Origin of the sequence: Variovorax sp. MHTC-1, from assembly GCF_003984645.1 — a bacterium.
In the GTDB taxonomy this organism is placed as follows: domain Bacteria; phylum Pseudomonadota; class Gammaproteobacteria; order Burkholderiales; family Burkholderiaceae_C; genus Variovorax.
Genome location: NZ_RWKI01000006.1, coordinates 1 through 110,435, shown reverse-complemented (window position 1 = coordinate 110,435; position 110,435 = coordinate 1). Strand labels below are relative to the sequence as shown.

The window sequence follows — 110,435 nt, the reverse complement described above, 5'->3', positions numbered from 1 at the left end:
CGTCGTCGATCACCTGGAAGGCGGTGCCCAGCGCCTGCCCGTAGGCCGCACATGCTTCTTCCACCTCCGGCTTCGCGCCCGCCAATACTGCGGCGAGCCGGGTGCTGGCTTCGAACAGCTTGGCGGTCTTCGAGCGGATCACCCGAAGGTAGGCCTCCTCGTCGAGCGAGGCGTCGTGCATGTTCATGAGCTGCAGCACCTCCCCCTCGGCGATCACGTTGGTCGCCTCGGCCAGGATTTCCATGACCCGGACGTTGTTGGCATCCAACATCATCTGGAACGCGCGAGAGTAGAGGAAGTCGCCGACCAGCACGCTGGCGGGATTGCCGAAGGACTCGTTGGCTGTCGGGCGGCCCCGCCGAAGCGTCGATTCGTCGACGACGTCGTCGTGCAGCAAGGTCGCGGTGTGGATGAATTCCACCACGGCGGCCAGGTTGAAGCGCTGTTCTCCGCGATAGCCCAAAGCGCCGGCCATGAGCAGCAGCAGCGCCGGGCGCAGCCTCTTGCCGCCGGCCGAGATGATGTACTTGGAGACTTGACGCACCAGCGGGACGCCGGTATCGAGGCGGCGGGCGATCACGAGATCGACCCCAGCCATGTCCTCTGCAATCAGGCTGAGTACGGCGGCAGCGGGGGAGGAGTCGGCAGGGGGAACTGGCAAGGCAGGGGCGCTTTGTGCGCTGCGTGAGGGACGACGATGGCGCAGGGCCGGAAGGCGCAGATTATAGGGAGCCGGGTACCCGGACGACGCGGCGGGGCGTCGCGCTATGCCGGCAGGCGCCCTGCGTGCTAGAATCTTGGGCTCTGCGGAATTCGCCGTAGAACCATCTTATTCCAAGAGGTCCACATGTACGCGGTCATAAAAACCGGTGGCAAGCAATATCGCGTTGCTTCCGGCGAGAAAATTAAAGTAGAACAGATTGCTGCGGACGTAGGCCAGGAAATCGTGATCGACCAAGTGCTCGCAGTCGGCGACGGCAGCGCAATCAAGGTCGGTACACCCCTGGTGTCCGGCGCATCTGTGACAGCCACTGTGCTGTCGCACGGCAAGCACGACAAGGTTCGCATCTTCAAGATGCGCCGTCGCAAGCACTATCAGAAACGTCAAGGCCATCGCCAGCAGTTCACCGAGCTGCAAATCGGTGCGATCGCCGGCTAAGGAGCGAACACCATGGCACAGAAAAAAGGCGGCGGCTCAACGCGAAACGGGCGCGATTCCAAGCCCAAGATGCTCGGCGTGAAGGCCTTTGGCGGCGAGCTGATCAGCGCCGGTTCGATCATCGTGCGCCAGCGCGGCACCCAGTTCCATCCCGGCGTCAACGTCGGCGTGGGCAAGGACCACACGCTGTTCGCCCTGGTCGACGGCCATGTGTCCTTCGGCACCAAGGGCGCGCTCAACAAGCACACGGTCAACGTGACCCCGGCGTAAGCCAGTCACTTCGATCTGCTCGAAGCCCCGCTTGCCGGGGCTTCTTCATTTGTAAACTGGACATCTCATGAAGTTCGTGGACGAAGCCTTCATCGACATCGCTGCCGGCGATGGCGGCAACGGCTGCGTGTCGTTCCGGCATGAGAAGTACAAGGAGTTCGGCGGCCCGAACGGCGGCGACGGCGGGCGCGGCGGCCATGTGTTCGCGGTGGCCGATCCGAGCCTCAACACGCTGGTGGATTTCCGCTTCGCGCGCCGCCACGAAGCCAAGCGCGGGCAGCACGGCATGGGGTCCGACATGTTCGGCGCTGCCGGCGACGACATCACGCTCAAGATGCCGGTCGGCACCATCATCACCGACGCCGAAACCGGCGAGGTGCTGTACGAACTGCTGGCGCCGGGCGAGGTGATCACGATCGCCAAGGGCGGCGACGGTGGTTTCGGCAACATGCGCTTCAAGAGCGCTATCAACCGCGCTCCGCGCCAGAAGACGCCCGGCTGGCCCGGCGAGAAGAAGAGTCTCAAGCTCGAACTGAAGGTACTGGCCGATGTCGGCCTGCTGGGCATGCCGAACGCCGGCAAGTCCACGCTCATCAGCGCGATCTCCAATGCGCGTCCGCGCATCGCCGACTACCCCTTCACCACGCTGCATCCGAACCTCGGCGTGGTGCGCGTCGGTCCGGAGCAGAGTTTTGTCGTCGCCGATCTCCCGGGCCTGATCGAGGGCGCCTCCGAGGGTGCCGGCCTCGGCCATCTGTTCCTGCGCCATCTGCAGCGCACCCGGCTGCTGCTGCACGTGGTCGACATCGCGCCCTTCGACGACGCCGATCCGGTCGCGCAGGCCAAGGCGATCGTCGGCGAGCTCAAGAAGTACGATGCGGCGTTGTACGAAAAGCCGCGCTGGCTGGTGCTGAACAAGCTCGACATGGTGCCGGACGACGAGCGTGTCGCGCGTGTGAAAGACTTCGTCAAGCGGCTGCGTTTCAAGGGTCCGGTCTTTGAGATCTCTGCGCTCACGCGCGAAGGCTGCGAGCCCTTGGTCCAGGCCATCTACCAGCACGTCAAGGCGCAGCAGGTGGCCGAGCAGCCGCCGACGGAGATCGACCCGCGTTTTGCCTGACATGACTTCAAGCTCGACCCCCGGTTCCACCGCCCTGCGCGACGCGCGCCGCATCGTCGTCAAGGTGGGCTCCAGCCTCGTCACCAACGAGGGCCGGGGCCTGGATGAAAACGCCATCGGCGAATGGTGCCGGCAGCTCGCGACGCTGGTGCGCGACGGCCGCGAGGTCGTGATGGTGTCGAGCGGTGCCATCGCCGAAGGCATGAAGCGGCTCGGCTGGCGCACGCGCCCGCACGAGATTCACGAATTGCAAGCTGCCGCGGCGGTCGGGCAGATGGGCTTGGCGCAGATGTACGAGACCAAGCTGCGCGAGAACGGCATGGGCAGTGCCCAGGTGCTGCTGACGCACGCCGACCTGGCCGACCGCGAACGCTACCTGAATGCGCGCTCGACGCTGGTGACCCTGCTCGCGCTCGGCGTGGTGCCGGTCATCAACGAGAACGACACGGTAGTCAACGACGAGATCAAGTTCGGCGACAACGACACGCTGGGGGCGCTGGTCGCCAACCTGGTGGAAGCCGACGCGCTTGTGATCCTGACCGATCAGAAGGGCCTCTACACTGCCGATCCGCGCAAGGATCCCGACGCCCGCTTCGTGCACGAGGCGGCGGCCGGCGATCCCGCGCTCGAAGCCATGGCCGGCGGCGCAGGCAGCAGCATCGGCCGCGGCGGCATGATCACGAAGATCCTGGCAGCCAAGCGCGCCGCCGGCTCCGGCGCCTCGACGGTGATCGCTTGGGGCCGCGAGCCGGATGCATTGCTGCGCCTTGCGCGCGGCGAACCGATCGGCACGCTGCTGCTGGCGCAGACCGCCAAGCACCAGGCGCGCAAGCGCTGGATGGCCGATCACCTGCAGTTGCGCGGCGCGGTCACGGTGGATGCCGGTGCCGCCGCCAAGGTGCGGGGCGAAGGCAAGAGCCTGCTGCCGATCGGCATGACCAACGTCGAGGGCGAGTTCTCACGCGGCGACGTGATCGCCGTGCGGGACGCGCAAGGCGTCGAACTCGCTCGCGGGCTGGCGAACTACTCGAGTGCCGAGGCCAGGCTGCTGTGCCGCAAGCCTTCCGCCGAATTCGAGCGACTGCTGGGCTATGTCGCGGAGCCGGAAATGGTGCACCGGGACAACATGGTCCTGATGCCCGGCGGCCGCTGAGGCTTCACTGGAGCTCGCGCAGCGGATTCTTCATCTGCTGCACCATCTCGCCCACGGATGCGCGCGGCGCGTGGCCGCGGCACAGGCCCTGCGCAGACAGTTCCTTGGCATAGCGCGAGTTGCGTTCGTCGATGCGCTTCCACTCCGGATTGGTCACGTGATGCCAGGCGCCCTGGTTGAAGCGGGCGTATTGCTTCACTTCCTCGGTCGCGCAGCGCACCCCTTCGTAGAAGGCATTGGTGGCGCCGCCGGCTTTGTTGCTGGCCACGATCACATAACGCACCGTGCCGTCGCTCCCCAGCGTGATGGTGCCGGGATCGACGCCGTACTTGAGGCTCAGGTACGGCGGCATTTCGATCGGGAGCAGCCGCCTCTCGTCGAAAGCCGGAGGCGGCGGCACTTCGCCTTCCTTCCATTCGTCCGCTTGAGCCGTCACTTTCGGCGGCGGCGGCATGCCGGCTTGCGCCCAGTCCGGATTGTCCGTATCCCTTGGACCGGAGCCGCATGCGGCGAGCATGCATGCGACGGCGAAGGCAAGAACGTGCCTAGCGCGGCACGTGAAGAGGATCGGTTGGGTCGGGCGCTGGATGAGGGGCATTGGGATTCGGGTCGAAACTCGCCCCGGGAGGCAGTTCGAAGTTGGGTTCATGGCCTGCAGCGGGCGGGTGGCGCTCGAATTCACGAGCGCGCACATTGCTGCGCAGGAAGCGGTTGCGGAAATCCTGACGAGGCAGGTAACGTGCGAGTTCGGTCAGCGCCATTTCATAGACGCCGCGCTTGAATTCGACCACCACGTCCAGCGGGACCCAGTAGTCATGCCAGCGCCAGGCGTCGAACTCCGGATGGTCGGTGGCGCGAAGATTGAGATCCCAGTCGTGACCGATCAGCTGCAGCAAATACCAGATCTGCTTCTGGCCCTTGTAGTGGCCCCGTGCGTCACGGCGGATGAACCGATCCGGCACCTCGTAGCGCAACCAGTCGCGGGTACGGGCCACGATGCGCACATGCTCCGGCTGGAGACCCACCTCCTCGTGCAGTTCCCGGAACATGGCCTGTTCGGGGCTCTCGCCGCGATCGATGCCGCCTTGCGGGAACTGCCAGGAATGGGTGCGGATGCGTTTGCCCCAGAAAACCTGGTTTCTCTGGTTGAGCAAGATGATGCCGACGTTGGGCCTGAAGCCGTCCCGGTCGAGCATAATCAAACCCCAATTTTTTGAACTGAGTCGATTATGCCTGCCGGGTTGCACTCGGCAAGCGACCGGTTCCGGGCCCTCTCGTGGCTCGCCTTTACCCTGTACCTGGAACTCTCTCTCGCGACCGATGAAAGCTTCCCGATTCTTTATCTCCACCCTCAAGGAAGCGCCGGCCGATGCCGAGGTCGCGAGCCATCGGCTCATGATGCGCGCCGGCATGATCAAGAAGCTCGGTACGGGCATCTACACCTACATGCCGATGGGCCTGCGCGTGATCCGCAAGGTCGAGGCGATCGTGCGCGAGGAGATGAACCGCGCCGGTGCCGTCGAGCTCACGATGCCGGTGGTGCAGCCGGCCGAACTGTGGGAGGAAAGCGGCCGCTTCCAGGGCTACGGCCCCGAGCTGCTGCGCATCAAGGATCGCCATGAGCGCGGCTTCGTCGTGCAGCCGACCAGCGAAGAGGTCGTGACCGACATCGCGCGGCAGGAAATCCGCAGCTACAAGCAGCTGCCGAAGAACCTCTACCAGATCCAGACCAAGTTCCGCGACGAGCGCCGTCCCCGCTTCGGCCTGATGCGCGGGCGCGAGTTCGTCATGAAGGATGCCTACAGCTTCGACCGCGACCTCGAAGGCGCGAAGCTCAGCTATCACGCAATGGCCGACGCCTACCGCAAGATATTCGACCGCTTCGGCCTGCGCTACCGAGCCGTCGCTGCCGACAGCGGGGCGATCGGCGGCGACGTGAGCCAGGAGTTCCAGGTCATCGCCGCGACCGGCGAGGACGCGATCGTCTATTGCCCCGACAGCGACTACGCGGCCAACATGGAGAAGGCCGAGGCGCTCGCGCCCACCGTGCCGCGCGGTCCGGCGACCGAGCCGCTCGCCAAGACGCCCACGCCGGGCAAGAGCACCTGCGAGGACGTGGCCCTGCTGCTGGGTGTGCCGCTTGCGACCACCGTCAAGTCGCTGGTGCTCGCCACCGACACCGTCGATGCCGACGGCAATCCGAAGGGCTCCCAGGTCTGGCTGCTGCTGGTGCGCGGCGACCACGACATGAACGAGATCAAGGCGAGCAAGGTGCCGGGCCTGGACAAGGGCTTCCGCTTCGCGACGAACGCCGAGATCGAAGACCACTTCGGCTGCAAGCCGGGCTACCTCGGCCCGCTCGCGCTGAAGCAGCAGGTGAAGATCGTCGCCGACCGCGACGTTGCGGTCATGGCCGACTGGATCACCGGCGCCAACGAGGTCGACTTCCACATGACAGGCGTCAACTGGGGCCGCGACCTGCCCGAGCCCGACGTGGTGGCCGACATCCGCAATGTGGTCGCCGGCGACGCCTCGCCCGACGGCAAGGGCGTGCTCGCGATCGAGCGCGGCATCGAGGTCGGCCATGTGTTCGTGCTCGGCACCAAGTACAGCAAGCCCATGAACGCGACCTTCCTCGACGAGGCCGGCAAGCCGCAGTTCCTCGAGATGGGCTGCTACGGCATCGGCATCACGCGCCTGCCTGCGGCGGCCATCGAGCAGAACAACGACGAGCGCGGAATCATTTGGCCCGATGCCATCGCCCCCTTCACCGTGGTGGTCTGCCCGATCGGCATGGATCGCAGCCCGGAGGTCAAGACGGCGGCCGAAGCGCTCTACGAGCAGCTGCTCGCGGCCGGCGTCGACGTGCTGCTCGACGATCGCGGCGAGCGCCCCGGCGCGATGTTCGCCGACTGGGAGCTGATCGGCGTGCCGCACCGCATCGTCATCTCCGACCGCGGCCTGAAAGAAGGCCAGCTCGAGTACCAGCACCGCCGCGATACCGCCGCGACCAAGGTGCCGGTGGCCGGCGTTGCCGAATTCATCAAAGGCAAGCTCGCAGCATGAGCTTGTCGCGCCGCGCGTACATGGGCGGCGCTGCCGCCGGAACCCTTTCGCTGGTGCTGCCGCGCCCGGCGCTGGCCGGCGCGCAGATCGAGGAACCCCTGATCGATTCGGTGCGCACCGCCCTGAGCTCGGCCATCCACAACAAGGCGCCGCCGATCCCCGAGTTCAGCAACACCGAGGCGCGGCTCGCCTACCTGCGCTGGCTCGGCGCCATGAGCGAGCGCCTCAAGAAGAAGCTGGTCGACTGGCCGACGCGCAAGGAATTTCTGCAGACCGTCTGGTACGAATCGCGCCGCGCCGGCCTCGACGTCAGCCTGGTGCTGGGCCTGATCCAGGTCGAGAGCAATTTCCGCAAGTACGCGGTTTCCAGCGCCGGCGCGCGCGGCTACATGCAGGTGATGCCCTTCTGGACCCGCGTGATCGGCGACAGCGACCCGGCCAAGCTGTTCCACATGCAGACCAACCTGCGCTTCGGCTGCGTGATCCTGCGCCACTACCTCGACCGCGAAGCCGGCGACCTGTTCATGACGCTCGGCCGCTACAACGGCAGCCGGGGCAGGGCGCCGTACCCGAATGCGGTGTTCGCCAACCAGCGGCTCTGGGCCTTCGACGACCGGCGTTCGGACTCGGCCTCAGCCTGAACTCGCCGCGCCGGCGCCGGCACCGGCGCGGGTGACCATCACCTGGTCGATGCGGTGGCTGTCGACGTCCATCACTTCGAAGGTGTAGCCGCTCCAGCTCACGCTGTCGGTGCGCTTGGGCACGCGGCGCAGCATCACCATCAGAAAACCTGCCAGCGTCTCGTACTCGTCGGCGTGCGGCAGCGCGTCGATGTCGAGCGCGCGCTGCACGTCCTGGATCGGCGTCACGCCGTCGATCAGCCACGAGTTCTCGTCGCGCTTGACGATCTGCTGCTCTTCATCCTGCGGCCCGACCAGGTCGCCCATCACCGTGCTCATCACATCGTTGAGCGTGATCACGCCGACCACCAGGCTGTATTCGTTGACGATGATCGCGAAGTCCTCGTGGGCCTGCTGGAACTGCTCGAGCACCTCGGTCAGCGACAGCCGGTCCGGGACGACCAGCGCCTTGTGCAGCGGCAGACCTTGGTCGAAGGAGAGCGGCTGGCCGCTCAGCACGCGCTGGAACATGTCCTTCGCGTCCACGTAGCCCAGCACGTGGTCGATGTCGCGTTCGCACACCGGATAGGCCGAGAAGGGCTCGGCAACGATGCGCGCGCGCAGCACCGCCTCGGAATCGTCTTTCTGGAACCAGGCGATGCGGTCGCGCGAAGTCATCACGCTGCTGACCAGCCGCGTATCGAGCTCGAACACGTTGGCGATCACTTGCTGCTCGCGCACCGCGAGCACGCCGGCACGCGCGCCGGCTTCGGTCATGGCGAGGATGTCGGCCGAAGTGATCTTGTCGTCGCGCTGCATCGGCATGCGCAGAAGCTTGAAGAGCAGGTCGGTGCAGTTCGTGAACAGCCAGACCAGCGGCTTGAAGGTGGTGATGAGCACCTGCATCGGCCCGACCATGCGCACCGCGAGCCGTTCCGGATCGCTCATGCCCAGCCGCTTGGGAAACAGGTCGGCGAACACCAGGAACACCGCGATGATCGTGACGAAGGAGGCCAGGAAGGCCGCGGTCTGCGCAGCCTCGGCGCCGAGCCACAGCTCGAACAGCTGTGCGAAGTACGGGCTCAGCGAGCCTTCGCCGACCACGCCGCCGAGGATCGCGACCGCGTTGAGCCCGATCTGGACCACGGTGAAGTAGTGGCCGGGCTGCTCCTGGATGCGCATTACCCGCTCGGCGCGCACGTCGCCATCGTCGGCCATCTGGCGCAGCCGCAGGCGGCGCGAGGCGGCCAGCGAGATCTCGGCCAGGGAAAAGAAAGCGCTTATCGCAATCAGTGCGGCGATGACGAGCAGGCTTTGGGTCAGTGTCACAGGATCATGGTTCGATCGACAAGGACCGCCATGGTGCCATGACCTGAGGCCCTACTGGACGAAGCCGATCCGGCTGCGGCCCGTGCTGGCGCGCGGCAAGTCGTCGATATGCACCTCGTCGCGGCCGGCCAGGCGGGCATTGCCGAAGCCGGTCATGAGCGCGCGGCGCATCTCGCGCGGTGCGAGCGCGGCCAGGTGGTCGAGCACGTCGCCCGAAGGCTCGTCGGCCACGAGCCGGCCCCAGTCGTGCTCCTTGCGGATCGAGGCATAGAGCTGGCGCGCGATCTGCCGCGCCGCCTCGGGGGAGGGCGCATCGACCTCGAACACGTTCATGCGGTTGAGGATGGGCTCGGGGATGCCGCGCACGTCGTTCGCCGTCGTGATCCAGATTACCTGGCTGGCGTCGATCGGCACTTCTGCGAACTCATCGACGAAGGCGTGGGCCGTGTCGTGCTCGAGCAGGTTGTAGAGCGCGCCCAGCGGGTCGTACTGGGCGTCGGCGCCGGCCTTGTCGATCTCGTCGATCACCATCACCGGGTTGGCGTACTGCCCGTCGACCAGCGCCTCGAACACCTTGCCGGGCTTGGAGCCCTTCCACTGGGAGGATGCGCCGGAGAGCAGCCAGCCGGCGGTCATGGAGCTCATCGGCACCAGCGACATGCCGGTGCCCAGCAGTTCGGCCAGCTTCTTCGCGAAGTGGGTCTTGCCGATGCCGGGCGGCCCGAGCAGCAGCATCGGCGTGACTTCGAGCCCGTCGCGGCTGTCCTGGGCGAGCGCGACATGGCGGCGCACGTCGTCGAGCACCTCGGTGAAATTGGGCAACTGGGCGTAGAGCGCGGCCATCTCGGGGATGCCGCTGGGCTTGACCTGGAAGCGTTCGGGGCCGCGTTCGAGCATGCGCTCGTAAGTGGTTCGAAGATGCTCGTGGTCGCGTTCAGGAAGCTTGGCGAGCTTGCGCTCGACGTCGTGCGTGCGGAACACGCTGCGTAGCTGGGCCACCGGCAGCTGGAAGGACGAGCACGCGGGAACCAGATCGCGGGACATGCGGGAATCCATGGGACACCTCCGACTTCGAACACTCGGATACAGCATAAGCCGTGCCCGATGTCCGTGCGTGTCTATGTTTTCTCGCTTTGCGGCTTTTGTCGTGCGGCCGTCGCCGGGCTTCGATCAGACGCCGCCGTGCGGGTGCGTCGGGTCGACCCACAGCACCGACTCGGGCTTCTCGACCGGTTCGATGTCGAGATTGACCGCCACCGCCTCGCCATCGCTGCGGCAGAGCACGCATTCGAGCGCCTCGGTCGTGCTGGCATTGATCTCCTGGTGCGGCACGTACGGCGGCACGTAGATGAAATCGCCCGGCCCCGCCTCGGCGGTGAACTCGAGGTGCTCGCCCCAGCGCATGCGTGCGCGCCCGCGCACGACGTAGATCACCGATTCGAGATGCCCGTGGTGGTGGGCGCCGGTCTTCGCATTGGCATGGATGGTCACCGTGCCGGCCCAGAGCTTCTGGGCGCCGACGCGCGCGAAGTTGATCGCTGCGGCCCGGTTCATGCCGGGCGTCTGTGCGGTGTTGGTATCGAGCTGGTTGCCCGGAATCACGCGCACGCCATCGTGCTTCCAGGCTGGGCCGCCAAGCTCCTGGTCATGATCGGAGTGTTCGTGGCTCATGGTGAGCGCCTTGCGGCCGACGAAGTCAGGCCTGTTGGTGAGACACCGCGGAACCGGCCTTGCCGGGCCGCTGGTGTCGCCCCCGGCAGGGGGGGTGGCGAAGCGACACGAAGTGCGCGAAGCCTGGGGGCGAGCAACATTTCAGGCGGGACTGCCGTTGAGCATCTGCTGCAGTTCGCCGGACTCGTACATCTCCATCAGGATGTCAGAGCCGCCGACGAATTCGCCCTTCACGTAGAGCTGCGGGATCGTCGGCCAGTTGCTGTATTCCTTGATGCCCTGGCGGATGGCGTCGTCCTCGAGCACATTGACGGTCTTGAGCGTGCGCGTGTCGACGCCCACTGCCTTGAGGATCTGGATCGCGCGGCCCGAGAAGCCGCACATCGGAAAGCTGGCATTGCCCTTCATGAAGAGCACAAGATCGTTGGTCTTGACGAGATCGTCGATACGTTGCTGGGCGTCGGTCATGGGGGACTCCAAAAAGTAAGCTGGGCGGATTATTTCACCGTGCGCCAGATCCCGCCGGAGCAGCGTGCGATGCCGGCAAGGTCGTCGCGGCTTTGGACTTCGGCGAAGCCGCGGGCTGCCAGCAGTTGCCGCACCGAGGCTGCCTGGTCGTAGCCGTGCTCGAGCAGCAGCCAGCCGCCGTCGCGCAGGTGCTGCGGCGCGGCCTGGACGATGCGCCGGATGTCGTCGAGACCGTCCGGCCCCGAAACCAGGGCGCGTGCCGGTTCGTGGCGCAGGGCGGCCAGATGGGTATCGCCGGCCGCAACGTAGGGCGGGTTCGAAACCACCAGGTCGTAGCCGATGCCGGCGCCATCCAGCCAGTCGGCTTCGACGAAGCGGACGGCCAAGCCGAGCCGCTGCGCGTTGGCACGGGCAACGGCCAAAGCATCCGCGCTGGCGTCCACCGCCGTGACCTGCGCATCGGGGCGGGCGTGCCGGATGGCCAGCGCGATCGCGCCGCTGCCCGTGCCGAGGTCGATCACCGACGGCGCTGCGCGGCCTTCCAGGCATTGCAGCACCCAGTCGACCAGGGTTTCGGTGTCGGGCCGCGGCACCAGGACCCGGGCGTCGACCTGCAGGCCGAGCCCATGGAACTCCTTCTCGCCGACCAGATAGGCGACCGGTTCGCCGGCCACGCGGCGGGCACAGAGTTCGGCGAAGCGCAGCCAGGCGCATTCCGCTAGCGCATCCGTGTCATGTGCCAGCAGCCACGCGCGGTCCTTCGATGGGCGGCCCAGCACCCGCAGCAGCAGCAATTGGGCATCGAGCCGTTCCACGCCCAGCGCCGCGGCCGCGGCGAGCATCTCTGCCGCGGTGGAGGGCGAATTCGGAACCGCCGGCATCACGCGGGCAGGCTCGCTTCCAGCTCCGCCAGCTGTTCGGCCTCGCGCGCTGACTGCAGCGCCGCCAGCACGTCGCCCAGGTCGCCTTCCATGATCGCCTGCAGCTTGTAGAGCGTGAGATTGATGCGATGGTCGGTGAGCCGGCCCTGCGGGAAGTTGTAGGTGCGGATGCGGTCGGAGCGGTCACCGCTGCCGATCAGGCCCTTGCGCAGCGCGGCGTCCTTGGCCGCGCGCTCGCTGCGGTCTTTTTCCTGGATGCGCGCCGACAGCACCTGCAGCGCCTTGGCCTTGTTGCGGTGCTGGCTGCGGTCGTCCTGGCACTCGGCGACGATGCCGGTGGGGATGTGCGTGATGCGCACCGCCGAATCGGTCTTGTTGATGTGCTGGCCGCCGGCGCCGCTCGCGCGGTAGGTGTCGATGCGCAGGTCGGCCGGGTTGATCTGCACAGCCTGCGTCTCGTCCGGCTCGGCCAGCACGGCCACGGTGCAGGCGCTGGTGTGGATGCGGCCCTGGGTCTCGGTCGCGGGCACGCGCTGCACGCGATGGCCGCCGGACTCGAAGCGCAGTTTGCCGAAGACCTCGTCGCCCGCGATGCGCACCACTACTTCCTTGTAGCCGCCGAGCTCGCTCTCGCTTTCGCTCACGATTTCGCAGCGCCAGCCGGTGCGCTCGGCATAGCGCGTGTACATGCGCAGCAGGTCGCCGGCGAACAGCGCCGACTCGTCGCCGCCGGTGCCGGCGCGGATCTCGAGGAAGGCGTTGCGTGCGTCGTCCGGGTCCTTGGGCAGCAGCAGGCGCTGCAGCTCGTCCTCGAGTTGCAGCAACTCGGCTTCAGCGCTCGCGATCTCTTCCTGCGCCATCTCGGCCATGTCCGGGTCGCCGAGCATCTCGCGCGCACCGGCAAGGTCCGATTCGCGCTGCAGGTAGCGCGCGTAGCGGCCCGCGATCTGCGTCACCTCGGCATGCTCGCGCGAGATGGTCCGGTACTGCGCCATGTCGGACATGATGTCCTCGCGCGAAAGAAGGAAGTCGAGTTCGCCGAGGCGTTGCGCGTAGCGCTCGAGTTGATGGCGGAGAAAGGGTTTCACGGGGGCGAACAGAAGCGGGAAAAACAGGCCGCGCGATGCGCGCGGCGGCGGGCATGGGCTGCGGCGCGCGCAACCGGGCGCGGCCGGCGTCGCTAACGCTCTTTGCGCAGGAACAGCCGCGAGATGGCCTGGGCCGTGTGCTCGCGCGCGTTGGCGTCGCCGGCATGCAGCTCGGCCATCGCGCCGTGCAGCATCTTCTGGGTGAGGCCGCGCGACAGCGCCTCCAGCACGGCCTCGACCGGCTCGCCCTTGGCCAGCAGCTTGCGCGCGCGGGCCAGTTCCATGGCGCGCCATTCGTCGGTCTGGGCATTGAGCTGCTGGATCAGCGGGACGGTGCCGCGCTGGTCGAGCCAGTGCATGAAGCTGCGCACGCCGGCGTCGATGATGACTTCGGCCTCCGCCACTGCGGCCAGCCGGCTGGCATGGCCCTGCTGCACCACCTGTGCCAGGTCGTCGACCGTGTAGAGGTAGATGTCTTCGAGTGCCTTGACCTCGGGCTCGATGTCGCGCGGCACGGCCAGGTCGACCATGAACATCGGCCGGTGCTTGCGCAGCTTCAGCGCGCGTTCGACGGCGCCGAGCCCGATCAGCGGCAGGGTGCTCGCCGTGCAGCTCACGACGATGTCGAATTCGGCCAGGCGCTGAGGCAGGTCGGCCAGCCGCATGGCTTCGCCGCCGAAGCGCGAGGCCAGTTTCTCGCCGCGCTCGAGCGTGCGGTTGGCGATGACGATGGAAGTCGGCTCCTTGGCCGCGAAATGCGTCACTGCCAGGTCGATCATTTCGCCGGCGCCCACGAACAGCACGCGGGTCTGCTTCAAGTCCTCGAACAGCTGCGCGGCCAGCCGGACGGCCGCTGCGGCCATGCTGATCGAATGGGCGCCGATCTCGGTGGCGGTGCGCACTTCCTTGGCAACCGCGAAGGAGCGCTGGAACAACTGGTTCAGCGTGCTGCCCAGCGCGCCGGCGGTTTCGGCGGCGCGCACGGCGTCCTTCATCTGGCCGAGGATCTGGGCTTCGCCCAGCACCATCGAATCGAGGCCGGCAGCGACGCGGAAGGCGTGGCGCGCAGCCTGGTCGTCGTGCAGCGCGTAGGCATGCGAGCGCAGCAGGGCCGGGGCGACGCCGCCGCTCTCGGCCAGCCACTCGACCGTGTGGTCGAGCGCCAGGTGCTCGGCGGCGCAGTAGATCTCGGTGCGGTTGCAGGTCGAGATGATGGCGGCCTCCACGTCGGGATGCCGGTGGGAGCCGAAGGAACGGCGCAGGCTCTGCAGCGTGGGGGCTATCTGGTCGATCGCGAACGCGAACCGACCGCGCAGGTCGAGCGGCGCGGTCGTGTGGTTCAAGCCGAGAGCCCAGACTGACATAACCGGTGATTATAAAATCCGCCGCCGCCATAGGCCGCCGCATCCGCGGATGACCCGAAACCTGCGGTCCCTTTTGCCTTCCATGTCCGCGCTCGACCTGCTGTTCCATTTGCTCAACTTCGCGGCGCCGGCCTTCTTCGTCGCGCTCCTGCTCGCGCTGCTGTTTCGGCTTGCCATGCACAAGCGCAGCGCCGCGACCGGGTTGTGGACGCAGCTCGCCGTCAACTTCGCTGCCGGCCTGGCGGTGTCGATCGCCGGCCTGGTCTTCTTCGGCCGCGATGGGCAGATCGCCACCTATGCCGCGCTGGTGGCGGTCTGCGGCACCGTCCAGTGGTGGCTCCTGCGCGGCTGGCGCGGCTGAACCGGCCCTCGGCTCAAACCGGCAACGGTGGCGTCGGCGCCGGCGGCGCCGGCGGCTCCGTCGGTGACATCACCATGGTGGGCACCGCCAGCGGCAGCCCGGCCGCCTTGAGCAGGTCGAGGATGGCGAAGAGCAGGTCGCTGCGCACCCCGCCGGCCACGCGCGGGCTCTGCACGTAGGCGATCGCCTGGAAGATCAGCATGCCGTTCTCGATGCCTTCGAGCGTGACCGTGGGCGCTGGCGAGGGCAGCACGCCGGCATGATCGGCACAGGCCGCCAGCATCAGCTCGCGCGTGCGCTGGGCGTCGGTGTTGAGCGGCATCGGCAGCCGAATAAGCACGCGTCCCTCGGCGTTCGCCAGCGTCATGTTGCGCACGGTCTTAGTGATGAACTCCGAGTTCGGCACGATCAGCGTGGAGCGGTCGCCCAGCTGGATTTCGGTGGCGCGCACGTTGATGCGCCGTACATCTCCTTCGGCATTGCCGAGCACCACCCAGTCGCCGACCTTGACCGGGCGTTCCGCCAGCAGGATCAGCCCGGAGATGAAGTTCTGGACGATCGCCTGCAGCCCGAAGCCTATGCCGACCGACAGCGCGCTCGCCACCCAGGCGATGCGCTCGATGCCAATGCCCAGCGCCGACAGCGCGACCGCGACCACGAGAATGCCGCCCACGTAGCCCAGCAGCGTCGTGATCGAGCTTTGCATGCCGGGCTCGAGCGCGGTCTCCGGCAGGTAGTGCGCCTCCAGCCACTTCTTGATTACGCGCAGCGCGACGAAGCCGACGGCCAGCACCGCGACGGCAGTGAAGATCGCGCCCGGCACCAGCTCGAACTCGCCGATCTTCACGCCGGTGCCGAACTGGCCGCTGCGCTGGAAAACCTCTCCCGGGCTGGTGCCCAGCGGCGTGGCCAGCGCAATGACCATGTAGAAGAACAATGCGACGCGGCTGAGGCCCGAGAGCACCACGGCCGCCTGGTCCAGCGTGCGCGGCGCGAAGCCGAAAGTCTTCTGCAGCTTCTGGCCGAAGTCGCTGCGCGAGGACACCAGCGCCATGAACAGGTCGTCGGCGAACTTGAACAGCACGTAGAAGGCCGATGCGACGATGCCGGTCCAGGTGAGCTGGTTGGCGAGGAAACTCGCCATCGCGACGTAGCCGACCGCCACCAGGATCCAGATCACGATCACGGCGAGTGCCACCGCACTCAACAGGAAGCTGATCCACAAGGGGCGGTCCGGCTCCGCGGGCGGCTCGGCCGCCCCGGCCGCGGCATCTGCGGGTCCACCGTACGGCTCGTGCAGGCGCAAGAGCATCGTGCCGATCAGCGCGGTCAGCGCCAGCGCAGTGACCACGTGCGTCGCGACCACCGCCGCGAAGCTGGCTTCCACCACCGCATTGATCTGGGTCGGCGCCCAGACCAGCACGGCGATCAGCGCGGTGAGCCAGGGGAAAGGCGCCAGGCGCCGTGCCATCGCGTCGGGGATCGGCGGCAGCCGCCACGAGGGCCGGCTGTTGGACAGCAGCGCCCGGCCCAGCCCGACCACGAAGGCGATGAAGATGATCGACTGCACCACCGCCTGCGCCAGCTTGCGAACCTGCGGCCCCCAGACGCCGTGGCGCTCGAGCGTGGCGAACACGCCCTGCGCTGCCAGCGCTACCAGCAGCACGTTGACGGCCACGATCGCGAGCACCAGCAGCGAGCGGCGCAGCCGTCCGGCCGGCAGCATGCGCGCCGCCAACTGCGCCAGCCCGCGCTCGGCGGCCCAGTTGCCCAGCAGCACGAGCAGCAGCGCCACGGTCAGGCTCGCCAGCGCGGCCGATCGGTGCGCCGGCTCCAGCGCGGTGTCGAAGCTGGCCCGGAGCTCGTCGCCGAGCGTGGCCAAGCGTTCCACGTCGGCAGGCCAGGCGTCGTTGATGTCGAACCAGAATTGGCGGCCGAGCGGCGAGGGCGCGCGCTCGGTCAGCTGAGCCTCGAACAGCGCGCGCCGCTTGGCCAGCAGCTCGCTGCCGCGCTGCTGCGCATCGACCGTGATCAGCCGCGCCAGTCGGATGTCGGCGTCGAGTGCGTTGCGCTCCTTCAGCAGCGCCGCGCGCTGGCGCGTGATGTCGGGATCTTCGGCGGCGGCGCCTTCGGCCGGCGGGTTGCCCAACTCGCCGAGGCGCGCGTTGAGGTCGCTGAGCTGCCCGGTGCGCGAGGAGACGAACTTGTCGGCCTGGGCGCCGATGGCGTTGATGCGGGCGATGAGCTCGCGCACCTCGGCGCTGCTTTCGACGGCGTCGGGAATGCGGTCGAGCTGGGCCCGCAGATCGGCGACAGTGGCTTCCGGCGGGGCGGCGGTGCTCTGCGCAAAGGCGCCGCCGCAGAGGACGGCGGCCAGCAGCAGGGCCGCGAGGCGTTGCATCCAACTCATGGCTTCATCATAGAAGGGCTTCGCACCTGCCCTGCGCGCGGGCTCAGGCCGCAGGACTGAAGCGGTCGACGCGGTCGGTGATGATGCCGTCGGTGCCGAGGGCGATCAGCTGCTTCGCCAACCACTCGTCGTTGACGGTGTAGCTCAGCGCGCGCAGGCCGGCGGCATGCACCTGTGCCACGGTTGCGGCATCCCACAGCGCATAGTTGCAGACGATCGCCGCGCAATCGAGCCGGCGCGCGGTGTCGAGCCAGCCGTCCCACAGCTTGTCGAGCAGCAGGCCGCGCGGCAATTCGGGCTGGGCCGACCGTGCACCTTCCAGGGATTCGGGCGCGAAGGAGGTCAGGAGGGGCGGCGCGACGGCCGAGCCTGCCCACAGCCGCGCGGCGAGCTGCGCGACACGCCCGCCGGTGTTCAGCTCGACGCCCGCCGTCGGCTTGATCTCGATGTTGAGTGCGTAGCCGTTGGCGAGGCAGAAACGGATCAGGGCTTCGAGGCTGGGCAGCGGCTCGCCGGCATAGCGGCGCGAATGCCAGGCGCCGGCGTCGAGCTGCGCCAGCTCCGACCACGGCTGGTCGCCGGCGAGGCCATGGCCGTTGCTGGTGCGCTCCAGCGTGCTGTCGTGCAGCAGGAAGGGCACGCCGTCGGCGCTGAGCTTGGCGTCGCACTCGAACATGCGGTAGCCGTGCTCGGCACCGAGGCGAAAGGCGGCCAGGGTGTTCTCGGGGGCCAGCTTGCCGGCACCGCGGTGGGCGATCCAGCGGGGATAGGGCCAGTCGGAGGATATGCGGCCGCCGCCGGGCCGCCCCAAGGCGGGCCGCGCCTCCCCCTCGGGGGGTGGCGAAGCACACGAAGTGGCAAGCCGGGGGGCCTTCATTCCGTGCGCTTGCCGGACCCGGCGTCGAACCAATGCAGCTTGTCCTGGCGCGCGGCAATCCGGACCGTATCGCCGGTGACCGGCGGCGTCTGGCCCTCGTCGGCGCGCATGACCAACTGCTCGTCGCCGATGCGGCCGTAGATCAGCCGCTCGGCGCCCAGCAGTTCGACATACTCGACATGCACCGGCCAGCCGTCTGCATCGAGGGTCAGGTGCTCGGGCCGAATGCCGAGGATGGTGCCCGGCCGCACGCCGGGCGCGTGCTTCAGCAGGTTCATCGGCGGCGAACCGATGAAGCTGGCGACGAAGGTGGTGGCGGGGCGCGCATACACCTCCTCGGGCGTGCCGAACTGGTCCATCACGCCGGCGTTCATCACGATGATGCGCTGCGCGAGCGTCATGGCCTCGACCTGGTCGTGCGTGACGAAGAGCGAGGTGATGCCGAGTTCGCGATGCAGTTTCTGGATCTCGAGGCGGGTCTGCGCGCGCAGCTTGGCGTCGAGGTTGGAGAGCGGCTCGTCGAACAGGAACACCTGCGGCTGCCGCACGATGGCGCGGCCCATCGCCACGCGCTGGCGCTGGCCGCCGGAGAGCTCGCGCGGCTTGCGCTCGAGCAGGTGGCCGAGCTCGAGGATCTTCGCGGCCTTGTCCACGCGCGCCTTGATCTCCTCCTTGGGCACCTTCGCGATCTTGAGCCCGTAGGCCATGTTGTCGAAGTTCGACATATGCGGGTAGAGCGCATAGTTCTGGAACACCATCGCGATGTCGCGCTTGGCCGGCTCGATGTTGTTCACCACGCGATTGCCGATCGCGATTTCGCCCGCGCTGATCTCCTCCAGGCCCGCGACCATGCGCAGGAGCGTGGATTTGCCGCAGCCCGAGGGGCCGACGATGACGACGAACTCGCCGTCCTTGACGTCGGCCGAGACGCCGTGGATGACCTGGTTGGCCTTGGCCCCGTGGCCGTAGCGCTTGATGACGTTGCGAAGAGAGATGGCAGCCATTGCGTCGTTTGCTTCTTTGTCGGTTATTTCTCGGTATCCACGAGGCCCTTGACGAACCAGCGCTGCATCAGCACCACCACGATCGCCGGAGGCACCAGCGCCAGGATGGCAGTGGCCATCACCAGGTTCCAGTCCACCGCGGCGTCGCCCGAGGCGATCATTCGCTTGATGCCGATCACCACCGGATACATGTCCTCGCTGGTCGTTGCCAGCAGCGGCCACAGGTATTGATTCCAGCCGTAGATGAACTGGATCACGAACAGTGCGGCGATCGATGTCTGCGACAGCGGCACCAGGATGTCCTTGAAGAAGCGCATCGGCCCGGCGCCGTCCATGCGGGCTGCCTCCACCAGCTCGTCGGGCACGCTCAGGAAGAACTGCCGAAACAGGAAGGTGGCAGTGGCCGAGGCGATCAGCGGTATGGTCAGCCCCGCATAGGTGTTGAGCATGTTGAGGTCTGCCAGCACCTTGTAGGTCGGCAGGATGCGCACCTCCACCGGCAGCATCAAGGTCACGAAGATCATCCAGAAGACGATCTTCTTGAACGGAAAGCGGAAGTACACGATGGCGAAGGCCGACAGCAGCGAGATCGCGATCTTGCCGATGCTGATGACCAGCGCCGTGACCAGGCTGATCCACATCATGCGGCCCACCACCACGCGCGCGCCCTGGGTGTCGGCGCCCAGCAGGGCGGAGCTGTAGTTCTCGAACATGTGGCCGCCCGGCAGGAGCGGCATGGGCACCCGCAGGATCTCGTCGCGCGTGTGGGTGGACGCGACGAAGGCCAGGTAGATGGGGAAGGCCACGATGGCGATGCCCAGGATCAGCACCACATGCGACAGGACGGTGAGGCCCGGGCGGCGTTCAACCATGGTGTTGCCTCCGGGAAAGGGCGATGGATCGGGCGAGCATCAGTACTGGACCTTCTTTTCGACGTAGCGGAACTGGATCACCGTCAGCGCGACGACGATCACCATCAGCACCACCGACTGCGCGGCCGAGCCGCCCAGGTCCAGCGCCTTGAAGCCGTCGTGCCAGACCTTGTAGACCAGGATTGCGGTATCGCGCCCCGGCCCGCCTTCGGTCGTCGCATGCACGATCGCGAAGGTGTCGAAGAAGGCGTAGACGATGTTGATCACCAGCAGGAAGAAGGTGGTGGGCGACAGCAGCGGAAACTGGATCGTGATGAAGCGCCGCAGCGGCCCGGCGCCGTCGATGGCGGCGGCCTCGATCAACGCCTTGGGAATGGACTGCAGGCCGGCCAGGAAGAACAGGAAGTTGTAGGAGATCTGCTTCCAAACTGCGGCCACCACGATCAGCGCGAGGGCGTGGTTGGAGTTGAGCAGGTGGTTCCAGTCCATGCCCATGTAGCGCAGAAAGTACGACACCACGCCGATGCTGGGCGAGAACATGAACACCCACAGCACGCCCGCAATGGCCGGCGCCACGGCGTAGGGAATGATCAGGAAGGTCTTGTAGACCAGGCCGCCTCGCAGGATGCGGTCGGCGAAGATGGCGAGCATCAACGACAGTGCGATGCCGCTGCCGGCCACCAGAACCGAAAAGAGCGCCGTGACCTTGAAGGACTCGATGTAGGCCGGATCGTCGAATAGGGTCTGGAAGTTTTCCAGGCCGACGAAGGCGGTGGAGATGCCGAAGGCGTCCTCCGACTGCATCGATTGCCAGATGGCCTGGCTTGCCGGCCAGAAGAAGAACACCAGGATCACCGTCATCTGCGGCGCGACCAGCAGCCAGGGCAGCCAGGCCGACCGGAAAAGAACGCGTTTCTCCATACCCCTCCAAACCCTCAAAAACGAAAAGCCCGCCCTCGGTATTTCCAATGAGGGCGGGCGTGCGAGTCTACAGCGGCAGCCGCTCCACCGGCAGGCACCCTCCCCGCTTGGCGGGGAGGGCAGGGTGGGTGCCGTGGACGCCCAAAGGGCTGCGCAGGCGTGCGCCTGCGTCAGCCCTTGTTTGCTTTCTGGAAGCGCTCGAGTTGCTCGTTGCCGCGCTTGACGGCGGCGTCGAGTGCCTCCTTGGCGGTCCTCTTGCCGCTCCAGATCTGCTCGGTTTCCTCGTCGATGATGGTGCGGATCTGCACGAAACTGCCCAGGCGGACGCCGCGCGACTTGTCGGTGGTCTTGCGGATCATCTGCGTCACCGCCACGTCGGTGCCCGGCTTCTCCTTGTAGAAACCCGAGGCGTCGGTCAGCTTGTAGGCGGCCGTGGTGATGGGCAGGTAGCCGGTGCGCTTGTGGCTCTCGGCCTGCACCTTGGTGTCGGACAGGAAGTTGAAGAAGCTGGCCACGCCCTTGTAGTGGTCGGCCGGCTTGCCGGACATCACCCACAGGCTGGCGCCGCCGATCACCGTGTTCTGCGGTGCGCCCTTCACGTCGGGGTAGTAGGGCAGGGTCGAGATGCCGTACTTGAACTTGGCGTCCTTGGCCACGCGGGCGTACAGACCAGAGGAGCCGGTCATCATGGCGCATTCGCCGGAGGGGAAGGCGGCGTCGGCCGTGTTGTTGCGTCCCTTGTAGACGAAGGTGCCGTCCTTGGCCATCTTGGCCAGATTCTCGAAATGGCGCACGTGCAGCGGCGAGTCGAAGGCCAGACGCGCACTGGTGCCGCCGAAGCCGTTGTTCTGCGTCGCGTACAGGGTGTTGTGCCAGGCCGAGAAGCTTTCCAGCTGGGTCCAACTCATCCAACTCGTCGTGAAGGGGCACTTGTGGCCGCTGGCCTTGAGCTTGTCGGCGGCCGCGATGACTTCGGGCCAGGTGGTGGGCGCTTTTTCCGGATCCAGGCCGGCGGCCTTGAAGGCATCCTTGTTGTAGTAGAAGATCGTGGTCGAGCTGTTGAACGGGAGGCTCAGCATCTGGCCGTTCGGCGCCGTGTAGTAGCCGGCCACCGCGGGCACGTACACGCTGGGGTCGAACTTGGCCCCGCCCGCGCTCATCACTTCGCCCACCGGCTTGATGGCGCCCTTGGAAGCCATCATGGTCGCGGTACCCACCTCGAACACCTGCAGGATGTCAGGCGCATTGCCGGAGCGGTAGGCGGCGATGGCGGCCGTCATCGATTCATCGTACTGGCCCTTGTAAGTGGCAACTACCTTGTAGTCCTTCTGGCTCTCGTTGTATTGCTTGGTCAAGTCGTTGACCCATTCGCCGAGCGGACCGCTCATCGAATGCCACCACTGGATCTCGGTCTGCGCCATTGCCGGTGCGCAGAGGGTTGCCGCAAGCGCCGATGCCACGGCGAGCGTTTTGAATCGCATGAAGACTCCTGAGAAAAAGAAAGCGCGGATGCTAGGCGGCGCGTATGACACGGCTGCGTCACATTTGTCGCACGGCGAGGGGGCTCGTCCAACCGGGGAAACCCTTTTGGAGCATGTCCGCACACCCCGCTTGCTGCGCCGCACCATGCTAGCATCGCCCTCCAATTTTTTGGCTCTGCCTTGGCTCGGCCGGGACTTCCGTATGAGCAAGACCTCCCTCGACAAAAGCAAGATCAAGTTCCTTCTGCTCGAAGGTATCCACTCCTCGGCCGTCGAGGTGCTGCGGGGCGCGGGCTATAAGAGTATCGAGACGCTCGCGGGCGCGCTGCCGGAAGCCGAACTCAAGGCCAGCATCGCCGACGTGCACTTCCTGGGCATCCGCTCGCGCACGCAGCTGACGGCCGAAGTGTTTGCCGCCGCGCAGAAGCTGGTCGCGGTCGGCGCCTTCTGCATCGGCACCAACCAGATCGATCTGGACGCGGCGCGCGAGCACGGCGTGGCGGTGTTCAACGCCCCCTATTCCAATACCCGGTCGGTCGCTGAGCTGGTGCTGGCCGAGGCCATCCTGCTCTTGCGCGGCGTGCCCGAGAAGAGTGCGGTGGCACACCGCGGCGGCTGGCTCAAGTCGGCCGAGAACGCCTTCGAGATCCGCGGCAAGACGCTGGGCATCGTAGGCTATGGCTCGATCGGCGCGCAGCTGTCGGTGCTGGCCGAGGCGCTCGGCATGCAAGTCGCCTTCTATGACGTGGTCACCAAGCTGCCGCTGGGCAACGCGCGCCAGGTGCGCGAACTGCACGACCTGCTGGCGCAAAGCGACATCGTGTCGCTGCACGTCCCCGAGACCCAGGCCACGCAATGGATGATCGGCGCAGCCGAACTCGCGGCCATGAAGCCCGGCGCGATCCTGATCAATGCCTCGCGCGGCACCGTGGTCGAGATCGAGGCGCTGGCCGATGCACTGAAGCAAAGGAAGCTGCTGGGCGCCGCGATCGACGTGTTCCCGGTCGAGCCGCGCAGCAACAAGGACGAGTTCCAGTCACCGCTGCGCGGGCTGGACAACGTGATCCTCACGCCGCACATCGGCGGCTCGACGATGGAGGCGCAGGCCAACATCGGCCTCGAGGTGGCCGAGAAGCTGGTGAAGTACAGCGACAACGGCACCTCGACCTCCTCGGTCAACTTCCCCGAAGTGGCGCTGCCGGCGCACCCGGGCAAGCATCGGCTGCTGCACATCCACCGCAACGTGCCGGGCGTGCTGTCCGATATCAACCGCGTGTTCGCCGAGAACAAGATCAACATCGCCTCGCAGTTCCTGCAGACCAACGAGAAGGTGGGCTACGTCGTGACCGACATCGATGCCGCGTATTCCGACCTGGCGCTCGAAAAGCTTGCGAAGGTGTCCGGCACCATACGCAGCCGGGTCCTGTTCTAAGCTGCCGGCAGGGCGCTCAGGGCTGACTTAAAATTCACGCCCCTGGTTCATGGGCGCGCAGCGCCCGACCGAGGCCAATCCCCGATGAATGCTCCGACCGCGTTGACGGCGTTGTTGTCGCAGGCCGAAGAGCCCGCGCGATTGCGTGAGATCCCATACAACTACACGAGTTTTTCCGATCGCGAGATCGTGATCCGCCTCCTGGGCGAGCGCGGCTGGGAACTGCTGCAGACGCTGCGGGCCGAGCGCCGCACTGGCCGTTCGGCGCGCATGCTCTACGAGGTGCTGGGCGACATCTGGGTGGTGCAGCGCAATCCCTACCTGGTCGACGACCTGCTGGACAACCCGCGCCGGCGCGGCCAGCTGGTCGATGCGCTCAACCACCGCCTGTCCGAGGTGCAGAAGCGCCGCACGCCCGATGCGGCCGCGCAGCGCGACGCGCTGGTCGGCGAGCTCACCGCGCTGGTGGCGCAGGCGGTGCAGGCCTTCGACACGATGTTTCGCGACGTCGCGGCGCTTCGGCGCAAGGCCACGCGCACGCTGGGCCGGCTCACGGCCAAGGACAACATCAAGTTCGACGGCCTCTCGCGCGTGTCGCACGTGACCGATGCAACCGACTGGCGGGTCGAATATCCCTTCGTCGTGCTCACGCCAGACACCGAGGCCGAGATGGCCGGGCTGGTCAAGGGCTGCACCGAGCTGGGGCTCACGATCATTCCGCGCGGCGGCGGCACCGGCTACACCGGCGGCGCGATCCCGCTGACCTGGAACAGCGCCGTCATCAACACCGAAAAACTCGAGGCCATGACCGAGGTCGAGATGGTCTCGCTGCCCGGGCTCGAGGCCCCGGTGCCCACCGTCTGGACCGAAGCCGGCGTGGTCACTCAGCGCGTGGCCGATGCGGCCGAGCGCGCGGGCTTCGTGTTCGCGGTCGACCCGACCTCGGCCGAGGCCTCCTGCGTCGGCGGCAACGTCGCGATGAACGCGGGCGGCAAGAAAGCGGTGCTCTGGGGCACCGCGCTTGACAACCTGGCCTCCTGGCGCATGGTGACCCCCGAGGCCGAGTGGCTCGAAGTCACGCGCATCGGCCACAACCTCGGCAAGATCCACGACGCCGACAGTGCCGTCTTCGACCTGCAGTATTTCGCGGCCGACGGCAAGACCCGGCTGCGCAGCGAGCGGCTCGAGATCCCCGGCAAGACCTTCCGCAAGGAAGGCCTCGGCAAGGACGTGACCGACAAGTTCCTCTCGGGCCTGCCCGGCATCCAGAAGGAAGGCTGCGACGGCCTCATCACCAGCGCGCGCTGGGTGGTGCACCGCATGCCGGCGCACACGCGCACCGTGTGCCTGGAGTTCTTCGGCAACGCCAAGGACGCCGTCCCGAGCATCGTCGAGATCAAGGATTTCATGTTCGCCGAGCAGAAGCGTTCAGGGGTCCTGTTGGCGGGCCTGGAGCACCTGGACGACCGCTACCTCAAGGCGGTCGGCTACGCGACCAAGTCCAAGAAGCACGGCGGCCTGCCGAAGATGGTGCTGTTCGGCGACATCGCCGGCGACGATGCCGATGCGGTCGCGCGTGTGACCTCCGAAGTGGTGCGCATCGCCAACTCGCGCAGCGGCGAAGGCTTCATCGCGATCAGCCCCGAGGCGCGCAAGAAGTTCTGGCTCGACCGCAAGCGCACTGCCGCCATCAGCAAGCACACCAACGCCTTCAAGATCAACGAGGACGTGGTGATCCCGCTGCCGCGCATGGCCGAGTACACCGATGGCATCGAGCGCATCAACATCGAGCTCTCGCTTCAGAACAAGCTCGCGCTCGCCGACGAGCTCGAAGCCTTCTTCACGCAGGGCAACCTGCCGCTGGGCAAGAGCGACGATGCCAGCGAGATCGCGTCGGCCGAGCTACTCGAAGACCGCGCCTCCCAAGCCGCGGCGCTGGTGCGCGAGGTGCGGGCGCTCTGGCGGGGCTGGCTGGACAAGGTGGACACGCTGTTCCCGCAGCTGCAGGACCATTCGCTGCGCGCGAGCTGGAAGACGCAGATCCGCGCGCCGCTTGCGGCCATCTTCAGCGGCGCCGAGTTCGCGCCGATCCTGGCCGAGTGCAATGCCATTCACCAGCGCGTGCTGAAGGGCCGGGTCTGGGTCGCGCTGCACATGCATGCGGGCGACGGCAACGTGCACACCAACATCCCGGTCAACAGCGACAACTACGAGATGCTGCAGACCGCGCACGCCGCGGTGGCGCGCATCATGGTGTTGGCGCGCAGCCTCGACGGCGTGATCTCGGGCGAGCACGGCATCGGCATCACCAAGCTCGAATTCCTTTCCGACGAAGAGCTGCAGCCCTTCACCGACTACAAGAAGCGGGTCGACCCGGAAGGGCGCTTCAACAAGGGCAAGCTGCTGCGTCCCGTGCTCGGCGATGGCGGCCCGCTGCATGCCGACCTGACCAATGCCTACACGCCGAGCTTCGGCCTCATGGGCCACGAGTCGCTGATCATGCAGCAGAGCGACATCGGCGCCATCGCCGACAGCGTGAAGGACTGCCTGCGCTGCGGCAAGTGCAAGCCGGTGTGCGCGACGCACGTGCCGCGCGCCAACCTGCTCTACTCGCCGCGCAACAAGATCCTCGCGACCTCGCTGCTGGTCGAGGCTTTCCTGTACGAGGAACAGACCCGGCGCGGCGTCAGCATCAAGCACTGGGAGGAGTTCGAGGACGTGGCCGACCACTGCACCGTGTGCCACAAGTGCGCGACGCCGTGCCCGGTCGACATCGATTTCGGCGACGTGTCGATGAACATGCGCAACCTGCTGCGCAAGATGGGCCAGAAGTCCTTCCGGCCCGGCAATGCGGCGGCGATGCTCTTCCTCAACGCCACCAGTCCGCAGACCATCAAGCTGATGCGCACCGGCATGGTCGACATCGGCTTCAAGGCACAGCGTCTGGCCAACGACCTGCTGCGCGGCCTGGCGAAGAAACAGACCGCGGCCCCGCCGGCCACGCTGGGTCCGGCGCCGGTCAAGGAGCAGGTGATTCACTTCATCAACAAGAAGATGCCGGGCGGGCTTCCCAAACAGACCGCGCGCGCGCTGCTCGACATCGAGGACGCGGACTACGTGCCGATCATCCGCAACCCGAAGGCGACCACCTCCGAGACCGAGGCCGTGTTCTATTTCCCGGGGTGCGGCTCGGAGCGGCTCTTTTCGCAGGTGGGCCTGGCCACGCAGGCGATGCTCTGGCATGCCGGCGTGCAGACTGTGCTGCCGCCCGGCTATCTGTGCTGCGGCTACCCGCAGCGCGGCAGCGGCCAGTACGACAAGGCGGAGAAGATGATTACCGACAACCGCGTGCTCTTCCACCGCGTGGCCAACACGCTGAACTACCTCGACATCAAGACCGTGGTGGTGAGCTGCGGCACCTGCTACGACCAGCTGCAGGGCTATCAGTTCGACAAGATCTTCCCGGGCTGCCGGATCATCGACATCCACGAGTACCTGCTCGAGAAGGGCATCACGCTCGGCGATGCGGCCGGCGGCGGCTATCTCTACCACGACCCCTGCCACAGCCCGATGAAGCTCCAGGACCCGATGAAGACCGTCAGGGCGCTGGTGGGCGACAAGGTCCTCAAGAACGACCGCTGCTGCGGCGAATCCGGCACGCTGGGCGTGACGCGCCCGGACATCTCGACGCAGGTCCGATTCCGCAAGGAAGAAGAGCTGAAGAAGGGCGAGGCTGCGCTGCGCGAAGGCGGCCTGGTCGCGCCCAAGTCCAACGTCAAGATCCTCACCAGCTGCCCGAGCTGCCTGCAGGGCCTGAGCCGCTACGGCAACGACCTGAACAACGGCCTGCTCGAAGCCGACTACATCGTGGTCGAGATGGCCAACCGGATCCTCGGCGACGACTGGATGCCCGAGTACGTGGCCGCTGCCAATCAGGGCGGCATCGAACGCGTGCTGGTATGAGCTCCGCCGCGGGTTGTCCTTTGTGCGATGACGCCGGCGGCCGCATGGTCTTCGAGGCGGCGAAGTTTCGCGTCATCCATGCGGCGGAAGCGGGCTTTCCCGCGTTCTATCGCGTCGTCTGGAAAGACCACGTGGCCGAGTGGTCCGACTTGAGTCCCGAGGACCGCGCGCTGTGCATGGAAGCCGTGACAGTGGTCGAGCAAAGCCTGCGCAATGCGCTGGCGCCGGCCAAGATCAATCTCGCGGCCCTGGGCAACATGGTGCCGCATCTGCACTGGCACGTTGTCGCGCGCTTCGACTGGGACCCGCGATTCCCGGGCTCGGTCTGGGCCGAAGTGCAGCGCAAGAGCAATCCGGAACGCGAGGCCGGAATAGAGGTCAAACTACCGGCACTGGAACGCGAGATGGTCCAGCGCCTGGCGACAAGGAGTTTCTGATGGCAGGTTTGCAAGCCGGCGCACCGACGCCGCAATCGATCACCGTGCACAACCAGTCGCGCGTGCTGGAGGTCGGCTTTTCGGACGGCGCCACTTTCCGCATCCCCTTCGAGCTGATGCGCATCTATTCGCCTTCGGCGGAAGTGCAGGGGCACGGGCCGGGCCAGGAAGTGCTGCAGACCGGCAAGCGCACCGTCGGCCTGCTGGACCTGCAGCCGGTCGGCAACTATGCGGTGCAGCCGAGCTTCTCGGATGGCCACGACACCGGCATTTTCTCTTGGGACCTGCTGTACGAGCTGGGCGCCAAGCAGGACGAGCTCTGGGCCGAGTACGAGCGACGCCTGGCTGCGGCGGGCGTCGACCGCGACGCGCCGATGGCCGACAAGGCCGGCCACGCCTGCGGCAGCCACTGAGCGATCGAGCGCGCCGTTCTTCGGCCTAAAGCAACGAATGACCGCCGTCTTCGCGGGGTCGTCGGGTTGATATGAACGCTTCCGGCCTAACATCGGGTGCATGAGCAGTACCCACTTCGGTTTCGAGACGGTCGAGGAAAGCGACAAGGCACAGCGCGTGCGCGGCGTGTTCGACTCGGTCGCGACTCGCTACGACCTCATGAACGACCTGATGTCGGCGGGCCTGCATCGCGCGTGGAAGTCCTACACGGTCATGGTCGCGAACGTGGGCGAGGGCTCGAAGGTGCTCGACATCGCGGGCGGCACCGGCGACCTCGCGCTGGCCTTCGCGAAGAAGGTGGGCGCCAGCGGCGAGGTGGTGCACACCGACATCAACGAAGCCATGCTGCGCACGGGCCGCGACCGGCTCCTCGATGCCGGCGTCGCGCTGCCCACGCTGGTATGCGATGCCGAGAAGTTGCCCTTTCCGGACGATCACTTCGATGTCGTGAGTGTCGCCTTCGGTCTGCGCAACATGACGCACAAGGATCTTGCGCTGAAGGAAATGAACCGCGTGCTCAAGCCGCGCGGCAAGCTGCTGGTGCTCGAATTCTCCAAGGTCGCCAAGCCGCTTTCCAAGGTTTACGACTGGTATTCGTTCAAGGTGCTGCCGCTCCTCGGCAAGGTGGTGGCGGGCGACGATGCAAGCTACCGCTACCTGGCCGAGTCGATCCGGATGCATCCCTCGCAGGAGGAGCTCAAGACCCTCATGAAAGAGGGCGGTTTCGGACATGTGGACTATCACAACATGACCGGTGGCGTCGTTGCCCTGCATGTTGGAATCAAGTGCTGATGAAGAAATTTTTTGCCGAAAGAGGAGACGTCATGAAAAGTTTTTGGTCCGTTCTGCTGGTGTGTGCGCTGGCGGCCGTAAGCATCGATGCCGACGCACGCCGCCTTGGCGGCGGAAAGTCGATCGGCAAGCAGTCGGGCAACGTGACGCAGCGTGAAGCCGCGCCCACCGCGCCTGCCACGCCCGGCGCCCCTGCACAGAACGTGAACAGCGCCGCTGCCAAGCCGGCGGCGGCCGCGCCCGCTGCGGCGGCACCCAAGCGTCCGTGGGCCGGCATGCTCGGCGGTCTGGCTGCGGGCCTCGGCCTGGCGTGGCTTGCGCACTCGCTCGGCCTGGGCGCAGCCTTCGGCAACATCCTGCTGATCCTCCTGCTCGTGGTCGCTGCGGTGGTCGTGTGGCGCATCTTCGCGGCGCGTTCGCGTGCCAACGGCGCATCGCGCAGCGGCGGCTTCGCCTTCCAGGGCGCGGGCCATCCCGCCAATGCGAGCGCGCCTTCGCAGTACAGCCCGAACAACGTCGGCAACGACGCTTCCGCCCGTCCTTGGGAGCACAACGCGACGGCCTTCGATGCCAGCCCGGCGCAGCAGCCCGATCACCCGGCCGAGCGCAGCACCGGCGGTTCGTCGATGGCAGGCGCAGCGGCGGCCGGCGGCAGCCTGATCGGTTCCGCCTTGGGCGGCTCTCAGTCCTGGGGCATTCCGGCCGGCTTCGATGTCGACGGCTTCCTCGCTGCCGCCAAGCGCAACTTCGTGACCCTGCAGGACGCCTGGGACCGGACGGACATCGGCACCCTGCGTTCGATGATGACCGACGGCATGGTCGGCGAAATCCGCCAGCAGCTGGCCGAGCGCGAGAACCACACCGGCGGCCAGCCGAACAAGACCGAGGTCGTGATGCTGGATGCCAAGCTGCTGGGCATCGAGGAACTGCCGGATGCCTACCTGGCCAGCGTGGAGTTCTCCGGCATGATCCGGGAGGACGTGTCCTCCGGACCGAGCCCCTTCCGCGAAGTCTGGAACATGACCAAGCCGACCAGCGGCACGAGCGGCTGGCTGGTAGCGGGCGTGCAAGCCCTTCAGTAAGAGAGACCTACCCGGCGGCCGCCGCCGGGCGGCCCCAAGGCGAGCCGCGCCTCCCCCTCGGGGGTGGAGTTACACGAAGCGAGCGCAGTGAAAAGCCGGGGGGCAAATAGTTCATCGGGAATAATGGGGACATGGTCACACCATCGTCCCCATTTTCTTTTCTCGACGACTTCGTCAACCGCGCAAGCAGCCGCCTGCAGCCGCCGGATTGGGTCGTCCATGAGGTTCAGCACCGCGCCGTGCTCTTTCTCAACCATGTGCTGCAGCAGGAACCCGAGGCCCAGCAGCGGCTGATGCGCCAGCAGGGGCGGGTGGTCCAGTTCGAATGGCGCTTCGTCACGATGAAGTTCGTGGCCACGCCGGCCGGCCTGCTCGACCTGGCGCCGCCGGATGCCGTCTCCGAGCTCACGCTCGCTGTAACCGAGCAGTCCCCTTTCGGCCTCGCGCGGGCCGCGTTCCGCGGCGACAAGCCTCCCGTACGCATCGAGGGCGACGTGCAACTGGCGGCCGAGGTCAACTGGCTGGTCGACCACGTGCGCTGGGACGTGGAGGACGACCTAGCGCGCCTGATCGGCGACGTTCCCGCGCACACCATCGCCACCGGCGCCCGGCGCGTGGTGGCGGCGCTGCGGCAGTTCGTCGGTGAGCGCGGCGGCAAGGCCGCCGGGCCCGCAGGCCCCGAATGAGGCGTTTCTACCGCGGCATCGTCATCGTCCTGGTCGCGCTGCGCTACGGCCTCGACGAGCTCGTGCTCACGAGCTTCCAGAAACCCTGGCTGCGCGTTGTGGCGCGTATCGTCTCGACCGGCCGCAACCTCGAGGCGCCGCGCGGCCAGCGCCTGCGCGAGGCGCTGGAGAGCCTGGGGCCGATCTTCGTGAAGTTCGGGCAGGTGCTGTCGACGCGGCGCGACCTGCTGCCGTCCGACATCGCGGACGAGCTGGCCTGGCTGCAGGACCGCGTGCCGCCCTTCGATTCGAAGGTCGCGATCGCGACCATCGAGCGCGCCTTTCGCCGGCCGGTCGGCGAAATCTTCGTGCAGTTCGACGAGACGCCGGTGGCCAGCGCCTCGATCGCGCAGGTGCATTTCGCAACCATCCGCGATTCCGGCGGTGTAGTGCGCGAGGTCGCGGTGAAGGTGCTGCGGCCCGGCATGCGCGGCGTGATCGAGAAGGACCTGGAGCTCATGGCCATGATGGCCGCCTGGGTGGAGGGATTGTCGACCGATGCCAAGCGGCTCAAGCCGCGGGAGGTGGTCGCAGAGTTCGACAAGTACCTGCACGACGAGCTCGACCTGGTGCGGGAGGCGGCCAACGCCGCCCAGTTGCGGCGCAACATGAGCAAGCTCGAACTGGTGATGATTCCCGAGATGCTCTGGGACTTCTGCCATCCCGAAGTGATCGTGATGGAGCGCATGAAGGGCGTGCCCATTGCTCAGCTCGACCGCCTGCGGGCGGCCGGGGTCGACATCCCGAAGCTGGCGCGCGACGGCGTCACCATCTTCTTCACGCAGGTGTTCCGCGACGGCTTCTTCCATGCCGACATGCATCCGGGCAACATCCAGGTCAGCCTGGATCCGGCCACTTTCGGGCGCTACATCTCGCTGGACTTCGGCATCATCGGCACGCTGACCGAGTCCGACAAGGAGTACCTGGCGCAGAACTTCGCCGCTTTTTTCAGGCGCGACTACAAGCGCGTGGCCGAGCTGCACCTCGAGAGCGGCTGGGTGCCGGAGGGCACGCGCATCGATGAGCTCGAAGCGGCGATCCGCACCGTGTGCGAGCCTTACTTCGATCGGCCGCTGAAGGAAATCTCGCTCGGCATGGTCCTGATGCGCTTGTTTCAGACCTCGCGCCGCTTCCATGTCGAGATCCAGCCGCAGCTGGTGCTGCTGCAGAAGACCCTGCTCAACATCGAGGGCCTGGGCCGCCAGCTCGATCCCGATCTCGACCTCTGGCACACGGCCAGGCCCTTCCTCGAGAGGTGGATGAGCGACCAGATCGGTCCGCGCAAGCTGCTGGAACAGTTGCGCGCCGAGGCGCCCCGCTATGCCAAGCTGCTGCCCCAGCTCCCTCGGCTTCTGCACGATTTCCTGGAAAATCGGCCGGCCGACCACCGGCGCGAACTGCTCGAATTGCTGGCCGCTCAAAGGCGGACTAACCGGCTTCTGCAGGCCATCATCTACGGTGGCATAGGTTTTGTATTGGGGTTGATCGCGATGCAGGTGCTGGTGCGCGTGCGTCTTTTCTGAAAGGAGATTCCGTCGTGCTGCTGACCCTGGTCATCATCTACCTGCTGTTCACGATCGCCATCGGCCTGTATGCGGCCAAGCGCGTGAAGAACACCACCGACTTCGCGATCGCCGGGCGCAATCTGCCGCTCTACATGATCGTCACCACGACCTTCGCCACTTGGTTCGGCTCCGAAACGGTGCTCGGCATCCCGGCCAAATTCATCGAAGGCGGCCTGAACGGCGTGATCGAGGATCCGTTCGGCGCCGGCACCTGCCTGATCCTGGTCGGGCTCTTCTTCGCCGGCAAGCTCTACCGCATGACGCTGCTCACCATCAGCGACTACTACCGCGAGCGCTTTGGCCGCACGATCGAGATCGCCTGTTCGCTGATCATCATGCTGAGCTACCTCGGCTGGGTTTCGGCGCAGGTCACGGCGCTGGGGTTGGTGTTCAACCTGCTGTCGGGCGGCGTCATCAGCATCCCGATCGGCATGGTGATCGGCGTGGTTTCGATCCTGGCCTACACGCTCTTCGGCGGCATGTGGTCGGTGGCGGTGACCGACTTCATCCAGATGATCATCCTGGTCCTGGGCCTGGCGGTGATCGCCATGTTCGCCGGCAACATGGCCGGCGGCGCCGACAAGGTCATCGCCTTCGCTTCCAGCAAAGACCTGTTCCGGTTCTGGCCGGAGCCGACCTTCAAGGACATCATCTTCTTCTTCGCGGCCGCGATCACCATGATGCTGGGCTCGATCCCGCAGCAGGACGTGTTCCAGCGCGTCATGTCGGCCAACAGCGTGAAGGCCTCGACGCGCGGGCCCGTGATCGGCGGTATCGCGTACATCCTGTTCGCCGCCGTGCCGATGTTCCTGGTCGCAAGCGCGCTCCTGATCATGCCGGAGCAGACCGCCACGCTGCTGCAGGAAGACGCGCAAAAGGTGCTGCCCACGCTGGTGCTCGAGAAGATGCCCTTCGTGATGCAGGTGTTCTTCTTCGGCGCGCTGCTCTCGGCCATCAAGTCGACGGCCTCCGCCACCCTGCTGGCGCCGAGCGTGACGTTCACCGAGAACATCTGGCGCCAGTTCCGTCCGGCGGGCAGCGACAACTCCAACCTGATGACGATGCGCATCACGGTGCTGCTCTTCAGCGCCGCGGTGCTCGCCTATGCGATCCGCATGCAGGGTACGCCGATCTACGAGCTGGTCTCCGGCGCCTACCAGGTGCCGCTGGTGGGCGCCTTCGTGCCGCTGGTCTGCGGCCTGTACTGGCAGCGCGCGACGACGCAGGGCGCCATCGCGGCGGTCGTGCTGGGCATCGGGGTCTGGCTGCTGTTCCTGGCCATGCCCTGGGGCGAGCAGTTCCCGGCGCAGCTCGCCGGTGTGCTGGCTGCTTTCGCCGGCATGTTCGCGGGCTCGCTGGCGCCGCAGTGGGTCTCCGACACACGCACGCCGCACCGGCCGCTGGCTGTCGACCCGGCCTGAGCGGGGAGGGGCGGCGCTTATAATCGAGAGCTTTGCGAGCGGCCGCCGGCCGCTGATGCGTCCCCCAACCCATGCCTATCTACGCCTACAAGTGCAGCGCCTGCGGCTTTGCCAAGGACGTGCTGCAGAAACTGTCCGATGCGCCCTTGACGGAGTGCCCGAATTGCCACGCCAGCGCGTTCGGCAAGCAGCTCACCGCTGCCGGCTTCCAGCTCAAGGGATCGGGCTGGTATGTGACCGATTTCCGCGACGGCGCAGGCAACAAGAAGGGCGCTGACAAGGGCGCCGGCGACGCAGGCGCGCCGGCCGACGGGGCTGCCGCCAAGCCGGCCGAAACCTCGGGCGCGCCGGCGGCCGCTACCCCTGCCGCATCTGCCGCATCTCCCGCACCGGCCCCGGCGCCCGCCGCCAAGAGCGACTGACTTGAGCCGATCGACCATGCTCGCGCTGCGCAAATGGCTGCTTTCCGGCTTGCTGGTCATCGTGCCGCTGGTCATCACGCTCGGCGTGCTGAACTGGATCATCGGCACACTCGACCAGACGCTGTGGCTGCTGCCGGAAGCGTGGCAGAAGTGGCTGTACGACCATAAGGTGCGCGGCCTGGGCGTGCTCTTGACGCTGGCGATCCTGCTGGCGGTCGGCGCGATCGCCAGCAATTTCGTGGGCAAGCGCCTCCTGGGATGGGGCGACGCCGTGGTGCGCCGCATTCCGGTGGTCCGCTCGATCTACTCCAGCGTCAAGCAGGTATCGGACACGCTGTTCTCTGAGAACGGCAATGCCTTCCGCACCGCGGTGATGGTGCAATGGCCGCGCGAAGGCGTGTGGACCATCGCGTTCGTGACCGGTGCGCCCGGCAGCGACGTGGTGGAGCACCTCGGCGGCGGCGACTACCTCAGCGTCTACGTGCCGACCACGCCCAACCCGACGGGCGGCTATTTCGTGATGCTCAAGCGCAGCGACTGCATCGAACTCAAGATGAGCGTGGACGACGCGCTCAAGTACATCGTGTCGATGGGCGTGGTCGTTCCCGGCGGCCCCGCAACCATCGCGATCAAATAAAACGCGCCACTGTCGGCGCCGGAATCCACCTATGGCCATGCGTTCTCACTACAGCGGTCTCGTGACCGAAGCCCTGCTGGGCCAAACCGTCACCCTGTGCGGGTGGGTCAACCGCCGCCGCGACCATGGCGGCGTGATCTTCATCGACCTGCGCGACCGCGAAGGCTACGTGCAGGTAGTGTGCGATCCCGATCGCGCCGCCACCTTCGCCACGGCCGAAGGCCTGCGCAACGAGTTCTGCGTACAGGTCACAGGCCTGGTTCGCGCGCGGCCCGAGGGCACGGTCAACGAGAGCCTGAAGAGCGGCAAGGTCGAAGTGCTGTGCCAGGAGATGAAGGTGCTCAATCCTTCCGTCACGCCCCCCTTCCTGCTGGACGACGACAACCTCTCGGAAACCACCCGCCTCACGCATCGCGTGCTGGATCTGCGCCGCCCAGCGATGCAGCGCAACATGATGCTGCGCTACAAGGTCACGATGGAGGTGCGCAAGTTCCTCGACGCCAACGGCTTCATCGACATCGAGACGCCGATGCTCGGCAAGTCCACGCCCGAAGGCGCGCGCGACTACCTGGTGCCGAGCCGCGTGCACGACGGCTGCTTCTTCGCGCTGCCGCAGTCGCCCCAGCTCTTCAAGCAGCTGCTGATGGTGGCCGGCTACGATCGCTACTACCAGATCGTCAAGTGCTTCCGCGACGAAGACCTGCGCGCCGACCGTCAGCCCGAGTTCACGCAGATCGACATCGAAACCTCGTTCATGGCCGAGGAAGAGATCCGCGAGATGTTCGAAGGCATGATCCGCAAGGTGTTCCGCGCGGCGGCCGAGGTTGAACTGCCGCCGTTCCCGGTCATGAGCTATGCGGACGCGATGTTCAAGTACGGCTCCGACAAGCCCGACCTGCGGGTCAAGCTCGAGTTCACCGAGCTGACCGACGTGATGCGCAACGTCGAATTCAAGGTCTTCGCGCAGGCCGCCGGCACCCCAGGCGGCCGCGTGGTGGCGCTGCGCGTGCCCGGCGGCGGCGCCGAGGGCGGCTTGTCGCGCGGCGACATCGATGCCTACACCGAGTTCGTCAAGATCTACGGCGCCAAGGGCCTGGCCTACATCAAGGTCAACGACGCGTCGCAGGGGCGCGAGGGCCTGCAGAGCCCGATCGTCAAGAACCTCAACGATGCTTCGCTGGCGGAAATCATCGCGCGCACCGGCGCGCGCGACGGCGACATCCTGTTCTTCGGCGCCGACAAGGAAAAGATCGTCAACGACGCTATCGGCGCGCTGCGCGTGAAGATCGGCCACAGCGCCTTCGGCCGCAAGAACGGCCTGTTCGAGGACCGCTGGGCGCCGCTGTGGGTGGTCGACTTCCCGATGTTCGAGTTCGACGAGGAAGGTCAGCGCTGGTCGGCCGTGCACCATCCCTTCACCGCGCCCAAGGACGGTCATGAAGACCTGATGGACACCGCGCCCGACAAGTGCATCGCCAAGGCCTACGACATGGTGCTCAACGGCATCGAGATGGGCGGCGGCTCGGTGCGTATCCACCGCGAGGAGGTGCAGAGCAAGGTGTTCCGCGCGCTCAAGATCGGCGCAGAGGACGCCCAGAACAAGTTCGGCTTCCTGCTCGATGCGCTGCAGTACGGCGCACCGCCGCACGGTGGCATCGCGATCGGCCTGGACCGGCTGGTGATGCTCCTGAGCGGCGCGGAGTCGATTCGCGACGTGATCGCCTTCCCCAAGACCCAGCGCGCGCAGGACCTGTTGACGCAGGCGCCGAGCCCGGTCGACGAGAAGCAGTTGCGCGAGCTGCACATCCGGTTGCGCAACGTGCACAACGTTCTCTGAGAGAGCCGGAGCGCAAAGGCATGAGCCGCCGGGCCGCTCCCAACGCGAATACCGAAGCGCGCGGCGCGAAGGTTGGCGAGTGAGCGGGCGGCCCTGGAAGATTCCCGAGTCGGTGCTGGTCGTGATCCACACGCCGGCGCTCGACGTGCTGCTGATCCAGCGTGCCGACGTGGATGACTTCTGGCAGTCGGTCACGGGCAGCAAGGACCTGGCCGAAGAGCCGCTCGCGCTGACCGCGGCGCGCGAGGTGGCCGAGGAGACCGGCATAGATTGCGGCGAAGGCAGCGCGCTCGCCTCGCAGCTTCGCGACTGGCGACTGCAGAACATCTACGAGATCTACCCCCGCTGGCGCGCCCGCTACGCGCCGGAAGTCACCCACAACACCGAGCATCTGTTCGGCCTCTGCGTGCCCGAGCGCCTGACGCCGCGCCTGGACCCGCGCGAACACACGGCCTGGCGCTGGCTGCCCTACCGCGAGGCGGCCGATGCCTGCTTTTCCCCTTCGAACGCCGAAGCGATCCTGCTGCTGCCACAATTTGCGCAATGAACGCGCCGACCAACAGCATCCGGGTGGCGACCTACAACATCCACAAGGGCGTGCAAGGCATCGGCCCCGCGCGGCGCCTCGAAATCCATAACCTGGGCCATGCCATCGAGCAGCTCGATGCCGACATCGTCTGCCTGCAGGAAGTGCGCAAGATGAACCGGCAGGCCGCCGCCCGCTTCAGGCACTGGCCCGAGTTGCCGCAAGCCGACTTTCTCGCGCCCGAGGGCTACACGGCTGTCTACGAAACCAACGCCATCACGCGGCACGGCGAGCACGGCAACGCGCTGCTCACGCGCTGGCCGGTACTGCGCAAGACCCACCAGGACATCTCCGACCATCGCTTCGAACAGAGGGGGCTGCTGCACGTGGCGATCGATGTCGAAGGCCGGCCGGTGCATGCCATCGTGGTGCACCTGGGCCTCATCAAGGGCAGCCGCGTGCGCCAGGTAGCGCTGCTGCGGGAATTCATCGAGCGTGAGATTCCTCCCGGCGAGCCGTTGGTCGTGGCCGGCGATTTCAACGACTGGGGTGCGCGCATGCGCTACGCGATGAACGCCATGGGCCTGCGCGACACCGGCGACCTGCGCGGAGCGCGCACGCTGACCTATCCCTCGCGCCTGCCGGTGACCCAACTCGACTTCATCTACGGCCGCCAGGTCGAGGTGGTCGCCACCACGGTGCCGCGCGGGCCGATCTGGGCGCGCATGTCCGATCACCTGCCGCTGGTGACGGATTTCTTGCTATCAAAACAATAGCTCTGTGCGCAGGCGGGAAGCGCGCTGCAGGGTCATTCGCCCTCAATACATTCACTGTTAGGATGCTTCCATGCTAAGGAAAACCGACGCCGTAGAGCGGCCCGACGAGGGGGCCGATGATGAAGGCACGCCCGTATCCGTGAAGATACGCGAGCGCCTTTTGGCCGCCCGCAAGCGCTTCCATGCCAACGACAACATCGCCGAGTTCATCGAGCCCGGCGAACTCGAGCGCCTGCTCGACGAGGTCGAAGTCAAGATGAAGCATGTGCTCGAAAGCCTGGTGATCGACCTGGACAACGACCACAACACCGACAACACGGCTCGTCGCGTCGCGAAGATGTACCTCAACGAGGTGTTCAAGGGCCGTTACGTGGCCCAGCCCTCGCTCACCGAATTTCCGAATGCCGAGCACCTCAACGAGCTCATGATCGTCGGCCCGATCACGGTGCGCAGCGCCTGCTCGCACCATTTCTGCCCGATCATCGGCAAGCTCTGGATCGGCGTCATGCCCAACGAGCAGACCAACGTGATCGGCCTGTCGAAGTACGCGCGGCTGGCCGAATGGGTGATGAGCCGGCCCCAGATCCAGGAAGAAGCCGTGGTTCAGCTGGCCGACCTGATCCAGGAGCGCACGCAGCCCGATGGCCTGGCGCTGGTGGTCGAGGCCGAGCACTTCTGCATGCAGTGGCGCGGCGTCAAGGAGATGGACAGCAAGATGATCAATTCGGTGATGCGCGGCGCGTTCCTGAAAGACTCCAACCTGCGGCGCGAATTCCTTTCCCTTCTTCCCCGCCGGAGTTGAACGCCATGCTCGTACGACTTCTCTATGCGAGCCGCGCCGTCGATACCAGCCCCGGCGCCATCGAAGCGATCCTCTCGCAATCGCGCTCGCACAACACTGCGTGCGGCATCACCGGCATCCTTTGCTATGGCGCAGGCGTGTTCCTGCAGGCCATCGAAGGCGGCCGCATGGCGATCAGCGAGCTGTACGGCCACATTCAGCGGGATCCCCGCCACAAGGACGTGGTGCTGCTGCACTACGAAGAGATCTCCGAACGCCGCTTCGGCGGCTGGACGATGGGGCAGGTCAATCTGTCGAAGCTCAATGTCTCGACCTTGCTCAAGTACTCGGAAAAGGCGGAGCTCGATCCCTATTCGGTCTCGGGCAAGGTATCGCTCGCGCTGCTCGAAGAACTGATGGCTACCGCCGCCATCGTCGGCCGGCACTGAGTCGCGCGCGCGGCCGAGGCTGCATCGGCCATGCTGCTGCTGGGCTGCGATTTTTCGAGCGCACCGACTTGGCGCAAGCCCGTCGTGCTCGCTCTCGGGGCCGCGCAGGAGGGGGGCGTCCGGCTCTTGCGGCTCGAACGCTTCGCGTCGCTCGACGCCTGGCGCCAATGGCTGTCGGACACGCCCGAATGGGTCGGCGCCTTCGACTTTCCCTTCGGCCTGCCGCGCGAACTGGTCGTGCAGCTCGGATGGCCGCCGCAATGGCCGGCGATGATCGCGCACTACGCCGGCCTGAGCCGCACCGGGATTCGCGAAACCTTCGCTGCGTTCTGCGCGGCGCGCCCCGTCGGCGGGAAGTTCGCGCACCGCGCAACAGACGGCCCGGCGGGCTCCAGTCCCTCGATGAAATGGATCAACCCGCCGGTCGCCTTCATGCTGCATGCCGGCGTGCCGCGGCTGCTCGCGGCAGGTGCTGCCTTGCCGGGACTGCACGCGCCGGCCTGCGGTGGCATGGCACGCATTGCGCTGGAGGGCTATCCGGGGCTTCTCGCGCGCGAGCTGATCGGGCGGCGCAGCTACAAGAGCGACGATGCCGCTGCCCAGAGCGCACAGCGGCGCATGGCGAGGATCGATCTGCTTGCCGCGCTCGAAAGAGGTTCCGCGCGCCTCGGCCTGCGCCTCTTCCTCGGCGACGCCGAGCGCGATCGGCTGCTGGCCGATGCCAAGGGCGATTGCATCGACGCGGTGCTCTGCCTGCTGCAAGCCGCCTGGGGCGCAGCCCGCAAGTCGAGTGCCGGTCCGGGCTACGGTCTGCCGGCGGCGATGGATCCGCTGGAAGGCTGGATTCTCACCGCCTGAAGTCCTACAGCAGATCGAGCCGGCTTCGGCGCACGACCGCTGCTCGGGCTCGCTAGATTGGTTTTCAGTGGTTCGGTCGAACCACCGGTTCATCCCATCCCATCTTGCGAAGGAAGCGACATGAACAAGGACCAAGTGGCAGGCCGCGTCGATCAAGCCAAGGGCAAGCTCAAGGAAGCGGCCGGCAAGGTCGGCGGCAGCGAGAAGCTGCAGAGCGAAGGCGTGGTCGAGCAGGCCGGCGGCAAGGTGCAAAGCACCTACGGCGATGCCAAGGAGAAGGCCAAGGACGCCATCAAGCGCGGCGCGGACAAGCTCTGACGCTTATTCATTCGATCGACAGGAGTTTTCCAGATGATCCAACTCAATCCGACTTTCAAACGCGCTCCTACTTGGGTGGCGGCGCTGATGCTCGCGGGCGGCGCTCTCGCGCTCGGGGGGTGCAACAAGGGCAGCAACGAGACGGCGGGCGAAAAACTGGATTCCGCCGTCGCGAAGACCGAGCGGGCCGGCGCAGACGCCAAGGCCAAGACCGAGTCTTCCGCTGCGGGGGCGAAGGAAGCTGCGACGGACGCGGGAGCCGCTGTGGCGACGAGCGTCGACGATGCTTCGATCACGGCTGCTGTCTCGGCCGGCCTCGCGAAGGATCCCGACCTGAGCGCGATCAAGATCGACGTTGACACCAAGGGCGGGATCGTCATGCTCAAGGGACCTGCGCCGAACGCAGCGGCCAAGTCGCGTGCCGAAGAGATCGCCAAGAACGTGAAGGGCGTCAACTCGGTCGACAACCAGCTGGAAGTGAAGTCGTAGACGGCTCGCCTCGTCTCACTCGCAACCCAAGAAAAAGCCCGGGCGACCGGGCTTTTTCTTGGCTTGCCTGGGCTGCGTTCAATGGCCGAGCCAGTCCTTCAGTTCGTCGGCGTGCTCTTCTTCGTCGGTGAGAATTTCTTCGAGCATGCGGCGCGTCGTCGGATCCTTGTCGCCGACGAGCGAGATCATCTGCCGGTAGGTTTCGATGGCGATGCGTTCAGCCACCAGGTTGGCGCGCACCATGGCCTGGAGATCCAGGGCATCGTCGTAGTCCGCGTGGCTGCGGTCGAGCAATGTCCTGGGATTGAAGTCAGGCTCGCCGCCGAGCTGCACGATGCGCTCCGCGATCCTGTCGGAGTGGGCAGACTCTTCGTTCGCATGCACGAGAAACTCTTCGGCGATCGCCGGCGAGGCCACGCCGTTGGCGGTGAAGTAGTGGCGCTTGTAGCGCAGCACGCAGACCAGCTCTGTGGCCAACGCGTCATTGAGCAGCTTGACGATGTCGTCGCGCCACGGCCCGTAGCTGGGCGTCACGGCGCCGTCGTCGAGATGCTGAGAGGCCGCATCGATCGCGGCTTGGTCGAGCGTCAGATGCTCCGGGCGCTCCTTGATTGCCGTATTCATTCCGAATCCTTTCGTGGGGGGCTTGGGTTCTTGTGCATCAACGTCGTCACGATGTCTGCCACGTCCGAGGTCTTGAGGACGGCAGCGAGCACCGCAGTGATCGACAGCAGCCGCCAGGGTTTGGCCAGCACGATCAGCCCGCCGGCAGCTGCCGCCGCTGCCATCAGCTTGACCGGCTGTTCGCGCGCATAGCGATCCAGCAGCGGCCGTGCCAACTGGCCGACTGCATTGGCCGGATGCCTGCGCCACCACCGCTGCGTGACCCTGCGCGCCATCGATATCCACGGGACCTGGTCGAAGATGCCGGCGCGTCGTTGCCGCTGGGTGGCCGACGGCGTGGGTTCCTCGATCTCGGTTTCGCCGCCCTGGAGCTCATGAACAAGGGCGCGGCGCGAGATCGCGAGCCTCTGCTGCGGCGTCAGTTCGTGCCGTTCAACGGCCATGGCGTTCCCCCGCCGCGTGGAGCGCCCGCACGTCCGCGTCGAGCTGAGCCCTCAGCTCGTTGAAACCGTGAAACTCACTGGGGCGCGAAGCGACATAGGCCGACACGATGGCCACGAGCACCGCGACGCCCGGAACGATGACCAGCACCCAATGGAAGCCATGAAGTACGCCGAGCATGACGGCCATGCCGATCAGGCCCAAGGCAAGCATCGCGCTCACCGCCGCGAGCACGCCCGCGACAGCCCGCGCGATCAATCCGCGGCTCGCTTCTGCCGCCTCGTCCTTGATCAACGCCGCATAGTTGCCGAGGTGTTCGGCAATCAACCCCGGATGCCCGAGCACCGTGGAGAAAATGGGATGAAGCATGGTGCTGCAGGCAGCGGTGGAGGCGGCGGAATTTCAGATCAATAGTCGTCCCGGCTGCGGCGGCTGGCAAGCACGATCAGCGCCGTGATGGCGGCACCGGCCGCGGCGGCGACGAGCACGGAGCGAACCGGCTGGTCGGCGATGTACTTGCCGGTGACATCGGCAGCCTGTTCGAGGCGGCGTTGCGCGCGCGCGCTGGTCGTCGAGGCGGCATCGAGGCCGCGCTGCACCGCCTGCTGCACACGTGCCGCGATCTGCTCTACGGCGGGCTCTGCGTCGCGGCGCAGGTCACGGACCTTCTCTCCGGCGGCGTTCACTGCGTTCTGCGCGTAGGCGCGCGTGGTATCGATGGCGTCATTGGCGGTTTGGCGCGCCTCTTCGGCGATCTGCGAAGGGGTCTTGGTGGTCGTGTTCATGAATTGTCCTTCCGGGAGATTGTTGTAAGAAGCTGCTCATCGTAACGACGCTGTCATCGTCGCATCAAGCCCGCGATGAAGCTGGCGAGGGCCAGGACGATGAAGATCACGAAAAGTATTTTGGCGATGCCGACGGCGCTGGCCGCGATGCCGCCAAAGCCGAACAGCGCGGCGATCAGGGCGATGACCAGGAATACGACTGCGTAATACAACATGCTGAGCTCCTTTGGAGGATGGTCTCGTCGTTGTGAATGGCGGCCGATGGCGGCCGGTCCAGAGGTTGAAACGGTGTGGGGATTCACGTTAAGTGGGGGGGCGCCGCAGCCCTGTCAGCAGCAGCGGCCTGGGGGCGTAGGAGAGGGTCGAATCACAGCCGGCTGCTCTCGAGCAGCAGCGTATTCAGGCTGCCTGGGAAGAAGAAGCCGGGGAGGCAGGAAGCATCGCGCTCAGGCGCGTTCCCTGGCCGGGCGCCGACGAAACGGTGAGCCTTCCCTTGGCGGCCTCGACGCGATGCCGCATGCCTGCCAAGCCGTGGGCCGAAGGCCGGGTGCTGCGGATGTCGAAGCCCTTGCCGTTGTCGGCGACTTCCACGATCACGTGGTTGCCGTAGTTCTTCATGACGATGCTGGCTTCGCTCGCCTGGGCGTACTTGCTGATGTTGGTGAGGCTTTCCTGAACCATGCGATAGATGGTGAGCTGATCGGCTTCGTTGAGCGTCACCGGCTCGAGCACCATCTCGATTTCCATTCCCGAGCGCTCGGCGAATTCGCGGCCGAGGATTTCGAGCGAAGCGATGAGCCCGAGGTTGGCCAACGACGAGGGCCTCAGGTCTTCGATGATCCTGCGCTTGAGCGCGATGCCGCTGTTGAGGAGCTCGTTCAGATGCTGCAGCCGCTGGGTCGCGTCCGGCGAATCCGCGAGTCGGGACTTCAGGCGCGCCACGTCGAGCTTGGCCGCGGTCAGCAGCGAGCCCAGCTCGTCGTGCAGCTCGCGCGCCAGGAAGCCGCGCTCGCTTTCCCGCACCTGCTGCAGGTGGGTGGCGAGTTCGGCCAGCGTCGCGGTGCGTTCGCGCACCTCGTCCTCCAGTGCATTGCGTTCGCGCTGCAGCGCCTCCTGCTGCCGCTCGCCGGCCGAGCGCAGCGCATGGGTCTGGCGCAAGTACAGGTAGAAGGCCAGCAGGCCAGCCAACGCCACGAGCCCGATGCCGATGCGCGCGAAGTGCAGCGACTTCGCGATCTGAACCTGCCCCAGCATCAGCGCCTGGTTGCTGATCGAGATCAGTTCGCCGGCCTGCTGGCGGATAGCTTCCATCTCCTCGCGGCCGACGTCGGTCGTGATGACGAACTTCCAGGCGTCGTCGTTGCCCTCGCGTCGCAGCCGCACGCTCATGTCCATCTCTGCGAGCTTGCGCGCGACGTGCTTCGAGAGCTGGGCCAGGCGCGCGGTCTCGGCGGGCTTCCCGGTATAGAGCACCTGCAGGGCGGCCAGTTGACCATCCACCTGCTTGACGGCGACGTCATACGGCTCGCGGTAGCGTGCCTCCCCCGTCAACAGATAGCCGCGCTGGCCCGTTTCGGCATCGATGATGTTCTGCAGAAGCTGGTTGAGCACCAGGCGCACACGCTGTGCCTCGCCGACGTCGGTCAGGGCCCGGGTGGACTGGCGGTAGCCGGCCTCGTTGATGCCCACGAGCACGAGCGCTGCGAGCGTCGCTAGCGTGAGGCCGAGGGCCATCTTCGGGAAAGCTAACCAGCGCATGGGGTCTCCGCGAGGTGCGGACGGTTCAAATTCGGGAATAATCGACGTGGATCAGGGGGCGGCATGCCGCGACGCAAGAAGCCGCGAAACGATAAAGAAGGTACCAGATGATCAAGATCGGAATTGTGGACGACCACGCCATCGTGCGCTCCGGCTTGCGCCAGTTCTTCTCGGAGCACGTCGACCTGCGCGTGGCAGGGGAGGCGGCCAGCGGACGCGAGGCGATCGAACTCGTGCGCACCACGGAGCTGGATGTGCTCGTGATGGATCTCTCGATGCCGGGACAAAGCGGGATCGATGCTCTGGCGATGATCCGCGCCAAGGCGCCGGACGTCGGCATCCTCATCCTGAGCGGCTATCCCGAGGAGCACTACGCGATGAACCTGATCCGTCAGGGCGCGAGCGGCTACCTCAACAAGGAGTGCGACCCGATGGAGATCGTGAACGCGATCCGCACCATCTCGCTGGGTCGCCGCTACATCACGCCGGCCGTGGCCGAGCTGCTGGCGCGCCAGCTCGACCGCAAGGACGACGCGGCACCGCATGAGCAGCTGTCGGAACGCGAGTTCCAGGTGTTCCTGAAGCTGGCTAAGGGCGAAACGGCGGGGGACATTGCCAAGACGCTCTCGCTTTCCGTCAAGACCGTCAGTACCTACCGCACGCGCCTGATGGAGAAGATGAATCTCTCCTCCAACAGCGACCTGACGTACTACGCGCTGAAGAACAAGTTGATCGATTGAGATTCCGGCGGCGGCGCCGTCCCCGCGGGGTTGCCGCAAGCTGGAAAGGGCCATCGTTCGACGTGCGGCGTCAACTCGAGCTGGACGGCTGGCGAAGCGCGGAGGACTGCTCGATGCAGAAGTCGATCAGCGCGTCGATCTCGTTCGACTTGTCGAACACGGCGTCGACGCCGAACTGGGCACAGCGTTTGCGTATGTCGGGGGTGGCGTAGTTGCTGAGCACCACCACTTTCTGGTCGGGCCGGCGCGACACGCAAGCCTGCAGCACGCCCAGGCCGCTGCCTTGCTTCAGGAACAGATCGACGATGGCCAGCTCCCATTGGTCGTTGTTCTCGGTCAGCCAGCGGACGGCTTCCGTCTCGGTCTCGGCGAAACCAACGGCTGAGATGCAGGTGAGTTCCTCCAGAGTACCGACGAGATTCTCGCGGATCGTGACGTTGTCTTCGACGATGTAGGTTTTCAATCTGGGGTCCATGGAGAACCGGCGTCTCTCTGGCGATCAAGCTCCGTGGATCATGTCCATGCGCAGGCCGATTCGCAAAATGCTACAAATCAACAGCCCGCATCATGCAGCGTTCGGCGCCCTGCGGCTGTAGGCTTGTTCTTACGGGCGCGAATGATTTCCGACCGTAGGCTTTGCCGCACATCGGCTGCGGTCTAGCGCCGACCCCGGTGCCGGGAGCGCCCGGCTACCGTCGATCCCGATGTGGATCGCTCCGGGGCTCTGCATCTTTCTCCAACGGAAGGCGCCGAGATGAACATCGTGTGGAACTACGTGGCCGTCGGCCTCCTGACCCTGGCGGCCGCCGCAGTCGTGGTGATCGGGGAGACCGCGAACGCCGAACTGAAGCTCGCCGAAGCGGCGAAAAGCGCGGCCGCAGTCGGCTTCACCGCCATCTGCTTCCTCGCGTCCCCCGCATCCATCACCTCGACGCCGGACAAGTAGAAGATGTCTGTGCCGTGACCGCGACCCCCGCCCCCACGCCGCGCCGCTCGATCTGGATCAAGCTTGGCGCGGTGCTGCTGGGGCTGTTCGCGGCCTTCCTGCTGGTGCTGGCTTTCTTCCCCTGGGACGCGCTGCGGGAGCCGGTCAACCGATACGTCAGCGACAAGACCGGCCGCAAGTTCGAGATCACGCGGCGGCTGGACGTGGATCTCGGCTGGCGCGGTGCCACCGTCAAGCTCGACGGCATCGAATTCGCCAATCCTTCCTGGGCCCGCGACCCCTACCTCGTGCGGGCGCAGAGCGCCGAATTGGAACTCAAGCTGTGGCCGCTCCTGGCGCGCAAGGTCGTGATTCCGCGCCTGGCCCTGGTTTCGCCTTCGCTGGGCCTTCAGATGGAAGAGGACGGGCGGCGCACCTGGGCGCTGGGCAAGGACACCGCGGATGAAGCAACGGTGCCGACGATCGGGCTCCTGCAAATCGATGGCGGCGGGCTCGACTTCCTTGCGGAGCATTGGGGCGTGGACCTGCATGCCGATTTCAGCTTCGATACCAGCCGTGGCGACATGCCGCTCAGCTACCGCATCAAGGGCCGCTACCAGCGCCAGCCGCTCACGGCCGAAGGCCGTACCGGCAACGTGCTGCAGCTCAACGCTGCGGGCCAGCCGCCGTTCCCGCTCGAGATCAGCGCGGTCGCGGGCCAGACCCGGCTGAAGGCGCAAGGCACCGTGGCCGAACTCGCCAGCCTGGACGGCGTCGACGCCCGCTTCGAACTCAAGGGCCAGAATCTTGGCGATCTGTACGGGCTGCTCGGCATCGCGCTGCCCCAGACCTCTCCTTATGCCCTCAGCGGCGACTTGAAAAAGCGTGCGAAGCTGTGGGAGGTGCAAGGCCTCAAGGGCAAGCTGGGCCTTTCCGATATCGGCGGCGACATGCAGTTCGACCAGGCACAGAAGCCGCCTTACCTGGCGGGCAGCCTGCGCTCGCGCGTGATGGACATGGACGACCTCGGCCCGCTGATCGGCCTGCCGCCGACCGAGCGTTCGGCCAAGGCAATCGAAGGCGTGGCGCCGCCGCCCACCGTCGCCCAAGTCAAGCGTGCACGCCGCGATTCCGGGCGCAAGGTGCTGCCCACCGCCACTCTGGACTTCGAGCGCTTGCGCGCCATGGATGCCGACGTCAAGTACGCGGCCGACCGCATCCAGAACGTGCGCCAGCTGCCGCTCGACAAGGGCAGCGTGCAGGTAAAGCTGAAGGATGGCGTGCTGACGCTCGACCCACTCGATCTGGGTGTCGCCAGCGGCAGGCTGGCCGGCGCGATCCGCATCGATGCCACAAAGAACCCGGCAGACATCCGCGCGAAGCTGGACGTGCGCGCGATGCAGCTCAACCGCCTGATCCCCAAGGCCGAGACCCTGCGCACCAGCTTTGGAAGACTCGACGGGCGGATCAACCTGTCCGGGCGCGGAAACTCGGTCGCGAGCTGGCTCGGCACCTCCTCCGGGGACGTGGCGGCCATCACCGGCCGAGGACAGTTCAGCAACCTGCTGCTGGAATTCATGGGCCTGGATGGCGGCGAGATCATCAAGTTCCTGCTGCGCGGCGACCGGAACGTCGTCTTGCGCTGCGCCGCGGTCGCCTTCGATGTAGACAAGGGCACGATGAACGGCCGCAGCCTGGTGTTCGACACCGAGGACACGGTCTTCAATGTGAGCGGCGGTGCCAGCCTCGCGAACGAGACGCTGGATTTCGTGGTCCGGCCGGAGCCCAAGGACAGAAGCATTCTTTCGCTGCGCTCGCCGCTGCTCATCGGCGGCACCTTCGCTTCGCCCACCGCCGCCGTCGAAGCGGCCCCTCTGGCGACGCGCGGCATCGCCGCGCTGGCGCTCGGTGTGATCAACCCCTTGCTCGCCCTCTTCGCTACCGTCGAAACCGGCCCCGGCGTCGATGCCGATTGCCAGGACGTGCTGGCCCAGGCGAAGAAGCCGGTCTCCCGGGAGGCAGCCGCCGGCGCTGCCAAGGCGAAGAAGCAGTAGATTTTTTCAGCCTGCGTTCGGCCGGTGTCCGCACACGCTGCAGCCCGGATCGCGGGCGACGCGCAAGGTGTCGAAGGTCGTCCGGCGACCGTCGAACATCAGCAGGTTGCCGGCCAGCGAAGGGGCTATGCCGGCCAAGAGCTTCAGGGCCTCACCGGCCTGCAGGGTGCCGATGGCGCCGACCACCGGCGCGAACACGCCGAGCACGGCGCAGCGCGTTTCCTCGAAGTGGGCATCCGGCGGGAACAAGCAGGCATAGCAGGGCGAGGCCGGATCGCGCGTGTCGTACACGCTCAGCTGGCCATCGAAGCGGATCGCCGCGCCCGCCACCAGCGGCCTGGCATGGGCGACGCAGGCCCGGTTCACCGCATGCCGGGTGCCGAAATTGTCGCTGCAGTCGATCACCACGTCGGCCTCGGCGACCAGCCGGGCGAGCAGCGCATCGTCGGCGCGCAGCCGATGCGTTTCGAGGCGAATGTCCGGATTGATGCGGCGCATCGCCTCGGCCGCCGATTCGACCTTGGCCATGCCCACCCGCGACGTGTCGTGGGCGATCTGGCGCTGCAGGTTGGTGAGATCGACCTCGTCGTCATCGACCAGCGTGATGCGGCCTACGCCGGCCGCCGCAAGATAGAGCAGCACCGGCGACCCGAGCCCGCCGGCACCGATCACCAGCGCACGGCCCGCGCTGACGCGGGCCTGGCCGTCGATGCCGAACTCCTCGAGCAGGATGTGGCGCGAATAGCGCAGCAGATCTTGGTCTTCCATGCGCTGCGCGGTCTCGATCGCCGGGTCGAGGGCTCCCGCGGGGAGCCGCCCGGGATCAGTTTTCCTTCTTTTCTTCCTTGTTCTCGACGATCACCTGCGTCTTGCTCACCAGCACGGGCTGGCCCTTGAGCCGGTTGAAGGCCTGCATGAGCGGGAAGTCCTTGTCGGTGCCGAACTCGGGCACCTTGCGATCCTGCGGGGGCTTCTTGGCTTCTTCCTCGAGCCGCTTGCGGGCTTCGTCGCGGGCCTTTTCACGCTCGGGGTCCTTGTTCTCCGGACCCTGGCCGCTCGCCAGGTGCTTTTCGAGGTCGGCCTCGCGCATGCGCAGCGCGGCGAAGGGGCTGCCTTCGGCGCTTTCGTCGATCAGAACGTTCGGCACGATGCCCTTGGCCTGGATCGAAGTGCCGCTCGGCGTGTAGTAGCGCGCCGTCGTGATCTTGAGGCCGGTGTCGGGGCCGAGCGGGCGCACCGTCTGCACCGAACCCTTGCCGAAGGTCTGGCTGCCCATCACGATGGCGCGCTTGTGGTCCTGCAGGGCGCCGGCCACGATCTCGCTGGCGGAAGCCGAGCCTTCGTTCACGAGCACCACCAGCGGCACCGTCTTGAGCGCCGCAGGGAGGTTGCGCAGCGGATCGCTGCCCGCGCGCCGCTGGTAGAACTCGGGCGCGGCCTTGTAGACCGACTTGCTCTCGGCCAGCTGGCCGTCGGTGGACACGACGGTGACGTTCTCGGGCAGGAAGGCGGCCGAGATCGCCACCGCCGCGTCGAGCAGGCCGCCCGGATCGTTGCGCAGGTCGAGCACCAGGCCCTTGAGATTGGGTTCCTGCTTGTAGATCTCGTCGACCTTCTTGACGAAATCGTCGACCGTGCGTTCCTGGAATTGCGACAGGCGGATCCAGCCGTAGCCCGGCTCCATCACCTTGCCGCGGACCGACTGCGTGCGGATCTCTTCGCGCGTGATGGTCACCGGGAAGGTGCGGTTCTCGTCCTTGCGGAAGATCGTAAGCAGCACCTTGGTGTTGGCTTCGCCGCGCATGCGCTTGACTGCCTCGTTGAGCGTGAGCCCGCGCACTGCGGTGTCGTCGATCTTCGTGATCAGGTCGTTCGGCTTGAGGCCGGCGCGGAAGGCGGGCGAGCCCTCGATCGGCGACACGACCTTGATCAGGTTGTCTTCCTGCGAGATCTCGATGCCCACGCCGACGAAGCGGCCGGTGGTGCCTTCGCGAAATTCCTTGAAGGACTTCTTGTCGAAATACTGGGAATGCGGATCGAGGCCGGCGACCATGCCCGAAATCGCATCCGAGATGAGCTTTTTCTCGTCCACCGGCTCGACGTAGTCGCTCTTCACCATGCCGAACACCGCAGCGAGCTGCTGCAGTTCTTCCAGAGGGAGAGGGGCCAGTGAACCTCGTGCAACAGTTTGCAACGAGACGGTGGTCAGCACGCCGGCCACGGCGCCGGCTGCAACCCAGCCGGTGATTTTCAATTTCTGGCCCATGTGTAAACGTCCTTGTCGCCTGTCGAATCCAATATACACAGCTTGGAAGCAAGTTGTCTGCCGGGGTTCCGCGTACCCGTCGAAGCTGCAGCGGTTTTCCTCACGCCTTGCCCTGCGCAGCCACGGCAGCCACGGCTTTTTCGGCCGCCGCGGCATCGCCGAGGTAATAGTGACGCAGCGGCTTGAGCTCGTCATCCAGCTCATAGACCAGCGGAATGCCGTTCGGGATATTGAGGCCCACGATATCGTCGTCGGAGATGCCGTCGAGGTACTTCACCAGCGCGCGGATCGAATTTCCGTGCGCCGCCACCACCAGACGGCGCCCGGCGCGAATCGCCGGCGCCATCGATTCGTTCCAGAAAGGCAGTACGCGCGCCACCGTGTCCTTCAGGCACTCGGTCAGCGGCACTTGCTCCGGTGCCAGCTTGGCGTAGCGCACATCGCTGCGTTCGCAGCGCGGATCGTTCGGCTCCAGCGGCGGGGGCGGCGTGTTGTAACTGCGGCGCCAGACCAGCACCTGCTCGTCGCCGTACTTCTTGGCGGTTTCGGCCTTGTTGAGGCCCTGCAGCGCGCCATAGTGGCGCTCGTTCAGGCGCCACGAGTGCACCACCGGCAGCCAGGTGCGGTCGAGTTCGTCGAGCGTATGCCAGAGCGTGCGGGTGGCGCGCTTGAGCACGCTGGTGTAGGCGACGTCGAAGTCATAGCCCTCGGCCTTCAGGAGCCGCCCGGCCTGCTTGGCCTGGTCGATGCCGGTGGCCGTCAGGTCGACGTCGGTCCAGCCGGTGAAGCGGTTTTCGAGATTCCAGGTCGATTCGCCGTGGCGGATCAGTACCAGTTTGTGCATGGGGGAAGGCCTTTGGAACGCGAGCGAAAAGTCGACATTCTAAAATCCGGGGTTTGCTACTCAAGGAACACCGTGAAATTCATCGTCGACAACTGGATGCTGATCCTGATCGCGCTCAGCTCGGGTGGCATGCTGGCCTGGCCGCTGCTGCGCGGGGCCACCGCCGGATCGCTCACCGCCCAGGGGGCGGTGCAGCTCATCAACCGCGAGCGGGCGGTGGTGGTCGACGTGCGGGAACCCGAGGAGTATGCCGCGGGCCACGTGACCGGCGCGAAGAACGTGCCGCTCAACCAGCTCGACGAAAAACTCGGTGCCGCGGTCAAGAACAAGTCGGTTCCGCTGCTTCTGATCTGCGCTACCGGGGCCCGGGCACAGCGCGCGGTAGCCACGGCCAAGAAACTCGGCTACGAGCAAGCCCAAGCGGTAGCCGGCGGACTCAAATCCTGGAAAGAGGCTAACCTGCCGATTGAGAAAGCCTGAACTTCCCGGACATACGCACGATGCAAGCCGTCAAGATGTACACCACCGCCGTTTGCCCCTATTGCATTCGAGCCAAGCAAATCCTCAAGTCCAAGGGCGTCGATCAGATCGAGGAGATCCGCATCGACAGCGACCCGCAGGCGCGCATCACGATGATGAACGCGACCCAGCGGCGCACCGTGCCGCAGATCTTCATCGGCAACACCCACGTCGGCGGCTGCGACGACCTGATCGCGCTCGACGGCCGCGGCGGCCTCATCCCGCTGCTGCAAGGCGCCTGAGACCACGGGCGATAATCGCCCCTTCGTCCTCAAAGACCCATCCTCCAGCCCGTTCTCGGGACCTTCTCCCGGCGGGCGTCGTTTTGACCCTCGAAAGTTCAGCCATGGCCGACCAGCAAGCCCAAGATCCCGTCTTCCAGATCCAGCGCGTCTATCTGAAAGACCTGTCGCTCGAGCAGCCCAATTCGCCGGCCATCCTGCTGGAGCAGGAGCAGCCGACCGTCGACATCCAGCTCGGCGTCGATGCCCAGCCCGTGACCGACGGCATCTTCGAGATCACCGTCTCGGCCACGGTGCAGACCAAGATCCAGGACAAGACCGTGTTCCTGGTCGAGGCCAAGCAGGCCGGCATCTTCGAGATCCGCAACCTGCCCGAAGAGCAGATGGGCCCGATCCTCGGCATCGCCTGCCCGCAGATCGTCTATCCCTACCTGCGCGGCAACGTGGCCGACGTGATCCAGCGCGGCGGCTTCCCGCCGGTGCACCTGGCCGAGATCAATTTCCAGGCCATGTTCGAACAGCAGCAGGCCCAGGCGGCGGGGCAGCCCTCGCCGATCGTCACGCAGTAAGCGCAACGCAACTGCGCCGCCGATGAAGATCTGCGTGCTCGGCGCCGGTGCCTGGGGCACGGCGCTGGCGGTCAATGCGGCCGGCCGCCATCCGGTCACCCTGTGGGCGCGCGATGCGGCCCAGGCCGAGGCCATGTCGGCGGCGCGCGAGAACCGGCGCTATCTGCCCGGCATCGCACTCCCTCCATCGCTTGCCATCCGCTCCGGCGATGAGCTCGCCGCGTTGGCGGGCGCCGACCTCGCCATCGTCGCTACGCCGATGGCGGCCTTGCGCGAACAGCTCGTCCTCTTGCGCGACGCCGCCTGTCCGGTGGCCTGGCTTTGCAAGGGCGTCGAGCCGGCGCGCGCCGACCCCGGCGCCGTGGGCCTGCTGGGTCACGAGATCCAGGCCGCCGTCGCGCCCCGTCTGATGGCCGGCGTGCTGAGCGGCCCCAGCTTTGCGCAGGAAGTTGCACAGGGTCGTCCCACGGCGCTCGTCGCCGCCAGTTTCCACCCGCAGCTGCGCGATGCGCTGGTCGCGGCATTCCATGGTCCGACCGTGCGCGTCTATGCCAACGACGACATCGTGGGTGTCGAGGTCGGCGGCGCCGTCAAGAACGTGCTGGCGATCGCGACCGGCCTGGCCGATGGCCTGGCGCTCGGCCTCAACGCGCGCGCCGCACTGATCACGCGCGGCCTGGCCGAAATGACGCGCTTCGGCGTCGCGCTCGGCGCGCGCGCAGATACCTTCATGGGGCTCTCCGGCCTCGGCGACCTGGTCCTCACGGCCACCGGCGATCTCTCGCGCAACCGCAAGGTCGGCCTGCTGCTGGCCCAGGGCAGGACGCTGGCGCAGGCGGTGGACTCGCTGGGCCACGTGGCCGAGGGTGTCTATTGCGCGCGCACCGTGGTGCAGCGCGCGCGCCATCTGGGGGTCGAGATGCCGATCGCCGACAGCGTGGTGGCACTGCTCGATGGCCGCGTGCGGCCGGCGGAAGCGGTCGCGGAACTGATGGGGCGCGAGCCCGGCGTCGAATCGATCTGAACAATGGACGATGTCTTCGATTTTTCTCCGACCCGCGTGACCGAACTCGCGCAGGCCGATGCCGCGCGGGCGCTGCGCGAAGATGCCGGCGACGGCGATCTCACGGCCGGCCTGGTGCCCGCCGGCGGTCGCGCGACGGCGCGGGTGCTGCTGCGTGAAGCTGCCGTGCTGTGCGGCGCCCCGTGGGTGGAGGCGGTCGTGCGGCAGCTCGACCCGCAGGCCCGCATCGCGTGGCACGGCGCAGAAGGCGCGCAGTGCGCCGCCGACCAGACCGTGCTCGAAATTTCCGGCGATGCGCGCGCGCTGCTCACCGCCGAACGCACCGCGCTCAATTTCCTCCAGCTCCTGAGCGCCGTCGCGACGCGCACCGCCGCCTACGTCGACGCGGTCCGCGGCACGCGCGCCGCCATCGTCGACACCCGCAAGACCCTGCCGGGCCTGCGACTCGCGCAGAAGTACGCAGTGCGCATCGGCGGCGGAACCAATCACCGCATCGGCCTCTACGACGCCATCCTGATCAAGGAGAACCACATCGCCGCAGCGGGCGGCGTCAGCGCTGCGCTGCAGGCCGCCGCGCGCGTGGCGGGCCAGGCGAAGTTCGTCGAGATCGAGGTCGAGACGCTGAAGCAACTCGACGAGGCGCTGGCCCAGGGCGCGCGCATGGTGCTGCTGGACAACATGGACCTGCCCACCCTGCGCGAAGCCGTGCGCCGCAACGAGGAGGGCGGAAAGACCCGCGCCGTCCTGGAGATCTCCGGCGGGGTCACACTCGAAAGCGTGCGTGCCCTGGCCGAGACCGGCGTCGATCGCATCTCGGTGGGCGCGCTGACCAAGGACATCAAGGCAGTCGATTTTTCGATGCGCTTCTAGATGGGCTCACCCCCAGGCTTGCCCACTTCGTGTGGTCGCCAATCCCCTCACCGGGGCAACGCCAGCGGCCCGGCAAAGCGGTTCCGCGGTGTTCCTGGAAGGAGAGGACATTTTGCGCAACTGGTAATTGATCAGCCATGGCTACTGCATCTTCCACCGTTATCGATGTCGACTACGAGCAGCCGGCCGAAGCCGGCGCCACCTGCGACACGCGCCACGCCTGGGCCCGCGTCCCGCCCGAGCCGGCGCCGGCCGAACGCGAAGCGTTGAAAGAGCGCATCCGCCGCCTGCTGCGCGAGCGCGATGCGGTGATGGTCTCGCACTACTACGTGCATCCCGACCTGCAGGACCTGGCCGAGGAAACGGGCGGCCTGGTGAGCGATTCGCTCGAGATGGCGCGTTTCGGCCGCGACCATGCGGCGCGGACGCTGGTGGTTTCGGGCGTGCGCTTCATGGGCGAGACCGCGAAGATCCTGTCGCCCGAGAAGCGCGTGCTGATGCCCGACCTCGACGCCACTTGCTCGCTCGATCTCGGCTGCCCGGCCGATGCCTTCAGCGCCTTCTGCGACCGTCATCCGGACCGCACTGTGGTGGTCTATGCCAACACCAGCGCGGCGGTGAAGGCGCGTGCCGACTGGCTGGTCACCTCCAGCTGCGCACTCGACGTGGTGCGTGCGCTGGCGGCCGAGGGGCGCAAGATCCTCTGGGCGCCCGACCGGCACCTGGGCGACTACATCCGGCGCGAAACCGGCGCCGACATGGTGAGCTGGGACGGCGCCTGCATCGTGCACGACGAATTCAAGGCGCTCGAATTGGAGTTGCTGAAGGAGGCCCACCCGGGGGCCAAGGTGCTGGTCCACCCGGAAGCGCCGGCCGACGTGATCGCGCTGGCCGATGCGGTGGGTTCGACCTCCGGCATCCTGGGCGCGGCGCAGCGCATGGACGCCGCCGAGTTCATCGTCGCCACCGACAGCGGCATGCTGCACAAGCTGCGCACGCTCAATCCCGGCAAGGTCTTCATCGAGGCGCCCACGGCCGGCAACGGCGCCACCTGCAAGAGCTGCGCGCACTGCCCGTGGATGGCGATGAACGGCCTGGCCGATCTGGCGCGCGTACTCGAAACGGGCACCGGCGAGATCCACGTCGACCCCGCTTTGGGCCGGCGCGCGCGCGTGCCGATCGACCGCATGCTGGCTTTCACGGCCGGGCTCAAGAACGGCCAGCCGGCCGGCAGCCTGATTGCCGGCATCGGCGCTGCCTGAGCCTCAGGCGCCGAGCTCCAGCGTGCAAGCGTCGCCCAGCGCGTCGCGCCAGATGCGCACCTGCGTGGGTGGCGGCCGCATATCGGCCAGCGCATGGGCAATGAATAGGCAAAGATTTTCCAGCGTGGGAATGCCCAGGCCAGGGACGTCGTCGAGCAGGTGATGGTCGAGGCGTTCGCGCACCGCTTGCAGGTGCTCGCGCAAGAGGCCGAGGTCGATGACCATGCCGGTGGCTGCATCGAGCGAGCCGCGGACGGCGACCTCCGCATGGTAAGTGTGGCCGTGGATGCGGCGGCTGCCTTCGGCGTCGATCTCGCGCCGCAGGGTGTGGGCGGCGTCGAAGAAGAAGCGCTGGCTGATCGTGAATTGCTGAGCGGACATCGGAATGCGTTGCCGGGATTTCATCGAATCCCCGTCAGTTTGTGGGTCTGCAGGCTCAGCCGCCAGCCGGGACGGCGCATGCAGGTATCGATGCACAGGGACGTGTTGTCGGCTTGTGTCGGGCCGTCCATAGGCTGCAGGAAGCGGTGCGCGAAGAAGCTGCCGGCCTGCAGCGCGTCCAGGTCGAGGCCGGGCTGCGGCCACACCACCTTGAGTTCCTGTCCAGTGCGCTGGACCCATGGTGCGCCGGCTTTCGGACTGATGCAAAGCCAATCGATGCCCTCGGGCGCAAGCACGGTGCCGTTGCTTTCCACCGCGATCCGGAAGCGGCGCGCGTGCAGGGCGGAGATCAGCGCAGGGTCCACCTGCAGCAGCGGTTCGCCGCCGGTGAGAACGACCATCCGGTGCTCGGCATCATCGGCGGGCCATTGCGCAGCGATGGTATCGGCGAGCAGCTCGGCGCTCGCGAATTTGCCGCCCAGCGTGCCGTTGGTGCCGACGAAATCGGTATCGCAGAAGCGGCAGACGGCGCTGGCGCGGTCGCTCTCACGGCCGCTCCACAGATTGCAGCCGGCGAAGCGGCAGAACACGGCGGGCATGCCGGCCTGGGCGCCTTCGCCCTGCAGGGTGTAGAAGATCTCCTTGACGCTATAGCTCATGAAGACTCAGAGGTCGAATTCCAGGTTGTCGATCAGCCGCGTGGCACCCAGGCGCGCCGCGGCCAGCGCAACCAGCGGCTCGCCCGGCGCCGGTGCCTGCAGGTCGGCGCGGCGGCGCAGCACCAGGTAGTCGGGCTGCCAGCCGCGCTCCTTCAAGGACTGCATCGCGCGCATCTCGATCGCGGTCAGGTCGCGCTCGCCCGAACGCAGCGCGTCGGCCATGGCTTGCAGGGCCTTCGACAGCTGCACAGCCTCTGCGCGCTCGGTCTCGCTCAGGTAGCCGTTGCGCGAGGACAGCGCCAATCCGTCATCCGCACGCCGGGTCTCGCCGCCCACGATCTCGATCGGCAGCGCGAACTGCCGCACCATGTGGCGGATCACCATCAGCTGCTGGTAGTCCTTCTTGCCGAACACCGCGACGCGCGGCTGCACGCAGGCGAAGAGCTTCATCACCACCGTGCAGACGCCGATGAAGAAGCCGGGCCGGAAATGGCCTTCGAGGATATCGGCCAGCGCGGGGTCGGGGTGCACCTTGCAGGTTTGCGGCTCGGGATAGAGCGCTTTCTCGTCGGGCGCGAACAGAACATCGCAGCCGGCCGAGCGCAGCTTCTCGCAATCGCTCTCCCAGGTGCGCGGGTAGGTGTCGAAGTCCTCGTGCGGCAGGAACTGCAGCCGGTTGACGAAGATGCTGGCCACCGTGACGTCGCCCAGCGGCTTGGCCTGGCGCACCAGGGCCAGGTGGCCGTCGTGCAGGTTGCCCATGGTGGGGACGAAAGCGGGGCGATGGAAGCGGTCCAAATGCTCGCGCAGTTCGGGGATGGTGCGGGCGATGTGCATGGTTGTGATGTGCCTACCAGGCGTGGAGTTGGTCGTCGGGAAAGCTGCCGTCCTTCACGGCGCGCACATAGGCCGCCAAGGCCTGCGCGACGCCCGGCGCATCGGCCATGAAGTTGCGCACGAACTTCGGCATCTTGCCGAGGTTGATGCCCAGCATGTCGTGCAGCACCAGCACCTGGCCCGCGGTGCCGCGGCCGGCGCCGATGCCGACGGTGGCGCAGTGCTTCAGTTCGCCGGTGAGCTCGGCGGCCAGCGCGGCCGGCACCATCTCCAGCACCATCATCGCGGCGCCCGCGTCCTGCAGCGCATGGGCTTGCTGCTTGAGCAGGGCGGCGGCCTCGCTGCCCTTGCCCTGCACGCGGTAGCCGCCCAGCGCGTGCACCGTCTGGGGCGTCAGGCCGAGGTGGGCGCACACCGGGATGCCGCGCTCGACCAGGAAGCGCACGGTCTCGGTGGTCCAGCCGCCGCCTTCGAGCTTGACCATGTGGGCGCCGGCCTGCATCAGCACCGTGGCGCTGGCGAGCGCCTGTTCGCGCGATTCCTGGTAGCTGCCGAAGGGCAGGTCGGCGATCAGCCAGGCCGTGCCCTGCACGCGGCGCAGCCCCCGAAAGACGCTCTCGGTGTGGTAGCGCATCGTGTCCAGCGTCACGCCCACGGTGCTGTGCAGGCCCTGGCAGACCATGCCCACGGAGTCGCCGACCAGGAGGCATTCGACGCCGGCCGCGTCGGCCATGGCGGCGAAGGTGGCGTCGTAGGCGGTCAGCATGGTGATCTTCTCGCCGCGCGCATGCAGGTCGGCCAGGCGCGGCAGGCTCAGCGGTTTGCGCAGCGAGGGCGGGGAGGCGGGCGGCAGGGTGCCGTAGGGGGTGGCGGCGTTCGGCATGGTGGGCTTCTTCAACAATGGCGCAGCGCGCCGCAGGTTCGAACCGGGCGGCGTCAAGCCGCCGGCGGCACCAGGATCGTGGGTGCCGCGGGCGCGGCGAGCGAGGGGTAGTCGCGGCTGAAATGCAGGCCGCGGCTCTCGCGCCGCGCCTGCGCCGAGCGCACGATGAGCTCGGCCACCTGCACCAGGTTGCGCAGCTCCAGCAAGTCGCGCGTGACGTGGAAGTGAGCGTAGAACTCGTGGATCTCCGCCGCCAGCAGCGCGATGCGGTGGGCGGCGCGCTCCAGCCGCTTGTTGGTGCGCACGATGCCCACGTAGTCCCACATGAAACGGCGCAGCTCGTCCCAGTTGTGCGAGATCACTACTGTCTCGTCGGCATCGGTGACGCGGCTGTCGTCCCAGGGCGGCAGCTCGGCACCGGCGTGCGCGGGCGTCTCGGCGATGGCCTGAGCGGCGGCGCGCGCGAACACCATGCACTCGACCAGCGAGTTGCTGGCCAGGCGGTTGGCGCCGTGCAGGCCGGTGCAGGCGGTTTCGCCGATGGCGTAGAGGCCCGGCACGTCGGTGCGGCCGGCGAGGTCGCTCAGCACGCCGCCGCAGGTGTAATGCGCGGCCGGCACCACGGGAATGGGCTCGCGCGTGATGTCGATGCCCAGCTCCGCGCAGCGCGCGAGGATGTTGGGAAAGTGTTCCTGCAGGAAGGCCGGGCTCTGGTGCGAGATGTCCAGGTGCACGCAGTCCAACCCGTGCTTCTTCATCTCGAAGTCGATGGCGCGTGCCACCACGTCGCGCGGCGCGAGCTCGGCGCGCGCATCGTGCTCCGGCATGAAGCGCGTTCCATCGGGAAGCAAAAGCCGCCCGCCTTCGCCGCGCACCGCTTCGCTGATGAGGAAGGACTTGGCATGCGGGTGGTACAGGCAGGTCGGATGGAACTGGATGAACTCCATGTTCGCCACCCGGCAGCCTGCGCGCCAGGCTGCGGCGATGCCGTCGCCGGTGGCCGTGTCGGGATTGGTGGTGTAGAGGTAGACCTTGCCGGCGCCGCCGGTGGCCAGGATGGTGTGCGGCGCGCGGAAGGTGATCACTTCGTCGGTCGCCTCGTCCAGCGCATAGAGACCCAGGCAGGCCGGGTCGGCCAGCCCGAGCTTGCGGCCGGTGATCAGGTCGACCAGCGTGTGTTCCTCGAACAGCGTGATGCCGGGCGTGCGGCGCACGATCTCGATCAGCGTGCGCTGCACCGCGGCGCCGGTGGCGTCGGTCACGTGCGCGATGCGGCGCTGGCTGTGGCCGCCTTCGCGCGTCAGGTGCAGCTCGCCGTTCTCGAGCGAGAAGGGAACGCCGAGTTCGCGCAGCCAGGCGATGGCCTCGGGTGCATGCTCGACCACGAAGCGGGTGGCGGCCAGGTCGCAGAGGCCGGCGCCGGCGACCAGCGTGTCGTCCACGTGGGACTGCAGGCTGTCCCCTTCGCCCAGCACGGCCGCGATGCCGCCCTGCGCCCACTGGCTGGAGCCGTCGTTCAGCGCGCGCTTGGTGAGCACGGCCACACGGTGCCTGGGCGCCAGGTGCAGCGCGGCGCTGAGGCCGGCGAGGCCGCTGCCGACGATGAGGACGTCGAAGTCGTGCATATATCGCTCACCCCCAGGCTTGCCCACTTCGTGTGGCCGCCACCCCCCTCACCGGGGGCGACACCAGCGGCCCGGCAAAGCCGGTTCCGCGGTGTCTCCCGAATGGGCCTGGCTTCGTCGGCCTCGAATTGATGACCACGGGTCGGGCAACGGCGGGCCGGCGCGCTGTATAGGGCGACATCATGCGGGCGAGTAGGCCAGCCGCACGTAGATCGGCGCGAAGGCCTCGGCCTGCGTGATGTCGATCAGCGTTTCCTTCGCGAGCTCGAGCATCGCGATGAAGGTGACGATCAGCACCGGCACGCCGCGCGTCACGTCGAACAGCTTCTCGAACTCGACGAACTGCCGCCCCTGCAGGTGGCGCAGCACGATGCTCATGTGCTCGCGCACGCTGAGCTCCTCGCGCGAGATCTTGTGGTGCTGGATGAGCTTGGCGCGCTTCATGATGTCGGCCCAGGCCTCGCGCAGGTCGACCACGTTCACGTCGGGGAAACGCGGCTTGAGCGACTGCTCGATGTAGACCTGCGCCTTCCAGAAATCGCGCCCGGCCTGCGGCATCGCGCTGATCGAAGCGGCCTGCAGCTTGGCCTGCTCGTACTCGAGCAGGCGGCGCACCAGTTCCGCGCGCGGGTCCTCGACCTCCTCGCCCTCGGCGGTCTTCTTGGGCGGCAGCAGCATGCGCGACTTGATCTCGATCAGCATCGCGGCCATCAGCAGGTACTCGGCCGCGAGCTCGAGGTTGGTCTGGCGCACCTGGTCCACATAGGTCAGGTACTGGCGCGTCAGCCCCGCCATCGGGATGTCGAGGATGTTGAAGTTCTGCTTGCGGATCAGGTAAAGCAGCAGGTCCAGCGGCCCTTCGAAGGCCTCGAGAAAGACCTGCAGCGCCTCGGGCGGGATGTAGAGGTCGTTCGGCAGTGCGAACAGCGGCTCGCCGTAGAGCCGCGCGAGCGCGACCTGGTCGATCACTTCCGGCATCGCGGCGATCGGCGGCGCGTCTTCGTCGATGACGTCCTCCGCCTCCACGGCGCGGGCATCGTCGCCCGCCATGGTGGCCCGGGAGTGCGCTACAGGCCGGATGGGCACTTGTTACTTCACGCGCGTCTGGTAGACGTAGGGCTGCTGCGGCACATTGGCCTGGCCGTATTCCTCGAGCGCGTCGCGGTCGAGGTGCTTGTCCCACAGCAGTGCGCGGCCGGCGCGCTGTTCGGCTTCGAGCGTCGGCTTCTTTTCCTTCATCTCTTCGATGAAGTTCGTGATCTCGGAGGTGTAGTGGGGGCGGGCGAAGATGGACATGGGGGTTTGGACCTTTGCGGCGAATTTTACCGGGGCTCAATCCCGGTCTTCCCGCACCGGTGGATTCCTCATTGTTGGAGGAGGTGCCATACGCTAGCGTGGCGGCTCCAAACACCACAGGAGATGCTCATGCGCCGACGTTCGCTGTCCCTCGTTGCCATGGCCGTGGCGGCCATTGGCCTGGTTGCCTGCAGCGGCATGAGCCGCGCGCCGCAGAGCAAGATGAGCTTCTTCGTGACCAGCGCGAATCCCGGCAAGGGCGCCGATTTCGGCGGCCTCGCGGGCGCCGACCGCTACTGTCAGAGCCTCGCGGCGAGTGCCGGCGCGGGTGGCCGGAGCTGGCGCGCCTACCTGAGCAGCAGCGCCATGGCAGGCAGCCCGGCAGTCAATGCGCGCGACCGCATCGGCAACGGCCCCTGGTTCAATGCCAAGGGCGAGCAGATCGCCAGCAGCGTGGACGACCTGCACGGTACCGGCAACAAGCTCAGCAAGCAGACGGCACTGACCGAAAAAGGCCAGATCGTCAGCGGGGGCGGCGACGCCGTCAACCTGCACGACATCCTGACCGGCTCGTCGACCGAAGGCCGTGCCGTGAGCAGCGACAAGGACACCACCTGCGGCAATTGGACCAAGAGCGGCGACGGATCTGCCATCGTCGGCCACCACGACCGCAGGGGGCTGGACGACAGTCCGCCTGCGAAGTCCTGGAACTCCTCGCATGCCACGCAGGGCTGCAGCATGGATGCGCTCAAAAGGACCGGCGGCGGAGGCCTGCTCTATTGCTTCGCGCAGAATTGAGCGGTGCAAAAACCAAACAGACGAAATAGCAAGGCCTGCGCGCTCGCCCTTTTTCTGGCGGCCACGCTTGGCCTCTCAGGCTGCGACCCGCAGCGCATCAGCGAACTGGAAGAGGGCGTCTCGACCGAGGCCGACGTGCGGGCCCGCTTCGGCCAGCCCGAGAACATCTGGGATTCGCCCGCGGGCCGCGTCTTCGAATACAACCGCCAGCCCGCGGGCCAGAAGAACTACATGATCACCATCGGGGCCGACGGCAAGATGAGCGCGCTGCGCCAGGTGCTCACGCCCGAGAACTTCGCCCGCGTCCAGCCCGGCATGGCGATGGAGGACCTGCGCAAGCTGCTCGGCAAGCCGGCGCGGCGCACGCCGTACCCGCTCAAGAACGAGACCGCCTGGGAATGGCGCTGGGTCCAGCCGCCGAATTCGCCGATGGTGTTCGTCGCCACGCTCAACGACGACCAGCGGGTGGTGAGCTCCGGTTCCTCGCCGGACCGAAGCACCGAAGCCAATTCAAATTAGTGGGCGGCCGGGGCTGGCACGCCGGAGGTGATCTCGTCCGCGAAGCCCGAGCGCACGATCACTTCGAGCGGCTGCGGCTGCAGCGACTCGATGCGCAGCACGCCGTCGCGCGCCAGCACGGCCTTGTGCAACTGGCGAAGCGCATCGAGACCGGTGGCGTCGAGCGAGATCAGCTGCATGGCATCGAGCACCACCGTCATGCCCCGCGGTGCGCGCTCGACGGCTTGCACGGTCGGGTCCAGCTTGGCGGCGGCGCCGAAGAACAGTGCGCCGTAGAGCCTGAAGGTCAGCACCGGCGGCTGCAGCGACACCATCTCGACGCTGAAGAGCGTGCTCATGCGCCGGATGAACAAGGCGCAGGCGAGCACGATGCCTGCCTGCACCGCCACCGTGAGATCGAACACCACCGTGAGGAAGAAGGTGCCGAGCATCAGAAGCCTGTAGTGCCGGCTGAAGCGGCGCAGCATGTAGGGCGAGAACTCGCGCCACTCGCCCATGTTCCAGGCCACGAAGACCAGGATGCCGGCCAGCACCGCCAGCGGCACGTGCTGCGCGAGCGGCGCCGCCACCAGCACCACCACCAGCAGCGTGAGCGCGTGAACGATGCCGGCGATGGGCGAGCTGGCACCGGCGCGCACGTTGGTTACGGTGCGCGCGATGGTGCCGGTGGCCGGCATGCCGCCGAAGAAAGGCGTGACCAGGTTGGCGATGCCCTGCGCCATCAGTTCCTGGTTGGGGTCGTGGCGCGGCTGGCCGCTGGCCTGGTCTGCCACGCGCGCGCACAGGAGCGACTCGATCGCGCCGAGCAGCGCAATGGTGATCGTGGGCGTCACCAGCTGCTTGACGGTTTCCCAGGAGAAATCGGGCAGCGCGAAGCCTGGCACGCCCTCGGGAATGCCGCCGAAGCGCGTGCCGATGGTCTCCACCGGCAGGTTGAAGCCCCAGGACACCAGCGTCAGCGTGACCAGTGCGACGATCGGCCCCGGCATCCGCGAGCCGGCGCGCACGGCGCGCAGCTCGGTCATGCGGCCCAGCACCAGGTGCACCGCGTAGCCGAAGCGCGTCTTGTCGTGCAGGAGCTTCGGCCAGGCGAACAGGCCGATGAGGCAGACCAGGCCGAGCCCGAAGGCGTAGAGATTGAAGCTGCCGAGGTTCGTGGCCAGCGTGTGCAGCTGGGAGAACATGTCGGCCGGCATCTTGGCGATCGAGAGGCCGAGCCAGTCCTTGAGCTGCGAGATCAGGATCAGCGCCGCGATGCCGTTGGTGAAGCCGATCACGATCGACACCGGTACGTAGCGGATCAGGTTGCCGAGTCGGAACAGCCCCATCACGAACAGCAGCACGCCCGCGCAGGCGGTCGCGATCAGCAGGTTCGCCACGCCGTAGCGCTCGACGATGCCGTAGACGATCACGATGAAGGCGCCCGCCGGCCCGCCGATCTGCACTGCCGAGCCGCCGAGGGCCGAGATCAGGAAGCCCGCGATGATCGCGGTCCAGATACCGGCCTCGGGCTTGAGCCCGGAAGCGATCGCGAAGGCCATCGCGAGCGGCAGCGCCACGATGCCCACCGTGGCGCCGGCGCCGAGGTCCTTGAAGAAGCGTTCCCTGTCGTAGCCGGCCAGCGCGTCGATCAGTCGGGGGCGGAAGCGTGCGAACTCCAGGGGTGATGCCATGGCGCTATTGTGGACGCGCCTTCCGCTTCAGCGGTCTTCTTCGCCTTCGGGCAGCGCGGCATCGGCTGCGGCGCCCACGGCCTTGCCCGCGATGCGGGCCGTGCCGATCGCCGCATCGGCAGCCAGGCCGACCGCGCCCGCGCCCACGCTCACCGCCGTGCTGGCGACAGTGACGACTGCGCAGCCGGAGAGCGGCAGGCCGAAGGCCAGGGTCAGGGCGGCGATGAGGACGCAGCGGTTCATGAGCGGCGCTAGCGTACCCGCATGCCGGGCGTTGCGCCACTCGTCGGCTCGAGCACGTAGATGCCGGGCTGGGCCTTCTCGTCCGCATGACTGGCGGCCAGCACCATGCCTTCCGAGATGCCGAACTTCATCTTGCGCGGCGCCAGATTGGCGACCAGCACCGTGAGCTTGCCGACCAGTTGCTCGGGCTCGTAGGCCGAGGCGATGCCGGAGAAGACGTTGCGGGTCCTGCCCTCGCCGGCGTCCAGCGTCAGGTGCAGCAGCTTGGTCGAGCCTTCGACCTTCTGGCAGGCCACGATCTTCGCGATGCGCAGGTCGATCTTCGCGAAGTCGTCGATCGTGATGGTGGGCGCAATGCCTTCGCCACCGGGAAGGACCGTGGCGGGCGCGGCTTCCGGCGCCGGCTCGGGCGGCTCGAACAGCTGGTCGAGCTGCTTGGTATCGACGCGCTGCATCAGATGCTTGTACTCGCCGATCGGGTGGCCCGAAGCCAAGGGCGCATGGACGTCGCTCCATCCGAGCGCATCGATCTTCAGAAACTCTTCGACCTTGCCTGCGAGCTCCGGCAGAACGGGCTTCAGGTAAAGCGTGAGCAGGCGGAAGGCCTCGATGCAGGCCGAGCAGACGTCGTGCAGCCGCGCCTCTTGCCCTGCCTGCTTGGCGAGCTCCCACGGCTTGTTGGCATCGACATACGCATTCACGTGGTCTGCCAGCGCCATGATCTCGCGCAGCGTCCTTGCGAAGTCGCGGTTGTCGTAGAGGGCGCGAATATTCTCTGCCTCCAGACGCAGCACCTCCAGCACATGCAGGCCGTCGCTGCTGACGGAGCCCAGCTGGCCGCCGAAGCGCTTGGCGATGAAGCCGGCCGCGCGGCTCGCGATATTGATGTACTTGCCGATCAGGTCGGCGTTCACGCGCGCGATGAAGTCGTCGGGATTGAAGTCGACATCTTCGACCTTGGCATTGAGCTTGGCCGCGATGTAGTAGCGCAGCCATTCGGGATTCATGCCGATCGAGAGGTACTTGAGCGGGTCGATGCCGGTGCCGCGGCTCTTGCTCATCTTCTCGCCCGAGACGGTGATGAAGCCGTGCACGTTGACCTGGCTCGGCGTCTTGCGGCCGCTGAACTGCAGCATCGCGGGCCAGAAGAGCGTGTGGAAGTAGACGATGTCCTTGCCGATGAAGTGCACCTGCTCCACCGCCGGGTCGGCGACGAACTCGTCGAAGCTTTGCGAGGTGCGCGAAGCCTCGTGCCAGTGGGCCGCGGCCTGGCCCTTGTCGAAATGGTTCTTCAGGCTCGCAAGGTAGCCCACGGGCGCGTCGAGCCAGACATAGAAGTACTTGCCCGGCGCATCGGGAATCTCGATGCCGAAGTAGGGCGCCTCGCGCGAGATGTCCCAGTCAGCCATGCCGGCCTCGAACCACTCGCTGGCCTTCCGGGCCATCTCGGGCTGCAGCTTGCCGTCCTGCGTCCATGTCTTCAGGAAGTCGACCACCTTCGGATCGGAGAGCTTGAAGAAGAAGTGCTCGGAGCTGCGCAGCTCGGGCGTCGCGCCGGTGAGTGTCGAATAGGGGTTGATCAGCTCGGTCGGCGAGTAGACGCTGCTGCACACCTCGCAGGCGTCGCCGTACTGGTCCTTGGCGTGGCACACCGGGCATTCGCCCTTGATGTAGCGGTCGGGCAGGAACATGCCCTTCACCGGATCGTAGAACTGCTCGATGGTGCGCGCGGCGATCATGCCGGCCGCCTTGAGCTTCTTGTAGATGCCTTGCGCGAGGTCGGTGTTCTCGGCGCTGTCTGTCGAGTGCCAGTTGTCGAAGCGGATGTGGAAGCCGTCGAGGTATTCCTTGCGTCCGGCGGCGATCTCGCCGACGAATTCCTGCGGCGTCTTGCCGGCCTTCTCGGCCGCGATCATGATCGGCGCGCCATGCGCGTCGTCGGCACCCACGAAGTGCACCATGTGGCCCTGCATGCGCTGGAACCGCACCCAGATGTCGGCCTGGATGTATTCCATGATGTGGCCGACGTGGAACTTGCCGTTGGCATACGGCAGGGCGGTGGTGACGAAGAGCTTGCGCTGGGACATCGGTAGGGGCGCTTTCTGGGGAACGGGGAGCCGGCGGGGGGAGGGGCATTTTAGGCGGGCAGGGCCTGCTGATAGATTCCGCGGGACATGAAGCACGCCGTCTTCTTCCGCAATCTCAACCTGGGCCGGCCGAACTGCCCGACCCGGGCGCAGTTCGAAGCGGCCTTCCTGGCGGCCGGCGCCGTGTCCGCTTCTTCCTTCCTGACCAACGGCACGCTGGTCTTCGAAGCGCGAAACAAGACCCAGGCGCGCAAGCTGCTGGCGCAGGCCTGCGACGCGCTCGCCGCCGAATGCGGTCTACGCGAGCCGGCCTTCCTGCGCAGCGTGGACCACCTGGCCGAACTCGTCGCCCTCGATCCCTTCGCCGCCGTGGACCGCGGCAGCGTCTACGAGATCTGCGTGAGTTTCCTCGATGCGAAACGCAGCGCGCTGCCCGCGCTGCCGCTGGTCTCGAAGCGCCAGGACGTCGAAGTCCTTCACGCCACCGAGGGCGAAGCCTTCAGCATCAGCCGTGTGGTCGGCAACACGCCGGGCAGTCCGAACGCCTTTCTCGAAAAACTGCTGGGCGCGCGGGCGAGCACGCGGGCCTGGAACACGGTCGTGCGGCTGGTCGACAAGCACGCGTAAGCTTCTGCGCCACAACCGCCACTGCCATGACTCCGACCCTCCCCACCCTCTCCCTGATCGAAACCCGCGCGCTCGGCGTCCTGGCCGAGAAGCAGCGCACCGTGCCCGACAGCTATCCGCTGACCCTCAACGCGCTGGTGGCCGGCTGCAACCAGAAGACCAGCCGCAACCCGCTGATGGAAGCCACGGACACCGACGTGCAGGCCGCGCTCGACAGCCTCAAGGGCTACAGCCTGGTCATGGAGACGAGCGGCGGGCGCGTCTCGCGCTACGAGCACAACATCGAGCGGGTGCTGCGCGTGCCCTCGCAGTCGGCCATTCTGCTGACGGTGCTGATGCTGCGCGGGCCGCAGACCGCCGGCGAGCTGCGCATCGCCTGCGAGCGCATGCACAACTTCGCCGACATCTCCTCGGTCGAGGCCTTTCTCGACGAACTGGCAGCCCGGCCGGCCGGCGCGCTGGTGGTGAAGATGCCGCGCCTGCCCGGCGCGCGCGAGAGCCGCTGGGCGCACCTGCTCGCCGGCGAGCCGCCCGAGAGCACGCCGGAGACCCGCACCGCGAGCGGTCCGCAAGACGCCTCGCTCGGCGAAGTGGCCGCGCTGAAGCTCAACGTGGCACGGCTCGAGGCGGAGGTCGCTGCATTGAAGACGCTGACGGCGCGGATCTGCTCGGAGCTCGGCATCGCCAACGACGGCTGATCAGGCCGAGGCGATGCAAGTCGCGCAGCTGGAGTCCGACGGCGCGCATGGCTTTCGCGTGCCCTGAACGGGCGCCGCAACGCGGCGGACTAGACTATCTCCATTAGGAGTTACCAATGGCAGTTACCCAGGCGGCGCTCTCAGAAGCGCTCAAGACCGTTCTCGACCCCAACACGGGCAAGGACTTCGTCAGCACCAAGGCGCTGAAAAACCTGCAGATCCACGAGGGCGACGTCTCCTTCGACATCGAGCTCGGCTATCCGGCCAAGAGCCAGGTGCCGGCGATGCGCAAGGCGCTGGTGGCGGCGGCCAAGGGCGTGGCCGGCGTGGAGAACGTGTCGGTCAACATCGCGACCAAGGTCATCAGCCATGCCGTGCAGCGCGGCGTGCAGCTGATGCCCAACGTCAAGAACATCATCGCCGTGGCTTCGGGCAAGGGCGGCGTGGGCAAGAGCACCACCGCAGCCAACCTGGCGCTGGCGCTGGCGGCCGAGGGCGCCAGCGTCGGCCTGCTCGACGCCGACATCTACGGCCCGAGCCAGCCGATGATGCTGGGCATCGATCGCCGGCCCGAGAGCGAGGACGGCAAGACCATGGAGCCGCTGGAGAACCACGGCGTGCAGGTGATGTCGATCGGCTTCCTGGTCGACCAGGACGAAGCCATGATCTGGCGCGGCCCGATGGCCACGCAGGCGCTGGAGCAGCTCTTGCGCCAGACCAACTGGAAGGATCTCGACTACCTGATCGTCGACATGCCGCCCGGCACCGGCGACATCCAGCTCACGCTCTCGCAGCGCGTGCCGATGACCGGCGCGGTGATCGTGACCACGCCGCAGGACATCGCGCTGCTCGACGCCAAGAAGGGCATCAAGATGTTCGAGAAGGTCGGCGTGCCGATCCTCGGCATCGTCGAGAACATGGCGGTGCACGTGTGCTCGAACTGCGGCCACGTCGAGCACATCTTCGGCGCCGAAGGCGGCAAGAAGATGGCAGCGCAATACGACATGGACTATCTCGGCGCGCTGCCGCTGGACATCAACATCCGCCTGCAGGCCGACAGCGGCAAGCCGACAGTGGTGGCCGATCCCGATGGCGAGGTGGCCGGCATCTACAAGTCGGTCGCGCGCCGCGTGGCAGTCGGCATTGCCGAAAAGGCGAAGGACTTTTCCGCCAAGTTCCCGACCATCACGGTCAGCAAAAACACCTAGGCCAACGCGCGCGATGAACCTGCTCGCGTCCATGCGCTACCTCAGCGCGCTGCACGAGCACCGCCACTTCGGCCGCGCGGCACAGGCCTGCCACATCACGCAGCCGGCCTTGTCGAACGCGCTGCGTGCGCTGGAGGCCGAGTTCGGCGTGGTGATCGTCAAGCGCGGGCGGACCTATTCCGGGCTGACGCACGAGGGCGAGGCCGTGCTGGCCGCCGCGCATCGCATGCTGCACGAGAACGAGGTGCTGCAGCAGTTGCTCAAGAGCGAGGAAGACCGTCCGCGCGGCAACCTCCGCATGGCCGCGGTGCCGACCGCGATGCCGATGCTGGCGCGCTTCGCGGGACGGCTGCGGGCGCGCCATCCGGGCATCGTGCCGACCGTGCTGTCGATGAGCTCGCTCGAGCTCGAAACCGGGCTGGAGAACCTGTCGCTCGACCTGGCCCTCGGCTACACCGAGCGCATGCGAAGCGGCGAGGTCAAGCTCACGGCCTGGCCGCAGAGCATCGAACACTATTACTTGGTGCGCCGGTCGGCGAGCGCCGGCCAGCCGGCGCTGCAGTTCGGCGCGCCGATCGCCTGGGCCGAAGCGGGGCGGCTGCCCCTGTGCCTGTTGACACCGGAAATGCACAACCGCTCCATCGTCGACCAGGCCTTCGCCGACGCCGGCGTCTCGGTGAAGCCGGCCATCGAGACCAATTCGGTGCTGACGCTGGCGCTCAGCGTGAGCGCCGGGGACGTCTGCGCCGTGCTGCCCGGCGGCATGGTCGATGCCGTGCGCAGCCACGGCGAGCTCGAGGCGCTGCCGCTGGTAGCGCCCGAGGTGCGCACGCCGATCGGCTTCATGACGCAGACCGCCGTGCGGCCCTCGCGCGCCCTCGATGCGGCGCTGGCGCTGGTGCAGAGCCCGGCGTGGCAGCAAGAGGTCGCCGCGCACAGCGGGGCGCTGCGGGGCTAGCTTGGAGCCCGGCAGCGCCAGGCGCGCTGCATCATTTCTTATTTGAATCGCCCCATGTGCGGATTCAATTTGCCGAAAGCCGTCAGGAGCGCGACATTCGGGCCAGGCCGTGCCTTCGCGCGGCGACACAGTCCGTACCGACTGCCGAGGCAATGAACTACCCAGGCACCCAGAACGCCGTCCAGGCGATTCCGCTGGCTACCCCCGACCAGCTGCGCGAGCGCATCCGCCGCAAGAGCAAGCTCAAGGGGCGCCAGCCCGAGACCGAAGCGCTCGCGGAGGTACGCGCGCTCATCGGCCCGCGGCCCGATGACGGCTGGCGGCGCGACCTGCTGATCGAGCAGCTGCACCTGCTCAACGATGCGCACGGCGGTCTGCACGACCGCCACCTGGTGGCGCTGGCCTCGCTCATCAACGTTCCGATGGCCGAGATCTACGAGGTCGCGACCTTCTATCACCACTTCGAAGTCCTGCGCGGCGACGAGCAGGCACCTGGGCTCACGATCCGCGTGTGCGACGGCCTGGCCTGCGAGCTGGCCGGCGCGCAGGACCTGCTCGCGCGGCTGCCTGCGCTGCTGGGCGCGGCCGGCCGCGACGACGTGCGCGTGATCTCCGCGCCCTGCATCGGCCGCTGCGAGCAGGCGCCCGCCGCGGCGGTGCACCAGCGTGCCGTGCCGCTGGCAACCACCGACCGGCTGCTGCGGGCGCTGGACGCCAGGCCGGCAGCGCGCGAGACCTTTAATTTCGTGCCGGCGGCGCTGGCCGAGCAAAGCGTCTCGCCGCCGCCTGATGGCATTGCGGAAATCCCCGCCTTCACCGACTACGCCACCTACCGCGCCAACGGCGGCTATGCGCTCGCGGCCGCGCTGGTCAACGGCGAGCACGATGCCGAGGCCGTCATCAAGGCGATGGAAGACTCGGGCCTGCGCGGGCTCGGCGGTGCGGGTTTCCCGGCCGGGCGCAAGTGGCGCATCGTGCGCGAGCAGCCGGCGCCCCGGCTGATGGCGGTCAACATCGACGAGGGCGAGCCCGGCACCTTCAAGGACCGCACCTACCTCGAGCGCGATCCTCACCGCTTCCTCGAAGGACTGCTGGTGGCGGCGCAGGTGGTCGGTACCGAGGCCTGCTACATCTACCTGCGCGACGAATACCACGACTGCCGCCGGCTGCTCGAGGTCGAGCTGGCCAAGCTCAAGGCCGACCCGCCCTGCACCCTGCCGCGCATCGAGCTGCGGCGCGGCGCCGGCGCCTACATCTGCGGCGAGGAGTCCGCGATGATCGAGAGCATCGAGGGCAAGCGCGGCGAGCCGCGCATGCGTCCCCCCTACATCGCGCAGGTCGGCCTGTTCGGCCGGCCCACGCTCGAGCACAACTTCGAAACGCTCTACTGGGTGCGCGACATCGTCGAAAAAGGCCCGCAGTGGTTCAGCGGCTTCGGCCGCCATGGGCGCAAGGGCTTGCGCAGCTTCAGCGTCAGCGGGCGCGTCAAGAACCCCGGTGTCAAGCTCGCGCCGGCCGGCATCACGGTGCAGGAGCTGATCGACGAATACTGCGGCGGCATGCTCGACGGCCACACGCTCTACGCCTATCTGCCCGGCGGCGCCTCGGGCGGCATCCTGCCGGCCTCGATGAGCGACATCCCGCTGGATTTCGACACGTTGCAGCCCTACGGCTGCTTCATCGGCTCGGCCGCCGTGATGGTGCTGAGCCAGCACGATCGCGCACGCGATGCGGCGCTGAACATGATGCGTTTCTTCGAACACGAGAGCTGCGGCCAGTGCACGCCCTGCCGCGTCGGCACCGCCAAGGCGGCGGCGCTGATGCAGGCGCCGGTGTGGGACAACGCCACGCTGGAAGACCTCGCCGAGGTCATGGGGGACGCATCGATTTGCGGCCTCGGGCAGGCCGCGCCCAATCCGATCCGCTGCATCCAGAAGTACTTCCCCGAGGAGATCGCGTGAACGCTCCCACACGACTTGCCGAAGTGATCCCGCAGACCATCGAGTTCAAGCTCGACGGCCGCGCCGTCCAAGCCTTCGAAGGCGAGACCATTCTTCAGGCCGCGCAGCGCCATGGCGTCGATATCCCGCACCTTTGCTACAAGGAGGGCCTGCGCCCCGACGGCAATTGCCGCGCCTGCGTGGTGGAGGTGAAGGGCGAGCGCACCCTGGCGCCGAGCTGCTGCCGCAACGCGACGGCCGGCATGGAGGTGCAGGCCCACAGCGAGCGTGCGCTGAAGAGCCAGAAGATGGTGGTGGAGATGCTGCTGTCGGACATGCCGGACCGTGGCTACAAGTGGAATGACGACCAACCCACCCCCCCGGCTGCGGAAGTAGGCCAGCACGGCGAGCTCAGCGAATGGGCCGAGCGCCTCGGCATCGAGGTCCGCCCCGAACTCAAGGCCCTGCGTCGCGAGCAACCCAAGTCCGATGTCTCCCACCCGGCGATGGCCGTCAACCTCGACGCCTGCATCCAGTGCAACCGCTGCGTGCGGGCCTGCCGCGAGGAGCAGGTCAACGATGTGATCGGTTACGCGATGCGCGGCGAACATTCGAAGATCGTGTTCGACCTCGACGACCCGATGGGCGACAGCACCTGCGTGGCCTGCGGCGAATGCGTGCAGGCCTGCCCGACCGGCGCCTTGATGCCCAAGAGCCAGATCGGCTCGCAGCAGGTCGACCGCAAGGTCGATTCGGTCTGCCCCTTCTGCGGCGTGGGCTGCCTGATCACCTACAACGTGAAAGATGAAAAGATCGTCAGCGTCGACGGCCGCGACGGCCCGGCCAATCACAGCCGGCTGTGCGTCAAGGGCCGCTTCGGCTTCGACTATGCGCACCATCCGCAGCGCCTGACCAAGCCGCTGATCCGCAAGCCCGGCGTGCCCAAGGATCTCGGCGACGCACCGCGGCCCGGCGACTGGCAGGACGCTTTCCGCGAAGCCAGCTGGGAAGAGGCGCTCGCGCTCACCGCCGGCAAGCTCAAGGGCCTGCGCGACACGCACGGCAAGAAGGCGCTGGCCGGCTTCGGCTCGGCCAAGGGCAGCAACGAGGAGGCCTACCTGTTCCAGAAGCTGGTGCGCACCGGCTTCGGCAGCAACAACGTCGACCATTGCACGCGGCTGTGCCATGCCTCCAGCGTGGCGGCGCTGCTCGAAGGCGTGGGCTCGGGCGCGGTCAGCAACCAAGTCAACGATGTGGAGCACGCGGACCTGATCTTCGTCATCGGCTCCAACCCCACCGCCAACCATCCGGTGGCCGCCACCTGGATGAAGAACGCCGCCAAGCGCGGCGCCAAGATCGTGCTGGCCGACCCGCGCGTCACCGATATCGGCAAGCACGCCTGGCGCACCTTGCAGTTCAAGGCCGACACCGATGTCGCCATGCTCAATGCGCTGATCCACGCCGTGATCGACGAAGGCCTGGTCGACGAGGCCTTCGTGCGCGAGCGCGCCAGCAACTTCGAGGCGCTGCGCGAGAACGTCAAGGGCTACAGCCCCGAGGCGATGGCGCCGATCTGCGGCATCCCGGCCGAGACGCTGCGCGAAGTGGCGCGGGCCTTCGCCAAGGCGAAGGGCGCGATGGTTCTGTGGGGCATGGGCATCAGCCAGCACGTGCACGGCACCGACAACGCGCGCTGCCTGATCGCGCTGGTCACGGTCACCGGCCAGATCGGCAAGCCGGGCTCCGGCCTGCATCCGCTGCGCGGCCAGAACAACGTGCAGGGCGCGAGCGATGCGGGGCTGATCCCGATGATGTTCCCCAACTACCAGCGCGTCGACAACCCCGGCGTGCACGCGTGGTTCGAGAACTTCTGGGGCATGCCGCTGGACGAGAAGCCGGGCTACACGGTGGTCGAGATCATGCACAAGGCGCTGGCGCCGGACAGCGATCCGCACAAGATCCGCGGCATGTACATCATGGGCGAGAACCCCGCGATGAGCGACCCCGATCTCAACCACGCACGCCATGCGCTCGCGAGCCTGGAACACCTGGTGGTGCAGGACATCTTCATGACCGAGACCGCCTGGCTCGCCGACGTGGTGCTGCCCGCCACCGCCTGGCCAGAGAAGACCGGCACGGTGAGCAACACCGACCGGATGGTGCAGCTCGGCAAGAAGGCGCTCAACCCGCCCGGCGATGCGAAGCCCGATCTCTGGATCATCCAGCAGATCGCCAAGCGCATGGACTTGCAATGGAACTACGAAGGCGAGGAGTCCGGCGTGGCCGCCGTCTATGAAGAAATGCGCCAGGCCATGCATGCCGTCATCAGCGGCATCACCTGGGACCGGCTGCAGCGCGAGTCGAGCGTGACCTACCCCTGTCTCAGCGCGGACGACCCTGGCCAGCCGACCGTCTTCATCGACGATTTCCCGACCGCCGACGGCCGTGTGAAGCTGGTGCCCGCCGACATCATCCCGGCCGACGAGCGGCCCGATGCCGAGTACCCCTTCGTGCTGATCACCGGCCGGCAGCTGGAGCACTGGCACACCGGCAGCATGACGCGCCGCGCGACCGTGCTCGATGCGCTGGAGCCGATGGCCACGGCGTCGATGAACCAGGGCGACCTGGAAACCCTGGGACTGCAGGCGGGCGACGTGGTCACGATCCGTTCGCGCCGCGGCGAGGTGACGATCCACGTGCGCCGCGACGATGGCACCCCGAACGGCGCGGTGTTCGTGCCCTTCGCCTACTACGAGGCGGCGGCCAACCTGATGACCAACGCGGCGCTCGATCCGATGGGCAAGATCCCGGAGTTCAAGTACTGCGCGGTGCAGGTGCTGCGCGGCGGTACGCCGGTGGCGGCGGCGGGCTATGGAACCGGGGCGGTAGCGACGGGGGAAGCGGCGACGGCGCACTGAGAAGCGGCACCGTGATGTGACATTTTTGGCATATTCGACGTCTTTCTGACGTCGCAGGGCGCGCCGCGGGTATGCATGCCAGGTGCGGCCCTGCGCGAGGACCTCGGCGCAATTGACTGGCATATATGTTGCTGGCTGTAACTTTTCCAGCACTCACAGCGCCAAGTCAAACGTGGATCAGCCAGAAAACGACAACGACATTTCTTTGGACCGCCGCCTCTTCTGCGTGGGTGCGGTGAGCTTTGCGGCCCTCGGAGCCGCGGGCTGTGGAGACGGCGGAAGCGGCGGATTCGGCAGCGCCGGCGCGCTCGGCAGCACGCAACAGAATGCGGCGACTTCGACGGCCACGTCCACCGGAGTCTCTGCGACCGAGCCTGTCGCCAACTCGACCTCGACCTCGCAAGCGCGAAAGTTCACGCATCCCGGCCTGCTGCACACTGAGGCCGATTTCGAACGCATGCGACTGAAGGTCGCGGCCGGCGCGCAGCCTTGGCTGAGCGGCTGGAATGCGCTGATCTCCAATGGCCGCTCCCAGCTCGGCGCCGCCCCGCGTCCGCTGGCCATCGTGATCCGCGGCGGCGAAGACTCGAACTTCGCCCAGATGTACATCGACATCGCGCGCGCCTATCAATTGGCATTGCGCTGGAAGGTCTCGGGCGACGCGCGCTATGCCGATCTCGCGGTGGTGTTCCTGAACGCATGGTCCTCGACCCTGACCGCGATCCACGGCAACGCGGACCGCTTCCTGGCCGCCGGCATCTATGGCTACCAATTCGCGAACGCGGCCGAGATCATGCGCTCCTACGCAGGCTGGGCGGCGAGCGATCTGGCGCGCTTCCAGAACATGATGCTCACGGTGTTCTACCCGCTCAACCACAGCTTCCTCGTCAACCACAACGGTGCCCAGATCACCAACTACTGGGCCAACTGGGACCAGTGCGCACTGGCGTCGATGCTGGCCATCGGCGTGCTGTGCGACCGGCAAGACATCTACGACGAGGCCCTGAGCTACTACAAGTCCGGCCAAGGTAACGGCGCGGGCCTGCAGGCGGTCTACCACGTGCATCCGGGCTATCTCGGCCAATGGCAGGAGAGCGGCCGCGACCAGGGGCACTGCACGCTCGGCATCGGTCTGGCGGGTGCATTCTGCGAGATGGCGTGGAACCAGGGTGACGACGTCTACGGCTACGAGAACAACCGTTTCCTCGCCGGCGCCGAGTACGTGGCGAAGTCCAACCTGCGCGATGCGACCAGCGCCTTCTACACGGTGCCCTTCTTCACCAACATCAACAGGCAGGGCACCCAGTCCGTGCTGTCGACGGGCGGGCAGGGGCACCAGCGCGTGGTCTGGGAGAGCGTGTACAACCACTACGCCAACCGCCTCGGCATCGCGACGCCCTATGCGGCGATGCAGGCGGCCCAACTGCGCCCCGAGCGGGACGGCGGCAATGGCGATCAACTCGGTTTCGGGACCCTGACCTTCTCGCGCGACCCCATCGCGACGCGCGGGCGACCAAGCGGCCTGACGGCGCGGGTGCGCGGGCCGCAGGTGCTGCTGTCGTGGTGGGGCTGCACGGACGCGCTGAGCTACACGGTCAAGCGCGCGGCCAGCGCGGGCGGCCCCTACACCACGATCGCCGCCGGCATCACCGACACGCTGACATTCATGGACGGCACCGTCATCCCCGGCGCCGTGTACTACTACGCGATCGTTGCGGTGAATGCGGCAGGGGAGAGCGCGGCATCGAACGAGGTGCGGGCGGCGATCAAGCCCGAGCTGCTGCTGCAGAAGAAGACCGACGACGGCGCCAACGGCCACGCCACGCTCGCCGCGGGCCTGGTGAAGGATCTCGGCGACTTCACGATCGCGGCGAAGGTGTACCTGGACGGCGCCGCCACCTGGTCGCGCGTCTTCGACTTCGGCTCCGGCCCGCGCCGCTACATGATGCTGACGCCGCGCAGCAATGCCGGCACGGTCCGCTATGCGATCTCCACGGTCCACGGCTACAACGAGCAGGTGATCGACGGCAGCGCGGCGCTGCCGGCCGGCCGCTGGGTACATGTGGCGGTGACCCTGTCCGGCCATCTCGGCACGCTGTACGTCGACGGCCTCGCGGTGGGCACGAACACGCAGATGACGCTGGCGCCCGTCGATCTCGGCGAGACCACGCAGAACTGGCTCGGGCGCTCCCAGTTCACGGCGGATCCGGCGCTGGCGGGACGCGTGGACGACTTCCGGCTCTATCACGGCGCCTTGAGCGCGGCGGAGATCGCAGCGTTGGTCTAGGGTTAACCCTTGAGGTTCAGTTACAGTAAGTGACTACTCGTTACACGAAACTGAAGTCACCTACCTCCATGGACAACCCGATCCCGCGTCGAGATGCAATCAAACGCTTTGCCGCCGTCAGCGCCGCGCTGGCACTTCCGGCGTGGGCCCAACCCGCGCGCATTGTGCTCGGGCAATCGGCCGCATTCAGCGGCCCGGCCGAGCAGCTGGGCATCCAGATGAACAAGGGCGCGCGCATCTTCTTCGATGCGCTCAATGCCTCCGGCGGCATCCACGGCCGCAGCATCGAATTGCGCACGCTCGATGACGGCTACGAGCCCGAGCGCTGCAAGGCGAACACCGACAAGCTCATCAAGGACGATGTCTTCGCGCTCTTCGGCTACGTCGGCACGCCCACCTGCCTCGCAGCGATGCCGCTGGTGGACGCGGCGAAGATGCCGTTCTTCGGCCCGTTCACCGGCGCCGAGGCCCTGCGCGAGCCCTTCCGCAAGACGGTGTTCCACGTCCGTGCCTCCTACTACGACGAGACCGCGCTGATCGTGAAGCAGCTCACCTCGCTGGGCCTGCGCAAGATCGCCGTGTTCCACCAGAACGATGCCTACGGCCAGGCCGGGCTGGACGGCGTGAAGCGTGCGCTCAAGCCCCTTGCCCTGGAGCCCGTGGCCGTGGGCAAGGTCGAGCGCAATTCGGTGAACGTGGCGCAGGCGGTGAAGGACATCACGGCCGCGGCCCCCACGGCCGTGGTGCAGATCGGCGCCTACAAGGCCTGCGCGGCCTTCATCCGCGAGGCGCGCAAGGCCGGCTACGGCGGCACCTTCTTCAACGTGTCCTTCGTCGGCACCGAGGCATTGGGCGACGAGCTCGGCAAGGAAGCCCGCGGCATCATGGTGAGCCAGGTGATGCCCTCGCCGTTCTCGACCAACACGCCGATCTCGCGCGAATACCTGGAGGCGGCGCGCAAGGCCGGCCCCGACGCCAAGCCCAACTATTCGAGCATGGAAGGTTATGTGGCCGCCAAGGTGCTGGCCGAGGGACTTCGCCGCGCCGGCCGGGCGCCGACGCGCGATGCTCTGGTCGCCGGCCTGGAGTCGATCCAGAACTTCGACTTCGGCGGCTTCCGCGTGGACTTCAGCGCTCGCAATCACGCGGCATCGAGCTACGTCGACCTGTCGATGCTGACGCAGGACGGCAAGGTCCGCATTTGAGCTTGCAAGACGGCCGGGCCGGCGCGAGACCCCGCTTGCGTGTCGCCGGCGGTGCATCGGCTATCGTCCGCCGCATGGATCCATCCGAAACCCCATCCGAGGGCGCACACCCTGGTCTCGCCGTGGCGGTCGTGATGCGGCGCGAGCGGCTCCACGGCCCGTCGAGCCACTGGCAGCCCTGGCGCTGGACGCTCGACGAAGTGGTGCCCGACGAGCCGGGCTTTGGCGACGCGCCGCGCCTCTTGCGCGACGACGAGGGCGCGCAGCGCTGGCTGCACCCGGGCTTCCAGGTCGAATTGTTTCGCGATGAAGCAGAGGGCTACCAACTCAACGCGACGACGCCCGCGCCCTGCTGGTTCGTGATGTGGCGCATGGAAGAAGAAGCGAGCCTCGCGCCGGAGCCGATCGCGCGGCCGTTGACGGTGACGCTGAGCTACAACGAAGCGGGGCGCTGGCTCGATGCGCAGGAGAACGTCGAGCAAGTGCCGGCGCCCGAGGAGGTGGTCGAGTGGCTGCGCGCCTTCGTCGAGGAACACCACGTAGTCGAGCCGAAGCGCCGCAAGCGGCCGGAGAGCTTCAAGCCGCTGGTCGACCGCTTCGGCAATGCGGCCAGCGTGTCGACCGAGAAGAAGCGCGGCCGGGGAGCGGGCGATGTCTGAGAGCTTCTTCGACCGCTGGTCGCGGCGCAAGCAGCAGGTGCGCGAAGGGGAGGTGCCGCCGCCGGAGCCGGTAGCGGCTGTGCCGGTTGAACCGCCTGCACTGGTTGAGACGCCCAGCCCCCATCCCAACCTGTCGCCGGAGGGGGAAGGAGAAATACCGCCGCCGCCCACGCTGGCTGATGCCGAAGCGTTGACCATCGACTCCGACTTCAAGCCTTTCGTCGCGAAGAACGTCGCGCCCGAGGTCAAGAACGCCGCCTTCAAGAAGCTGTTCGCCGATCCGCATTTCAATGTGATGGACGGGCTGGACACCTACATCGACGACTACTCCCAGTCGACCCCGGTGCCCGAGAGCGTGCTGCGCCAGATGGCGAGCGCGAAGTTCCTGAACCTGTTCGAGGAAGAAGAATCGAAAGAAGACCCTGAGGCCCACGCACCTCCGGACGTGGCACAGTCGATGCCTGCCGAGGAAGTTCCCAGCCCGCCGGTTGCCGATGCGCAGCCAGCCAGCCAAGAGACCGATGACCACCACGCTGATCTGCGACTGCAACAAGACGATGCCCCTCGAGCCGAAGACGCTCGGGACCGCACTGGCTGAGACCCTGCCACTCCATTCGGCACTGTGCCGGCGCGAGGCGCCGGCCTTCCAGCGCGCCATCCAGTCCGGCGACGAGGTGGTGGTGGCCTGCACGCAGGAGAAGCGCCTGTTCGGCGAGCTCGCGCAGCAGACCCCGGATGCGGTGTCGCCGATCCGCTTCGTCAATATCCGCGAAACCGGCGGCTGGAGCCGCGATGCGAAGAGCGCGATGCCGAAGATCGCCGCACTGCTCGCCGCCGCCAGCCTGCCCGAGCCTGATCCCGTGTCGACCGTCGGCTATGCGAGCCAGGGCCGCTTGCTGATCGTCGGCGCGCTCGACGAGGCGGAGAAGGCGGCCGCACTGGTCGGCGACACGCTGGACGTCACGATCTTTTCGCAGGGCCCCGGCGCTGCCGGCGGCGCGCAGGAACGCCGCTGGCCGGTGATCGCGGGCCGCATCGATTCGCTCGCGGGGTGGCTCGGCGCCTTCAAGCTGCAGTGGACGCGCGACAACGCGATCGACCTCGACCTCTGCACGCGCTGCAACGCCTGCCTCGCCGTCTGCCCGGAGCAGGCCATCGGCCTCGACTACCAGATCGACAATACCAAGTGCACATCGCACCGCGACTGCGAGCGCGCCTGCACGGTGGCCGGCGCGATCGATTTCAGCCGCGCGCCCGCGCAACTCGACGGCGCCTTCGACCTGGTGCTCGACCTCGGCGCCGCGCCGCTCATCGACTGGCATGCGCCGCCGCAGGGCTACTTCCACCTGGCCGGCGGCCTCGCGCATGCGCAGGGCCTGCAAACCCTGCTGCGCCTGCGCGAGCTGGTCGGCGAGTTCGAGAAGCCGAAGTTCTTCGACTACAAGCAGAAGCTCTGCGCGCACAGCCGCAACGAAGTGGTGGGCTGCAACGCCTGCATCGATGTCTGTTCAGCGCACGCGGTGACGAGCGACAAGGCGCGCCAGCGCATCGTCGTCAACCCGAACCTCTGCGTCGGCTGTGGCGCCTGCACCACAGTGTGCCCGACGGGCGCGCTCGGCTACACCTATCCGCGCACGCCCGACCAAGGCCTGAAGCTGCGCACGCTGCTCACGACCTATGCCAGCGCCGGCGGGCGCGATGCCGCGCTGTTGCTGCACAGCCAGGAAGGCGGGCAGGCGCTGGTCGAGCGGCTCGGACGCGAGGCGCAGCTCGGCCGCGCGCTGGGCGCGCCCGCGAACGTGATCCCGGTCGCCCTCTGGCATGCGGCGAGCACCGGCATCGACCTCTGGCTCAGCGCGATCGCCTTCGGCGCTTCGCAGGTGGCAGTGCTCGCGACCGGCGAGGAAGCGCCGGACTACCGCGATGCCCTGCAGAAGCAGATGGCGATCGCGCAGGCGTTGCTGCTGGGGCTGGGCTACACCGGCAGCCACTTCCGGCTGATCGAGGCGGCGACGCCCGCGGCCCTCGATGCCGCGCTGGCCGCCTTGCGCGACACGCGCCAGCAGCGGCCTGCCACGGCGGCGCGCTTCGCGGTCGGCACCGAAAAGCGCAGCACGCTGGAACTCGCGCTCGACCACCTGATCGACGCGGCTCCGGCGCTCAAGGCGGCGCCCGAAGCGCCGCTCGCGATTCCGCTGCCCGCCGGCTCGCCCTTCGGCACGATCGAGGTCGACAAGAACAAGTGCACGATGTGCCTGGCCTGCGTCAGCGCCTGCCCGGCCAGCGCGCTGCAGGACAACCCCAACGCGCCGCAGCTGCGCTTCGTCGAGAAGAACTGCGTGCAGTGCGGTCTCTGCGCCACCACCTGCCCCGAGGACGCGATCTCGCTGGTGCCGCGGCTGCTGGTCGCGGCCGAGCGCAAGCAGCCGGTGGTGCTCAACGAAGCGAAGCCGTGGAGCTGCGTCCGCTGCGGCAAGCCCTTCGGCACGCAGAAGGCGATCGAGTCCATGCTCGGCAAGCTCGCAGGCCACGCAATGTTCCAGGGCGAGGCGCTCGAGCGCCTCAAGATGTGCAGCGACTGCCGGGTCATCGACCTGTACAGCGCGCAGAACGAGATGAAGATCACGCAGTTATGAGCGACAGTTTTCCGGTTTCCTCTGCCCTCGACGAAGAACTTGCGCGCGCCGAGCTCTATGGGCTGCTCGCGCGGCTCTGGTATGCGGCGCCCGATGCCGAACTGCTGGGCGCCTTCCAGGTCGCGCCGACCGAGGCGCCGGCCGCCGGCGCCTTTCTCGAGGAGCCCTGGCGGCAGCTCGTGGGCGTGGCGCGCGGCATCGACGCCCCCGCGGCGAAGAGCGAGTACGACGCGCTGTTCGGCGGCATCGGCAAGCCCGAGATCTACCTGTTCGGCTCGCACTACCTGAGCGGCTTTCTCAACGACAAGCCGCTTGCCCACTTGCGCACCGATCTCGACCGGCTGGGCCTGGCGCGCGAGCAGGCGGTCTCCGAGACCGAGGACCACATTGCCTGCCTGTTCGAAGTGATGCGCTACCTGATCGCCGGCGAGGACGTTGCCGTCGCCAATCTCACGCAGCAGCAGGCCTTCTTTTCGACCCATGTGCAGCCATGGCTGCCGGCGATGTGCGATGCGGTGGCGCAACACCCGAAAGCGAACTTCTATGCCGCGCTGGCCGTGCTGACGCGCGCCTTCGGGGACGTCGAAGCGCAGGGCTTCGACATGCTTAGCTGAGTCTGAGAGAAATAGATTTCCGAAATATCAGGGTCTCGACTAGTATCCAAATATATGTAACTGGTTTCATATCTGATTCCAGCCAGCCACTCCTGGAGTAATTGATGCAGGACAGCCAATCCACCGGCCCCAAGCCGGGGTCCCGTCGGGGATTCTTCTTCAGCGCCGCCACTGTCGGCGCAGCCGCAGCAGCCGTCACGGTGCTGCCCAAGGTCGCCCCGGAGCCTGCCGCCCCGGCCGCCGCCGCTCTCAAGCCCGCGCCCGAGAAGGGGGGCGGCTACACCCTGAGCGAACACGTCAAGCATTACTACAAGACCACTTCGGCCTGAGGACGTACCCCACCATGTTGTTGACCCGGAAAGCGACCGGCACTGCGCGTGACAGTGCCTCTTCCCATTCCTCTTCTTCCTCCTCGCCCTTCGTCCATAGTCTGCGGCGCGGCCTCGCCAATGCCTTGCCGACCATGGACCGGCGCGCCTTCCTGCGGCGCTCTGGGCTGGGTGTCGGCGTGGGCCTGGCTGCCGGCCAGCTCGCGCTGATGCGCAAGGCCGAAGCCGCCGGGGACGGCACGCCGGCCGCGGTCGGCGCCGGCAAGGTCGAAATCAAGCGCACGGTCTGTACGCACTGCTCGGTCGGGTGCGCCTCGGACGCGGTGGTCGAGAACGGCGTCTGGGTGCGGCAGGAGCCGGTGTTCGATTCGCCGCTCAACCTGGGCGCGCATTGCGCCAAGGGCGCGGCGCTGCGCGAGCACGGCCACGGAGAGTACCGGCTGCGTTATCCGATGAAGCTGGTGAACGGCAAGTACGAGCGCATCAGCTGGGACACGGCGCTCGACGAGATCACCGCCAAGCTCAAGAACCTGCGCCAGGCCAGCGGTCCCGATTCGATCTACTGGATCGGCTCCAGCAAGCACAGCAACGAGCAGAGCTACCTGATGCGCAAGTTCGTGAGCCTCTTCGGCAGCAACAACTGCGACCACCAGGCGCGCATCTGCCACTCGACCACGGTCGCCGGCGTGGCGAACACATGGGGCTACGGCGCCATGACCAATTCGTACAACGACATGCGCAACTCGAAGGTTGCGCTCTATATCGGCTCGAACGCGGCCGAGGCCCATCCGGTGAGCATGCTGCACATGCTGCATGCCAAGGAAAACGGCTGCAAGATGATCGTGGTCGATCCGCGATTCACGCGTACCGCAGCCAAGGCCGACGAGTACGTGCGCATCCGCTCGGGCTCCGACATCGCCTTCCTCTTCGGCATCCTGCACCACATCTTCAAGAACGGCTGGGAAGACAAGAAGTACATCAACGACCGCGTCTTCGGCATGGAGGAGGTGCGCGCCGACGTGCTTGCCAAGTGGACACCCGACAAGGTCGAGGAAGTCTGCGGCGTCAAGGAAGCGCAAGTGCTCAAGGTCGCGACCTGGCTCAACGAGAACCGCCCCGGCACCATCGTCTGGTGCATGGGCCAGACCCAGCACACCATCGGCAACGCGATCGTGCGCGCCTCGTGCATCCTGCAGCTGGCGCTGGGCAACGTAGGCAAGTCGGGCGGCGGCACCAACATCTTCCGCGGCCACGACAACGTGCAAGGCGCCACCGACGTCGGTCCCAATCCCGACTCGTTGCCCGGCTACTACGGCCTGGCCGAAGGCTCGTGGAAGCATTTCGCCGCCACCTGGGGCGTGGACTTCGAGTGGATCAAGAAGCAGTTCGCTTCGCCCGCGATGATGAGCAAGCCGGGCCTCACCGTTTCGCGCTGGATCGACGGCGTGCTCGAGAAGAATGAGCTGATCGATCAGGATTCGAATCTGCGCGGCGTCTTCTATTGGGGCCACGCGCCCAACTCGCAGACCCGCGGCCTCGAGATGAAGCGCGCCATGGACAAGCTGGACCTGCTGGTGGTGGTGGACCCGTACCCCTCGGCCACCGCGGCGATGGCCGCGATGCCGGGCCGGGCCGAAGACCAGAACGCGAATCGCGCTGTCTATCTGCTGCCGGCCTGCACCCAGTTCGAGACCAGCGGCTCCGTCACCGCCTCGAACCGCTCGCTGCAATGGCGCGAGAAGGTGATCGAGCCGCTGTGGGAAAGCCGCAGCGACCACATGATCATGCAGCAGTTCGCCGATCGGCTCGGCTTCGGCAAGGAACTGAGCAAGAACTACAAGATGCAGAAGGTCAAGGGCATGGACGAGCCCGTGCCGGACGACATCCTGCGCGAGATCAACAAGTGCTGCTGGACCATCGGCTACACCGGCCAGAGCCCGGAGCGGCTGCAGGCCCACATGCGCAACATGCACGCCTTCGACGTGCGCACGCTGCGCGCCAAGTCGGGCAAGGACAAGATCAACGGCTACGACCTCGCGGGCGACTACTTCGGACTGCCATGGCCCTGCTACGGCACGCCGGAGCTCAAGCATCCGGGCAGCGCGAACCTCTACGACACGACCCGGCATGTGATGGACGGCGGCGGCAACTTCCGCGCGAACTTCGGCGTCGAGCGCAACGGCAAGAACCTGCTGGCCGAGGACGGCTCGCATTCGCTGGGCGCCGAGATCACCACCGGCTATCCGGAATTCGACCACCTGCTGCTCAAGAAGCTCGGCTGGTGGGACGAACTCACGGCGGAAGAGAAACCCAAGGCCGAGGGCAAGAACTGGAAGACCGACAGCTCGGGCGGCATCATCCGCGTGGCCATGAAGAACCACGGCTGCCATCCCTTCGGCAATGCCAAGGCGCGCGCGCTGGTGTGGAACTTCCCCGACGCCATCCCGCAGCACCGCGAGCCGCTCTACGGCACGCGGCCGGACCTGATGGCCAAGTACCCGACGCACGACGACAAGATGGCCTTCTGGCGCCTGCCCACGCTCTACAAGAGCGTGCAGCAGAAGAACATCGCCGACAAGGTGGCCGAGAAGTTCCCCTTCATCATGACCTCGGGCCGGCTGGTCGAGTACGAGGGCGGCGGCGAGGAAACCCGCTCCAACCCGTGGCTCGCCGAGCTGCAGCAGGAGATGTTCATCGAGATCAATCCGAAGGCGGCGGCCGCGAAGAACATCCGCAACGGCGAGCGCGCTTGGGTCCATACGCCTACCGGCGCCAAGCTCAACGTGCAGGCGCTGGTCACCGAGCGCGTGGCGCCCGACACGGTGTTCATGCCCTTCCACTTCTCCGGCCACTGGCAGGGGGCGGACATGCTCGCCTACTACCCCAAGGGCGCGGCGCCGGTGGTGCGCGGCGAGGCGATCAACACCTCGACCACCTACGGCTACGACAGCGTGACCATGATGCAAGAGACCAAGACCACGGTCTGCAATATTGAAAAGGCCTAAGGAAATCCCATGGCAAGAATGAAGTTCGTCTGCGATTCCGAGCGCTGCATCGAGTGCAACGGTTGCGTCACGGCCTGCAAGAACGAGAACGAGGTACCGTGGGGTGTGAACCGCCGCCGCGTGGTGACGCTCAACGACGGCGTGCCGGGCGAAAAGTCGATCTCGGTGGCCTGCATGCACTGCTCCGACGCGCCCTGCATGGCGGTGTGTCCGGTGCAATGCTTCTACCGCACCGAAGAAGGCGTGGTGCTGCACGACAAGGACGTCTGCATCGGCTGCGGCTACTGCTCCTATGCCTGCCCCTTCGGTGCGCCGCAGTTTCCCGCGCAAGGCACCTTCGGTGCGCGCGGCAAGATGGACAAGTGCACCTTCTGCGCCGGCGGCCCCGAAGCCAACGGCTCGCAGGCCGAGTTCGAGAAGTACGGACGCAACCGCCTGGCCGAGGGGAAGCTCCCGGCCTGCGCCGAGATGTGCTCGACCAAGGCACTGCTCGCCGGCGACGGCGATGTGGTGGCCGACATCTTCCGCACCCGCGTGCTGCATCGCGGCAAGGGCGCCGAAGTCTGGGGCTGGGGCACGGCCTATGGCTCGCAGCAGGCCGGCACGCCGAACAACGGAGGCACGAAATGAAGCGCGCGCTGGCATTGACCATGGCGCTCGGCTCGGCCGCGGTGCTGCTGGCGGCCTGCGGCGAGAAGCCGCAGACCAACGCGCAAGGCGTCAAGTACGATGCCGCGCCCTGGACCGGTACCAGTACCGGAACCCAGCAGAACACGGACGCGGGCACGGTATTCACCGCTGCTGGCTGGAAGGTGGGCGACAAGAACGCCTGGCAGCAGCAGCTCAAGACGCGCACGCAGAACGGCCAGAACGACTACGTCAGAAACTGAGCGGAAGGAAGGCTGCATGAAAAAGGCTCTTCTGAACGCCCTGGTCCTTATGGCTGCGCTGGTTGCCGGCCCGGCCCTGGCCCAGGCTGCGAACCCGGCCGCCGGTGGCGCGGTCGCTCAGCCGCCTGCCGCCGCTGCGGCTCCGCAGCAGCAGGCCGGCGGCATCAAAAGCCAGAACATCTTCGAGGTCAAGCCCGAGGCGAGCGCCGATCCCAACTACCTGAACCAGAGCAATGCCGAGCGCAACAAGGTGCAGCCCGGCAACAACGCGCCGATGTGGCGGCAGGTGGGCGAGGGCGTCACAGGCTACAGCAGCCTGCCGCGTGCGCAGGCGCCCGAGGCCGGCAACCTGATCCAGCCCTTCGTGCAGTACCCGGGCTCGCGCTACACCAACGCCGGCGAAGCATGGCGCCAGGTGCGCAACAACTGGATCATTCCGTACGGCGCGGCGCTGCTCTTCGTGGTGCTGCTGGCGATCGCGATCTTCTACTTCACGCGCGGCGCGATCGGCCTGCACGGCACGGAAACCGGCCGCAAGATCGAGCGCTTCACGCCCTTCGAACGTGCCACCCACTGGTCAAATGCCACCGCCTTCGTCGTGCTTGCAGTCTCGGGTCTCGTGATGGCTTTCGGTCAGTTCTTCCTGCTGCCGGTGATAGGCCACGCGTTGTTCGGCTGGCTGACTTACGCGCTGAAGACCGTGCACAACTTCGTCGGCCCGCTGTTCGTCGTCACGCTGATCCTGATGTTCATCACCTTCGTGCGCGACAACTTCCCGACGAGGGCGGACCTCAAGTGGCTGGCCCACTTCGGCGGCTTGTTCGGCGGCAGGGAAGTGCCTTCCCACCGCTTCAATGCCGGCGAGAAGGTGGTGTTCTGGGGCGGCATTCTCGTGCTCGGCAGCATCGTGGCCGGCTCGGGCCTGTTCCTCGACAAGCTGCTGCCGGGCTTCGTCTACACGCGAGGCGAGATGCAGATCGCGCACATGATCCACGCGGTGGCCACGCTGCTCATGATGGCGATGATCATGGGCCACATCTACATCGGCACGCTGGGCATGAAGGGCGCCTACAGCGCCATGCGCCACGGCTATGTGGACGAGACCTGGGCCCGCGAACATCACGAGCTCTGGTACGACGACGTTGCTGCCGGCAAGATTCCCGTCCAGCGCAGCGCCGAGGCCTCGGCCGCCGCGCCCGCGAAGACCGTTCGGGTCGAAGGAAGCCCCTCATGAAGAAAATGCTGACCGTTTGCGGCCTGGCCCTGGGCCTGGCCGCCGCCTCCACCGCGTTCGCCAAGCTGCCGGCGCCGCCGTCCACGCCCGAGGCCAAGCTCAAGGCTGCGGAGACTGCGGCCAGGACCGCATGGACCGGCAAGGTCGAGGCCTACAAGCTGTGCCAGGTGCAGGACCAGGTTGCAGCCAGGTACCGCGCCAGTGCGGCAGCGGCCGGCAAGCAGCTGTCGCCGGGACCGGCGCTGCCTGCGTGCGCCGATCCTGGCCCCTTCGCCTTCACGCCGCCTCAGGACAAGCCGATCGAGGCGTCGGGCGCGCATTCGCCGGCCGGCAACGCCTCGTCGCCGCCGAGCACCAACCAGCCCGCAGCGGCCGTCAATCCCACGCCGAAGCAGTGACGCGCGCCTTGCCGCTTCCGCGCCTGACCTCGGCCCGCGCCGAGCTCACGCGCGAAGTGGAGGTCGTCGACGAGCACGGAGAACGCGGGGTCGTGTCGATCCCGGCCGAGCGCGACCTGACGGTCTACGTCGATCGCCGCGAACTCGTCACGCTGATGACGCTGGGCGCCCAGCCCGAGCTGCTGGTGCTGGGCTACCTGCTGAACCAGCGGCTCATCGAGTCGGCGGCCGACGTCGAATCGATCACCGTCGATTGGGAGGTGGGCGCGGCCGCTGTGAAGACCCATGCCGGCATCGACCGCATCGAGGAACGCACCGCCAAGAAGGTGGTGACCACCGGCTGCGGCCAGGGCAGCGTGTTCGGCGAGCTGATGGCCGGCATCGACAAGCTGGAGCTGCCCGGCACGCGCATGCGGCAGGCGCAGCTCTATGCGCTCGTCAACGTGATCCGGCTCCAGGAGAGCACCTACAAGTCGGCCGGTTCGGTGCATGGCTGCGCGCTGTTTACGCTCGGCGTCGGCGACAGCGACGAAGCGCACATGCAATGCTTCGTCGAGGATGTAGGCCGCCACAACGCGATCGACACCATCGCCGGCTGGATCGCGATGCAGCCCGCAGAAAGGCTCGCGGGCGGCCGCGTGTTCTACACCACCGGGCGCCTCACCAGCGAGATGGTGATCAAGTCGGCCCAGATGGGCGTGGCCATCGTGGTCTCGCGCAGCGGCATCACGCAGATGGGCCACGAGGTCGCGATGCGCGTCGGCCTCTGTGCGATCGGCCGTGCGACCAACAAGCGCTTCGTCTGCTATGCGGGGGCCGAGCGGCTGGTGCTGCAGCCGGAGCTCGCCGGCGCCCGCCTCACGAGCGCCGCCTAAGCCCCTCGGTTTGGCCGGGCGCGGCAGCTCGGCTATCGTCTCGGCATGAACGCTTCCCTTCGCCTCGGCTGGCGCACCCTCTGGCGCGACCTGCGCGCCGGCGAGCTGCGGCTCCTCATCGTGGCCGTGCTGCTCGCGGTGGCTGCGCTCACCGCGGTCGGTTTCTTCGCCGATCGGCTCAAGGGCGGACTGCAGCGCGATGCGCGCCAGCTGCTCGGCGGCGACGCGGTGCTGGCGAGCGACAACCCGACGCCGAAGGCCTTCCTCGAGCGCGCGCGCGCCCTCGGCCTGCAGGACGCGAGCACCTACGGCTTTCCGACCATGGCGCGCGCGAGCGAGGAGCAGGGTGGGGCCAGCAAGCTGGTCGCGCTCAAGGCGGTTGAGGACGGTTATCCGCTGCGCGGCAGCCTGCAGGTGAGCACCGAGCCCGGCGTGCCGGGTCGGCCGACGCGGGACGTGCCGGCACCGGGCGAAACCTGGGTCGATGCGTCGCTGCTCGAATCGCTGGCGCTCAAGGTGGGCGACACGCTGCTCCTGGGCGACGCCGGCCTGCGCATCGCGCGCGTCATCACGCTCGAGCCCGACCGCGGCGCCGGCTTCATGAGCTTCGCGCCGCGCGTGATGCTCAACCAGGCCGACGTGCCGCGCACCGGCCTCGTGCAACCGGCCAGCCGCGTCAGCTACCGCTTCGCCGTGGCGGGCGAGGACCGCGCCGTCAAGACCTTCAGCGACTGGGCCGACGCGGCGATCAAGAAGGGCGAGCTGCGCGGCCTGCGCCTCGACTCCTTCGAAAGCGGCCGCCCCGAGATGCGCCAGACGCTGGACCGGGCCGAGAAATTCCTGAACCTCGTGGCGCTGCTGGCGGCACTCTTGTCGGCCGTGGCGGTGGCGCTCGCGGCGCGCGGCTTCGCAGCCAGCCATCTCGACGATTGCGCCATGCTGCGCGTGCTGGGCCAGAGCCAGCGCACCATCGCACAGGCATATGCCTTCGAGTTCGCCGCCATCGGCCTCTTCGCCAGCATGCTCGGCGTCGCCATCGGCTACAGCGTGCACTATGTCTTCGTGCTGCTGCTCGCGGGCCTGGTCGAAACCGCGCTGCCCGCGGCCACCTTCTGGCCCGTTGCCTTCGGCCTGGGCATGGGGCTCACGCTGCTGTTCGCCTTCGGGCTGCCGCCGGTGCTGCAGCTGGCGCAGGTGCCGCCCCTGCGCGTGATCCGGCGCGACGTCGGCAACCTGAAGCCGGCCTCGATCGCGGTGCTGGCGCTCGGCGTGGCCGGCTTCGCGGCCCTGCTGGTGGCGGCCAGCAGCGACCTGAAGCTGGGACTGATCGCGGTCGGCGGTTTCGCCGCAGCGGTGGCGGTGTTCGCGCTCCTGAGCTGGGTCGCGGTGCTGCTCTTGCGCCGCAGCGTCAACGAATCGACCGCGCCGCGCTGGCTGGTTCTGGCCACGCGCCAGATCTCCGCGCGGCCGGCCTATGCGGTGGTGCAGGTCAGCGCGCTGGCGGTGGGCCTGCTGGCGCTGATCCTGCTGGTGCTGCTGCGCACCGATCTCGTGGCGAGCTGGCGCAAGGCGACGCCGCCCGACGCGCCGAACCGCTTCGTGATCAACGTCATGCCCGACCAGAGCGAGAGCTTCCAGAAGACCCTGCGCGACAACGGCGTGAGGAAGTTCGACTGGTATCCCATGATCCGCGGGCGCCTGGTCGCCATCAACGGCAAGTCGGTCTCGCCCGATGACTACGTGGACGACCGCGCGAAGCGGCTGGTCGACCGCGAGTTCAACCTGAGCACCAGCGCCGAGGCGCCGGCGCACAACGTCGTCACGGCCGGTGCGTGGAAGCCCGGCGCCGCGGGCGAGCTGAGCGTCGAGGAAGGGTTGGCCGAGACCCTGGGGATGAAGCTCGGCGACACGCTGCGCTTCGACATCGGCGGCATGCAGAACGATGCGCGCATCACCTCCCTGCGCAAGGTCGACTGGGGTTCGCTGCATGCCAACTTCTTCGTCATGTACACGGTGGATGCGCTGCCCGATGTGCCCGTCACCTACATGGGCGCGTTCCGCGCGCCCGACGTGAAGGGCTTCGACAACGCGCTGGTGCGCAGCTACCCCAACGTGACCAACGTCGACATGAGCGCCACCATCGGCCAGGTGCAGCGCGTGCTGGACCAGGTGATCCGCGCGGTGGAGTTCCTGTTCGGCTTCACGCTCGCGGCCGGCCTCGTGGTGCTGTTCGCGGCGGTCACCGCCACGCGTGAAGAGCGCGCGCGCGAATTCGCGGTGATGCGCGCCGTCGGAGCGCGCGGCAGCCTGCTGCGCCAGGTTCAGCGCGCCGAGCTCGTGGGCGTGGGTTTGCTGGCCGGCTTCCTGGCAAGCATCGTCGCCTCGCTGATCGGCTGGGGCCTGGCGCGCTTTGTTTTCGACTTCACCTGGACCGCTTCGCCGCTGGTGCCGATCGCCGGCTCGCTGGCCGGCGCCGTGCTCGCGCTCGCGGCCGGCTGGTGGGGCCTGCGCGAAGTGCTGCGCCGCCCGGTGGTCGACACGCTGCGGCGCGCAGCGGAGTAGGCGCAGGGCGACTACGATCATGTCGACTGCACAAGGTGGACGACATGACGACTGAAACCCGACCCGCGGTGCTTGATCTGATCGGCAACACGCCACTGGTGCAGGTCACGCGGCTGGACACCGGCCCCTGCACGCTGTTCCTCAAGCTCGAGTCGCAGAATCCCGGCGGCTCGATCAAGGACCGCGTCGGCCTGTCGATGATCGATGCGGCCGAGCGCGACGGGCGCTTGCAAGCAGGCGGCACCGTGGTCGAGGCGACGGCCGGCAATACCGGCCTCGGCCTGGCGCTGGTGGCGCGCGCCAAGGGCTATCGCGTGGTGCTGGTGGTGCCCGACAAGATGTCGACCGAGAAGGTGCTGCACCTGAAGGCGCTCGGCGCCGAGGTGCATACCACGCGCTCCGACGTCGGCAAGGGCCATCCCGACTACTACCAGGACTTCGCCGCGCGGCTCGCCGGCGAGATCCCCGGCGCCTTCTTCGCCGACCAGTTCAACAACCCCGACAACCCGCTCGCGCACCAAGCCAGCACGGGCCCCGAGATCTGGCAGCAATGCGGGCACGACGTGGATGCGATCGTGGTCGGCGTCGGCTCGGGCGGCACCATCACCGGGCTCACGCGCTACTTCCGCGCACTGCAGCCGCAGCTCTTCTTCGTGCTGGCCGACCCCGCGGGCTCGGTGGTCGCGGAGTACACGCGCAGCGGCAAGGTGGGCGAGGCCGGCTCGTGGGCGGTCGAAGGCATCGGCGAAGACTTCATCCCGGGCATCGCCGATCTCTCCGGCGTGAAGCAGGCATATTCGATCAGCGACGAGGAAAGCTTCGGCACCGCGCGCGAGCTGCTGCGGGCCGAGGGCATCCTCGGCGGCTCCTCCACCGGCACGCTGCTGGCCGCGGCGCTGCGCTTCTGCCGCGCGCAGACCAAGCCGCTGCGCGTCGTCAGCTTCGTCTGCGACACCGGGACGCGCTATCTCTCGAAGGTCTACAACGACCAGTGGATGCTCGACCAGGGCCTGCTCGCGCGCGAGCGCCATGGCGATCTGCGCGACGTGGTCTCGCGCCGCTTCGAGGACGGCAGCGTGATCAGCGTCGGCCCCGAGGACACGCTGCTCACCGCCTTCCAGCGCATGCGGCTGGCCGACGTGTCGCAGCTGCCGGTGCTCGCAGGCGAGCAACTGGTCGGCGTGATCGACGAATCCGATCTGCTGCTGGCCGTGCATGCGGACGCCGGCCGCTTTCGTTCGAACGTGCAGAGCGCGATGACCGATGTGCCCGAGACTCTGCCGTCTCGTGCGAGCCTGGCCGAACTGGAGGCCGTGCTCGACCGCGGCCTGGTGGCCATGATCGCGGACGAGTCCGGATTCCACGGGCTCATCACGCGCGTCGATCTGTTGAATCACCTGCGGAGAAGCTTGAAATGAGCCAGGACCCATCCAACACCCAGAAGAAGGGCTTTGCCACCCGCGTGATCCATGCCGGCCAGTCGCCCGACCCCTCGACGGGCGCGCTCATGCCGCCGATCTATGCGACCTCGACCTATGTGCAGCAGAGCCCCGGCGTGCACAAGGGGCTGGACTACGGCCGCTCGCACAATCCCACGCGCTGGGCGCTGGAGCGCTGCGTGGCCGATCTCGAAGGCGGCGCCGCAGCTTTCGCCTTCGCCTCCGGCCTGGCCGCTATCTCGACCACGCTCGAGCTGCTGGATGCCAATTCGCACATCGTGTCGGGCGATGACGTCTACGGCGGCACCTTCCGCCTGTTCGAGCGCGTGCGCGCACGCAGCGCGGGGCATCGCTTCAGCTTCGTCGACCTCACCGATCCCGCCAAGCTTGTTGCCGCGCTGCAGCCGGACACGCGCATGGTCTGGGTCGAGACGCCGACCAATCCCTTGCTGCGCCTGGCCGACCTGCGCGCCATCGCCGAGATCTGCCGCGAACGCGGGATCTTGAGCGTGGCCGACAACACCTTCGCGAGTCCGTGGGTACAGCGTCCGCTGGAGGCCGGCTTCGACGTCGTGGTGCATTCGACCACCAAGTACCTGAACGGCCATTCGGACGTGATCGGCGGCGTCGCCATCGTGGGCCGGGAAGCGCGGCACGAGGCGCTGCGCGAGCGCCTGGGCTTCCTGCAGAACTCGGTGGGCGCGATCGCAGGCCCCTTCGACAGCTTCCTCACGCTGCGCGGCGTGAAGACGCTGGCGCTGCGCATGGAGCGTCATTGCAGCAGCGCGCTGGTGTTGGCGCAATGGCTCGAACGGCAGCCGCAGGTCGCGCGGGTGCACTACCCGGGCCTGCCTTCGCATCCGCAGCACGAGTTGGCGCGGCGCCAGATGGAGGGCTTCGGCGGCATGATCTCGATCGATCTGCGCACCGACCTGGCCGGCACGCGGCGCTTTCTCGAGGCTGTGCAGATCTTCGCGCTGGCCGAAAGCCTAGGCGGCGTCGAAAGCCTGATCGAGCACCCCGCCATCATGACCCACGCCACCATTCCAGCCGAGACGCGCGCGCGGCTAGGCATCGGCGATGGGCTGGTGCGGCTGTCGGTGGGCGTCGAAGATCTGGACGATCTGCGCAGCGATCTGCAGCAGGCGCTGGCGAAGATCTGATACCGGAGCTGGCGCGATGTTGCGCGCTGCAAAGGCGCCCGCGGGTCCGGCGCGGCGCTTCGGTGTGGCGGTCGACGCCTAAGCGCCGACTCCCCTGCGCTGCGCTTCTCGGCGCCACACAGGCGCACCACCCCGGACCCGAGGGCGCCTTTGCGGGATGCGTTGCGCCGGTATCCGGAACACGCAGCCTCCACCGCCTTCGGCGGCGCGCAAGGCCTGCCGCTGCACGGTTTTTACAGCACAGCGTTGCGAAGCTGCGGGAACACCTTCGACACCTTGTCGAGCAGGTAGTCGCCATAGATGCCGTTGAAGGCATGCACGTTGGCGCGGTCCCAGCGCGTCGCGCTGTCGTCGATCACGACGGGCTTCGGCAAGCCTTCGATCGGCCGCACGCGCGCGTGGAAGTTGGGGTCGAAGAAGAGCGGGAACGAGAGCCGGTCGCGGCCCGAGGTGTTGCGGATCACGCGGTGCGGCGTCGAGCGATAGAGGCCGCCGGTCATGCGGTCGAGCATGTCGCCGATGTTGATGACGAAGGCATCGCGCACCGGCGTGGCATCGATCCAGCCCTCGCCCGTGCGCACCTGCAGGCCGCCGATCTCGTCCTGCCGCAGGATGGTGAGCAGGCCGTAGTCGGTGTGCTCGCCCACGCCCCATTGCACGTCGAGATTCGCAGGCACCGGCTGCGTCGGGTAGTTGAAGATGCGAAACAGAATCAGCGGGTCGGCCGTGTAGCGCTCGGCGAAGTAGGAGGCAGGCAGGCCCAGGCTCAGGGCGATGCCTTCCATCAGCGTGTGGCCGAGCCGCGTGGCTGCCGCCATGTAGTCGAGGATGGTGCTCTTGAAGCCGGGCAGATCGGGGAACAGGTTGCGCCCGTGCACCGGCGTGCGCGCCAGCACCAGCGGATCGTCGTCCGGCAGTTCGGTGCCGAGGTACAGCCCTTCCTTCCAGTCGGGGCGGCCCGAGGTGAGCTCGCCCGCGAGCGGAAAGTAGCCTCGCCAGGCTCGGCCGCCGAGCTCCATGCGCCATCGCATCTTGGTCGCTTCGTCCAGCGCGAAGAAGGCGCGGCTCAGGTCTTCGAGGCGCTGCGTGAGCGACGGGTCGATGCCGTGGCCGGTGATGTAGAAGAAGCCGTGCGCGCGGCAGGCTTCGCCGATCCGCGCTGCGACCGCTGCGCGCCCGGGCGCAGAGGCGACCAGCGGCGCGATGTCGATCAGGGGCAGCGAAGTCATGACGATATCCAGCGTATCAAACGGCGTGCGCAAAGGGCGTGCGGATGTCGGCAAGGAACTGCTGCGCGCGCGGGTGTTGCGGCCGGTTGAAGAAGTCGTCGGGCGTGGCGCGCTCGAGCACGCGGCCGGCGTCCATGAAGAGCACGCGGTCGGCCACGTCGCGCGCGAAGCCCATTTCGTGCGTCACGACCACCATGGTCATGCCTTCACGCGTGAGGTCGCGCATCACCAGCAGCACCTCGCCGACCATTTCGGGGTCGAGCGCGCTGGTGGGTTCGTCGAACAGCATCAGCGGCGGCTGCATGGCCAGCGCGCGGGCGATTGCCACGCGCTGCTGCTGGCCGCCCGAGAGTTCGGACGGAAAGGCGCTGGCCTTGTGCGCCAGGCCGACGCGATCGAGCAGCGCCATCGCGCGCTCGGTGGCTGCCGCGCGCGAAAGGCCGCGCAGCTGGATCGGCGCCAGCGTGCAGTTGCCCAGCACCGTGAGGTGCGGGAACAGGTTGAACTGCTGGAACACGAAGCCGATGTGCGAGCGGAAGTCGTTGATGTCGATGCCGCGCGCATGGATGTCGCGGCCGTCGACCGTGATGCGGCCCGACTGGATCGGCTCGAGCCGGTTGATGGTGCGGATCAACGTGGACTTGCCCGAGCCCGAAGGCCCGCAGACCACCACGACCTCGCCGCGGGCGATGGTCTCGTTCACCTCGACCAGCGCCTGGTAGTCGCCGTACCACTTGTTGACGTTCTCGAACTGGATCATGCGGGTGCCTTGGGTGCGGAACGCACGAGCGTGCGACGGCTGGTGCGCGCCTCCAGCCAGTAGGCGAAGCGCGAGAGGCCGAAGCACATGACGAAGTAGGTGAAGCCGAGGATCAGGTAGACCTGCACCGGCTTGGTGAAGACTTGCGTGTTGATCTGCGAGGCGATGAAGGACACCTCCGCCAGCCCGATGATGTAGCCCAGCGAGGTTTCCTTGATGGTGGAGACGAACTGGTTCACCAGCGAGGGCAGCATGCTGCGCAGCGCCTGCGGCAGCACCACGAAGCGCATCGCGCGGCCATAGCCCAGACCCAGCGAACGCGCGCTCTCGACCTGCCCGCGCGGCACGCCCAGGATGCCGGCGCGCACGATCTCGCCGATATAGATGCCGTCGAACACCACCAGTGCGATCAGCATGGTCGTGAACTGGTCGGTCTTGACGCCGGTCACGCTCGGAAGGAAGAAGTAGGCCCAGAACACCACCATCAGCAGCGGCGTGCCGCGCACCACGAAGGCCACTGTGGTCACCGGCCAGCGCAGCCAGCGCCACGGGGCGACGCGCGCTAGGCCCAGCAGCAGGCCGAAGGGCAGGGCCAGCACCAGCCCCAGCGCGGCCAGCAGCACGGTCAGCGCGAGGCCGCCCAGCGGACCGTTGGGATACTGGCCGATCAGGAAGTAGACCCAGTAGGTCTGGATCAGCTCGATCATGCGGCCCTCGGCGGAAAGCGGTGCTGGTACCAGCTGGCCGCGCCGGTGATGATCATCGACACCGTGAGGTAGGCGGCGGTGGCGAAGGCGAAGGATTCGGCGCTGCGGAAAGTGGCGCTCTCGACCTGGCCGGCCTGGTACATGAGCTCGGCCACGCCGATCACCGTCGCGATGCTAGTGCCCTTCCAGAGATTGAGCGTCTGCGAAATCAGCGGCGGGATCGTGACGCGCAGCGCCTGCGGCAGGACGATGCGGCGCATGGTCGCGAGAAAGCCGAAGCCGAGGGCCCGGCCGGCTTCCATCTGCACGGCGGGGATCGCGCGGATGCCGCTGCGGATGTCCTCGGCCATGTAGGCCGCGGTGTAGAGGCCCAGCGCGACCACCGCGCTCATCGCCTCGATGCGGCCGGCGTAGAGGCGCTGCTTGATGTCTTCCGGCAGCAGCTCGGGTGCGCCGAAGTACCAGAACAGCATGTGCGCGAGCAGCGGGATGTTGCGTATCGATTCGACGTAGGCGAAGCCCAGCCAGCGCAGCGGCGCGGCCGGCGCCAGCCGCAGCAGCGCCACCATCAGCGCGATGGGCAGCGCCAGCATCAGCGAGGCGGCCAGCAGTTGCAGCGACAGCAGGAAGCCCGCGACCAGCATGTCGTGGTACTTCCCGGCGAGGAGCAAGGAGTAGTCGAAGGGCAGCATGAACGGATGTGTCGGCGCCCGCTTCGCGCGGGCGCGGGGCACATCCTACGCATCCGCCGCGGCAGATGCCCAGCCGGCGACTCAGCTGTCGATCTTGTCGCTCTCGATCTTGAAGTTGCGCTTGTCGAAGCCCGACTTGGTCTTCGGGCCGTACCACTTGAAGAAGATCTTCTCGGCCTCGCCCGATTTCTCGAGTTCGCGCAGGGTCTCGTCGACCACCGCCTTGAGGCCGGTCTCGCCCTTCCTGATGCCGATTGCCAGCGCCTCGGTGCTGAGGTTCTGCGGCAGCACCACGTACTTGGCTTTCTGCGGGCCGAGTTTGGCGTAGCTGTTGAGCAGCGCGGCCTCGTCGTCGACATAGCCCACGCCCTTGCCCTGCTGCAGCGCCTGGAAGGCCTGCTGGCTGGTGTCGAAGGTCACGACCTCGGCGCCGGGCACGGCCTTCTTGATGTTGGGCTCCTGCGTGCCGCCGCGGATGGTCAGCACCTTCTTGCCCGAGAGCTGCGGCACCGCGGTGATGCCGCTGTCCTTTTTGACAATGGCCTTCTGGCCGGTGACGAAGGTGGTGAGCGAGAAGTCGATCTGCGCCTCCCGCTCCTTGTTGTGCGTGAGGCCGGCGGCCACCAGGTCGACGTGGCCCTGCTGCAGCTCGGGAATGCGCGCCGCGACGGCGATCTGCTTCAGCACCGGCTTGACGCCGATCTTCTTGGCGATGGCATTCACCAGGTCGACCTCGTAGCCGATGATCTCGCGCGTCTTGGGATCGATGAAGGTGGCGGGCTCGTCGGTGCCGAGCACGCCGACGACCAGCTGGCCTTTTTTCTTGATGTCGGCGAGTTGATCGGCGTGGACGGCGCTGCCCAGGAGCAGGGCGGCCGCAGTGAGGGCGGCGGCGGCGAATCGGAAACGCATGTTGTTATCTCCAGTGGAAGTCGGCCCGCACCATAGCAACAAAAGCCTGTGTCGAGAAATAGCTCTTTCACATATGCATACTGCCGGCATGCAGATTCACGAAAAGCCGCCCTTCGACACGCCCTTCGAATGGATCGGCGGCGAAGCCAAGGTCCACGCGCTGGTCGAGCGCTTCTACGACCTGATGGAGCTGGAGCCGGCCTATGCGCAACTGCGCGCCGTGCACGGCACCACGCTCGACAACGCGCGCCAGCGCCTGTTCTGGTTTCTCTGCGGCTGGCTCGGCGGGCCGCAGCACTACACCGATCGCTTCGGCCATCCGATGCTGCGTGCGCGGCACCTGCCGCAGAGCATCGGCGGCCATGCGATCGGCATCAAGGAACGAGACCAGTGGCTGGCCTGCATGGACCAGGCGATGGGGGAGACGGGCGTGCCCGAGGCGCTGCGGGCGCGCCTGAAGGACTCGTTCTTCCAAACCGCTGACTGGATGCGGAACAAGTAGCCCCCGGCTTTTCACGTTGCTTCGCTGCGTGTAACTCCACCCCCCGAGGGAGAGGCCCGGCCGCCTTGGGGCGGCCCGGCGGCGGCCGATCGCGCGGTTAGCGCCTCGCCGGCGCCAGCAGCACCAGCAGTGCCCCAGCCCCGCCCTCGGCCGGCTTGGCCTGCACGAATGCCAGCGTCTCATTCTTCTGGATCAGCCAGCGCTGCACCTTGGCCTTGAGCACCGGCTGCCGGCCCGGCGAGCCCAGTCCCTTGCCGTGGACCACGCGCACGCAGCGCAGGCCCTGCTTGTAGGCATCGCGAATGAAGGCGCCGAGCGCCTCGCGCGCCTCGTCGCTGCGCATGCCGTGCAGGTCGATCTGGCGCTGGATCGCCCATTCGCCGGCGCGCAGCTTGCGCGTGACATCGGTGCGGATGCCGGGGCGGCGGAAGCTCATCGCGTCGTCCGCGTCGAGCAGGGTCGTGACGTCGAACTCGTCGGACAGCGATTCGCGCAGCACGCGCTCTTCGTCCAGTTGATGCTGCACCGGGATCGGCGCCGGCGGCTCGGGCGCCAGCGGCACGGCGGCCTTGCGGCGCAGCGGCTGCGTGGCGCCGATCGCACGGGTGAACAGATCCTGCTCGGCCAGGCGCTTCTTCTCGGCGGCCGCGCGCTCAGCGGCCGCGGCGGCTTCGCGCTCGCGCTGTTCGGCCAGCTTGTGCTGCAGCGTTTTCAGGTCGGCGAGGCTCTTGATGGCTTTGGGTGGAAGCGGCATGGGGCTCAGGATAAGGCTTCGTCGCTTCGCGCTCAGAGCAGGCCGCGCTCGGCCATCGACAGGGTCTGGCCACGAGTGACGATCATGTGATCCAACACCCGCACGTCGATCAGCGCCAGTGCGGCCTTGAGCGTTTGAGTGATGGCCTCGTCGGCACGCGAGGGCTCGGCGCAGCCGCTCGGATGGTTGTGCGCCAGCACCACGGCCGCCGCGTGATGATGCAGCGCGCGCATGACCACTTCGCGCGGATACACGCTGGTCTGTGTCAGCGTGCCCCGGAAAAGTTCTTCCAGCGCGATCAGGCGGTGCTGCGCATCGAGGAAGAGGGCTGCGAACACCTCGTGCGGCCGCGCGGCGATGTGCAGCTGCAGATAGTGCTTGACGGCCTCGGGGGAGTCGAACACCGCGCGCTCCTTCAGGCGCTCGGCCAGGGCGCGACGGGCCAGCTCGAGCACGGCCGTCAACTCGGCGCGCTTGGCGGTTCCGCCCAGGCCCTTGATGCGCTTGAGGTCGTCGAGCCCGGCATGGAGCAGGCCGGCCAGTCCGCCGAAGCCGTCGAGCAGCTCCTGGGCCATCTGCAGCACGTTCTTGCCGGCCACGCCGGTGCGCAGCAGCAGGGCCAGCAGCTCGGCATCGCCGAGCGCAGCGGCGCCCTGCGCCATGAGCTTTTCGCGCGGGCGCGCCCCGGCCGGCAGATCCTTGAAAGACATGATTCATGCGGGCTCAAGGGCCCCTCCCTAAAATACCGGTCCAGACTATAGCGATCGCCCATCTTGTCCTCCACCACCACCGCCGTCGTCACGCCCGGCTCCTTTCTCACGCTGCACTACCGGTTGGCCGGGCCGGCGGGCGACATCATCAACACCTTCAACGACAAGCCCGCCACGCTGTCGCTGGGCACCGGCGAGCTCTCGCCCGCGGTCGAGCAGCGGCTGCTGGGGCTGGAAGAAGGCACGCACGCCACCTTCGAGCTGCCGGCCGGCGATGCCTTCGGCGAGCGCAACCCCGAGATGCAGCAATGGGTGGCGCGCAAGCTGCTCGCGCAGATGGGCGACCCCGACGAGCAGTACGCAGCCGGCGACGTGGTGCAGTTCCCCACGCCCGACGGCACCGGCAGCTACGCCGGCGCGGTGATCGAATCGAACGAGACCGCGGTGCGCTTCGACTTCAACCATCCGCTCGCAGGTCAGCCCGTGACCTTCGAGGTGCAGCTGATCGGCGTGTTGTGAGCATGAGCAACAAGGTCCAGGAAGTCATCCTGGCCGAGCCGCGCGGCTTTTGTGCCGGCGTCGACCGCGCGATCGAGATCGTCGAGCGCGCGCTCGCTAAGTTCGGTGCGCCGATCTACGTGCGCCACGAGATCGTGCACAACACCTACGTGGTCAACGAGCTCAAGGCCAAGGGCGCCATCTTCATCGAGGATTTGGCCGAGGTGCCGCCGGGCTCCACGCTGGTGTTCAGCGCGCACGGCGTCAGCAAGGCCGTGCAGGCCGAGGCGCGCGAGCGCGGCTTCGAGGTCTTCGATGCCACCTGCCCGCTGGTGACCAAGGTGCACGTCGAGGTCGCCAAGCTCGCGAAGGAAGGCTACGAATTCATCATGATCGGCCACAAGGGGCATCCCGAGGTCGAAGGCACGATGGGGCAGCTGTCGAGCGGCATCCACCTCGTGGAGGACGTGGAAGACGTCGCGCACGTGTCGCCGGCGCAGACGACCAAGCTGGCCGTCGTTACCCAGACTACGCTGTCGGTCGACGACGCGGCCGAGATCTCCTCCGCGGTGCGCGCGCGTTTCCCGAACGTGCGCGAGCCCAAGCAGCAGGACATCTGCTACGCCACCCAGAACCGGCAGGATGCGGTCAAGCTGCTGAGTCCGCAGGTCGACCTGGTGATCGTGGTCGGCAGCCCGACCAGTTCCAACAGCAATCGGCTGCGCGAGCTTGCGCAACGGCTGGGCACCGAGAGCTACATGGTCGATTCGGCCGCTGAACTGCGGCCCGAATGGTTCGAGGGCAAGAGCCGCGTCGGCCTGACAGCCGGCGCCTCGGCGCCCGAGGTGCTGGTGCGCGAGGTGATCGAGCGCGTCAAGGCGCTGGGGGCGGTGTCGGTGCGCAAGATGGAGGGCATCGAGGAAACGCTCAAGTTCCCCCTGCCCAAGGGCCTGAAGCTCGACGACATTCCCGCACCGGGCCATATCTCGTGACCGGCGCCGCAAGCATCGACTGGCGGCTGGACATCGAGGCGGCCGCGCGCCGGTTGCACGAGCATGCGCCGCACTTTCTGCGCGAGACCCCGCTGTGGAAGCTTTCCGGGCGGGCATTGGGCGTCGAAGTGCCGGGTGTCGAGGTCTGGCTCAAGCTCGAGCACCTGCAGGCGAGCGGCAGCTTCAAGGCGCGCGGCATGATGAACCGGTTGCTGGCCAACGAGATTCCCGACAGCGGCGCGATCGTGGCCTCGGGCGGCAATGCCGGCATCGCCACTGCGGCTGCCGCGCACGCGCTCCGCGTGCATTGCGAAGTGTTCCTGCCCACGGTGTCGCCCGAGGCCAAGCGCGCGCGCCTGCGTGCCCTGGGCGCGACGGTGGTGGTGGGCGGCGAGGTCTACGGCGACGCGCTGGCAGCCTGCCTCGAACGGCAGCGCGAGAGCGGGGCGCTGTTCACCCACGCCTACGACCAGCCCGAGGTGGTGGCCGGCGCCGGCACGCTCGGCCGCGAGATCGAGCAGCAGGGCGGCCTGCCGGACGCCGTGCTGGTCAGCGTGGGCGGCGGCGGGCTGATCGGCGGGCTCGCGGCATGGTTCGAACGACGCAGCCGCGTGGTGGCGCTCGAGCCCGAGCGCGCGCCGACGCTGTTCCGGGCGCGCGAAGCGGGCGAGCCGGTCGATGTCGAGGTGGGCGGCGTCGCGGCCGATTCGCTCGGCGCACGGCGCATCGGCGCGATCGCCTGGGAGCTCACCCAGCGTCACGTGCGCGATGCGCTGCTGCTGCCCGACGAGGCGATCCGTGCGGCGCAGCTGTGGCTCTGGAAAGAGCTCAAGCTGGCGGTCGAGCCGGCGGCCGCCTTGCCGCTGGCCGCGCTGCAGAGCGGCGCCTATGTGCCGCGCGAAGGCGAGAAGCTGTGCCTCATCGTCTGCGGCGCGAACGTGGATCCGGCCAGCCTGGCTTAGTGCCTTCAGACCTGCGGGTGCTCGACGTTGACCATCCACGGCACTCCGAACTTGTCTTCCAGCATGCCGAAGCCGGGGGACCAGAAGGTGGCGGCGTAGGGCATGGTGACTTTCCCGCCTTCCGACAGCGTCTTGAAGAGCTGTTCGCCTTCTTTCACGTCCTTAGCCTGGACCGAGAGCGAAAAGCCCTTGTAGCCCTCGAAAGCCATTCCGGGCGGCAGGTCCGAGGCCATGATCTGCTTGCCGCGCGCTTCGAGGGTCGCATGCATGATCTTGCCCTTGTGGTCGGCCGGCGTTTCGGCGCCCATCGGGCTCTCGCCGAAGGTCATGCTGAAGAGGATCTTGCCGCCCAGGCTCTTGGCATAGAAGGCCAGCGCATCGGCCGCGTTCCCGTTGAATGACAGATAGGCTTCCATCGATTCGATCTCCTTGGGTTATGGGGGAAGGCGATCCTACGCCCCGCCTAAAATCGCGCGATGCTCGATATCACTCTGTTACGCAAGGACCTCGCCTCGGTCGTTGCCCGCCTCGAAACCCGCAAGAAGAACCAGACTTTTCTCGATGTGGCCAGCTTCAGCGCGCTCGAGGCCGAGCGCAAGACTCTGCAGACCCGCACCGAGGAACTGCAGGCGCGCCGCAATGCGCTCAACAAGCAGATCGGGCCGCTGAAGGCCAAGGGCGAATCGGTCGATGAGCTGATGACCGAGGTCAACGCGCTGAAGGCCGAACAGGAGTCGTCGGCCGTGCGGCTGGAAGCCATCCAGCCCGAATTGCAGGCCCTGCTGCTCGCGGTGCCCAATCTGCCGCATTCGAGTGTGCCGGTCGGCGATGACGAAACGGCGAATCTCGAAGTCCGGCGCTGGAGCCCGAAGGGCGGCAACGGCGCCGATGCGCCCGCGCTCGGCTTCGAGGCCAGGGATCACGTGGACCTCGGCACGCCGCTGGGATTGGACTTCGAGACCGGCGTCAAGCTCGCGGGTTCGCGCTTCACCGTGATGAAGGGGCCGATCGCGCGCCTGCACCGCGCGCTCGCGCAGTTCATGCTCGACATCCAGACCGAGCGGCACGGCTACACCGAGTGCTACGTGCCCTACATCGTCAATGCCGACACGCTGCGCGGCACCGGCCAGCTGCCCAAGTTCGAAGGCGACTTGTTCGCCGCCAAGAAGGGCGGGCAGGACGGCGAGCCGGCGCCCGATCATTCGGCGCTCTACCTCATCCCGACCAGCGAAGTGCCGCTCACGAACTTCGTGCGCGACGAGATCGTGGCCGAGTCGCAACTGCCCATCAAGCTCACCGCGCACACGCCGTGCTTCCGCTCCGAGGCCGGCAGCGCGGGCCGCGACACGCGCGGCATGATCCGGCAGCACCAGTTCGACAAGGTCGAAATGGTGCAGATCACGCATCCCGAAAAAAGCTACGAGGCGCTCGAAACCATGACCTCCCACGCCGAGGCTGTGCTGCAGGCGCTGGAGCTCTCCTACCGGGTGGTGCTGCTGTGCACCGGCGATATGGGTTTCGGTTCCACCAAGACCTACGACCTCGAGGTCTGGCTGCCGGCGCAGAACACCTACCGCGAGATCAGCTCGGTCTCAAACTGCGAGGCCTTCCAGGCCCGCCGCCTGCAGGCCCGCTTCAAGAACACGCAGGGCAGGAACGAACTGGTGCACACCCTGAACGGCTCGGGCCTCGCAGTCGGCCGCACGCTGGTCGCGGTGCTGGAAAACCACCAGAACGCGGACGGCTCGATCACCGTGCCCGAGGCCCTTCGGCCCTATCTGGGCGGATTGGGCGTGCTGCGGGCCTGAAAAGCGCCCAAAGCCTCTGCTAGAATCGCAGGCTCGACAGACACCGGAGAGGTGGCAGAGTGGTCGAATGTACCTGACTCGAAATCAGGCGTCCGTGCGAACGGACCGAGGGTTCGAATCCCTCCCTCTCCTCCAGTGATTCAACGCGCCTGAGATTGACCGACGCGTCCAGACTGTGGCCCATGAGTGTCATCGTCGAAGCGCTGCCGCTCCAGGGCATCCGCTACACGCCGCTGGCGTCCTCGCTTTCATCCGCTGCGTGCCAAGGGCACCCGTCAGGCCGGCTCCGATATCTCGCACAGCGCTTCGGCCGCGGGAGCCTTCTTGGTTTCCTTGACGGCGAGATCGGCCAGCGCCACGATGCCTACCAAACGCTTCTCGCGGCTGACGATGGGCAACCGCCTGATCTGATGCTCGCCCATGATTGCGACAGCGCGCTTGATCGGCTCGTCTTCATACGCCCACCGAATGCCATCCGACATCACGTCGCGTACTTTGGCGTCGCCACCACGACCATCGGCCACCGCTCGCACGGCAATATCGCGGTCGGAAATGGAGCCGATCATCCGATCGTTCTCGCCAACCGGCATCATGCCGAAATTGCCGTCGCGCATGCATCGCGCGGCCTCGGCAATCGTCGCGTCCGGACTGATCACTTGTACGTCCCGACTCATTAAATCCTTGATCGTGCGCATGAAAAATCTCCTTGTAGGTTGGGGACGCCACGCGGCACCCGGCTGATCCTGGCGCGTCCGTGCGCCCCCAAAAAGGACTGTGCAAACACCCGACCCTTCGCTTCTGTAGGACGCTGCCCTCGAAGCACGTGATCACCTTCGCTGCCGCCAATCCGGATCGGCGTCGAGATTGCCGCCCAGAAAGTGCATGCCGCAGAAAGGTGTGAAAAATCAACGGTTAACTGCTTCCTCGTCACACCGAAGCCCTGCGCTCCCACCGCATGGGGCCTGCAGAGTTCCACGGGTTCGGGACACGAGCCTGAATCCAGTCGATTGCTCCTACATCGCGCACCCTTCAAGGCTGACACGCGACTTGAGCCGATCCGCAACGATTCATTCACTTGCCCATTTGCAGGGCAGGTCATGTCCGCAACCAAGCGAGGGCGATTGATGAGTCCGAACAAATCCGATGACCTCACCCCGTCGGTGGCCGACGAAGTCAGCACTGTGGTCGACGACGCCGAGGTGATATCCAAGACACTGCCTTCCACGCCGAAGCCTGCAGGGCTGACGGATCAAGCCTGTCACGTGTTGAGCGTGACTCGCAGCCATGTGGTTGAGCATCCAGCCCAAGCCGTGCTGATCGCCGCTGCCGGGGGCGCCGCATTGTCCGCCGCACTGATCGCGTGGATGCACGACGATCGTTCTTCAGGCGTCAGAAGACGTCAGGGACGCACCGGCGCATGACTCATCGAGCCGGAGGCCTGTGGCCGTATCAAGGCTTCGTAGGAAGACTTGTGCTTTGTGAGCCGTAAGCGCTGTCGGCAAACGACGAACGAGGGGCTTTGCGCGACTCGTGGCGAAGACTCGTCACCCAAAGTCGAGCATGGCGTTGCTCGCGGCTTTCGAAGCGCTCGGTAATGCGACGGATGGCGGGGCGATCGATCGCAGCGATCGTCATCCAGTCGGTAGTTCCGAAAGAGTGCGACTCGCTGCAGCGTTCAACCAGGGCAGGACGCAGGGCCAGGACTGATTCCACGGGAATGTTCGGGTCAGCGTCCAGCATTCGCAAGGCGATCTTTGCCGCCTTGGGGCTGAGCGTCTGCACTTTGCGAAGATGAAAATCCGAGTCCATCGGGGGCTCCTTAATTGCGTTGGCGTCCGGCGACGTTTCAATATACAAGAAATGGTAAGAAAATGTGAAAATCTCCCATGCGTGCGGCCGATCCGCTGGAGCGGGGGCCGAGTTGTGAGGGGAAAAAGGGCCAAGAGCAGCCAGGGTATTGCTTCCGCAGGGGACCGCGCGGTGATCCCTGCGCGGCACGGCCTGGAGGCCATGCGCACATCTTTTTCCACAGGCTTGTCCACTGCTGCGGTGAAGAACCTCCCTCTCATATTCACGCACCCAATGCGTTGCGCTGTAAAGTTGTACACATTTTGTAGTACACGTAGCAACGCGATTTGAGTCGACGCAGTCCGGCGACCGGTGCTTACCTTGTCTGACAGCATCCACCTCCCCGATTCGCACGATCGAAGCTTTCCGTCCGGTTCCCGGAGATCGCAATGGATTCACTTGTGGTGGTGCGCAAGAGGTACCAGCATTTTTTCGCCTGGACGTTCGTGCTCGCGACGATCCTTGCGCTTGGCTTGTTCTGGGTGGAACTCGCCTTCCCGCCACCGCCGGTGCCGGCCGCCGCGCCGGCCGCGGCTGCGGCAGGGACCGTGAATCCCAACGCCTTCGATCTCCACGACCTGCGATTGCTGGTGATGGTTGCCGCGCTGGTGGCGGCGCTCGCATCCTTCGCCGGACTCGTCATCGCTACGCCGCTGGCCTGGCTCGAAGTTCGAAGAGCGCGCACGCGAGCTGCGATCGAGTCGGCGCTGAAGCGGCAGGACCGGATCGACCGGCTTGCCGCGGCGCGCATCGCGAATTGGCCGGGCGGAAAAGCCTCTCACGCCGTCGGCGACCTGCACGGACACCTCTCCGGTGGCAGATGAGGGTTGCCTTCCAAAAAAGTCACATCTTGCGGCTTGGCGTACATGCCGGCTTCCGCTATCGTTGCGCCTCGCCAGGGAGATCCAGTCCCGCAACCTGCTCATGGGTTGTCGTGTACGCAAGCGTCGAAAGCCAGGACGGAGATACACATGCGATTCCCCTATCTGGGCGCAGCACGCGTCAAGTACCTGCTCTCCATGTTCGAACACCGCCGTTTGATGAGCCGGCGCCCCACATGGCCTGCGGTGCCGATGGCTGATTTCGCAGACACGCGCAAGGCCGGCGAGCCGCTCGACTGGCTCGTCGAGACTCGGCCCGCGAACAAGGACGCTGGATCCTTCGAGGCGATGCGCTAGGGCCTGTTAACGCTATTTGCGGGGTCGCGAAGGCCTGCCAGGGCGGGCCAATCAAGGCGCGCGACGCCGTGCGTGCGTCGGCACGCACAAGGAGCGCAACGCCGAGTGGCGCGCCCTGGCAGGCCTTCCCTTCGGGTTGCCCAGCCAAGGGGCCGTCTGCGGCGTTGCCCGCGCTTGCAAGGCGCAAGCCTTGCAAGCGCGGGCGCCTTGCATCCAGCCCCTTGGCTGGGCAACGCGATCCCCGCAAATAGCGTTAACAGGCCCTAGCCGCCGCGGCTCTTTTCTCTTCAAACCACCATCGGCGTCGCCGCGCCATCCATCGAAACGATGGCGCCGGAGATGTACCCTGCGCGCGCCGAACAGAGGAAGACGACGGCGTCGGCGATGTCTTCCGGCTTCGCGAGGCGGCCCAGCGGCATGCGGATTTGGGCGTCGCGCAGCACCTCCTCTTCGCTCTTGTTGCGCAGCCGCGCCTCGGCGGCGATGCCTTCCGCCATGCGGTCGGTCAGCGTCAGCGAGGGGTTGACGGCATTCACGCGCACGCCGCGCGGGCCGTAGGCGGTGGCGAGGCCGGCGGTGGCCAGCATCAGCGCGGCGTTGGCGGCGCCGCCGGCGAGATGAGTGGGGGTGGCGACCTTGCCGCCCATGCCGATGACGTTGACGATCGCGCCTTCGCCGCGTTCGCCCATGCGCTTGATCACCGGATCCATCACATTGATATAGGTGAAAAACTTGGCCTGCATCGCGTCCTGCCAGGCCTGCGGCGCGAGTTCGCCAAAAGGCGTGCGGCGCGCGGCGCCGGCGGAATTGACCAGGATGTCGATCGGGCCGAGTTCGGCTTCCGCGGCGTCGAGCATGGCCAGCGCGGCGCTCGCATCGCCGAGGTCCACACCGTGGCCACGGACTGCGTCATGCCCTTCCGTCCGCAACTGCGCGACGGCGTCTTGCAGGCGAGTCGCGGAGCGGCCGACCACGCTGACCTTTGCGCCCTCGCGCAGAAACTCGCGCGCGCAGGCCAGGCCGATGCCGCGGCTGCCGCCGGTGACGAGTACGTGCTTGCCGGCCAATTGAAGATCCATGAAGCCTCCGTGCATTGATTGCGAGCTTGGAGTAGTCTGAAGGCGCAGTGCCTCTGCGGAGAAATGACCTATGAAGACCGTAGCAGAAATCCTCAAGGAAAAAGGCGACCGGACGGTTCACACCATCGAATCCTCGGAGTCGGTGTTCGAGGCCGTCGAGCGGATGGCGCAGAAGAACATCGGCGCGTTGCTGGTCCTGGAGCACGGCCGCATCGTCGGCATGCTGACCGAGCGCGACTATGCGCGCAAGGTCGTGCTGATGGCGCGCTCGTCCAAGGACACGCCGCTGCGCGAGATCATGACGACCTCGGTCATCTACGTGCGTCCCGACCAGACCAGCGAGGAGTGCATGGCCCTGATGACCCAGAGCCGCGTGCGCCACCTGCCGGTCATCGAGGAGGGCAAGCTCGCCGGCCTGATCTCGATCGGCGACCTGGTCAAGGGCATTATCTCGGAGCAGAAGTTCATCATCGAACAGCTGCAGCACTACATCACCGGGGAGCGCGCGTGATCTCCGGCCGCGCTGCGATGCCGTGACGCTGAAGGCCGAAGATCTGGAGCGGATCGCCGCGTCAACGCTCTCGCACTACGACCGGCAAGCCGAGGATTTCTGGGCCGCCACGCGCGATCACGACGTGAGCCAGAACATCGCGGCGCTGCTCGCGGTGATCGAGGCGCCGCCGCCATTCGAGATCCTGGATTTCGGCTGCGGTCCGGGGCGCGATCTGCTGGCCTTCAAGCGGCTCGGGCATCTGCCGGTCGGACTCGAGGGAGCGCCGCGGCTGGCGGAGATGGCACGCGCCTACAGCGGCTGCGAGGTGCTGCAGCAGAACTTTCTTGCGCTCGATCTGCCGCCCGGGCGCTTCGACGGTGTGTTCGCCAACGCAGCGCTGTTCCATGTCCCCACGCAGGAATTGCCGCGCGTGCTGCGGGAACTGCACGCCACGCTGAAGCCGCGCGGCGTGCTGTTCAGCTCGAATCCGCGCGGCGTTGGCCAGGAAGGCTGGAGCGGCGCGCGCTACAGCGCCTTCCACGATCTCGAGGCATGGCGAAGCCATATGTCCGCGGCCGGCTTCACGGAACTCGCGCACTACTACCGCCCCGCCGGCCTGCCACGCGAGCAGCAGCCCTGGCTGGCGAGCGTGTGGCGCAAGACC

The 110,435-nt window shown here is 67.1% G+C and carries 116 protein-coding genes and 1 tRNA gene (1 of these 117 running past the window's edge); 70 read left to right on the top strand and 47 right to left on the bottom strand.

The window, feature by feature from the left end; genetic code table 11:
* Positions 1-661 carry the 5' portion of a polyprenyl synthetase family protein gene (locus tag EJI01_RS12335; protein WP_126837412.1) on the bottom strand. It extends 332 nt beyond the left edge of the window, so 661 of the gene's 993 nt are visible here — the first part of the coding sequence; it begins with the start codon at positions 659-661; the stop codon falls past the left edge of the window.
* 186 nt (positions 662-847) lie between these two features.
* Here EJI01_RS12335 and rplU point away from each other — a divergent pair, with 186 nt between their 5' ends.
* The 4 genes from rplU to proB all read left to right on the top strand — a co-directional run bounded on the left by rplU (position 848) and on the right by proB (position 3,702).
* Positions 848-1,159, top strand: coding sequence for a 50S ribosomal protein L21 (gene rplU, locus EJI01_RS12330; protein ID WP_093105742.1), 312 nt, complete (start codon positions 848-850; stop codon positions 1,157-1,159).
* Between the two features lie 12 nt (positions 1,160-1,171).
* Positions 1,172-1,429: a 50S ribosomal protein L27 gene (gene rpmA / locus EJI01_RS12325; RefSeq protein WP_093105745.1), complete on the top strand. Its 258-nt coding sequence runs from the start codon at positions 1,172-1,174 to the stop codon at positions 1,427-1,429.
* Between the two features lie 67 nt (positions 1,430-1,496).
* On the top strand, positions 1,497-2,549 hold the full coding sequence (gene cgtA / locus EJI01_RS12320) for an Obg family GTPase CgtA (RefSeq protein ID WP_126837410.1): 1,053 nt from the start codon (positions 1,497-1,499) through the stop codon (positions 2,547-2,549).
* 1 nt (position 2,550) lies between these two features.
* Positions 2,551-3,702 carry a glutamate 5-kinase gene (proB, locus tag EJI01_RS12315; protein WP_126837409.1) on the top strand — a complete coding sequence of 384 codons (1,152 nt, stop codon included), beginning with the start codon at positions 2,551-2,553 and terminating at the stop codon, positions 3,700-3,702.
* Between the two features lie 4 nt (positions 3,703-3,706).
* On the opposite strand, the gene EJI01_RS12310 is transcribed toward proB, so the two are convergent.
* Complete coding sequence (locus tag EJI01_RS12310) at positions 3,707-4,138, bottom strand: CNP1-like family protein (RefSeq protein ID WP_260602428.1); 432 nt, start codon at positions 4,136-4,138, stop codon at positions 3,707-3,709.
* A gap of 109 nt (positions 4,139-4,247) precedes the next feature.
* Positions 4,248-4,898 carry an RNA pyrophosphohydrolase gene (locus EJI01_RS12305; RefSeq protein WP_126837693.1) on the bottom strand — a complete coding sequence of 217 codons (651 nt, stop codon included), beginning with the start codon at positions 4,896-4,898 and terminating at the stop codon, positions 4,248-4,250.
* A 124-nt stretch (positions 4,899-5,022) separates the two neighbouring features.
* Between EJI01_RS12305 and EJI01_RS12300 the strand changes: the two genes are divergently transcribed.
* Positions 5,023-6,768: a proline--tRNA ligase gene (locus tag EJI01_RS12300; RefSeq protein WP_126837407.1), complete on the top strand. Its 1,746-nt coding sequence runs from the start codon at positions 5,023-5,025 to the stop codon at positions 6,766-6,768.
* The gene (locus tag EJI01_RS12295) at positions 6,765-7,409 is read left to right on the top strand and encodes a lytic transglycosylase domain-containing protein (RefSeq protein ID WP_126837406.1); all 645 of its coding nucleotides are present in this window, start codon (positions 6,765-6,767) and stop codon (positions 7,407-7,409) included. The genes EJI01_RS12300 and EJI01_RS12295 overlap by 4 nt, the downstream gene beginning before the upstream one ends.
* Here EJI01_RS12295 and EJI01_RS12290 read toward each other — a convergent pair.
* The 7 genes from EJI01_RS12290 to hemA all read right to left on the bottom strand — a co-directional run bounded on the left by EJI01_RS12290 (position 7,401) and on the right by hemA (position 14,189).
* Positions 7,401-8,717, bottom strand: a complete 1,317-nt coding sequence (locus EJI01_RS12290; protein ID WP_126837405.1) for a hemolysin family protein — start codon at positions 8,715-8,717, stop codon at positions 7,401-7,403. The genes EJI01_RS12295 and EJI01_RS12290 overlap by 9 nt on opposite strands.
* Positions 8,718-8,768: 51 nt before the next feature.
* Positions 8,769-9,761 carry an AAA family ATPase gene (locus EJI01_RS12285; protein ID WP_126837404.1) on the bottom strand — a complete coding sequence of 331 codons (993 nt, stop codon included), beginning with the start codon at positions 9,759-9,761 and terminating at the stop codon, positions 8,769-8,771.
* A 126-nt stretch (positions 9,762-9,887) separates the two neighbouring features.
* Positions 9,888-10,388 (bottom strand): cupin domain-containing protein, encoded by a 501-nt coding sequence (locus tag EJI01_RS12280; RefSeq protein WP_126837403.1) that lies wholly within the window; start codon positions 10,386-10,388, stop codon positions 9,888-9,890.
* A gap of 141 nt (positions 10,389-10,529) precedes the next feature.
* Positions 10,530-10,856: a Grx4 family monothiol glutaredoxin gene (gene grxD, locus EJI01_RS12275; RefSeq protein WP_126837402.1), complete on the bottom strand. Its 327-nt coding sequence runs from the start codon at positions 10,854-10,856 to the stop codon at positions 10,530-10,532.
* Between the two features lie 29 nt (positions 10,857-10,885).
* Complete coding sequence (gene prmC / locus EJI01_RS12270) at positions 10,886-11,698, bottom strand: peptide chain release factor N(5)-glutamine methyltransferase (protein WP_260602427.1); 813 nt, start codon at positions 11,696-11,698, stop codon at positions 10,886-10,888.
* A gap of 38 nt (positions 11,699-11,736) precedes the next feature.
* Positions 11,737-12,825: a peptide chain release factor 1 gene (gene prfA, locus EJI01_RS12265; protein WP_126837400.1), complete on the bottom strand. Its 1,089-nt coding sequence runs from the start codon at positions 12,823-12,825 to the stop codon at positions 11,737-11,739.
* A 92-nt stretch (positions 12,826-12,917) separates the two neighbouring features.
* Entirely contained in the window at positions 12,918-14,189 is a 1,272-nt protein-coding gene (gene hemA, locus EJI01_RS12260; protein ID WP_126837399.1) for a glutamyl-tRNA reductase, read from the bottom strand.
* 82 nt (positions 14,190-14,271) lie between these two features.
* On the opposite strand from hemA, the gene EJI01_RS12255 reads away from it, so the two are divergent.
* A complete protein-coding gene (locus EJI01_RS12255; RefSeq protein ID WP_126837398.1) occupies positions 14,272-14,550 on the top strand; it encodes a hypothetical protein in 279 nt (92 codons plus the stop codon).
* Positions 14,551-14,563: 13 nt separating this feature from the next.
* Here EJI01_RS12255 and EJI01_RS12250 read toward each other — a convergent pair whose 3' ends face one another.
* The 6 genes from EJI01_RS12250 to ugpB form a co-directional block, all read right to left on the bottom strand.
* The gene (locus tag EJI01_RS12250) at positions 14,564-16,960 is read right to left on the bottom strand and encodes a DUF3772 domain-containing protein (RefSeq protein WP_126837397.1); all 2,397 of its coding nucleotides are present in this window, start codon (positions 16,958-16,960) and stop codon (positions 14,564-14,566) included.
* A 43-nt stretch (positions 16,961-17,003) separates the two neighbouring features.
* Positions 17,004-17,771: a glycerophosphodiester phosphodiesterase gene (ugpQ, locus tag EJI01_RS12245; RefSeq protein ID WP_260602426.1), complete on the bottom strand. Its 768-nt coding sequence runs from the start codon at positions 17,769-17,771 to the stop codon at positions 17,004-17,006.
* 62 nt (positions 17,772-17,833) lie between these two features.
* Positions 17,834-18,841, bottom strand: a complete 1,008-nt coding sequence (locus EJI01_RS12240; RefSeq protein ID WP_126837395.1) for a sn-glycerol-3-phosphate import ATP-binding protein UgpC — start codon at positions 18,839-18,841, stop codon at positions 17,834-17,836.
* Positions 18,842-18,864: 23 nt separating this feature from the next.
* A complete protein-coding gene (gene ugpE / locus EJI01_RS12235) occupies positions 18,865-19,713 on the bottom strand; it encodes a sn-glycerol-3-phosphate ABC transporter permease UgpE (protein ID WP_126837394.1) in 849 nt (282 codons plus the stop codon).
* Positions 19,714-19,752: 39 nt separating this feature from the next.
* Entirely contained in the window at positions 19,753-20,634 is an 882-nt protein-coding gene (gene ugpA / locus EJI01_RS12230; RefSeq protein ID WP_126837393.1) for a sn-glycerol-3-phosphate ABC transporter permease UgpA, read from the bottom strand.
* 170 nt (positions 20,635-20,804) lie between these two features.
* Positions 20,805-22,115, bottom strand: coding sequence for a sn-glycerol-3-phosphate ABC transporter substrate-binding protein UgpB (gene ugpB / locus EJI01_RS12225; RefSeq protein ID WP_126837392.1), 1,311 nt, complete (start codon positions 22,113-22,115; stop codon positions 20,805-20,807).
* Positions 22,116-22,317: 202 nt separating this feature from the next.
* Between ugpB and serA the strand changes: the two genes are divergently transcribed.
* The 19 genes from serA to EJI01_RS12130 all read left to right on the top strand — a co-directional run bounded on the left by serA (position 22,318) and on the right by EJI01_RS12130 (position 41,078).
* Positions 22,318-23,547 carry a phosphoglycerate dehydrogenase gene (serA, locus tag EJI01_RS12220; protein WP_126837391.1) on the top strand — a complete coding sequence of 410 codons (1,230 nt, stop codon included), beginning with the start codon at positions 22,318-22,320 and terminating at the stop codon, positions 23,545-23,547.
* Positions 23,548-23,631: 84 nt separating this feature from the next.
* The gene (locus EJI01_RS12215) at positions 23,632-27,510 is read left to right on the top strand and encodes a DUF3683 domain-containing protein (protein ID WP_126837390.1); all 3,879 of its coding nucleotides are present in this window, start codon (positions 23,632-23,634) and stop codon (positions 27,508-27,510) included.
* Entirely contained in the window at positions 27,507-27,947 is a 441-nt protein-coding gene (locus EJI01_RS12210) for an HIT family protein (protein WP_126837389.1), read from the top strand. The genes EJI01_RS12215 and EJI01_RS12210 overlap by 4 nt, the downstream gene beginning before the upstream one ends.
* Entirely contained in the window at positions 27,947-28,360 is a 414-nt protein-coding gene (locus EJI01_RS12205; protein ID WP_126837388.1) for a gamma-butyrobetaine hydroxylase-like domain-containing protein, read from the top strand. The genes EJI01_RS12210 and EJI01_RS12205 overlap by 1 nt, the downstream gene beginning before the upstream one ends.
* Before the next feature lie 100 nt (positions 28,361-28,460).
* Positions 28,461-29,192, top strand: coding sequence for a bifunctional demethylmenaquinone methyltransferase/2-methoxy-6-polyprenyl-1,4-benzoquinol methylase UbiE (gene ubiE, locus EJI01_RS12200; protein ID WP_126837387.1), 732 nt, complete (start codon positions 28,461-28,463; stop codon positions 29,190-29,192).
* Between the two features lie 32 nt (positions 29,193-29,224).
* Positions 29,225-30,274 carry a Tim44 domain-containing protein gene (locus EJI01_RS12195; RefSeq protein WP_126837386.1) on the top strand — a complete coding sequence of 350 codons (1,050 nt, stop codon included), beginning with the start codon at positions 29,225-29,227 and terminating at the stop codon, positions 30,272-30,274.
* Between the two features lie 131 nt (positions 30,275-30,405).
* Positions 30,406-30,960: an SCP2 domain-containing protein gene (locus tag EJI01_RS12190; protein ID WP_126837385.1), complete on the top strand. Its 555-nt coding sequence runs from the start codon at positions 30,406-30,408 to the stop codon at positions 30,958-30,960.
* Positions 30,957-32,522, top strand: coding sequence for a ubiquinone biosynthesis regulatory protein kinase UbiB (gene ubiB, locus EJI01_RS12185; RefSeq protein WP_126837384.1), 1,566 nt, complete (start codon positions 30,957-30,959; stop codon positions 32,520-32,522). Before EJI01_RS12190 ends, ubiB begins: the two co-directional genes overlap by 4 nt.
* Positions 32,523-32,536: 14 nt before the next feature.
* Entirely contained in the window at positions 32,537-33,985 is a 1,449-nt protein-coding gene (locus EJI01_RS12180) for a sodium:solute symporter family protein (protein ID WP_126837383.1), read from the top strand.
* A 71-nt stretch (positions 33,986-34,056) separates the two neighbouring features.
* Entirely contained in the window at positions 34,057-34,407 is a 351-nt protein-coding gene (locus tag EJI01_RS12175) for an FmdB family zinc ribbon protein (protein WP_126837382.1), read from the top strand.
* A 16-nt stretch (positions 34,408-34,423) separates the two neighbouring features.
* A complete protein-coding gene (locus tag EJI01_RS12170) occupies positions 34,424-35,044 on the top strand; it encodes a DUF502 domain-containing protein (protein ID WP_126837692.1) in 621 nt (206 codons plus the stop codon).
* A gap of 31 nt (positions 35,045-35,075) precedes the next feature.
* Entirely contained in the window at positions 35,076-36,881 is a 1,806-nt protein-coding gene (aspS, locus tag EJI01_RS12165; protein ID WP_126837381.1) for an aspartate--tRNA ligase, read from the top strand.
* A gap of 79 nt (positions 36,882-36,960) precedes the next feature.
* Positions 36,961-37,428, top strand: a complete 468-nt coding sequence (nudB, locus tag EJI01_RS12160) for a dihydroneopterin triphosphate diphosphatase (protein ID WP_126837380.1) — start codon at positions 36,961-36,963, stop codon at positions 37,426-37,428.
* A complete protein-coding gene (locus EJI01_RS12155) occupies positions 37,425-38,183 on the top strand; it encodes an endonuclease/exonuclease/phosphatase family protein (protein WP_126837379.1) in 759 nt (252 codons plus the stop codon). Before nudB ends, EJI01_RS12155 begins: the two co-directional genes overlap by 4 nt.
* Positions 38,184-38,253: 70 nt before the next feature.
* Complete coding sequence (folE, locus tag EJI01_RS12150; protein WP_126837378.1) at positions 38,254-38,985, top strand: GTP cyclohydrolase I; 732 nt, start codon at positions 38,254-38,256, stop codon at positions 38,983-38,985.
* 5 nt (positions 38,986-38,990) lie between these two features.
* The gene (locus EJI01_RS12145) at positions 38,991-39,413 is read left to right on the top strand and encodes a BLUF domain-containing protein (protein WP_126837377.1); all 423 of its coding nucleotides are present in this window, start codon (positions 38,991-38,993) and stop codon (positions 39,411-39,413) included.
* Positions 39,414-39,443: 30 nt separating this feature from the next.
* Positions 39,444-40,271, top strand: a complete 828-nt coding sequence (locus EJI01_RS12140; protein ID WP_126837376.1) for a DUF429 domain-containing protein — start codon at positions 39,444-39,446, stop codon at positions 40,269-40,271.
* A 120-nt stretch (positions 40,272-40,391) separates the two neighbouring features.
* Positions 40,392-40,589, top strand: coding sequence for a CsbD family protein (locus tag EJI01_RS12135; protein WP_126837375.1), 198 nt, complete (start codon positions 40,392-40,394; stop codon positions 40,587-40,589).
* A gap of 33 nt (positions 40,590-40,622) precedes the next feature.
* Positions 40,623-41,078, top strand: a complete 456-nt coding sequence (locus EJI01_RS12130) for a BON domain-containing protein (protein WP_126837374.1) — start codon at positions 40,623-40,625, stop codon at positions 41,076-41,078.
* A 78-nt stretch (positions 41,079-41,156) separates the two neighbouring features.
* On the opposite strand, the gene EJI01_RS12125 is transcribed toward EJI01_RS12130, so the two are convergent.
* The 6 genes from EJI01_RS12125 to EJI01_RS12100 all read right to left on the bottom strand — a co-directional run bounded on the left by EJI01_RS12125 (position 41,157) and on the right by EJI01_RS12100 (position 44,686).
* Positions 41,157-41,702 carry a bacterioferritin gene (locus EJI01_RS12125; RefSeq protein ID WP_126837373.1) on the bottom strand — a complete coding sequence of 182 codons (546 nt, stop codon included), beginning with the start codon at positions 41,700-41,702 and terminating at the stop codon, positions 41,157-41,159.
* Positions 41,699-42,145 carry a hypothetical protein gene (locus EJI01_RS12120; protein WP_126837372.1) on the bottom strand — a complete coding sequence of 149 codons (447 nt, stop codon included), beginning with the start codon at positions 42,143-42,145 and terminating at the stop codon, positions 41,699-41,701. The genes EJI01_RS12125 and EJI01_RS12120 overlap by 4 nt, the downstream gene beginning before the upstream one ends.
* Positions 42,135-42,512, bottom strand: coding sequence for a hypothetical protein (locus tag EJI01_RS12115; protein WP_126837371.1), 378 nt, complete (start codon positions 42,510-42,512; stop codon positions 42,135-42,137). The genes EJI01_RS12120 and EJI01_RS12115 overlap by 11 nt, the downstream gene beginning before the upstream one ends.
* A gap of 38 nt (positions 42,513-42,550) precedes the next feature.
* Positions 42,551-42,928: a hypothetical protein gene (locus EJI01_RS12110; RefSeq protein ID WP_126837370.1), complete on the bottom strand. Its 378-nt coding sequence runs from the start codon at positions 42,926-42,928 to the stop codon at positions 42,551-42,553.
* Positions 42,929-42,981: 53 nt separating this feature from the next.
* A complete protein-coding gene (locus EJI01_RS12105; RefSeq protein ID WP_093105850.1) occupies positions 42,982-43,143 on the bottom strand; it encodes a DUF1328 domain-containing protein in 162 nt (53 codons plus the stop codon).
* Positions 43,144-43,327: 184 nt separating this feature from the next.
* The gene (locus EJI01_RS12100; protein WP_260602425.1) at positions 43,328-44,686 is read right to left on the bottom strand and encodes a CHASE3 domain-containing protein; all 1,359 of its coding nucleotides are present in this window, start codon (positions 44,684-44,686) and stop codon (positions 43,328-43,330) included.
* Positions 44,687-44,793: 107 nt separating this feature from the next.
* Here EJI01_RS12100 and EJI01_RS12095 point away from each other — a divergent pair, with 107 nt between their 5' ends.
* Complete coding sequence (locus EJI01_RS12095) at positions 44,794-45,426, top strand: response regulator transcription factor (RefSeq protein WP_015866882.1); 633 nt, start codon at positions 44,794-44,796, stop codon at positions 45,424-45,426.
* Between the two features lie 70 nt (positions 45,427-45,496).
* Here the strand turns inward: EJI01_RS12095 and EJI01_RS12090 are convergent, their stop codons facing one another.
* Entirely contained in the window at positions 45,497-45,901 is a 405-nt protein-coding gene (locus EJI01_RS12090) for a response regulator (RefSeq protein ID WP_126837369.1), read from the bottom strand.
* A gap of 279 nt (positions 45,902-46,180) precedes the next feature.
* Between EJI01_RS12090 and EJI01_RS12085 the strand changes: the two genes are divergently transcribed.
* A complete protein-coding gene (locus tag EJI01_RS12085) occupies positions 46,181-46,372 on the top strand; it encodes a hypothetical protein (protein ID WP_126837368.1) in 192 nt (63 codons plus the stop codon).
* Positions 46,373-46,386: 14 nt separating this feature from the next.
* The gene (locus tag EJI01_RS12080) at positions 46,387-48,405 is read left to right on the top strand and encodes an AsmA family protein (RefSeq protein WP_126837367.1); all 2,019 of its coding nucleotides are present in this window, start codon (positions 46,387-46,389) and stop codon (positions 48,403-48,405) included.
* A 6-nt stretch (positions 48,406-48,411) separates the two neighbouring features.
* On the opposite strand, the gene EJI01_RS12075 is transcribed toward EJI01_RS12080, so the two are convergent.
* The 3 genes from EJI01_RS12075 to gpmA all read right to left on the bottom strand — a co-directional run bounded on the left by EJI01_RS12075 (position 48,412) and on the right by gpmA (position 51,515).
* Positions 48,412-49,173: a HesA/MoeB/ThiF family protein gene (locus EJI01_RS12075; protein WP_126837366.1), complete on the bottom strand. Its 762-nt coding sequence runs from the start codon at positions 49,171-49,173 to the stop codon at positions 48,412-48,414.
* A gap of 55 nt (positions 49,174-49,228) precedes the next feature.
* Positions 49,229-50,671, bottom strand: coding sequence for a S41 family peptidase (locus EJI01_RS12070; protein WP_126837365.1), 1,443 nt, complete (start codon positions 50,669-50,671; stop codon positions 49,229-49,231).
* 100 nt (positions 50,672-50,771) lie between these two features.
* Entirely contained in the window at positions 50,772-51,515 is a 744-nt protein-coding gene (gene gpmA, locus EJI01_RS12065; RefSeq protein ID WP_126837364.1) for a 2,3-diphosphoglycerate-dependent phosphoglycerate mutase, read from the bottom strand.
* Positions 51,516-51,587: 72 nt separating this feature from the next.
* Here gpmA and EJI01_RS12060 point away from each other — a divergent pair, with 72 nt between their 5' ends.
* From EJI01_RS12060 to nadA, 6 genes are all read left to right on the top strand, one after another.
* Entirely contained in the window at positions 51,588-51,995 is a 408-nt protein-coding gene (locus EJI01_RS12060; RefSeq protein ID WP_126837363.1) for a rhodanese-like domain-containing protein, read from the top strand.
* 20 nt (positions 51,996-52,015) lie between these two features.
* A complete protein-coding gene (gene grxC / locus EJI01_RS12055) occupies positions 52,016-52,276 on the top strand; it encodes a glutaredoxin 3 (protein ID WP_126837362.1) in 261 nt (86 codons plus the stop codon).
* A gap of 104 nt (positions 52,277-52,380) precedes the next feature.
* The gene (secB, locus tag EJI01_RS12050) at positions 52,381-52,845 is read left to right on the top strand and encodes a protein-export chaperone SecB (protein WP_126837361.1); all 465 of its coding nucleotides are present in this window, start codon (positions 52,381-52,383) and stop codon (positions 52,843-52,845) included.
* A gap of 22 nt (positions 52,846-52,867) precedes the next feature.
* Entirely contained in the window at positions 52,868-53,869 is a 1,002-nt protein-coding gene (locus EJI01_RS12045; protein ID WP_126837360.1) for an NAD(P)H-dependent glycerol-3-phosphate dehydrogenase, read from the top strand.
* 3 nt (positions 53,870-53,872) lie between these two features.
* The gene (gene nadC, locus EJI01_RS12040; protein ID WP_126837359.1) at positions 53,873-54,739 is read left to right on the top strand and encodes a carboxylating nicotinate-nucleotide diphosphorylase; all 867 of its coding nucleotides are present in this window, start codon (positions 53,873-53,875) and stop codon (positions 54,737-54,739) included.
* Positions 54,740-54,876: 137 nt separating this feature from the next.
* Positions 54,877-56,001: a quinolinate synthase NadA gene (gene nadA / locus EJI01_RS12035; RefSeq protein ID WP_126837358.1), complete on the top strand. Its 1,125-nt coding sequence runs from the start codon at positions 54,877-54,879 to the stop codon at positions 55,999-56,001.
* 3 nt (positions 56,002-56,004) lie between these two features.
* Here nadA and EJI01_RS12030 read toward each other — a convergent pair whose 3' ends face one another.
* From EJI01_RS12030 to EJI01_RS12000, 7 genes are all read right to left on the bottom strand, one after another.
* Positions 56,005-56,382: a 6-carboxytetrahydropterin synthase gene (locus tag EJI01_RS12030; RefSeq protein ID WP_126837690.1), complete on the bottom strand. Its 378-nt coding sequence runs from the start codon at positions 56,380-56,382 to the stop codon at positions 56,005-56,007.
* A gap of 20 nt (positions 56,383-56,402) precedes the next feature.
* Positions 56,403-57,041 carry a 7-carboxy-7-deazaguanine synthase gene (gene queE / locus EJI01_RS12025; protein WP_126837357.1) on the bottom strand — a complete coding sequence of 213 codons (639 nt, stop codon included), beginning with the start codon at positions 57,039-57,041 and terminating at the stop codon, positions 56,403-56,405.
* A 6-nt stretch (positions 57,042-57,047) separates the two neighbouring features.
* Positions 57,048-57,878: a pantoate--beta-alanine ligase gene (gene panC, locus EJI01_RS12020; RefSeq protein ID WP_126837356.1), complete on the bottom strand. Its 831-nt coding sequence runs from the start codon at positions 57,876-57,878 to the stop codon at positions 57,048-57,050.
* A gap of 13 nt (positions 57,879-57,891) precedes the next feature.
* Positions 57,892-58,761, bottom strand: coding sequence for a 3-methyl-2-oxobutanoate hydroxymethyltransferase (gene panB, locus EJI01_RS12015; protein WP_126837355.1), 870 nt, complete (start codon positions 58,759-58,761; stop codon positions 57,892-57,894).
* A gap of 53 nt (positions 58,762-58,814) precedes the next feature.
* The gene (gene nadB, locus EJI01_RS12010; protein ID WP_126837354.1) at positions 58,815-60,386 is read right to left on the bottom strand and encodes an L-aspartate oxidase; all 1,572 of its coding nucleotides are present in this window, start codon (positions 60,384-60,386) and stop codon (positions 58,815-58,817) included.
* A gap of 180 nt (positions 60,387-60,566) precedes the next feature.
* On the bottom strand, positions 60,567-61,364 hold the full coding sequence (locus tag EJI01_RS12005; protein WP_126837689.1) for a segregation and condensation protein A: 798 nt from the start codon (positions 61,362-61,364) through the stop codon (positions 60,567-60,569).
* Between the two features lie 111 nt (positions 61,365-61,475).
* Positions 61,476-61,682, bottom strand: coding sequence for a DUF3460 family protein (locus EJI01_RS12000; RefSeq protein ID WP_093105897.1), 207 nt, complete (start codon positions 61,680-61,682; stop codon positions 61,476-61,478).
* A 129-nt stretch (positions 61,683-61,811) separates the two neighbouring features.
* On the opposite strand from EJI01_RS12000, the gene EJI01_RS11995 reads away from it, so the two are divergent.
* Together EJI01_RS11995 and EJI01_RS11990 are read left to right on the top strand one after the other, a co-directional pair.
* Positions 61,812-62,480, top strand: coding sequence for a hypothetical protein (locus EJI01_RS11995; protein ID WP_126837353.1), 669 nt, complete (start codon positions 61,812-61,814; stop codon positions 62,478-62,480).
* A gap of 3 nt (positions 62,481-62,483) precedes the next feature.
* The gene (locus EJI01_RS11990) at positions 62,484-62,999 is read left to right on the top strand and encodes an outer membrane protein assembly factor BamE (RefSeq protein ID WP_409513946.1); all 516 of its coding nucleotides are present in this window, start codon (positions 62,484-62,486) and stop codon (positions 62,997-62,999) included.
* On the opposite strand, the gene EJI01_RS11985 is transcribed toward EJI01_RS11990, so the two are convergent.
* The 3 genes from EJI01_RS11985 to metG are packed head-to-tail and all read right to left on the bottom strand — an operon-like array spanning position 62,996 to position 67,002.
* Positions 62,996-64,672, bottom strand: coding sequence for a SulP family inorganic anion transporter (locus EJI01_RS11985; RefSeq protein WP_126837352.1), 1,677 nt, complete (start codon positions 64,670-64,672; stop codon positions 62,996-62,998). The two genes, EJI01_RS11990 and EJI01_RS11985, sit on opposite strands and share 4 nt — an antisense overlap.
* A gap of 27 nt (positions 64,673-64,699) precedes the next feature.
* Complete coding sequence (locus tag EJI01_RS11980; RefSeq protein WP_126837351.1) at positions 64,700-64,915, bottom strand: hypothetical protein; 216 nt, start codon at positions 64,913-64,915, stop codon at positions 64,700-64,702.
* Positions 64,916-64,923: 8 nt separating this feature from the next.
* Entirely contained in the window at positions 64,924-67,002 is a 2,079-nt protein-coding gene (gene metG / locus EJI01_RS11975; RefSeq protein ID WP_126837350.1) for a methionine--tRNA ligase, read from the bottom strand.
* Between the two features lie 87 nt (positions 67,003-67,089).
* On the opposite strand from metG, the gene EJI01_RS11970 reads away from it, so the two are divergent.
* The 22 genes from EJI01_RS11970 to EJI01_RS11865 all read left to right on the top strand — a co-directional run bounded on the left by EJI01_RS11970 (position 67,090) and on the right by EJI01_RS11865 (position 94,647).
* A complete protein-coding gene (locus EJI01_RS11970; RefSeq protein WP_126837349.1) occupies positions 67,090-67,629 on the top strand; it encodes a DUF1697 domain-containing protein in 540 nt (179 codons plus the stop codon).
* Between the two features lie 26 nt (positions 67,630-67,655).
* Complete coding sequence (locus EJI01_RS11965) at positions 67,656-68,327, top strand: YceH family protein (protein ID WP_126837348.1); 672 nt, start codon at positions 67,656-67,658, stop codon at positions 68,325-68,327.
* A 116-nt stretch (positions 68,328-68,443) separates the two neighbouring features.
* Positions 68,444-69,535: an iron-sulfur cluster carrier protein ApbC gene (gene apbC / locus EJI01_RS11960; RefSeq protein WP_126837347.1), complete on the top strand. Its 1,092-nt coding sequence runs from the start codon at positions 68,444-68,446 to the stop codon at positions 69,533-69,535.
* Positions 69,536-69,548: 13 nt separating this feature from the next.
* Complete coding sequence (locus EJI01_RS11955) at positions 69,549-70,493, top strand: LysR family transcriptional regulator (RefSeq protein ID WP_126837346.1); 945 nt, start codon at positions 69,549-69,551, stop codon at positions 70,491-70,493.
* 152 nt (positions 70,494-70,645) lie between these two features.
* Positions 70,646-72,454 (top strand): NADH-ubiquinone oxidoreductase-F iron-sulfur binding region domain-containing protein, encoded by a 1,809-nt coding sequence (locus tag EJI01_RS11950; protein WP_126837345.1) that lies wholly within the window; start codon positions 70,646-70,648, stop codon positions 72,452-72,454.
* Positions 72,451-75,351, top strand: coding sequence for a formate dehydrogenase subunit alpha (fdhF, locus tag EJI01_RS11945; RefSeq protein ID WP_126837344.1), 2,901 nt, complete (start codon positions 72,451-72,453; stop codon positions 75,349-75,351). The genes EJI01_RS11950 and fdhF overlap by 4 nt, the downstream gene beginning before the upstream one ends.
* A gap of 172 nt (positions 75,352-75,523) precedes the next feature.
* Complete coding sequence (locus EJI01_RS11940; RefSeq protein ID WP_126837343.1) at positions 75,524-77,638, top strand: LamG-like jellyroll fold domain-containing protein; 2,115 nt, start codon at positions 75,524-75,526, stop codon at positions 77,636-77,638.
* Between the two features lie 68 nt (positions 77,639-77,706).
* The gene (locus tag EJI01_RS11935) at positions 77,707-78,843 is read left to right on the top strand and encodes an ABC transporter substrate-binding protein (RefSeq protein WP_126837342.1); all 1,137 of its coding nucleotides are present in this window, start codon (positions 77,707-77,709) and stop codon (positions 78,841-78,843) included.
* Between the two features lie 74 nt (positions 78,844-78,917).
* The gene (locus EJI01_RS11930; RefSeq protein ID WP_126837341.1) at positions 78,918-79,502 is read left to right on the top strand and encodes a DUF3305 domain-containing protein; all 585 of its coding nucleotides are present in this window, start codon (positions 78,918-78,920) and stop codon (positions 79,500-79,502) included.
* Complete coding sequence (locus EJI01_RS11925; protein ID WP_126837340.1) at positions 79,495-80,100, top strand: DUF3306 domain-containing protein; 606 nt, start codon at positions 79,495-79,497, stop codon at positions 80,098-80,100. The genes EJI01_RS11930 and EJI01_RS11925 overlap by 8 nt, the downstream gene beginning before the upstream one ends.
* The gene (locus EJI01_RS11920; protein WP_126837687.1) at positions 80,060-82,138 is read left to right on the top strand and encodes a 4Fe-4S dicluster domain-containing protein; all 2,079 of its coding nucleotides are present in this window, start codon (positions 80,060-80,062) and stop codon (positions 82,136-82,138) included. Before EJI01_RS11925 ends, EJI01_RS11920 begins: the two co-directional genes overlap by 41 nt.
* Complete coding sequence (locus tag EJI01_RS11915; protein ID WP_126837339.1) at positions 82,135-82,752, top strand: molecular chaperone; 618 nt, start codon at positions 82,135-82,137, stop codon at positions 82,750-82,752. The genes EJI01_RS11920 and EJI01_RS11915 overlap by 4 nt, the downstream gene beginning before the upstream one ends.
* A gap of 104 nt (positions 82,753-82,856) precedes the next feature.
* On the top strand, positions 82,857-83,081 hold the full coding sequence (locus EJI01_RS11910) for a formate dehydrogenase (RefSeq protein ID WP_126837338.1): 225 nt from the start codon (positions 82,857-82,859) through the stop codon (positions 83,079-83,081).
* Positions 83,082-83,095: 14 nt separating this feature from the next.
* Positions 83,096-86,086: a formate dehydrogenase subunit alpha gene (locus EJI01_RS11905; RefSeq protein WP_126837337.1), complete on the top strand. Its 2,991-nt coding sequence runs from the start codon at positions 83,096-83,098 to the stop codon at positions 86,084-86,086.
* A gap of 9 nt (positions 86,087-86,095) precedes the next feature.
* Entirely contained in the window at positions 86,096-86,716 is a 621-nt protein-coding gene (gene fdh3B, locus EJI01_RS11900) for a formate dehydrogenase FDH3 subunit beta (protein WP_126837336.1), read from the top strand.
* On the top strand, positions 86,713-86,976 hold the full coding sequence (locus EJI01_RS11895; RefSeq protein WP_126837335.1) for a hypothetical protein: 264 nt from the start codon (positions 86,713-86,715) through the stop codon (positions 86,974-86,976). Before fdh3B ends, EJI01_RS11895 begins: the two co-directional genes overlap by 4 nt.
* A gap of 16 nt (positions 86,977-86,992) precedes the next feature.
* On the top strand, positions 86,993-88,210 hold the full coding sequence (locus tag EJI01_RS11890; RefSeq protein ID WP_126837334.1) for a formate dehydrogenase subunit gamma: 1,218 nt from the start codon (positions 86,993-86,995) through the stop codon (positions 88,208-88,210).
* Positions 88,207-88,608 carry a hypothetical protein gene (locus tag EJI01_RS11885; protein WP_126837333.1) on the top strand — a complete coding sequence of 134 codons (402 nt, stop codon included), beginning with the start codon at positions 88,207-88,209 and terminating at the stop codon, positions 88,606-88,608. Before EJI01_RS11890 ends, EJI01_RS11885 begins: the two co-directional genes overlap by 4 nt.
* Positions 88,605-89,483 carry a formate dehydrogenase accessory sulfurtransferase FdhD gene (locus EJI01_RS11880; protein ID WP_126837332.1) on the top strand — a complete coding sequence of 293 codons (879 nt, stop codon included), beginning with the start codon at positions 88,605-88,607 and terminating at the stop codon, positions 89,481-89,483. Before EJI01_RS11885 ends, EJI01_RS11880 begins: the two co-directional genes overlap by 4 nt.
* A gap of 45 nt (positions 89,484-89,528) precedes the next feature.
* A complete protein-coding gene (locus EJI01_RS11875; RefSeq protein ID WP_126837331.1) occupies positions 89,529-92,045 on the top strand; it encodes an ABC transporter permease in 2,517 nt (838 codons plus the stop codon).
* Positions 92,046-92,089: 44 nt separating this feature from the next.
* Positions 92,090-93,463 carry a pyridoxal-phosphate dependent enzyme gene (locus EJI01_RS11870; protein WP_126837330.1) on the top strand — a complete coding sequence of 458 codons (1,374 nt, stop codon included), beginning with the start codon at positions 92,090-92,092 and terminating at the stop codon, positions 93,461-93,463.
* Positions 93,460-94,647, top strand: coding sequence for a trans-sulfuration enzyme family protein (locus EJI01_RS11865; protein ID WP_126837329.1), 1,188 nt, complete (start codon positions 93,460-93,462; stop codon positions 94,645-94,647). Before EJI01_RS11870 ends, EJI01_RS11865 begins: the two co-directional genes overlap by 4 nt.
* Before the next feature lie 233 nt (positions 94,648-94,880).
* On the opposite strand, the gene EJI01_RS11860 is transcribed toward EJI01_RS11865, so the two are convergent.
* From EJI01_RS11860 to EJI01_RS11840, 5 genes are all read right to left on the bottom strand, one after another.
* On the bottom strand, positions 94,881-95,876 hold the full coding sequence (locus EJI01_RS11860) for an isopenicillin N synthase family dioxygenase (protein WP_126837328.1): 996 nt from the start codon (positions 95,874-95,876) through the stop codon (positions 94,881-94,883).
* Positions 95,877-95,892: 16 nt separating this feature from the next.
* A complete protein-coding gene (locus tag EJI01_RS11855; RefSeq protein WP_126837327.1) occupies positions 95,893-96,636 on the bottom strand; it encodes an amino acid ABC transporter ATP-binding protein in 744 nt (247 codons plus the stop codon).
* Complete coding sequence (locus EJI01_RS11850; protein WP_126837326.1) at positions 96,633-97,343, bottom strand: amino acid ABC transporter permease; 711 nt, start codon at positions 97,341-97,343, stop codon at positions 96,633-96,635. Before EJI01_RS11850 ends, EJI01_RS11855 begins: the two co-directional genes overlap by 4 nt.
* Positions 97,340-98,035: an amino acid ABC transporter permease gene (locus EJI01_RS11845; protein WP_126837325.1), complete on the bottom strand. Its 696-nt coding sequence runs from the start codon at positions 98,033-98,035 to the stop codon at positions 97,340-97,342. The genes EJI01_RS11850 and EJI01_RS11845 overlap by 4 nt, the downstream gene beginning before the upstream one ends.
* Before the next feature lie 81 nt (positions 98,036-98,116).
* Positions 98,117-98,947, bottom strand: coding sequence for an ABC transporter substrate-binding protein (locus EJI01_RS11840; RefSeq protein ID WP_126837324.1), 831 nt, complete (start codon positions 98,945-98,947; stop codon positions 98,117-98,119).
* 88 nt (positions 98,948-99,035) lie between these two features.
* Between EJI01_RS11840 and EJI01_RS11835 the strand changes: the two genes are divergently transcribed.
* Entirely contained in the window at positions 99,036-99,449 is a 414-nt protein-coding gene (locus EJI01_RS11835) for a group II truncated hemoglobin (RefSeq protein WP_126837323.1), read from the top strand.
* Positions 99,450-99,546: 97 nt separating this feature from the next.
* Here the strand turns inward: EJI01_RS11835 and EJI01_RS11830 are convergent, their stop codons facing one another.
* Positions 99,547-100,203 (bottom strand): Smr/MutS family protein, encoded by a 657-nt coding sequence (locus EJI01_RS11830; RefSeq protein ID WP_126837322.1) that lies wholly within the window; start codon positions 100,201-100,203, stop codon positions 99,547-99,549.
* 32 nt (positions 100,204-100,235) lie between these two features.
* A complete protein-coding gene (radC, locus tag EJI01_RS11825) occupies positions 100,236-100,913 on the bottom strand; it encodes a RadC family protein (RefSeq protein ID WP_126837321.1) in 678 nt (225 codons plus the stop codon).
* A gap of 63 nt (positions 100,914-100,976) precedes the next feature.
* Here radC and EJI01_RS11820 point away from each other — a divergent pair, with 63 nt between their 5' ends.
* Genes EJI01_RS11820 through EJI01_RS11810 form a run of 3 tightly spaced genes read left to right on the top strand, consistent with a single transcriptional unit; the run spans position 100,977 to position 103,365 of the window.
* Entirely contained in the window at positions 100,977-101,432 is a 456-nt protein-coding gene (locus tag EJI01_RS11820; protein WP_126837320.1) for a peptidylprolyl isomerase, read from the top strand.
* Positions 101,433-101,434: 2 nt separating this feature from the next.
* On the top strand, positions 101,435-102,403 hold the full coding sequence (ispH, locus tag EJI01_RS11815) for a 4-hydroxy-3-methylbut-2-enyl diphosphate reductase (RefSeq protein WP_126837319.1): 969 nt from the start codon (positions 101,435-101,437) through the stop codon (positions 102,401-102,403).
* Positions 102,400-103,365 carry a threonine/serine dehydratase gene (locus EJI01_RS11810; protein ID WP_409513945.1) on the top strand — a complete coding sequence of 322 codons (966 nt, stop codon included), beginning with the start codon at positions 102,400-102,402 and terminating at the stop codon, positions 103,363-103,365. Before ispH ends, EJI01_RS11810 begins: the two co-directional genes overlap by 4 nt.
* Before the next feature lie 5 nt (positions 103,366-103,370).
* Here the strand turns inward: EJI01_RS11810 and EJI01_RS11805 are convergent, their stop codons facing one another.
* Complete coding sequence (locus EJI01_RS11805; protein ID WP_126837318.1) at positions 103,371-103,781, bottom strand: VOC family protein; 411 nt, start codon at positions 103,779-103,781, stop codon at positions 103,371-103,373.
* Positions 103,782-103,841: 60 nt separating this feature from the next.
* Between EJI01_RS11805 and serS the strand changes: the two genes are divergently transcribed.
* Entirely contained in the window at positions 103,842-105,173 is a 1,332-nt protein-coding gene (serS, locus tag EJI01_RS11800) for a serine--tRNA ligase (protein WP_126837317.1), read from the top strand.
* Positions 105,174-105,218: 45 nt separating this feature from the next.
* Positions 105,219-105,308: transfer RNA gene (locus tag EJI01_RS11795), tRNA-Ser, on the top strand.
* 140 nt (positions 105,309-105,448) lie between these two features.
* Here EJI01_RS11795 and EJI01_RS11790 read toward each other — a convergent pair.
* Positions 105,449-105,868 carry a CBS domain-containing protein gene (locus EJI01_RS11790; RefSeq protein WP_126837316.1) on the bottom strand — a complete coding sequence of 140 codons (420 nt, stop codon included), beginning with the start codon at positions 105,866-105,868 and terminating at the stop codon, positions 105,449-105,451.
* A gap of 402 nt (positions 105,869-106,270) precedes the next feature.
* Between EJI01_RS11790 and EJI01_RS11785 the strand changes: the two genes are divergently transcribed.
* Entirely contained in the window at positions 106,271-106,594 is a 324-nt protein-coding gene (locus EJI01_RS11785; protein WP_126837315.1) for a hypothetical protein, read from the top strand.
* Positions 106,595-106,622: 28 nt separating this feature from the next.
* Here the strand turns inward: EJI01_RS11785 and EJI01_RS11780 are convergent, their stop codons facing one another.
* Positions 106,623-106,982: a hypothetical protein gene (locus EJI01_RS11780; protein ID WP_126837314.1), complete on the bottom strand. Its 360-nt coding sequence runs from the start codon at positions 106,980-106,982 to the stop codon at positions 106,623-106,625.
* Positions 106,983-107,422: 440 nt separating this feature from the next.
* Between EJI01_RS11780 and EJI01_RS11775 the strand changes: the two genes are divergently transcribed.
* Positions 107,423-107,845, top strand: coding sequence for a hypothetical protein (locus tag EJI01_RS11775; RefSeq protein ID WP_126837313.1), 423 nt, complete (start codon positions 107,423-107,425; stop codon positions 107,843-107,845).
* A gap of 147 nt (positions 107,846-107,992) precedes the next feature.
* Positions 107,993-108,199: a hypothetical protein gene (locus EJI01_RS11770; protein ID WP_126837312.1), complete on the top strand. Its 207-nt coding sequence runs from the start codon at positions 107,993-107,995 to the stop codon at positions 108,197-108,199.
* A gap of 287 nt (positions 108,200-108,486) precedes the next feature.
* Here the strand turns inward: EJI01_RS11770 and EJI01_RS11765 are convergent, their stop codons facing one another.
* Positions 108,487-109,278 (bottom strand): SDR family NAD(P)-dependent oxidoreductase, encoded by a 792-nt coding sequence (locus EJI01_RS11765; RefSeq protein ID WP_126837311.1) that lies wholly within the window; start codon positions 109,276-109,278, stop codon positions 108,487-108,489.
* Positions 109,279-109,348: 70 nt separating this feature from the next.
* Between EJI01_RS11765 and EJI01_RS11760 the strand changes: the two genes are divergently transcribed.
* Together EJI01_RS11760 and EJI01_RS11755 are read left to right on the top strand one after the other, a co-directional pair.
* The gene (locus EJI01_RS11760; RefSeq protein ID WP_126837310.1) at positions 109,349-109,789 is read left to right on the top strand and encodes a CBS domain-containing protein; all 441 of its coding nucleotides are present in this window, start codon (positions 109,349-109,351) and stop codon (positions 109,787-109,789) included.
* 22 nt (positions 109,790-109,811) lie between these two features.
* On the top strand, positions 109,812-110,435 hold a 624-nt coding region (locus EJI01_RS11755), incomplete at its 3' end, for a class I SAM-dependent methyltransferase (RefSeq protein WP_148112363.1).

Excerpts from the sequence above, each read along its gene's own strand:
- EJI01_RS11895 (WP_126837335.1), top strand. The coding sequence starts at position 86,713 with ATGAAGCGCGCGCTGGCATTGACCATGGCGCTCGGCTCGGCCGCGGTG.
- EJI01_RS12085 (WP_126837368.1), top strand. The coding sequence starts at position 46,181 with ATGAACATCGTGTGGAACTACGTGGCCGTCGGCCTCCTGACCCTGGCG.
- EJI01_RS12175 (WP_126837382.1), top strand. The coding sequence starts at position 34,057 with ATGCCTATCTACGCCTACAAGTGCAGCGCCTGCGGCTTTGCCAAGGAC.
- EJI01_RS11995 (WP_126837353.1), top strand. The coding sequence starts at position 61,812 with ATGCGCCGACGTTCGCTGTCCCTCGTTGCCATGGCCGTGGCGGCCATT.
- EJI01_RS11840 (WP_126837324.1), bottom strand. The coding sequence starts at position 98,947 with ATGCGTTTCCGATTCGCCGCCGCCGCCCTCACTGCGGCCGCCCTGCTC.
- EJI01_RS11905 (WP_126837337.1), top strand. The coding sequence starts at position 83,096 with ATGTTGTTGACCCGGAAAGCGACCGGCACTGCGCGTGACAGTGCCTCT.
- EJI01_RS12030 (WP_126837690.1), bottom strand. The coding sequence starts at position 56,382 with ATGTCCGCTCAGCAATTCACGATCAGCCAGCGCTTCTTCTTCGACGCC.
- EJI01_RS11845 (WP_126837325.1), bottom strand. The coding sequence starts at position 98,035 with ATGCTGCCCTTCGACTACTCCTTGCTCCTCGCCGGGAAGTACCACGAC.
- EJI01_RS12305 (WP_126837693.1), bottom strand. The coding sequence starts at position 4,898 with ATGCTCGACCGGGACGGCTTCAGGCCCAACGTCGGCATCATCTTGCTC.
- EJI01_RS11865 (WP_126837329.1), top strand. The coding sequence starts at position 93,460 with ATGAGCCAGGACCCATCCAACACCCAGAAGAAGGGCTTTGCCACCCGC.
- EJI01_RS11890 (WP_126837334.1), top strand. The coding sequence starts at position 86,993 with ATGAAAAAGGCTCTTCTGAACGCCCTGGTCCTTATGGCTGCGCTGGTT.
- gpmA (WP_126837364.1), bottom strand. The coding sequence starts at position 51,515 with ATGCACAAACTGGTACTGATCCGCCACGGCGAATCGACCTGGAATCTC.
- rpmA (WP_093105745.1), top strand. The coding sequence starts at position 1,172 with ATGGCACAGAAAAAAGGCGGCGGCTCAACGCGAAACGGGCGCGATTCC.
- EJI01_RS12100 (WP_260602425.1), bottom strand. The coding sequence starts at position 44,686 with ATGCGCTGGTTAGCTTTCCCGAAGATGGCCCTCGGCCTCACGCTAGCG.
- EJI01_RS11910 (WP_126837338.1), top strand. The coding sequence starts at position 82,857 with ATGCAGGACAGCCAATCCACCGGCCCCAAGCCGGGGTCCCGTCGGGGA.
- EJI01_RS11930 (WP_126837341.1), top strand. The coding sequence starts at position 78,918 with ATGGATCCATCCGAAACCCCATCCGAGGGCGCACACCCTGGTCTCGCC.
- EJI01_RS11830 (WP_126837322.1), bottom strand. The coding sequence starts at position 100,203 with ATGCCGCTTCCACCCAAAGCCATCAAGAGCCTCGCCGACCTGAAAACG.
- EJI01_RS12090 (WP_126837369.1), bottom strand. The coding sequence starts at position 45,901 with ATGGACCCCAGATTGAAAACCTACATCGTCGAAGACAACGTCACGATC.
- EJI01_RS12255 (WP_126837398.1), top strand. The coding sequence starts at position 14,272 with ATGTCCGCGCTCGACCTGCTGTTCCATTTGCTCAACTTCGCGGCGCCG.
- apbC (WP_126837347.1), top strand. The coding sequence starts at position 68,444 with ATGGCAGTTACCCAGGCGGCGCTCTCAGAAGCGCTCAAGACCGTTCTC.
- EJI01_RS11790 (WP_126837316.1), bottom strand. The coding sequence starts at position 105,868 with ATGCGCACGATCAAGGATTTAATGAGTCGGGACGTACAAGTGATCAGT.
- EJI01_RS12045 (WP_126837360.1), top strand. The coding sequence starts at position 52,868 with ATGAAGATCTGCGTGCTCGGCGCCGGTGCCTGGGGCACGGCGCTGGCG.
- ugpB (WP_126837392.1), bottom strand. The coding sequence starts at position 22,115 with ATGCGATTCAAAACGCTCGCCGTGGCATCGGCGCTTGCGGCAACCCTC.
- EJI01_RS12075 (WP_126837366.1), bottom strand. The coding sequence starts at position 49,173 with ATGGAAGACCAAGATCTGCTGCGCTATTCGCGCCACATCCTGCTCGAG.
- EJI01_RS11780 (WP_126837314.1), bottom strand. The coding sequence starts at position 106,982 with ATGGACTCGGATTTTCATCTTCGCAAAGTGCAGACGCTCAGCCCCAAG.
- grxC (WP_126837362.1), top strand. The coding sequence starts at position 52,016 with ATGCAAGCCGTCAAGATGTACACCACCGCCGTTTGCCCCTATTGCATT.
- fdh3B (WP_126837336.1), top strand. The coding sequence starts at position 86,096 with ATGGCAAGAATGAAGTTCGTCTGCGATTCCGAGCGCTGCATCGAGTGC.
- EJI01_RS11985 (WP_126837352.1), bottom strand. The coding sequence starts at position 64,672 with ATGGCATCACCCCTGGAGTTCGCACGCTTCCGCCCCCGACTGATCGAC.
- EJI01_RS12205 (WP_126837388.1), top strand. The coding sequence starts at position 27,947 with ATGGCAGGTTTGCAAGCCGGCGCACCGACGCCGCAATCGATCACCGTG.
- EJI01_RS11935 (WP_126837342.1), top strand. The coding sequence starts at position 77,707 with ATGGACAACCCGATCCCGCGTCGAGATGCAATCAAACGCTTTGCCGCC.
- EJI01_RS11875 (WP_126837331.1), top strand. The coding sequence starts at position 89,529 with ATGAACGCTTCCCTTCGCCTCGGCTGGCGCACCCTCTGGCGCGACCTG.
- EJI01_RS11925 (WP_126837340.1), top strand. The coding sequence starts at position 79,495 with ATGTCTGAGAGCTTCTTCGACCGCTGGTCGCGGCGCAAGCAGCAGGTG.
- queE (WP_126837357.1), bottom strand. The coding sequence starts at position 57,041 with ATGAGCTATAGCGTCAAGGAGATCTTCTACACCCTGCAGGGCGAAGGC.
- EJI01_RS12105 (WP_093105850.1), bottom strand. The coding sequence starts at position 43,143 with ATGTTGTATTACGCAGTCGTATTCCTGGTCATCGCCCTGATCGCCGCG.
- EJI01_RS12240 (WP_126837395.1), bottom strand. The coding sequence starts at position 18,841 with ATGGCTGCCATCTCTCTTCGCAACGTCATCAAGCGCTACGGCCACGGG.
- nadC (WP_126837359.1), top strand. The coding sequence starts at position 53,873 with ATGGACGATGTCTTCGATTTTTCTCCGACCCGCGTGACCGAACTCGCG.
- EJI01_RS12280 (WP_126837403.1), bottom strand. The coding sequence starts at position 10,388 with ATGAGCCACGAACACTCCGATCATGACCAGGAGCTTGGCGGCCCAGCC.
- proB (WP_126837409.1), top strand. The coding sequence starts at position 2,551 with ATGACTTCAAGCTCGACCCCCGGTTCCACCGCCCTGCGCGACGCGCGC.
- EJI01_RS12215 (WP_126837390.1), top strand. The coding sequence starts at position 23,632 with ATGAATGCTCCGACCGCGTTGACGGCGTTGTTGTCGCAGGCCGAAGAG.
- EJI01_RS11765 (WP_126837311.1), bottom strand. The coding sequence starts at position 109,278 with ATGGATCTTCAATTGGCCGGCAAGCACGTACTCGTCACCGGCGGCAGC.
- EJI01_RS11770 (WP_126837312.1), top strand. The coding sequence starts at position 107,993 with ATGCGATTCCCCTATCTGGGCGCAGCACGCGTCAAGTACCTGCTCTCC.
- EJI01_RS12125 (WP_126837373.1), bottom strand. The coding sequence starts at position 41,702 with ATGAATACGGCAATCAAGGAGCGCCCGGAGCATCTGACGCTCGACCAA.
- EJI01_RS12195 (WP_126837386.1), top strand. The coding sequence starts at position 29,225 with ATGAAAAGTTTTTGGTCCGTTCTGCTGGTGTGTGCGCTGGCGGCCGTA.
- EJI01_RS11860 (WP_126837328.1), bottom strand. The coding sequence starts at position 95,876 with ATGACTTCGCTGCCCCTGATCGACATCGCGCCGCTGGTCGCCTCTGCG.
- EJI01_RS11850 (WP_126837326.1), bottom strand. The coding sequence starts at position 97,343 with ATGATCGAGCTGATCCAGACCTACTGGGTCTACTTCCTGATCGGCCAG.
- EJI01_RS12210 (WP_126837389.1), top strand. The coding sequence starts at position 27,507 with ATGAGCTCCGCCGCGGGTTGTCCTTTGTGCGATGACGCCGGCGGCCGC.
- EJI01_RS11920 (WP_126837687.1), top strand. The coding sequence starts at position 80,060 with ATGCCCCTCGAGCCGAAGACGCTCGGGACCGCACTGGCTGAGACCCTG.
- EJI01_RS12145 (WP_126837377.1), top strand. The coding sequence starts at position 38,991 with ATGCTCGTACGACTTCTCTATGCGAGCCGCGCCGTCGATACCAGCCCC.
- EJI01_RS11835 (WP_126837323.1), top strand. The coding sequence starts at position 99,036 with ATGCAGATTCACGAAAAGCCGCCCTTCGACACGCCCTTCGAATGGATC.
- EJI01_RS11965 (WP_126837348.1), top strand. The coding sequence starts at position 67,656 with ATGACTCCGACCCTCCCCACCCTCTCCCTGATCGAAACCCGCGCGCTC.
- ubiB (WP_126837384.1), top strand. The coding sequence starts at position 30,957 with ATGAGGCGTTTCTACCGCGGCATCGTCATCGTCCTGGTCGCGCTGCGC.
- EJI01_RS11970 (WP_126837349.1), top strand. The coding sequence starts at position 67,090 with ATGAAGCACGCCGTCTTCTTCCGCAATCTCAACCTGGGCCGGCCGAAC.
- EJI01_RS11950 (WP_126837345.1), top strand. The coding sequence starts at position 70,646 with ATGAACTACCCAGGCACCCAGAACGCCGTCCAGGCGATTCCGCTGGCT.
- EJI01_RS12110 (WP_126837370.1), bottom strand. The coding sequence starts at position 42,928 with ATGAACACGACCACCAAGACCCCTTCGCAGATCGCCGAAGAGGCGCGC.
- serS (WP_126837317.1), top strand. The coding sequence starts at position 103,842 with ATGCTCGATATCACTCTGTTACGCAAGGACCTCGCCTCGGTCGTTGCC.
- EJI01_RS12155 (WP_126837379.1), top strand. The coding sequence starts at position 37,425 with ATGAACGCGCCGACCAACAGCATCCGGGTGGCGACCTACAACATCCAC.
- EJI01_RS12115 (WP_126837371.1), bottom strand. The coding sequence starts at position 42,512 with ATGCTTCATCCCATTTTCTCCACGGTGCTCGGGCATCCGGGGTTGATT.
- EJI01_RS11855 (WP_126837327.1), bottom strand. The coding sequence starts at position 96,636 with ATGATCCAGTTCGAGAACGTCAACAAGTGGTACGGCGACTACCAGGCG.
- hemA (WP_126837399.1), bottom strand. The coding sequence starts at position 14,189 with ATGTCAGTCTGGGCTCTCGGCTTGAACCACACGACCGCGCCGCTCGAC.
- cgtA (WP_126837410.1), top strand. The coding sequence starts at position 1,497 with ATGAAGTTCGTGGACGAAGCCTTCATCGACATCGCTGCCGGCGATGGC.
- EJI01_RS12005 (WP_126837689.1), bottom strand. The coding sequence starts at position 61,364 with ATGCCGGAAGTGATCGACCAGGTCGCGCTCGCGCGGCTCTACGGCGAG.
- ispH (WP_126837319.1), top strand. The coding sequence starts at position 101,435 with ATGAGCAACAAGGTCCAGGAAGTCATCCTGGCCGAGCCGCGCGGCTTT.
- secB (WP_126837361.1), top strand. The coding sequence starts at position 52,381 with ATGGCCGACCAGCAAGCCCAAGATCCCGTCTTCCAGATCCAGCGCGTC.
- nadA (WP_126837358.1), top strand. The coding sequence starts at position 54,877 with ATGGCTACTGCATCTTCCACCGTTATCGATGTCGACTACGAGCAGCCG.
- serA (WP_126837391.1), top strand. The coding sequence starts at position 22,318 with ATGAGCAAGACCTCCCTCGACAAAAGCAAGATCAAGTTCCTTCTGCTC.
- EJI01_RS11760 (WP_126837310.1), top strand. The coding sequence starts at position 109,349 with ATGAAGACCGTAGCAGAAATCCTCAAGGAAAAAGGCGACCGGACGGTT.
- EJI01_RS12135 (WP_126837375.1), top strand. The coding sequence starts at position 40,392 with ATGAACAAGGACCAAGTGGCAGGCCGCGTCGATCAAGCCAAGGGCAAG.
- rplU (WP_093105742.1), top strand. The coding sequence starts at position 848 with ATGTACGCGGTCATAAAAACCGGTGGCAAGCAATATCGCGTTGCTTCC.
- EJI01_RS12070 (WP_126837365.1), bottom strand. The coding sequence starts at position 50,671 with ATGGGCCAGAAATTGAAAATCACCGGCTGGGTTGCAGCCGGCGCCGTG.
- EJI01_RS12295 (WP_126837406.1), top strand. The coding sequence starts at position 6,765 with ATGAGCTTGTCGCGCCGCGCGTACATGGGCGGCGCTGCCGCCGGAACC.
- ugpA (WP_126837393.1), bottom strand. The coding sequence starts at position 20,634 with ATGGAGAAACGCGTTCTTTTCCGGTCGGCCTGGCTGCCCTGGCTGCTG.
- EJI01_RS11915 (WP_126837339.1), top strand. The coding sequence starts at position 82,135 with ATGAGCGACAGTTTTCCGGTTTCCTCTGCCCTCGACGAAGAACTTGCG.
- EJI01_RS11955 (WP_126837346.1), top strand. The coding sequence starts at position 69,549 with ATGAACCTGCTCGCGTCCATGCGCTACCTCAGCGCGCTGCACGAGCAC.
- panB (WP_126837355.1), bottom strand. The coding sequence starts at position 58,761 with ATGCCGAACGCCGCCACCCCCTACGGCACCCTGCCGCCCGCCTCCCCG.
- metG (WP_126837350.1), bottom strand. The coding sequence starts at position 67,002 with ATGTCCCAGCGCAAGCTCTTCGTCACCACCGCCCTGCCGTATGCCAAC.
- nadB (WP_126837354.1), bottom strand. The coding sequence starts at position 60,386 with ATGCACGACTTCGACGTCCTCATCGTCGGCAGCGGCCTCGCCGGCCTC.
- EJI01_RS12130 (WP_126837374.1), top strand. The coding sequence starts at position 40,623 with ATGATCCAACTCAATCCGACTTTCAAACGCGCTCCTACTTGGGTGGCG.
- EJI01_RS12250 (WP_126837397.1), bottom strand. The coding sequence starts at position 16,960 with ATGAGTTGGATGCAACGCCTCGCGGCCCTGCTGCTGGCCGCCGTCCTC.
- EJI01_RS11805 (WP_126837318.1), bottom strand. The coding sequence starts at position 103,781 with ATGGAAGCCTATCTGTCATTCAACGGGAACGCGGCCGATGCGCTGGCC.
- folE (WP_126837378.1), top strand. The coding sequence starts at position 38,254 with ATGCTAAGGAAAACCGACGCCGTAGAGCGGCCCGACGAGGGGGCCGAT.
- EJI01_RS11870 (WP_126837330.1), top strand. The coding sequence starts at position 92,090 with ATGACGACTGAAACCCGACCCGCGGTGCTTGATCTGATCGGCAACACG.
- panC (WP_126837356.1), bottom strand. The coding sequence starts at position 57,878 with ATGCACATCGCCCGCACCATCCCCGAACTGCGCGAGCATTTGGACCGC.
- ubiE (WP_126837387.1), top strand. The coding sequence starts at position 28,461 with ATGAGCAGTACCCACTTCGGTTTCGAGACGGTCGAGGAAAGCGACAAG.
- EJI01_RS12000 (WP_093105897.1), bottom strand. The coding sequence starts at position 61,682 with ATGTCCATCTTCGCCCGCCCCCACTACACCTCCGAGATCACGAACTTC.
- EJI01_RS12285 (WP_126837404.1), bottom strand. The coding sequence starts at position 9,761 with ATGTCCCGCGATCTGGTTCCCGCGTGCTCGTCCTTCCAGCTGCCGGTG.
- grxD (WP_126837402.1), bottom strand. The coding sequence starts at position 10,856 with ATGACCGACGCCCAGCAACGTATCGACGATCTCGTCAAGACCAACGAT.
- ugpE (WP_126837394.1), bottom strand. The coding sequence starts at position 19,713 with ATGGTTGAACGCCGCCCGGGCCTCACCGTCCTGTCGCATGTGGTGCTG.
- radC (WP_126837321.1), bottom strand. The coding sequence starts at position 100,913 with ATGTCTTTCAAGGATCTGCCGGCCGGGGCGCGCCCGCGCGAAAAGCTC.
- aspS (WP_126837381.1), top strand. The coding sequence starts at position 35,076 with ATGGCCATGCGTTCTCACTACAGCGGTCTCGTGACCGAAGCCCTGCTG.
- prmC (WP_260602427.1), bottom strand. The coding sequence starts at position 11,698 with ATGCTCGCCGCGGCCGCGGCGCTGGGCGTGGAACGGCTCGATGCCCAA.
- EJI01_RS11885 (WP_126837333.1), top strand. The coding sequence starts at position 88,207 with ATGAAGAAAATGCTGACCGTTTGCGGCCTGGCCCTGGGCCTGGCCGCC.
- EJI01_RS11785 (WP_126837315.1), top strand. The coding sequence starts at position 106,271 with ATGTCCGCAACCAAGCGAGGGCGATTGATGAGTCCGAACAAATCCGAT.
- EJI01_RS12190 (WP_126837385.1), top strand. The coding sequence starts at position 30,406 with ATGGTCACACCATCGTCCCCATTTTCTTTTCTCGACGACTTCGTCAAC.
- EJI01_RS12300 (WP_126837407.1), top strand. The coding sequence starts at position 5,023 with ATGAAAGCTTCCCGATTCTTTATCTCCACCCTCAAGGAAGCGCCGGCC.
- EJI01_RS12120 (WP_126837372.1), bottom strand. The coding sequence starts at position 42,145 with ATGGCCGTTGAACGGCACGAACTGACGCCGCAGCAGAGGCTCGCGATC.
- EJI01_RS11980 (WP_126837351.1), bottom strand. The coding sequence starts at position 64,915 with ATGAACCGCTGCGTCCTCATCGCCGCCCTGACCCTGGCCTTCGGCCTG.
- EJI01_RS12170 (WP_126837692.1), top strand. The coding sequence starts at position 34,424 with ATGCTCGCGCTGCGCAAATGGCTGCTTTCCGGCTTGCTGGTCATCGTG.
- EJI01_RS12140 (WP_126837376.1), top strand. The coding sequence starts at position 39,444 with ATGCTGCTGCTGGGCTGCGATTTTTCGAGCGCACCGACTTGGCGCAAG.
- EJI01_RS12095 (WP_015866882.1), top strand. The coding sequence starts at position 44,794 with ATGATCAAGATCGGAATTGTGGACGACCACGCCATCGTGCGCTCCGGC.